The sequence below is a fragment of the Sphingopyxis sp. genome (assembly GCF_035944815.1).
Lineage (GTDB): Bacteria > Pseudomonadota > Alphaproteobacteria > Sphingomonadales > Sphingomonadaceae > Sphingopyxis.
Genome location: NZ_DASZAU010000004.1, coordinates 346029 through 456284, shown reverse-complemented (window position 1 = coordinate 456284; position 110256 = coordinate 346029). Strand labels below are relative to the sequence as shown.

Sequence of the window (110256 nt, the reverse complement as noted above, 5' to 3'; positions counted from 1 at the left end):
AGGCCCTTCGCCGACAGGCCCTTCTTCAGCGTGTGAAAAATCTCGCTGCCCCAGCGCACGGCTTCGGCGATACTGCCGGCGCCGACGGGCATGATCATGAATTCCTGCACGTCGATCGGATTGTCGGCATGCTCGCCGCCGTTGATGATGTTCATCATCGGCACGGGAAGCGTGCGCGCCGATACCCCGCCGACATAACGATAGAGCGGCAGGCCGCGTGCGTCGGCCGCAGCTTTTGCAGCGGCAAGGCTGACCCCGAGGATCGCATTTGCGCCAAGGCGGCTCTTGTTCGGGGTGCCGTCGAGGTCGATCATCGCCTGGTCGAGTTCGCGCTGGTCCTCGGCATCGAGGCCGATCAGCGCCTCGGCGATATCGCCGTTGACCGCGGCGACCGCTTTCGTGACGCCCTTACCCAGATAGCGGCTCTTGTCGCCGTCGCGAAGTTCGACCGCTTCGTGCGCGCCGGTCGACGCGCCCGAGGGGACCGCGGCGCGGCCAAAGCTGCCATCTTCCAGAAGGACATCGACTTCGACCGTAGGGTTGCCCCGGCTGTCGAGGATTTCGCGGCCGTGGATGTCGATGATGGCGGTCATGGATAATGTCCTGCTGGCGGCCGCGAACGGGCCGGTGGAGAAAGGCGCCCGCCTGTTATCGGCAGGGTGACGTTAGTGCAACCGCTGCATAGGAATTTTGCGGAGGGATGGAACCATTCGTCGCGCCTTGCTATATATTGAAGCAGGACCAAAAAAGGATGTCCGCCCCGGCGGCGCCCGACACAAGAGAAGAGGACTAAACGATGGCCAAAGCCGCAACTCCCGCGACGAAGAAAGCCGCTGCTCCCCGTCCCAAGGCCCCCGCGAAGGCCGCTGCCACCAAGGCCGCGCCCGCCCGCAAGCCCGCCAGTGTGAAGGCCGCCAAGGAGCATCCGATCCGCGACCAAATCGCCGCGACGCGCGACACCATCAAGTCCGAAGCGTCGAAAAAGGCTGCGTCGCTGAAGGAAGAAGCGACCGCGCTGAAGAAACAGGCGTCGACCAAGGCGCGCGATGCCGCGACCAAGGGCAAGGACAAGGCGGCCGAAGCCGTCGGCAGCCTTGCGAAGATGCTCGAGGACAGCGCCGGCACCGTCGACAGCAAGTTCGGCAAGCAATATGGCGACTATGCCCGTTCGGCCGCCTCGACCGTCGCCGGCCTCGCGACGACGCTCGACAAGAAGGATCTCGACGAGCTCGCCGCCTCGACCCGCGACATGGTCAAGAAGAACCCGGCGATCGCGGTCGGTGCCGCGACGGTGATCGGTTTCGTCCTTGCCCGCATGCTCAAGGGCAGCTCCAACGATTGACAAGGTCTTGGTTGCTCCCGATCCGAACATCCCGCCGCCGTCCGACGAGCGCGGTTTCGACCGCGTAAGCCACGGCTATGCCCCCGACGGGCGTCCCGCGACCCCGCCGCCCGTTCCGCTCGAAAAGATCGTCGGCGATGTCGTCGACAATCTTTCGGCGACGGCAAAGGCGGAGCTTGCCCTGCTCGAAGCACGCACCGAGCTGGCGCTGCACGGCGCGTCGTGGACGGCGGGCTGGGGTGCGGTTGCGGCATCGGCGCTTGGTATCGCGATGCTGGCGCTCGCTTTCGGGGCGATCCTCGCGCTCGCCCCGCATGTCGGACCGTTCGTCGCGACACTGATCGTCGTCGCCGCTCTGCTCGCCGTCGCCGCCTTTGCCGGGTGGCGTGCGCAGAAAAGCTATGGCGACATCCGTACCGCGCTTCGGCGCGACCTCTCTAACGAAGGGATCGACGATGCCGCGGACGCGTAATCGCCTGATCGCCGCCGCGCGCCGTTCGATGCTCCAGCGCGCGGAACTGCACCGGCGGCTCGACGTCGCACGCGCGGCGCTCCGGCCCAGGGCGCTCCTCGATCGCGGCAAATATCGCATCGGCGAGAAGGTCGACGACACCGCGCAGGCGGTGCAGCAACAGTTTCGGAGCAACAAGCTGCCGATCGCGATCGCGGCGGCGGCGGGCATTGCGTGGCTACTGCGCGAACCGATCAAGGAACATGCGCCGAAGCTGGCACGCAAGATTCAGGACCTGGCGGCCGATGTCGCCGATCATTTTCGGCCCGCCGATGACGCGGCGGACGAAGATGAAGTTGAAACTCTGGAGGAAGAAAAAGATGAAGCCGTTCAGTGAAACCGCCCGCGAAACGCGTGAAAAGGCGAGTGAACTTGCGGAGAAAACCGCCGAAAACGCCCGCCTGACCGCCGAAGCCGCGAAGGCGCGGATCCAGGACGGTTATGGCCGCGCCCGCGCCGCGACGAGCGACCTCGCCGCGAAGGCAAGCGAACAGGCCGGCGTTGCCCGCGAAGCGGCCGGCGAAGCCTATGAAAAGGGCAAGGCACAGGCAAAGCGCGCGAACAGCAAGCTGAAGGACGTCGCCGAGAAACAGCCGCTGGCGCTTGTCGCGGGCGCGGTCGCGATCGGCGCGCTGCTCGGTTCGCTCATCCCGAAGGGCCGCAAACCCGAGGAGTGAGCTGACTTGCCGTAGCGGCGAAGCACTGCTAGGGGCGCGCATCCTCCCCTTCCAGTGCTACCCGCAAGGAAAGCAGCCATGAGCAAATTGCATCTCGTGTTCGGCGGACGCGTCGCCGATCCGCAGGGTCTCGACTTCGTCGACCTGCACAACCTCGACGTCGTCGGCCTCTATCCCGACTATAAATCGGCCGAAAAGGCGTGGCGCAGCGCGGCCCAGCGCACGGTCGACGATGCCGAAATGAAATATGTCGTCGTCCACCTGCACAAGCTGTTGCAGCCGGACGCCGAAGCCTGATTTCGACGGCCCTTCGGGGCCGTCTTCTTATCAGCGGAAATTGTCGGCGTAGGCCTGGATCTTCAGGCGGCGTTCGGGCGTCGTGACGACTTCGGCCTCGATGCCGTTACGCGCCGCATAAGCGAGCGCCTCTTCCCGGCTCGCGAAGCCCAGTCGCAGCTGGCGCTGCGTGTCGCCGCTGCCGGCCCAGCCCATCAGCGGATCGGCCTTGCGCGCTTCCGCCGGAGCATATTCCAGCATCCAGCGCTGCGTTCCGGCGCGCCCCGACTGCATGGCGTTCTTGGGCTTCTGGAAAATACGCGCTTTCATCGGGGTCGTCCTGTTCAACCGGGGCCTGAGCCGCCGCCTTAGCGCCAAGCTCGTCCCGCGAAAAGAGGCCTATTGCGCATCGCGCCGCGCCTGCGCCGCTTTCGTCATCAGGGTTGGCCGCGCATTCGCTGGATCGTCGGGCCAGCTATGCTTGGGATAACGTCCGCGCATCTCGCGCGCAACGTCGTGCCAGCTGCCGCTCCAGAAGGAGACAAGGTCGCGCGTCGTCTGGATCGGCCGGTGCGCGGGCGATGTCAGCGCGAGCACCAGCGGCACCGGCGGATCGCCGACCAGCGGATGCCGCGCCAGCCCGAACAATTCCTGCACCCGAACGCTGACCGTCGGCCCGCCGTCGGCGCCATAGTCGATCGGATGGCGGCTGCCGACGGGCGTCAGGTAATCGGCGGGAGCATGTTTTTCGAGCAGTTGCCGCGCGGGCCAGTCGAGCATCGCCATCAGCACGTCGGCCAGCTTGCGGTCGCCGATATCGCGCAGCCCGCGGCACCCCGAAAGCAAAGGTTCGAGCCAGATTTCAAGGCTGTCGCCCAGTGCGTTCGTCGACAGCGCATCGAGCCCCGCAAAGGACGCGCGCTGGCGTAGCGCCTGCGACACGGGACCCCAGCCGATCAGCCCGAGCCCTTTGCTCCGGACCGCATCCATGCGTACCGCGACATCGTCCTCGGCATTTTCGCTGCGCCCCGCCTGCCCGCTCGTCAGCGCGATCGCGCCGAGCCGTCGTTCGCGGCGGTGATCGACGCGGTCGTTCGCGCTGTCGTAGCTGCTTGCCGAATGCGCGACGATGCGATCGGCAAACAGCGCCTCGACCTCGCCCTGATCGATCGGCGCCGCGGCCAGAATGCGGACCCCGGCGGCATGGCCCTGCGCATCGGCGATCGCCAGCCACTCGCTTCCCGCGAGCGGATCGACCGGATCGATGCGATAGGCGCGCCCGCCGACGCTGAGATATTCGCCGCGCTGCCCGGCGCGCCCACGCGCGACGCGGTCGGGCCAGGCGGTTGCAATCCAGCCGCCGATCGAGCGCGACGGCACGGTATCGGTTTGCGCCGCCAGTTTCTCGCCGATCTTCGCCAGCCGCTGTGCAAGACGCCATGCGCCCTCGGAGCGTTCGTTACGCTGGCCGCGCCAGCGCGCCAGCCGCGCCTCGACATCAACGCCGCGCCCGCCCAGCCCCGGTTCGGTAAGGAGGACCGCAAGCCGTCCTGCCATTTCGGCCTCGTTCGCGCGGGCGGCGTCGAGCAGCATATGGGCGAGCGGCACCGGCAACGGAATCGCGGCGAGCGCTTTGCCATGCGGCGTGATGCGGCCGTCGTCGCCCAGCGCCCCGATCGCCTGCAACCGCGACTTGGCTTCCGAAATCGCAGCGGGCGACGGTGGGTCGAGCCAGCCGAGCTGGCGCGGATCGACGATACCCCAGCTCGCGCAGTCGAGCACGACCGGCATCAGGTCGTTTTCATGGATTTCGGGCGGATCGAACGGCGGCATGCCGGCGGTCGCGGCGGCTTCCCAGAGGCGATAAGCCACACCCTGTCCCTGCCGCGCGGCGCGCCCCGCGCGCTGCGTCGCCGATGCCTGACTTGCGCGTTCGGTGACGAGCCGCGCGATCCCCGCCGCCTTGTCGAAACGCGGACGGCGCGACAGCCCGGCATCGATCACGATGCGCACGCCGTCGATCGTCAGGCTGGTTTCGGCGATGCTCGTCGCGAGGATCAGTTTGCGCCGCCCGTCGGGATCGCGAACGAGTGCCTTGCGCTGTAGCATAGGGTCGATCTGGCCATGGAGACGGTGGGCGACGAGCGGCAGGCGCGCTTCCTCGACCGCAGTCGCCGCGCGTTCGATATCGGCAGCCCCGGGCAGGAAGGCGAGCATGTCGCCTTCCGCTTCGTCGGCCAGTGCCTGCCGCACCGCGCCCAGCACCGACGCCTCGAGCCGGTCCTCGGCGCGGCGGCCGATATGGCGGAGGTCGAGCGGCCAGATCTTGCCCTCGCTCTTCACCACCGGCGCATTGCCGAGCAGCGCGCCGAAGCGCGCACCGTCGAGCGTCGCCGACATGGCGACAAGACGGATGTCGTCGCGCAGTCCCTGCTGTGCGTCTATCGCGAGGGCCAGCGCAAAGTCGCCATCGAGGCTGCGTTCGTGGACTTCGTCGAACAGCACTGCCGACACGCCCGCAAGTTCGGGATCGGCGAGGATGCGGTTGCGGAACAGACCCGGCGTCATCACGAGCAGCCGGGTCGCCGCCGACTGCTTGCTGTCGAGACGCGTCGCATAGCCGACCTTGCCCCCGACCGCCTCGCCCATCTCTTCGGCAATGCGTTCCGCCGCGGCGCGCGCGGCGAGCCGGCGCGGCGACAGGAGCCAGACCGCGCCCGTACACCATGGCTGGTCGAGCAACGCGGGCGCAACGCGCGTCGTCTTGCCCGCGCCCGGCGGTGCGACGACGACGGCGTTGGGCTTCAGCACCAGCGCCGCCATGATATCGGGCAACACGATGTCGATCGGAAGCGGCTGCATCAGCTTCGCGCCGCGGGGTTGCCCAGTTCGGCATTGAGGCGGAAGGCTTCGGCCGCGAGCGTTGCGACGGCTTCCGTCGTCACGACGTCGCCCTCGGCCAGCACCAGATTGCCGAGTTCATATTTGCCGCTCGCCTTGATCCGCGGTTCGATCTCGCGCAGCCGCTTGCCGCGCCAGAAACCGAGCAGCACGCGATGTTCCTCGGCGCGGATCAGGATGCACGGACCGTTCGCCATGAAGACGAGGTTGGTCCATTTGATCGTCTCGTCGAACGGCGCGGCGGCCATGATCGCGGCGCGCATCGTTTCGGCGCATGTCCGCTGCCAGCCCGAAAGCGCCGCGATATAGGCATCGGGGCTTTCCGCCGCGGGGCCCATCATCGCCATGCCGGCCTCAATAGGCGCGCGCGACCGCGAAGGCGACCGCCTCGGTCAGCGCCGATTTCGCCTGGCTGGCGGGGAAGCCGCCGATCGCGTCGACCGCGCGCTGCCCATAATGGCGCGCGCGCGCCAGCGTGTCGCCTATCGTATCATGTTTACGGAGCAGCGAGGTCGCATAGGCCAGATCCTCGTCCGACGTCTTGTGCCCGGTGATCGCGAGCTTCCAGAACTCGCGCTCTTCGGCACTGCCGCGCGCGTAAGCAAGAATGACGGGCAGCGTCACCTTGCCGTCGCGGAAATCGTCGCCGACGCCCTTGCCCATCGTTTCGGCGTCCGACACATAGTCGATCGCATCGTCGACAAGCTGGAACGCGATGCCGAGATTACGGCCATAGGCGTCGAGCGCGGCTTCGGTGGCATCGTCGCGCTCGGCAACCACCGCGGCGATCTTGCACGCCGCGGCGAACAGTTCGGCGGTCTTGGCGTTGATGATCGTCAGATACTGGTCTTCGCTCGTTTCGATGCGGCGCTGCGCCGAAAGCTGGTTGACCTCGCCCTCCGCGATCACGGCCGACGCGCGCGACAGGATCTTGAGCACTTTCAGCGAGCCGTCCTCGACCATCACTTCGAAAGCGCGGCTGAACAGGAAATCGCCGACGAGCACCGAAGCGCTGTTACCCCAGATGATATTCGCGGTCTTGCGGCCGCGGCGGAGCCCCGATTTGTCGACGACATCGTCGTGGAGCAGCGTCGCAGTATGGATGAATTCGACCGCCGCGGCGAGCTTGCAATGGCGGCGACCCGGATAATCGAGCAGCTTGCCGCAGGCGAGCGTCAACATCGGCCGCATCCGCTTGCCGCCACCCGCGATCAGGTGCCCCGCGAGTTCGGGGATCAGCGGCACTTCGGATTGCATGCGATCGAGGATGACCGAATTCACCTCGTTCATATCGGCGGCGACAAGCGCCATCATCGGGTCGAGCGAGGGCGGGCGGTCGCCGTGGAGCAAGTGGATTTCCGCAGTCATGACGCGGCGACCCTTGGCCGGGGGGCCATAATTTTGCAACGACTTTCGGCTTGCTTTGCGCGCCCACCCGGTGCCAAGCGTGCCGCGAACGAGAGGAGCCGCACATGGACGATCAACTGAGCCGCTATCGCCAAAGCATCGACAATATCGATGCGGCGCTCGTCTACATGCTCGCCGAACGGTTCAAGGTGACCAAGGCGGTCGGCGAACTCAAGGCGCGCGAGGGCCTGCCCCCCGCCGATCCCGGCCGCGAGGAACGCCAGATCGGGCGGCTGCGCGAACTGGCGCGCGACGCCGATCTCGACCCCGATTTCACCGAGAAATTCCTCCGCTTCATCATCGACGAAGTGATCCGCCATCACCAGCAAGCCAAGCGGGAGCAGAACGCATGAGCCAGGATCATCCGATCTTCGCGCGCTGGCCGGCACAGCATCCCGACCGGATCCAGCTTTTCTCCGCGCCGACGCCGAACGGGGTGAAGGCGGGGATCATGCTCGAGGAAACCGGCCTCGCCTATGAAGCGCACCGGATCGACATCATGGCGAACGAAAGCCATGACCCGGCGTTCCTCGCACTCAATCCCAACGGCAAGATCCCGGCAATCTACGACCCGCAGGGCCCGAGCGGAACGCCGCTCGCGCTGTTCGAATCGGGCGCGATCCTGATCTATCTCGCCGACAAGAGCGGGCAATTCCTGTCGGCCGACCCGAACCTGCGCTACGAAACGATCCAGTGGGTGATGTGGCAGATGGGCGGGGTTGGCCCGATGTTCGGGCAGCTCGGCTTCTTCCACAAATTCGCCGGCCGCGACTATGAGGACAAGCGCCCGCGCGACCGCTACGCGGCGGAGTCGGCTCGCCTCCTCGGCGTCCTCGACGAGCGGCTCGCGAGCCGCGACTGGGTGATGGGCGCCGACTACAGCATCGCGGATATCTCGCTGCTCGGCTGGGTCCGCAACCTCATCGGTTTCTACGACGCGCGCGAGATCGTCGGCTTCGACCGCTTTACGCATGTCCAGCGCTGGCTCGATACCGGCCTCGCCCGGCCGGCCGTCCAGCGCGGGCTGGAAGTCACCGCCGCATAAACGCGCGGGTCGTCAGGCCTGAACCGGCAGCTCTATGATCGCGTCGAGCCCGCCGCCGGGACGGTTGCACAGCGCCAGGCTTCCGCCCTCGCCCTCGGCGATATCGCGCGCGATCGACAGGCCGAGGCCCGCGCCGCCCGTCGCGCGGTTGCGCGATTGCTCGCCGCGCGCAAAGGGTTCCACGAGCGTGCGGATCTGCTCCTCGGTCAGCCCGGGGCCGTCGTCGGATACGATGATCCGCGCGCGCCCCGCCTCCGCGGTCACCGAGAGCCGGCCACGCTGGCCGTAAGCAAGCGCATTGTCGGCAAGGTTGCGAAGCGCGCGCTTGAGCAGCATCGGCCGCGCCAGCACGGCGACGCCGGCGACCCCGCTGACGGTCACATCCTTGCCGCGCTCCTGATAATCGGCCGCCAGTTCGCCGATCAGGTCGCGCAGCGGCATGCGTTCCACCGCCTCGGTCCCCGCGCCCGACCGCGCCAGCGCCAATATGTCGCTCAGCATCGCAGTCATTTCCTCGATGCTCGCGATCATCTTGTCGCGCAGTTGATCATCCTCGACCTGTTCGACGCGCACGCGCAGGCTGGCAAGCGGGGTACGCAGGTCGTGGCCGACCGCGCCGAGCATCCGGTCCTTGTCCGAAAGCATCGTTGCAATGCGGCTGCGATAGGCGTTGAAGGCGGCGATCAGGTCGCGAACGTCGGACGGCCCCTCTTCCTCGAGCGGTTCGGCATCGCGCAGCGCCGGATTGGCGCGCGCCGCACGCGTCAGGTCGCGCAGCGGCCGCGCCGCGCGGTAAGCGATCAGCATGATCGGGACGAGCAGCAACAGATAGAGCGACAGCGTCTGCCAGACGAGGAAGCCCTGCAGGCGATTGCCGCCGACGGCAATGCGCGTGCGCACGGCGAAATAGCGCCCGTCGACCTTTGCCACGACGATGACGGCGCGGTCGGGGAATTCCGGCCGCCGCAAGCGCTGGCGTTCGCGCGGCGGAAGCGCCCATGCGTCTACCGATTCGACACGGATATTCGTCTCGTCGAGCAGGCCGCTGACATATTTGGCAAGGTCGGGCAGCCGGACCGCGCCGACAGGCACCGGCGGCATCGTGTCCGAGATCACAAGTTTCTGCGCGCGCTCGCGCGCTTCTTCGTCGTTTTGCGGGCGCCTGAAATCGCCGCGCCGATCGCGCTCGATCGCGTCGATCACGCGCGCGACCGCCATGCCGCCGCCATGCGCCAGCGCCTGCTGCCGCATGCCGCGCGACAGCAGCACGAAATTGATCGCCTGCGCGACGAACAACATCACCGCGACCGCAAAGACGAGCTGGCCGACGAGGCTTTTGGGCCAGAGGCGGAATTTCATGCCGCCGGCCCCATGCGCTTGACCTCGCAGGCGAGCGTATAGCCCCCGCCCCACACGGTTTTCACGATCTGCGGATGCGCGGCATCGACCTCGATCTTCTTGCGCAGGCGGCTGACCAGATTGTCGATCGCGCGGTCGAAAATATCGGCTTCGCGGCCGCGCACCATATCGAGCAGCCGGTCGCGGCTCATGACCTGCCGCGGATGGCGGACAAGCGCGTGGAGCAGGTGATATTCGCCCGACGACAGCGCGACCTCGTTGCCGTCGGCATCGACCAGCACCCGCTCGACCTCGCGCAGCACCCAGTCGCCAAAGGCGTAGCAGGTCCCGCCCCCGTCGAGCGCGCGGCCGCCCTGCTGCGTCCGGCGCAACACGGTGCGGATGCGCGCGACCAGCTCGCGCGGGTTGAAGGGTTTGACGACATAGTCGTCGGCGCCGATCTCGAGCCCGATAATGCGCTCGGTATCCTCGGCACGCGCGGTCAGCAGGATGACGGGAATATTGCTCGTCTCGCGCAGGTGGCGGGTCAGCGACAGCCCGTCCTCGCCCGGCATCATGATGTCGCTGACGACAAGGTCGACCCCCTGCGCGCGCAGCACCGAGCGCGCCTCGGCCGCGCTCGCGGCGTCGGTCACCGCAAAACCCTGTGCGGTCAGATATTCGCCCAGCGGCTCGCGGATCGACGGTTCGTCGTCGATCAGGAGAATGCGGGGCGTGTCGCTGTCGGTCATGAGGTTTCCGTCAAAAATTGATGCTAGTTCGCCCATCGGCCGCGAGGGGCCGATGGGCGATAGCTGGCAGGGACCGGCGGCAAAGGCAATGCCGGGAGGGGGAGGAAGGCGCCACGCTTCGCACCAGCCCCCGCCAAATGGCTCAGGGGTTGGCGGGAGCAGTCGGTGCCGCGCCGCGCTTGGCGCGCCATGCACCGCGCTGCGCCTGGCGTTCCTCGGCCGTCACCTGTCCGTCCTTGTTGGCATCGGCGGCGTCGAAGCGGGCGAGTGCCGCGGTCTGGAACTCGGCCTGGCTGATCGCCTTGTCGCCGTCGGCGTCGGCCTTCATCCAGCCGCCATGACCGCCGCGCATCCCGTGGCCGCCACGCTTGCCATGATGGCCGCGCATGCCGTCGCGCTTGCCTTCGCCGGCTTCGCCCGCGGCAACGCGCTTTTCCTTGCGTTCGGCGCGCTTGGCGGCGCGGTCGGCGCCATGCTGGTCCCATTCGGCCTTGCTGATGCTGCCGTCCGAATTGGCGTCGAGCGATGCGAAACGCTTCGCCTGCATTTCGGCATGCTTCGCGGCGCGGTCGGCGGCGTCGAGCTTGCCGTCCTTGTTGACGTCCATCTTCGCAAACATGTCCGCAGCCTTGGCCTGCGCCTCGGTGCGCGTCTGGGTGGCATTGCGGTCGCCGCCGGGAGCGGCGAGAACGGGCGCGGCGATCAGCGCCGCCCCCAGCGTCAAAAGAGAGATTTTCTTCACGTCATGAACTCCTTCATGGGACCCGTGGAGGGGAGAGGCCCGGTCCCGATGAAGGCGTTCTACGTGCCACTTGTCCCAAGGAATTGCCGGATCGACGAAAAAATGTCGCAACATGTCGCAAAAGCGGCGCGCCGTTCATTTGGCGGCAAGCGGCACCGCCAGCAGATATTGCAACCCCTTGGTAAAGCCGCGCGGCGCGACCGAGACATGATCCTCGTCGTTCAGCACGTCCGAACGGATAGCCAGCCCCGGATAACCGCGCCCTTCCAGCGTCGCGACCAAGGTGCGGCTGTCGCCGACGAGGTCGACCGTCTGGTTGTACCGCGCGTCGCCAGGGCGCATCCCCTCATATTCGCCGGTGTAGACATAGACTTTCGCCGGCAGGTCGCGGTGCGCCGCCGCATAGGTCTTTTCGACCGCGAACATATGTTTTTTATCATACCACAGCGACGGGCTGCCGAGGATATAGCCGTCGAACATTGCGGGGTCGGTGAACAGGATCTGCGTTCCCAGCAATGCGCCGTAGGAATGGCCGAGAAACAGCTTTTGCGCCGGATCGGTACGATAGCGGCCAGCGACGAAGGGCAGGACCCGATCGCGCAGATAGTCTTGATAGGCGGCGCCCTCGCCATGCACCGCGCCGGCCGGGGCGTCGCTCGGCCCGCGCGCGGTCGGCGTATAGTCGCGCCGCCGGCTCTGCACCGGATCGTCGCCCTTCGCGTAGGACAGGCCGACGAGGATGAAATCGCGCAGCTGCGGCCGCTCGACGTTCAGCCGCCGCGCGATCTGGCGAACTAGCGGAAAGGCATAGTCGGCGTCGGTGACATAGAGCACCGGGTAGCGGCGCGCGGGTTCCTTCGCATAGGATGCAGGCAGGCTGACGAAGACCTGATAATCCCGCCCCGAAGCCGGATCGGGAACGTCCCAGACCTCGGTACCGAGCAACGCATAGGGCTCGCCGCCGCCTTGCTGAACGGTCCGGGCGGGTGTCGCCCCCTGGCTCTCCGCTCCCGGCTTGGCATCGCTGCACCCCGGCAGCAGCATGGCCGCGCATATTGCCGCAGCAAGATATCTTCTCGTCATCGCCCCGAACCCCCTCCTGTCGTCGCGAAGCGAGCCATTCGGATTGGAGCGCCCGCTGGCAATGGCGCGGCAGGAACGAACCGCCCGGCCGTTCCCGATGCACGGCAAAGTGATGCAAAATCATCGTCATGTTGCAGCGCCCGATCGCCAGCCCTAGGCTTATTCAAAATCCCCGGGGAGAGAATCGCATGACTGAATACGCGCCCGACCGACGTACAATTCTGGCCGGAATGGGCGGCCTCGCTGCTGTCTCGATGGCTGGTCCGGCGGCCGCTGCGGCAGGCTCCGCCGATACGCGCGTCGACGAACTTCTGTCAGCGCAGTTCGAACAGGGACTGCGCGACGATCCGACACGCGCGACCTCGCTCGGCATCGACACCGGCGCCCGCGCCGCGCTGCGGGCGCAGTTTCCCGACTGGTCGCCCGCAGCGCGCGACGCGCGCACGCGGCGGATCGACAGCGACCTTGCCGCGGTGCGTGCGATCAAGGCCGATACGCTCGGCGCCAGCGCCCGGATCGCACACGACAGCGCCGAATTCGATCTGGTGACGCGGCAGAAGCTCGCGCGCTTCACCTATCACACCGGCGGTTTCGGGCATCGCCCCGGCCCCTATGGCGTGACCCAGCTCGGCGGCTTCTACACCGGCGTCAGCACCTTTCTCGACAGCCAGCATCCGGTCGAGACCAAGGCCGATGCGGATGCCTATATGGCGCGGTTGCAGGCGATCCCGGCGCTGTTCGACGCCGATACGGGCATCGTCGAGGCAAATGCCGCGATGGGCGTCGTCGCCCCGCGCTTCATCCTCGATCAGGCGCTCCAGCAGCTGGCACGGCTTCGCGACGGCGATGTCGCGGGCAAGACGCTCGTCGCCTCGATCGCGAAACGCAGCGCCGCGATCGGACTTGCGGGCTATGGCGAAAGCGCCGCGGCGGTGTTCGAAGGCCCGATCCGCGCCGCGCTGACCCGCCAGATCGACGCGCTAACCGCCCTGCTGCCGCGCGCCGGAACCGACGCGGGCGTGAAGCGCCTGCCCGACGGCGAGGCCTATTATGCCGCAACGCTTGCGCAGCATACGACGACGAGCCTCGGCGCCGCCGAAATCCACCGCATCGGGCGCGAACAGGTCGCCGACCTGACCGCGCGAATGGACGTTTTGCTGAAGGCGCAGGGCTATAAGGATGGCAGCATCCGCGACCGGCTGAACGCACTCGGCAAGGCGGAAGGCCAGCTCTTCGCCAACGACGACGCGGGGCGCGCCGAGATGCTCGCCTATCTCAACGGCCTGCTCGTCACCATTCGCAGCAAATTGCCGCAAATGTTCAGCCGGCTGCCCAAGGCGCCCTATGAAATCCGGCGCGTGCCGCCCGAGATCGAGATCGGCGCGCCCGGCGGGTCGGCGCAGGCGGGAACCCCCGACGGCTCGCGCCCCGGCATCTTCTTCATCAACCTGCGCGATACCGCCGAATGGCCGCGCTATACGCTGCCGACGCTCGCCTGGCACGAGGGCGCGCCGGGGCATTTGTTCGAGGGCGCACTGAAGTTCGAGGACGCCGAGCTGCCGCTTTACCGGCAGGCCGCGTCGGTTACCGCCTATGGCGAAGGCTGGGGCCTCTATGCCGAACAGGTCGCCGACGAGCTGGGCATGTATGCCGACGATCCGCTCGGCAAGATCGGCTACCTCGCCTCCTATGCCTTCCGCGCCTCGCGCCTCGTCGTCGACACGGGCCTCCACGCGATGGGCTGGAGCCGCGAACAGGCGATCGATTATATGGTGGAAAATTCGTCGCAGTCGCCGAGCGCCGCGCGCACCGAGATCGACCGCTATATCGTTTATCCGGGACAGGCCTGTTCGTACAAGGTCGGCCAGATCGCGATCAGCCGCATCCGCGACGAGGTGTCGGGCCGTCCGGGTTACGACGTCAAACGCTTTCACGATGTCGTGCTGGGCGCGGGGCGCATCCCGCTCGCGGTGCTCGAACGCCAGGTTCGCGCGGCGTTTCCGGCGTAGAAACAAGTAAGCCCCGTCGCATTTCTGCGGCGGGGCTCCCTAGACTTCGTCCGAAGACAGAAGTCAAATCCTACTCTTTCTTTCGATCAAGCAGATTAATGAAACGCGGCGGGTACCGAATGGTTCCCGCCGCGCTGCATTTTTTTACGTCACCTTGCGCGCCGCGGCCGAACCCAGGATCAGGAACAGCACGACCAGCGCCAGGCCGACGAAGAACAGGATCTTGGCGATCCCCGCCGCGGCACCCGCGACGCCGCCGAAACCGAGAACGGCGGCCAGCAGCGCGATCACCGCAAAGATCAAAGCCCATTTGAACATCTGACGTCTCCTTGCACTGACACGCGGCACCGGCTTCGAAAGCGCGCGGCTTTCGAGGGGGAAACGGCCTGCGGCCGCGCCTCAAATCATTGATTGTCGATACAAAGCCATAACGATACCGCCGCGCTAAAGTTCCGGGCAGGCGGCAGATAGCCCCTTGCCTATCGCGCCCGCGATGCGTTTATGCACCTATCGTTCGAGGGAGTTTTCATGCCTGTATCATCGCTCAATCGGCTGTTCGCCACCGCGGCCGCCGCGCTATGCCTTTCGTCGGTTGCCCATGGCCAGCCCGCCGGAACGCCCGCGCCCGCCGGCACCGCCTGGCTCAACACGCAGATGGCGGCGCTTGCCGAGCGCAGCGGCGTCGACGGCTGGCGCTCCAGGCCCAGCGGGCTGCGCTGGCGCCGCATCGCCGGCGACGGCAGCGGCGCGCGCCCCGGTCCGACCGACGAGGTCACGGTCCACTATGTCGGCACCTTCACCGACGGGCAGGAATTCGACAGCTCGGTGCGGCGCGGCGAACCTACGACCTTTCCGCTCAACCGCGTGATCGCCGGGTGGCAGGAAGGCGTCGCGCTGATGAGTGTCGGCGACAAGGTCGAACTCGCGATCCCCTGGCAGCTCGCCTACGGCCCCGACGGCAAGGGACCGATCCCGGGCGGCGCAACGCTGCTGTTCACGGTCGAGCTGCTGGGCGTCGAGCCGGCTGGATAAGGGTTCGGGAAAATCCTGGAGCGGGTAGCGGGAATCGAACCCGCCTAGCTAGCTTGGAAGGCTAGAGCATTACCACTATGCTATACCCGCATCTCCAAGGTCGGCGGCGATTGCCAGTTTGATCGCCCCCCGTCAAGCGCGCCATTGAGAACATCATGGCAACATGTTAAAAGTGTGTCGTGCACGACGGCGGAGATCAGGGACCCGATGACGGCGCGGACACCCCCGTCCGCAAGATCATCCATGTCGACATGGATGCCTTTTACGCGTCGGTCGAGCAGCGTGACGATCCCGCGCTGCGCGGCCAGCCTGTCGCAGTCGGCGGATCGTCGCGCCGCGGCGTTGTAGCCGCCGCCAGCTACGAGGCACGCAAGTTCGGGGTGCGATCGGCGATGCCGAGCATCACCGCGAAGCGCCAGTGCCCCGGGCTGATCTTCGTGCCTCCGCGCTTCGAGGTCTATCGCGATATCTCGCACCAGATTCGCGCGATCTTTCGCGACTATGCCGACGAGGTCGAGCCCTTGTCGCTCGACGAGGCCTATCTCGACGTGAGCGCCGACAGGGCCGGCCTCGGCAGCGCGACGGCGACCGCCCGACTGATCCGCCAGCGCATCCGCGCCGAAACGGGCCTCACCGCCTCCGCAGGCGTCTCGTACAACAAATTCATCGCCAAGCTCGCGTCGGACCAGAACAAACCCGACGGCCTGACCGTCATCCCGCCCGGAAAGGGCGCGGCGTTCGTCCAGACATTGTCGATCCGCCGCTTCCACGGCATCGGCCCGGTCACCTCGGCGAAGATGGAAGGGCTCGGCGTCTTTTCGGGCGCCGATCTTGCGGCAAAGGACCCGCTGTGGCTGGCCGAGCATTTCGGCAATAGCGCCGAATGGCTCTATAATCTCGCACGCGGGATCGACCATCGCCGCGTCAAATCGAACCGCCCGCTGAAATCGCTGGGCGGCGAGCGCACCTTCTTCAACGACCTGATCACCGACACCGAAATCCGCGAGGCGCTCGCGCATGTCTGCACCGTCGTGTGGGACCGCGCGGCCAAAAAGGGTGCGCGCGGGCGCACTGTGACGCTCAAGCTGCGCTACGCCGATTTCCGCACGATCACGCGGGCGAAGTCGGTCGCCGCACCGATCCTCGACGGCAATTCGCTGCTCGCCGCCGGCGAAGCGATCCTCGCCCCCCTGCTCCCCACCGAACAGGGCATCCGCCTGCTCGGGGTGACGCTCAGCAAGTTCGAGGGCGAAGAGGATGAGGAAGACGACGGCGCCGCCGCGCCCGCCGACCTGCTCAGCCTTATTTGACGACGGCGGGCGCGAACCGTTTCATCGCCGCCTTCATCTTCGGCGACAACGAAGCCAGACTGCGACGGATCAGCGTCTCGTCGGTCTCCTGGATTTCGTCGCGGAACGGTGCGCCGACACGGTAGAGCGCCCGGTCGGTTCCGGCGAGCTTGAGCCGCATATAGCCGGCGCCATCATAACCCCCGAACTGCATCTGGGTGAATCCGCCTGCGACGGCGCGCGCCTGCGTAATCGGCTGAAGTTCGGCCGCCGGCCCCATCGACCCGCCGGGTCCGTAATAATAGAGCGCTCCCCAGCGCTTTCCGTCGAACACATAGCCATGATGGACGGTCGCGCATTTTTCGGTGTCGTTGGTCCAAAAGCCGGGCGCGATCGGCAGTTTGATCTGTCCTTGCGCCACCACCGGCGCGCTGCTCGCAATGGCTGCGAGCGCCAAGATCCATCCGCGCATCGATACCCCCACCTCTGCCGAAAGTGACGTCATGGTGGCGGAAATGGGCGAAGCGATCAACCCGCGTCGGCGAAAACGCGTTCCTTGGTCGCGGTGAAGCGGATCGCGGGGTGGCGCTGCGTGACATAGCCGACTTCCCACGCATCCTTGGCCATGAACACCGGCGCGCCGTCGCGGTCGGTGGCCGATGCGCCGCGGTGATCGGCCTGAAAGGCTTTCAGCGCCGCGGCATCGTCGCTCGCGATCCAGCGCGCGGTGTCCCACGGCGACTGCTCGAGCTTCGCCTCGACCTTATATTCGGCCTCGAGTCGGCTGATCAGCACCTCCAATTGCAGCTGGCCGACGACGCCGACGATCATGTTCGACCCGATTTCGGGGTAGAAGACCTGGATGATCCCTTCCTCGGCCATGTCGTCGAGCGCCTTGCGAAGCTGCTTCGTCTTGGTCGGGTCGACGAGCGCGACGCGGCGAAGGATTTCGGGCGCGAAGTTCGGCAGGCCGGTGATCGTGATGTCGGTGCGTTCGGAGAGCGTGTCCCCGACCCTCAGCGTGCCATGGTTCGGAATGCCGATGATATCGCCCGGATAGGCCTCCTCGGCCATTTCGCGGTCCTGCGCGAGGAACAGCATCGGACGGCTGATCGCGATCGCCTTGCCCGTCCCGCCCTGCATCAATCGCATCCCGCGCTCGAACTTGCCCGAGCAGAGGCGCATGAAGGCGATGCGGTCGCGGTGCGCGGGATTCATGTTCGCCTGCACCTTGAAGATGAAGCCGGTGACGGCATCGTCGTCGGGCTGCACCGGCGCGGGCTCGGCGGGCTGCGCGCCCGGTCCCGGCGCGTGGCTGGCCAGCGCGTTAAGCAGATCGACGACGCCGAACTCCTTGAGCGCCGATCCGAAATAGACCGGCGTAAGGTCGCCATTGCGATAGGCGGCTGCATCGAAGGGCGCGTAACAGGCCGACGCCAGTTCGGTCTCTTCCTTGAGATGCGCGAGCGCGTCGGCGCTGAGCTGTGCGGCGAGCGCCGCATCGTCGAGGCCCGACACGCCGACACGATCGCCTTCATACATGCGCGAGGCGTCGCCGCCGGGTTTCATGATCGCGGGATCGACGAGGTCGTAAATCCCCTCGAACTGCCCGCCCATGCCCGCGGGCCAGTTCATCGGGCAGACGTCGAGCGCAAGGCGGTCGGCCACCTCGTCGAGCAGTTCGAACGGCGGCAGCCCCTCACGGTCGACCTTGTTGACGAAGGTGATGATCGGCACCGAACGCAGGCGGCAGACCTCGAACAGCTTGAGCGTCTGCGGTTCGATGCCCTTCGCGGCGTCGATCACCATCACCGCGCTGTCGACGGCGGTCAGCGTGCGATAGGTATCCTCGCTGAAATCCTCGTGCCCCGGCGTGTCGAGCAGGTTGAAGACGAGGCCGTCATGCTCGAACGTCATGACCGACGAGGTGACCGAAATGCCACGCTGCTGCTCGATCTTCATCCAGTCGGAGCGCGCGCGTCGCGCTTGTCCGCGTGCCTTGACCTCGCCCGCCATATGGATGGCGCCGCCCGCGACGAGCAATTTCTCGGTCAGCGTCGTCTTGCCCGCGTCAGGGTGCGAGATGATGGCGAAGGTACGGCGGTCGGGATGCTTCTGGGACATGGCGCGGGCGCCTAGCAGGTGGGGCGCATTGTGGAAAGAGGCTGGCATCGGACGCTTGGCCGGCGCATGGTCGCGCGATGCGAACGCTCCTTCTTGCCGCTGCGCTGGTCGCGGCCCCGGCCGCCGCGCAGGATTCACCCTTCGTCGGCGAATATAGCCTTGCCGAAGGCCCCGATGTCGGTGGCGGCCTGCTCATCCGCAACGACGGCCGGTTCCAATATGTACTCGCCGCGGGCGCGCTCGACGAACGCGCCGAGGGACGGTGGGAGATGCGCGGCGACACCATCTGCCTGACCACCGACCCAAAACCGGTGCCGCCCGCGATGAAAAAGGGCCCGCCGATCGAGGTCGACGGCGCCGTGCCCACGCTGCTTGTCACATGGCCGAACGGCCGGGGAATTGCCGGCGTGGACTTTGTGATCGGGTTCGACCGCGGCGATCCGGTCGAGGATTATACGCAGGACTATGGCTGGACGATGCCCGAAGACGACCGGCGCATCCCGCGCTGGGTCGAAGTGCGCGAACCGATCTACGGGATCACCGCTCCGCGCTACGAGCTGACCGAAGCCGACGGCGGCAAGCTGCGCGTGATCATCGAACCCAACGATATCGGTGTGGTCGATTTCGAGGGGGCCTGCGCCGAGAAGACCGAACGCGGACTGACGCTGCACCGCGCCGAAGGGCAGATACGGTTCGTGCGACTGGGTGACGACTGATCTGCGCTGGGCTTCGCAGCGGATTAGTCGACGACGACGTCCAAAAGCGACCGGAATCTGCCCCATCCATCATCGTCACCCCGAACTTGATCCGGGGTCCACGCCTTCAGCGCCGCGATGGATCCCGGATCAAGTCCGGGATGACGAATATTGGGAGTGGCAGCTAGCCACCCCAAAACAGCCGCCGCCCTACCCCGCCGGCAATCGCAGCCGCACCAGCAACCCGCCCAGATCCTCGCTCTCCTCGAGCGCGATGCTCCCGCCGTAAATCTCCGCAACATCGCGGACGATCGCGAGGCCGAGCCCGGTTCCCGGCTTGCCGCTGTCGAGCCGGACGCCGCGATCGAAAATGCGGACGCGATCGACCGGCGAAATGCCGGCGCCATCGTCCTCGATAAGGATTTCCGCCATGCCCGCCTCGTGCCCGATCGTCACGAAGACACTGCCTCCGCCATATTTGGCGGCATTTTCAAGCAGGTTTCCAACCAGTTCGTCGAGATCCTGCCGCTCGACCCGGGCGACCAGCTGCCGGTCGCCCTCGGCGTCGAGCCGGACGCCCGGATAAAGCGCGGCGACGGCGCGCGACACGCTTTCGACGCTGTCCCAGACGACCGCGCGGGCCTGCGCCGCTCCGCGGCGGCCGACGGCGCGCGCGCGCGCGAGGTGATGATCGACCTGCCGCTGCATCGTCGCCGCTTCGCGCCGAACCGTTTCGGCCAGGTCGGAATCCGAACTGGTGGCGCTGTTGACGAGAACGGTGAGCGGGGTTTTCAGCGCGTGGGCCAGATTGCCGGCATGGAGCCGCGCCTCTTCGGCCTGCTTTTCATTATGCGCGAGGAGCGCATTGAGTTCGTCGACCATCGGCTGCACTTCGAGCGGCAGCGGTGCATCGACGCGGCGATTCTGCCCACCGCGCATTGCCGCGATCGCGCGGCGGATATGCCGCAGCGGCCAGAGACCGTAAAAGGTCTGGAGCGCGGCAAGGATGATGAGGCCGAGGCCAAGCAGCGCAAGGCTGGGGATCAGCGTCGAACGCACCGCGCCGACCTGGACGTCGAGCGCCTCGCGCGATTGCGCGATCTGATAGCGCCAGTTGGTCTTGCTGCCCGGCAGGATGACGTTGCGTTCGAGTACGCGCAGTTCCTCGTCGGGAAACTGGGTGCTGTCATAGGTGTGGATCTGGTTGTCGATATGCGGCGCGGGCGCCTTCAGCGTGCGCTCCCACAGCGAGCGCGAGCGATAGGGCTCCTGATTCCCGCCGCTGATCTGCCAATAGAGGCCGCTATAGGGTTCGAGGAAGCGCTGGTCGCCGAGCGGTTCGATCAGCCGCACCTCGCCGTCGGGGCCGATTTCGGACGAGCGGATCATCGCGATCAGCACATATTCGAGGCTCGAATCGAAGTTGCGCGTAATCGCACCGGTCAACACCCGGTCGAGCGCGAAGCCGCCGCCGATCAGCAGCACCGAAATCCACAGCGCCGCGATCGCGATCATGCGCCGCGCGAGCGAACCGGTGATGCGGCTGGTCAGCGCCGCCGGTTTTTCCGCCGCGTCCGGGTCTGTAGCGACCGCCGGGGCGACGTCGGCTTCGGCCATCTTATCCCTGCGGATCGTCGAGCTGGTAGCCGAGCCCGCGGATCGTCGTGATGATGTCGGCGCCGAGCTTCTTGCGGATGCGCGTCACGAAGACTTCGATCGTGTTCGAATCGCGGTCGAAATCCTGATCATAGATATGTTCGATCAATTCGGTCCGCGACACGACCTTGCCCTTGTGATGGAGCAGGTAGGACAGCAGCTTATATTCCTGCGCGGTCAGCTTCACCGGCGCACCGCCCAGCGTGACCCGGCCCGAGCGCGTGTCGAGCCGGACGTCGCCCGCGATCAGCTCGCTCGACGCGTTGCCCGCGGCGCGGCGAATGAGTGCGCGCAGCCGTGCGATCAGCTCTTCGGTCTGGAACGGCTTGGCGAGATAATCGTCGGCGCCGGCGTCGAGCCCGGCGACCTTGTCGGACCAGCTGTCGCGCGCGGTCAGCACGAGCACCGGGAAATTGCGCTTTTCGCGGCGCCAGCGATCGAGCACGGTCAGCCCGTCGATTTCGGGCAGGCCGAGATCGAGGATCGCGGCATCGTAATTTTCGGTCGACCCGAGGAAGTGGCCGTCCTCGCCATCGGTCGCGAGATCGACGGCATAGCCGGCGCCCTCAAGCGTTGCCTTGAGCTGCGGTCCCAGCGTGGGTTCGTCTTCGACAATCAAAATCCGCATTCAGGCGCCTTTCCGTTGCGCGCCGGGCAGCCCGGCCGCATGTTTCGACTGTGTATCAAGTCCGGACGATCATCGCAAAATCTCGTTGCGATGAGCCGCCGGCGAAAATTAGGTCAGGGTTTGCGGCCGACGATCCGGCCGGTGCGCGCATCGACATAGACGACGACCACCTGGCTGCCATCCATGAATTTGAGCGCATAGATCATCCGCCCGGCGTCGAACTGCGGTCCGCCGAGATAGGTCATGCTACTGTAAGGCGCGCGCGATTTCACGTCGGCGATCAGCTTGTTGAGCGGGATCACCTGCCCCTGCGCGGCCGCTTCGCGCAGATTGTCCTGGTCGCGGTCGCCGCGCGCAGCCGCGGGCATGCCGGCGGAAAGCAGCGCCGCAGAGATGAGGGAAAGGGTCAGCGTTCGGATCATGGCCGTTTCTTTAATGCGAAGGCATTGAATAGGCGATGAATGGCCGGGTCATCCCCGGTTCTGGTTCGAGACATGGCCAGAAAAGCCATGGTGGGCGCGACAGGGATTGAACCTGTGACCCCACCCGTGTGAAGGGTGTGCTCTACCGCTGAGCTACGCGCCCGTCCGGTGCAGGCCATGGGGCCGACGTCCGAAAGCCGGACGTCCATAGTCGCTGCGACGGTGATTGCAACGGGCATTTGTTCAATCTTCACGCAAATCGCCCAGCAAATGCAAATCGGGCCGCAGCTTGCGCCACGGCCCGAGATGTTTTTACCAAAAGGCTGCGGCCAACTTAGTTGACGGCGTCCTTGAGGGCCTTGCCGGCCTTGAACTTCGGCTGGTTCGACGCCGCGATGGTCATCGTTTCGCCGGTGCGCGGGTTGCGACCGGTCGATGCCTTGCGCTTGCTGACCGCGAAGGTGCCGAAGCCGACGAGACGGACTTCGCCGCCCTTCTTGAGCGAACCGGTGATCGCGTCGAACACGGCCTCGACGGCCTTGCTCGCGTCACCCTTGGTCAGGCCGCTCGAGTCAGCGACGGCGGCGATCAGGTCTTGTTTGTTCATGCCTAAGGAACCCCTGCAATATGGTTGGTTTAAGTGATTCTCATGGCCCGAAGCCATGGCGCGTCACTAACGATGTTTAACCCCGGCTTGTCAAAGCAAAAAAGGGCGAAAAACGCCCCAAAACGTCGATTTTGCGACGAATTTGGGGCGAATTGCCGTCAAGCCGTCCCGACTCAGTGTCGAATCGTCGTCTCGGGATCGCTTCCGGGCGCGATCGGCGGCGAGGCGGCGAGTTCGTCGGCCTCGGTCCATTCGATCGGAACGACCGGCGATACCAGCGCTTCGGCCAGCACCTGGTCGACATGGCTGACCGGGATGATCTTCAGCCCGCTCGTGATATTCGCCGGGATTTCAACGAGGTCCTTCTCATTTTCCTCGGGGATCAGCACGGTCTTGATGCCGCCGCGCAGCGCCGCGAGCAGCTTTTCCTTGAGGCCCCCGATCGCGAGCACACGGCCGCGCAGCGTCACTTCGCCGGTCATCGCGACATCGCGGCGCACCGCAATGCCGGTCAGCGTCGAAATCATCGCAGTCACCATGCCGACGCCGGCCGACGGGCCGTCCTTCGGCACCGCGCCTTCGGGCAAGTGGATATGGATGTCCTTGCGCGCGAACAGGCTGGGCTTGATGCCATAAGCGGGCGCGCGCGCCTTCACGAACGACAGCGCGGCCTGCACCGATTCGGTCATCACTTCGCCGAGCTTGCCGGTGGTGCGCACCTGCCCCTTGCCCGATGCCGTCACAGCCTCGATCGTCAGCAGCTCGCCGCCGACTTCGGTCCAGGCGAGGCCCGTTACCGCACCGACCTGGTCTTCCAGATCGCCCATGCCGTGGCGGAATTTCCGCACGCCCGCGAATTCGGACAGATTGTCGGGGGTCACGGTGACGCTGGTCGCCTTGCCCTCGAGAATGCGGCGCAGCGCCTTGCGCGCCAGACGCGCAATCTCGCGCTCGAGCGTACGAACGCCGGCCTCGCGCGTGTAATAGCGGATGAGGTCGCGCAGCCCCTCTTCGGTCAGCTCGAATTCGCCGGCCTTCAGCCCGTGCGCCTCGACCTGCTTCGCGATCAGGTGCAGCTTCGCGATCTCGACCTTCTCGTCCTCGGTGTAACCTTCGAGCCGGATGATCTCCATGCGGTCGAGCAACGGCTGCGGCAGGTTCAGCGAGTTTGCGGTCGTCACGAACATCACGTCCGACAGGTCGACGTCGACCTCCAGATAATGGTCCTGGAACTTGCCATTCTGTTCGGGGTCGAGCACCTCGAGCAGCGCCGAAGCCGGATCGCCGCGGAAATCCTGGCCGAGCTTGTCGATCTCGTCGAGCAGGAACAGCGGGTTCATCGTGCCGGCCTTCTTGAGGTTCGTCACGATCTTGCCCGGCAGCGAGCCGATATAGGTGCGGCGGTGGCCGCGGATTTCGGCCTCGTCGCGCACACCGCCGAGCGACTGGCGCACGAATTCGCGGCCCGTCGCCTTCGCGATCGAGCGGCCGAGCGAGGTCTTGCCGACGCCCGGAGGACCGACGAGGCAGAGGATCGGGCCCTTCAGCTTGTTGGTACGCGCCTGTACCGCCAGATATTCGACGATCCGGTCCTTGACCTTTTCAAGCGCATAATGGTCGTCGTCGAGGACCGCCTGCGCCTTGGCGATGTCTTTCTTGAGCTTCGACTTCTTGCCCCACGGCAGGCCGATCAGCGTGTCGAGATAGTTGCGCACGACGGTCGCCTCGGCCGACATCGGCGCCATCGCGCGGAGCTTCTTGAGCTCGGCGCTCGCCTTGGCCTTGGCTTCCTTCGACATTTTGAGGCTGTCGATCTTGAGCTGGAGTTCGGCAAGGTCGTCGCCGCCCTCGCCATTGTCGTTGCCGAGCTCGCGCTGGATCGCCTTCAATTGCTCGTTCAGATAATATTCGCGCTGGCTCTTTTCCATCTGGCGCTTCACGCGGCCGCGGATCTTCTTTTCGACCTGCAGCACGCCAAGCTCGCCCTCCATGAAGGCGAAGACCATTTCGAGCCGCTTCGACGGCGCATCCTCGACGAGCAAGGCCTGCTTGTCGGACACCTTGATGTTGAGATTGCCCGCAACCGAATCGGCAAGACGCGACGCGTCTTCGATCTGCGACAATTGCACCGCGGTTTCGGCGGGCATCTTCTTGTTGAGCTTGGCGTAATTTTCGAACTGGTCGACGACCGAGCGCATCAGCGCCGCGGTATCGACGCTGTCGTCGACCGTGTCGCCGATCGGCTTGACACTCGCCATCACGGCCTTGTCTTCATTGGTGAGCGACAGCAGCTTCGCGCGCTCCTTGCCCTCGACGAGCACGCGGACGGTGCCGTCAGGCAGCTTCAACAGTTGCAGCACGGTGGCGATCACGCCCACGTCATAGAGATCGTCGCGCTGCGGATCGTCTTCGCCCGGATCGAGCTGCGCGACGAGGAAGATTTCCTTGTCGCTTTCCATCGCGGTTTCGAGCGCTGCGACCGAGCGGTCGCGGCCGACGAACAGCGGCACGATCATGTGCGGGAAAACGACGATGTCACGCAGCGGAAGAAGGGGATAAGATTGCGTCATTACGGCTCCTGGACGGGCGCCGCGACCGGACACACCGCCCTTCTCATAGGTGGTTCTTCGCTAATATGGCGTAACTTCGCACGCATTCAATGTCGCGGCGCTGAACAGCGCGGGCCCAGAGGGTTTGGGCGCCGGATCAAAACGGCAGCTTGAAGCCCGGGGGGAGCGGCAGGCCGCTCGTCATCTTGCCCATTTCCTCGTTGCTCGCCTGATCGGCCTTTTCGCGCGCGTCGTTGAACGCGGCGGCGAGCAAGTCTTCGAGCATCTGCTTGTCGGCGGGGACGATCAGGCTGTCGTCGATGTGGATCGCCTTGATCCGGCCCTTGGCGGTTGCGGTGATCTTCACCAGACCGCCGCCGGACACGCCCTCGACCTCGACGCTGTCGAGCTTCGCCTGCGCCTCCTGCATCTGGGCCTGAACGGTGGCGGCGGCTTCCTGTGCTGCCTTCATCATTTCTTCGATCGATTTCATGGGTTCGACCTATGGCGACTGTCGTCGTCTTCGACAAGCCTCGCGTCGGGAAAAGCCGCCAGAGCGGCCTTTACAACCGGCAATTCGCGGATGCGCGCGTCATTGTCGTCGAGTTTCGCCTGACGCACCTGACCGAGGCTGGGTCGCGCCTCGCCCTCACCGGCGCGAACCTGCCAGCGGCTGCCGGTCTGCGTCAGCAGCGCCTCGCCGAGCCGCCGCGCAAAATCGCCGTCGAGCGCCGGGACCGGCATATAGACCAGCAGCCCCGGCTCGAGCTCGATCAATTTGAGATCATCATAAACTTGCCGCGCAAGCTGATGATTACCCGAGGTTTCGAGAAGCTGGTGAATCTGCGCGATCGTCAGCGCCGACGCTGGCACCTCGGCAGCCGGTGCCTCCGAAGCGACTTCGGGCGACGCCGCCATCGCCATGTCGCCCTGCACCGCCGGCGCGGCGGGCGTCGCGAGCGGCATCGTCGGCACGCCGCCCTTTTCGAGCAGCTTCGCCAGCTCGCCTGGATCGGGCATCGATGCGGCATAAATCACGCGCAGCAGCAGCATTTCGAGATGTTCGAGCGGATTGTTCGCACGAAGCACCTCGTCATGCCCCTTGAGGAGCAGCTGCCAAAGCCGGTTGAGCGGCGCGAAACCGAGCTTTTTTGCCCAGTCGCCGATGCGTTCGCGGTCCGCCTCCGCCAGCGCGGGATCGTCGTGACGCGACACTTTCGCGAGCGTGATCGCGTGGGTCAGGTCCATCAGCCCGCGCACCATCGCGACGGGTTCGATGCCGAGCGCATATTGCGCGCGAGCAAGGTCGATCGCGCCGCCCGCGTCGCCGTCGAGGATCGTCGCCATCAACTGCGCGATCGACGTGCGATCGGACAGGCCGAGCATCGTCCGCACCTGATCGGCGCCGATCTTGCCGCCGCTGCCCGCTCCGCCCGATTCCAGGTCGGCGTGCGCAATCGCCTGATCGAGGATCGACAGGCCGTCGCGCACCGACCCTTCGGCGGCGTTGGCGATCAGCCAGATCGCGGGCGCTTCGGCCTCCACACCTTCCTTTTGCAGGATCGCGCTGAAATGCGCGAAGAGCATGTCGGGGGTGATGCGGCGCAGGTCGAAGCGTTGGCAGCGCGACAGCACCGTCACCGGCACCTTGTTGACCTCGGTGGTTGCGAACAGGAATTTGACGTGCGGCGGCGGCTCTTCGAGCGTTTTCAGAAGCGCATTGAAGGCGTTACGCGACAACATATGCACTTCGTCGATGATGTAGATCTTGTAGCGCGCCGACACGGCAGCGTAGCGCACCGCCTCGATAATCTCGCGCACATCGTCGACGCCGGTGTTCGACGCGGCGTCCATTTCGATCACGTCGATATGGCGCCCCTCGGTGATCGCGCGGCACGGTTCGCACACGCCGCACGGGTCGATCGTCGGCCCGCCCTGCCCGTCGGGGCCGATGCAGTTCAATGCCTTCGCGATCAGGCGCGCGGTCGACGTCTTGCCGACCCCGCGCACCCCGGTCATCAGGAACGCATGCGCCAGCCGGTCGCGCGCGATCGCATTGCCCAGCGTCTTCACCATCGCATCCTGCCCGATCAGTTCGGCGAAGGTTTGCGGGCGGTATTTGCGGGCGAGGACGCGGTAGGGTCCGGAGGAGGCCGAAGGCGCGGGCGTCTCCGGCAAATCCATGCCCAGCATCGTCGGTTCGTCGTCGGCGGAATCGCTCATGGACTTGTCTTAGGGGGCGGCAGCACGCTTGTCGAAGGGGAATGCGGGGCGAGCCAATCCAATAACCCGTCACCCCCGACTTGATCGGGGTGACGGACAAAATAACCGGCGCTGTAGTGAGGGTGGGAGCCGGAACGACCCGCAGCGAATTCGTTGCGGCTGCTTCCTTCCGGACCTGACCGGGTTGGCGAAGACTGCGTCCGCCCGACTCCCGCGGCGCATATGGCGGCGCGCGGGCCGAAATGCAAGCTGCCTGCTCAGTCGAGCAAGTCGGCGACGGTTATCCGCGTGGCTTCGGCGATAATCGCGCTGGCGGCATCGCCCTTGACCGCCGGGCGGTCGAGATAGATGGCGATCACATATTTCCCGCCGCCCGGCGTCTCGACGAAGGCGACGTCATTATAGGCGTTGCCGCACGAACCGGTCTTGTCGCCGGCAATCCAGCCCTGCGGCAAGCCAGCGCGGATACGTTTGAGGCCGGTTTCGCTTTCGATCATCCAGCCGCGCAACTGCTTTCGATAATCGGGTGTGAGACGCCCCCCGAAGACATAGGATGCGGCGCTCGTCGCCATGGCGATCGGGCTGGTCGTGTCGCGCTCGTCGCCCAGCGCATTTTCGTTGAGTTCGGGCTCGTTCCGGTCGAGCCGCGTCACCTCGTCGCCCGCGCGGCGAACGGCGGCGGTGAAAGCCGCCGGGCCGCCGATCTGCGTCAGGATCAGGTTTGCCGCGGTGTTGTCGCTCAGCACGACGGCATCGCGCGCCGCGAATCCCAGCCGCTGCGTGCCCTTGCCGTCCGCCCCCACCAGCTTTTCGGTGCCGGGCGAATAGGACACGAGGTCGGCGCGCGTGAACGCGAGCGGCGTGCGGAGCGACACGCCTTTCGCCGCGCGTTCGAGCACCTGCCCCGCGAGCAGCAGCTTGAAGGTCGAGCACATGGCAAAGCGTTCATGGCCGCGATCGGCGGAAAGCAGCTTTCCCCGCGCGTCGACGACCGCGATGCCGAGCCGTCCGCCGCTCCGCGTTTCGAGTTCGCGGATCGCCTTGGCGCCGATGACCGAATCGCCCAGCGGCTCGCCCGGTGCAGCGGCACAACCCGCAAGCACGGCCAGCGCGATCCCGGCGAACATCGTCCGCATCAGCGCGGCCCCTGCATATTGCGGCTTTCGGCGGGGATATGCACGGTCAGTCCGTCGAGATCGGGCGTCAGCAAGACCTGGCACGACAGGCGGCTGGTCCGGCGCACCCCGGCGGCGAGGTCGAGCATATCTTCCTCCATCTCGCTCGCGGGCGGCAGGCGGTCGAAATCCTCTTTCGCGACGATGACGTGGCAGGTCGAACAGGCCATCTGCCCTTCGCACGTGCCTTCGAGCGGCATCAGATACGCCTGCGCGACATCGAGCAGGATCGATCCCGGCTCGGCTTCGGCCTCGGTGCGCTCCTTGCCGTCGGCATGGATGAAGGTGACGCGCATCAATTGACCCCCTGCAGCCGCGCAGCGTCGCGGATCGCCGCGAGGCCATCGCGCAATTGCTGTTCGCTGGTGTAGCGCCCCCAGCCGAGGCGGATCGAGGCGCGCGCGTCGGTCTCGCTGACGCCCATCGCGCGCAGCACATGGCTGACCTTGCCCGACCCGCTGCCACATGCGCTGCCGAGCGAGAAAGCGATATCGCGTGCATCGGACATCAGGCGAAGGCCGTTCACCCCCTCGCGCCGGACGTTGAGATTGCCATGATAGCGCGGGTTCGCCGCGCCATTGACCGTCCATTCGGGGAGTAGATCGGTCGCGAGCGACCAGAGGCGTTCGACATGTTCGGCGTCGGCCTCGAAGCGTTCGGCCGCGAGCACCGCCGCCGCGCCGAAGCCCGCGCAGAGCGCCGGCGAGACCGTGCCCGAGCGCATCCCCTGTTCCTGTGCGCCGCCGAACATCAGCGGCGGCAGGTCGACGCCGTCGCGGACCCATAGCGCCCCGATGCCTTTCGGCCCGTGGATCTTGTGCGCCGAGATGGCGATCAGGTCGGCGCTGTCGGGGATGGCGACGCGGCCATATCCCTGCACCGCGTCGCAGAGCAGCAGGCTGTTCTTTCGGTGCGCGGCGGCGGCGAAGTCCGCGACCGGCTGGATCGTCCCGACCTCGTTGTTCACGAGCATCGTCGCGACGATCCCGCCCTCGGGAAGCAGCGCGTCGTCGGGCGGCAGCGCCAGCCCCTCGCTATCGACGGGCAGGATGGCGGCGTTCAGCCGTTCGAGGCATTTCAGCGAGGCGGCATGTTCGATGCTGAGCCCGGCGACGCCGCCCGGCATCGCCTCCGCCCCGCGCAAAAGCGCCCAGTTGAGCGCCTCGGTCGCCCCCGAGGTGAAGAAGAGCCGCCCGCCCTTCGGCAGCAGCGCCGCGACCTGATCGCGCGCGACCTCGACCGCGGCGGCGGCGGCGCGCCCCGCCTTGTGCGTACTCGACGGGTTCGCGAACCCGTCCCCCTCCCCGGCGCCCTCCAGCCAGCGCAGCATCGCATCGCGCGCTTCGGGAGCGAGCGGCGTAGAGGCTTGATAGTCGAGGTAAATCATCGGGTGAGAGAGTCCTTATTGCGAACGATTCGCAAAAGTTGCAAGTTGCGACCTTTTTTCTATATAGGCGCCAACTTCGCTCCGCCACCCCGCCGCTCCGGCGAATCACTGGCAGGCTCACGAAACATGGAAGGTGCCTTGATGCCCGACGTTATTTTCCCCGGCCCAGAGGGCCGCATCGAAGGCCGTTTCTCGCCCCCGCCCCGCCCGCGCGCACCCGTCGCGCTGATCCTGCACCCGCACCCGCAGGGCGGCGGCACGATGAACGACCGCATCACGCAGGCGATGTACAAGAGCTTCGTCGCACGCGGTTTCGCCGTGCTGCGCTTCAACTTCCGCGGCGTCGGCCGCAGCCAGGGCACGTTCGACAATGGCATCGGCGAGCTCAGCGATGCCGCATCGGCGCTCGACTGGGTGCAGTCTATCCACCCCGAGGCGCAGACGACGTGGATCGCGGGTTTCAGCTTTGGCGCGTGGATCGGCATGCAGCTTTTGATGCGCCGGCCCGAAATCCGCGGCTTCCTGTCGGTCGCACCGCCGGCGAACATGTACGACTTCAGCTTCCTCGCGCCCTGCCCCTCGTCGGGCATCATCGTCGCGGGCGGGCAGGACGAGATCGTGCCGCCGAGCGCGGTGCAGAAGCTGGTCGACAAGCTGCGCACGCAAAAGGGCATCACCATCCATCACGACGAGATCCCGCGCGCGAACCATTTCTTCGAGCATGAGCTCGACCAGCTGATGAAGTCGCTCGACAACTATCTGGATATGCGGCTCGCGCCCGATTCGCCGATCCGCTGAGAAAATGCTCCTCCCTGTCGCGGCGCGACGGGGAGGATTATTTCACCGGCACCAGCCAGATCGCGACATTTGCGAACATGACGAGCGCTGCGACGAACATCAGCAGCGCGCGGCGGCGATCGCCCTTGCGAAAAACGATGGCGCCGCCGCCGGTCAAAAGCACGCCGGTCAGCATCAGGATGGAGATGATCGTGTCGGACATGAGCCGGTTTTATCGGCACCGTCACAAATTTGCCACCTCGCTTATGGCCAATCCGTGCGGCTTCGCCTAAAGGCCGCTCATCGATTCCCTTGACCCCTGCGGGAGCCGCATCATGCGCATCGCCATCGCCTCCGACCACGCCGCTTACGAGCTGAAAGCCGTGCTTGCCGACTGGCTGCGCGAACAGGGGCATGAGGTCGAAGACCTTGGCACCAACGGCCCCGAAAGCGTCGATTATCCCGACTATGGTTATCGGCTTGGCGAAGCGATCGCCGAAGGCCGCGCGGAACGCGGCGTTGCCCTCTGCGGATCGGGCATCGGCATTTCGATCTCGGTCAACCGCAACCCCGCCGCGCGCTGTGCACTCGTGTCCGAGCCGCTGTCGGCGAAGCTGGCACGCGAACATAATGACGCGAACGTTGTCGCGATGGGCGCGCGCCTGACCGGCATCGACATGGCCAAGGCCTGTCTCGACGCCTTCCTGACCACCGATTTCGCCGGCGACCGCCACGCGCGCCGCGTCGACAAGCTTTCCAATCCCCCCGTCAACTTGGCCCAACTGGAGACCAGCCGATGACCACAGAAACGCTCGACAAGCCCATCAAATCGGCCGGCTATTTCACCGACGGCGTCGACAAGGTCGACCCGGCCGTCGCGGCGGCGATGAAGCATGAACTCGACCGCGAACAGCATCAGATCGAACTGATCGCGTCGGAGAATATCGTCTCGAAGGCGGTGCTCGAAGCGCAGGGCAGCGTGTTCACCAACAAATATGCCGAAGGTTATCCCGGCCGCCGCTATTATCAGGGCTGCGGCCCGTCGGACGAGGTCGAGCAGCTCGCGATCGACCGCGCCAAGCAGCTGTTCGACGCCGGTTTCGTCAACGTCCAGCCGCATTCGGGCGCGCAGGCCAATGGTGCGGTGATGCTCGCGCTGACCAAGCCCGGCGCGACGATCATGGGCATGAGCCTCGACGCCGGCGGTCACCTGACGCACGGCGCGCCGCCTGCCATGTCGGGCAAATGGTATAATGCCGTGCAATATGGCGTGCGCCCCGACGATCATCTGGTCGATTTCGACCAGGTCGCAGCGCTCGCCAGGGAACATCGCCCGTCGCTGATCATCGCGGGTGGCTCGGCCTATCCGCGTACGCTCGACTTCGCACGCTTCCGCGCGATCGCCGACGACGTCGGCGCGCTGCTGATGGTCGACATGGCCCATTTCGCGGGCCTCGTTGCCGGCGGCGCACACCCGTCGCCGATGGAGCATGCGCATGTCGTCACCACGACGACGCACAAGACGCTGCGCGGCCCGCGCGGCGGCATGATCCTGACCAATGACGAAGCGATCGCGAAGCGCATCAATTCGGCGGTCTTCCCGGGGCTTCAGGGCGGTCCACTGATGCACGTCATCGCCGCGAAAGCCGTGGCGTTCGGCGAGGCGCTGCGGCCCGAGTTCAAGGACTATGCCAAGGCGACGATCGCCAACGCGCAGGCGCTCGCGAACCGGCTTAAGGCACGCGGCGCCGATGTCGTCGCGGGCGGCACCGACACGCACCTCGCGCTGATCGACCTGCGTCCGCTCGGCGTCACCGGACGCGACGCCGACGAGGCGCTCGAACGCAGCGCGATCACCTGCAACAAGAACGGCATCCCCTTCGACCCGCTGCCGCCGGTCAAGACCAGCGGCATCCGCGTCGGATCGCCCGCGGGCACGACGCGCGGCTTCGGTATCGCCGAATTCGAGGAGATCGGCGACATGGTCGCCGACGTGCTCGAGGCGCTGCGCGACAAGGGCGAGCATGGCGACGCCGATGTCGAAGCGAATGTCCGGGGCCGCGTCCGCGCGCTGTGCGAACGCTTCCCCATCTATCAGGGATAAGGCAATGGCGCGGCAGCACCCCGAGGAACCGACGCTGGTCGAAGTCACGATCGAAGAGATCAAGGCGATGGGCAAGCAGGGGCTGGCCCATCCCTCGACCCGGCCGGTGCTGATCGGCGGCGGCGTAGGCGCGGTAATCGGCGGGCTGCTCGACGCGATCAGCTGGCCGGTCGGCCTGTTCGGCGGCGCGCTGATCGCGCTCCTCATGCGGGTGAAACGCTGACCCATGCGCTGCCCCTATTGCGGACATGAAGACAGCCAGGTGAAGGACAGCCGTCCGACCGAGGACGGTGCAGCCATTCGCCGCCGTCGCCAGTGCGAAGATTGCGGCGCGCGTTTTACGACCTTCGAGCGTATCCAGCTTCGCGAGGTCGCGGTGCTCAAGGCCGACGGCGGCCGCGAACCCTTCGACCGCGAAAAACTGATGCGCAGCGTCCAGATCGCATGCCGCAAGCGACCGATCGACGGCGCGCGCATCGAGCGACTCGTATCGGGTATCCAGCGCCAGCTCGAAACCTCGGGCGAAAGCGAGGTCCAGGCACAACAAATCGGCGCGATGGTGATGGAAGCCCTCAAGGGCTTCGACAATGTCGCCTATATCCGCTTCGCCAGCGTCTATCGCGACTTTACCGAAGCCAAGGATTTCGAAGAGTTCGCAAGCCAGGTCGGCGATCTCGGCAACAGCTAGGACGCGCCGGCCCGCCTCGCGATTCCATCATGACCCATATTGCATTGGGCAGGACCTGAATTATGACGGGCGCCCAAACCTCGGACCGCGGGAGTTTTCCATGATCGTACATCTGGTTGCGCTGATGATTTCGGCAAGCACGCCCCCCGCCGGGCAGACCGAAACGGCCGAAACGCCGCCCGCGCCGAAGGAAAAGCTGATCTGCAGCCGGTCCGTCGTGACCGGTTCGCCTGCACGGTCGAAGCGCGTCTGCCAGACCAAGGCGCAACGGGACGCCGAAATCGAGGCGGCGCGCAAAGACTATGAGCGAACCCGCGCGCCCCAGACACGTAATTCGCATTAATTCAGACGAGCAATTCGCCGCGCCCGGTACCAGCCCCTATGCAACAACCCGTCATCGTCCTCGTCCGCCCGCAACTTGGCGAAAATATCGGCAAGGCGGCGCGCGCCATGCTCAATTTCGGGCTGACCGAACTGCGCCTTGTCGCTCCGCGCGACGGCTGGCCCAATCCTGACGCGGGTCCGGCGGCGTCGGGCGCCGATGTCGTGCTGGCGGACGCGCGCGTGTTCGACACGCTGGCCGATGCTGTCGCCGATTGTACGACCATCTATGCGACCACGGTGCGCAAACGCGGCGTGACGAAGCCGGTGCTTACCCCCGAAGCGGCGGCGCGCGAAGTGCATGCCAGCGCCGGACGCTCGGCCTATGTCTTCGGTCCCGAACGCTCGGGTCTCGAAACCGACGATGTAACGCTGGCGCACAAGATCGTGACGGTTCCGATCAACCCCGAATTCGCTTCGCTCAACCTCGCGCAGGCGGTGATCCTGCTTGCCTATGAATGGTCGAAGCACGTCCCGAGCGGGGTCGAGGGGGGCATCGCACTCGCGAGCCCGCCCGAAGTGCCGCTCGATCCGCCGGCACCGCATGGCGAGCTGGAGGAATTTATCCAGCATCTGGTCCGCGACCTCGACGCCAGCGGCTATTTCTTTCCGCCCGAGCGCAAGGAGATGACGCTGCGTACGCTGCGTACCGCGCTCACCAAGACCGGATGGTCGTATAACGACATCCGGATGATGCACGGCATCGTCACGTCGCTCGGCCGCACGCCAAGGGCACGATGATCCGGTCGAAAGCCCCGCCGACGGACTGCGACTATCGGTTTTCGGCGCGCAGGCTGTCCCAACGGACGGTTTCATACGCGATCGATTGCTCGACCAGTTCGTTCCACACCGCGCGCAGCCGTTCGGGCTCCAGTCCGGCAGCAGCAGCTTCGCGGCCGACATTGTCGAGCACCTGCGCCTTGCGCGCCTCGTCGCGCACGGCGTTCCGGTCGCCCTTGATGCGCGCCGCAGCATCCATATAACCGAAGCGGCGGACGAGCAGCGCGACGAGCTCGCGGTCGACCTGGTCGACCCCGACGCGGACCTCGGTCATGGTTTCGCACTGTTCGGGAAGTTTGGCGGACGTCATGGCCGCTGCCTTTAGCGGCTTTTTCCGCGCTGTCGAGCCGCGGCTGTAAGGCTTGACTTTACGCTGGTCGCCGTCTAGTCGCGCGCCTTCGCAATGGACCCCGCACCCCGGTGAAGCGGCGGTCGCATATGGCATCTGCCCATATGGTGCGACCCGGGAACCGCCGAAATCCTTCGGCAAACAGCATATTGGAGACGACATATGTCGAAGCGCCAGAGCGCCAAGTATAAACTCGACCGCCGGATGGGCGAAAACATCTGGGGTCGCCCGAAGAGCCCGGTCAACCGCCGCGAGTACGGCCCCGGCCAGCATGGTCAGCGCCGCAAGGGCAAGATGTCGGACTTCGGCATCCAGCTCCGCGCGAAGCAGAAGCTGAAGGGCTACTACGGCGACATCACCGAAAAGCAGTTCAAGAAGAACTATTTCGAAGCGTCGCGCATGAAGGGCGACACCGGCCAGAACCTGATCGGCCTGCTCGAGCGCCGCCTCGACGCCGTCGTCTACCGCTCGAAGTTCACCCCGACCATCTTCTCGGCGCGCCAGCTCGTCAGCCACGGTCACGTCTATGTGAACGGCGTGAAGTGCAACGTTGCCAGCCGCCTCGTGAAGCCGGGCGACGAAATCACGCTCGGCAAGAAGGCGCAGGAAATGGCGCTGGTCGCCGAAGCGCAGAGCCTGCCCGAGCGCGACCTGCCCGAATATCTGGCGGTCGACGGCACCAAGACGACCTATGTCCGCGTCCCGACGCTCGACGAAGTTCCCTATCCGGTGAAGATGGAACCGAACCTCGTCGTCGAATTCTATTCGCGCTGATCGGGTTCGATATCGAATTCAGGGGGGCGGTCCGGAAACGGACCGCCCCTTTTCGTTTCAGTGTGGCAGGAACTGGGAAATCCGTGCCAGCATCGCGGTGCGCGCCTCGCTGTCGTGCAGGCTGTGCGCCAGCCCCGGATATTCGACCAGCTCCACCGTTTTGCCCGCCGACGTCAGCGCCCGGCGCATCGTTCGCGCCTGTTCGACATCGACATTCTGGTCGAGCGTCCCGTGGAACATCAATACGGGCGCCTTGATCCCCGCCGCATTCTGCGCCGGCGACCCTTCGCGGATATGCGCGCCGGTGCCGATGAAGTCGCGAACCAGCCTGCCGCTCGTATATTTCTGCGCTTCGCTCTTGAGCTGGGCAAGGTCGGTGACCGGCGCGATCGCGACGATCGACCGGAACAGGTCGGGCGCGATCACCCCCGACTGGAGCGCGGCATAGCCGCCATAGGACCACCCCACGATCGACAATTTTGCGGGATCGGCGCCTTCCGCCACCAGCCAGCGGCCGGCATCGGCGACGTCGCCGATCGCGGTCCGCCAGGACTGGAATCCATTGTCCATATACCATTGGTCGCCATAGCCTGCCGAGCCCCGGAAATTGGGCTGGACGACGGCATAGCCGCGCTGCGCAAAATATTGCGCGAGCCAGTCGAAACCCCATTCGTCGCGCGCCGACGGGCCGCCGTGCGGCATGACGATCGCCGGCAGCCCTTTGGCATCGGCGCGCGCCGGGGGCAGCGTCAGGTAACCGGGAATCATCGTTCCGTCGGCCGCCGGGTAGCGGATCGATTTCACCGGCGACAGGGCCTGGTCGGCCAGCAGCGGCCGCTCTTCGAGCAAGGGGCGCAACTGCTTTGCCGCGGGCGTGTAACGGAAATAACGCCCCGGATCGACGTCGGACCCCGCCCAGACCAGCCATTGCGATTCGTCCGCCGAGGCATCGACGAAATAGACGTCCTTGCCGCCCAGCGCCTTCGACAGCGATTTCGCCATCGCCTCGACCTTCGGGTCGGTGATCGCCATCTGGCGTCGTTCGGTGACGAAGGTCGCCCCGACGACGCGCTGGTCGCGGCCAACGCGCACGAGGCCGTCGATATCGACTGCGGGATGGCGATAGAGCGGTTCGGCTTTCGCCGCTCCGTCGAGCGTGACCGTTACGACCGCCTTGCGACCGTCGACCTTGGCAAAGCCGATCGCCCGTTCGGTCGCGACATCGATGGCATAGGGATAGAAACCCATGTCCGATCCGATGTCATAGGACGACAGCGGCTCCCAATCGCGGCTGTCTTTACGGCGAAACAGGTGACGGACAGCCGTTTCGCGATAGCCGGTACTCCGGTTGAGCGTCTGGACGCCCATGATGCGGACCTTGCCGCCGCCGTCGGAGATATATTCGATGGCGTCGATGCGCGGCTTTTCGACCAGCTTGGTCGACGCATCGCCCACATTGACCATGTCGACGCCCATGCCCTCGCCATCCTTCCGGACCAGCGTCGTCGCACTGACTTCGGGGACGTAGCTGCGCATCATCAACACGCTTCCGTCGACGCCCGGCTGCCAGTCGATGACCTCGCCGCCACGAAAGTCGGCGCTGATCGCATTGCTGCTGCGCCGCGCGCTCAGCGTTTTGACATTGCCGCCCGACGCATCGACGCCGATCAGCGAGGTAAACCCGTAAATGCTGCCGGCGACCTTTTCCCTGCCACCGATTTCGCACACGAGACGCTCGATCGTCGCCCAGCGGCACCAACGCAGGAATTCGGGGTCGCCGCTGGACCGCAGGATCCGGCGCGGGACGGCGCCGTCGCCGATGTCCACGATGTAGAGGTCGTTCGCCTGCCCCTTGCTGGGCGCGACAAACGCCAGCTTCTGCCCATCGGGCGACAGGCTGACCTGCGTCGTGCCCGCCAATGTCCCGAACCGCCGCGCGACATCGTCATTCTGTGCATGCGCGATTGGCGCCATCGCGCACGCGCCAACCAGCAGTAACAATCGACCCTTCATTCCATCCCCCGTCTTATTCCTTGGTTTCGATCGCTAAATTGCCGTCCGGAAATTGCCAAGCGAAATTGGTTTCAGTTGCAACGCGATACTTGCCGTAGGCCCGGCGGGCTGGCACAAACCCGTCCGTCGAATTCCCATATCCAAGGACATTCCATGCTTCGTTTCCCCCGCTCGACCGCAGCCCTTGCGGTCCTCCTCACCGTTGCCGCGTGCAACACCTCCGACAAGGCGGCGACGTCCGCCACCGCGATCCCCGACGTCCAGATTCCCGAATTGTCGCTCGCAACGCTGCAGGCGGTGACGAAGGAATTGTCGTCGGACGCTTATGAGGGCCGCGCACCCGGCACACCGGGCGAGGAAAAGACCGTCGCCTATATCATCAAACAATATGAGGAAGCGGGGCTGAAGCCCGGCAACAACGGCAAGTGGACGCAGGACGTGCCGCTGGTCGAGATCACCGCGAAGAACGCGACGCCGATCAGCTTCACCGGCGGCAAGACGCCCGTGACCGCACAATATGCCAAGGATTATGTCGCGTTCAGCTGGCGCGTCCAGCCGAAGACCGAGGTGAAGGACAGCGATGTCGTGTTCGTCGGTTACGGCATCAACGCCCCCGAAAAGGGCTGGAACGACTATGCCGGGCTCGATGTGAAGGGGAAGACCGTCGTCGTCCTCGTCAACGATCCCGACTGGCAGACGAAGGAAGCGAAGGGCGAATTCAACGGCCGCGCGATGACCTATTATGGCCGCTGGTCGTATAAATATGAGGAAGCGGCACGCCAGGGCGCCGCTGCGGTGCTGATCGTCCACGACACCGAACCCGCCGCCTATGGCTGGAACGTCGTCGAAAGCAGCAACACCGGCACGCAGTACCTCGCCGAAAGCAAGAATGGCGGCGCCGACCAGACCGTTGCGAACGGCTGGATCCAGCTCCCCAAGGCGAAAGAACTGTTCGCGAGCGCGGGTCAGGACTTCGACAAGCTGCGCGCTGCGGCCGGCCAGAAGGGCTTCAAGCCCGTCGCGCTCACCGGCGTGAAGGCGAACTTCGGCTTCGACAATGAAATCGCGAAGAAGATGTCGCGCAACGTCATCGGCGTGCTGCCGGGCGCCAAGCGCCCCGACGAATATGTGCTCTACACCGGCCATTGGGATCACCTCGGCCGCTGCACGCCCGTCGCCGGTGACGACATCTGCAACGGCGCCGTCGACAATGCGAGCGGCATCGCCGGTCTCGTGACGCTGGCGCAGGCGTTCCACAAGGCGGGCGCGCCCGATCGCAGTATCGTCTTCCTTGCCGTGACGGCCGAGGAATCGGGCCTGCTCGGTTCGAAATTTTACGCCGAAAACCCGATCTTCCCGCTCGCGCAGACGGTCGGCGGCGTGAACATGGACGCGCTCAATGCTATCGGCCCGGCAAAGGACATCGTCGTCGTCGGTGGCGGCAAGTCCGAACTCGACGCCTATGTCGAAAAGCTGGCCAAGATGGAGGGCCGCACGATCAAGGCCGAGCCGACCCCCGAAAAGGGCTTCTACTATCGTTCGGACCACTTCAGCTTCGCCAAGCTCGGCGTCCCGATGTTCAACTTCGGCAGCGGCGACGAGCTGGTCGAGGGCGGCGTCGAGGCCGGCAAGAAGGCGGCCGAAGACTATGAAAAGAACCGCTATCACGCGCCGGGCGACGAATATGAGGCGATCACCAACTGGGGCGGCATGATGTCGGACCTGCGCCTCTATTATGCCGCGGGCCGCATGCTGGCGATGACCGACGCATGGCCGAACTGGGTCGAGGGCGACGAATTCCGCGCCGCCCGCGACAAGTCGCGCGCCGGCAAGTAACGACGACAACCGCTCCTCCGCAGTTGCGGGGAGCATCATGTTCCGGCAATCCAGAATGGCAGCAGCCATTCTGGATTGCTGCGTTCTGGACGAGAAGATCGATGTCACGGGCATCGACGCAAAGGACTATCGCGCGATGACCCACCGCATGCCCGCCGAATGGGCGCCCCACGACGCCGTCTGGATCGGCTTTCCGCATATGGTGGACGAATGGTCGAGCCAGATCGATGCGGCGCGGCGCGATGTCGCGGCCTTCGCGAACGCCGTCCATGACGGCGGGCGCGGCGAGACGGTGCACCTGCTCGTTCGCGACCATGACAATGCCGATATCGCCGAGGCGCTCGTCGATGCGGGCGTGCAATTGTTCGTCGCCCCCTTCGGCGATATCTGGCTGCGCGACACAGGCCCGATCATCGTCGGCACCGGAGCCCGGCGCGAGGCGCGCAATTTCGACTTCAACTGGTGGGGCAACAAGTTCGTGATGCCCGGCGACCGCGAGATCGGTGCGATCCTGGCGGCGCATGCCGACCTGCCGACGCAGCACCCGGACTGGGTGCTCGAGGGCGGCGGCATCGACGTCGATGGCACCGGCCTGTGCGTGACGACCGAGGAATGCCTGCTCAACACGAACCGCAATCCGGCGCTGACGCGCGAGGATATCGCGGCACGGCTGCACCAATCGCTCGGCATCGACCGGATTCTGTGGCTTGGCGACGGGTTGGTCGGCGATCATACCGACGGCCATGTCGACAATCTCGCGCGCTTCGTCGGCGAAGGGCGCCTCGCTTTGCCCGTCGCGGCGGGACCGGATGACCCCAATGCCCATATCTATGCCGATGCGCGCGCGCGCGCCGCAGCGTTCGGTGGGGTCGAGATCGTCGACCTGCCCTCGCCCGGCCGCGTCGAAGTGGACGGCGAGATCGCGGCGGCAAGCTATATGAACTTCTATATCGGCAACAGCACCGTCGTCGTCCCGACCTACGGCGTCGCCAACGATCAGACCGCGGTCGACACGCTCGCCGCGCTTTTCCCCGATCGCCGCGCAATCGGCGTGCCTGCGCGCGGCATCATCGTCGGCGGGGGCAGCTTCCACTGCTCGAGCCAGCAGCTTCCGGCCTAGCATCGAGAGCGAAGCGCCCTATATTCCGGCTCGATTCCCGCGCCATCACGGACGAACCATGACCCGCACCATCACCGTCGCCGCGTTGCAGCTTCCCCTGCCCGGCCCCGTCCAGCCCAATATCGATGCCGTCACCGCGCTCGTCGAGGAAGCGGCTGGCAAGGGCGCGCAAATCATCCTGCCGCCCGAACTCTTCGAAGGCCCCTATTTCTGCCAGATCGAGGATGAGCAATTGTTCGCGTCGGCGCGTCCGACGACCGAACATCCGAGCGTCGTCGCGATGCAGGCGCTCGCATCAAGGCTGAAGGTCGCGATCCCGACGAGCTTTTTCGAGCGCGACGGCCACCATTATTACAATACGCTGGCGATGATCGGCCCCGACGGCGCGATCATGGGGACGTATCGCAAGAGCCACATCCCCGACGGCCCCGGATATGAAGAGAAATATTATTTCCGCCCCGGCAATACGGGCTTCAAGGTCTGGGACGTTTTCGGCACCCGCATCGGCGTCGGCGTCTGCTGGGACCAATGGTATCCCGAGTGCGCGCGCGCGATGGCGCTGATGGGCGCCGAATTGCTCTTTTATCCGACCGCGATCGGCAGCGAGCCCTATGACGCCGATCTCGACACCAGCCGCATGTGGCGCCGCGCGATGCAGGGGCATAGCGCATCGAACTGCATGCCCGTCATCGCCGCGAACCGCATCGGCACCGAGGGCGACGCCAATTTCTATGGCCACAGCTTTATCACCGACGAATGGGGCGACATGACACAGGCGTTCGGTGCCACCGAAACCGGCGTGCTCGTCGAGACGATCGATCTCGACCCCGCGGCGAAGCACCGCGCCGGCATGGGCTTTTTCCGCGACCGCCGGCCGCAGCTTTACGGGCGGCTCGTCGAGGACATCTGACGGCAATATCTGGGGGCAAGCGATGGAATTACCCGACGACATCTTCACCGAGCCCGACGACGTCGACCCCGAAACGCTCGCCAATCTGGGCCCGCTCGTTCGCCTTGCCGGGATATGGGAAGGGACACGCGGCGTCGACGTGAACCCGAAGGCCGACGGCCCCGAAACGCGCAAATATTATGAGCGGATCGAAATGCAGCCGATCGACCCGCAGGCGAACGGCCCGCAACTCTTTTACGGGCTTCGCTATCACGTCCACATCAACACGCGCGAAGAAGACATCACCTTCCACGATCAGGTCGGCTACTGGCTCTATGAAGCCGCGACCGGCCTGATTATCCAGACGCTGGCGATCCCCCGCGGGCAGATCGCGATCGCGGCGGGACATGCGAAACCGGGCGACAAGCGGCTCGTCGTGAAAGCGGAGCGCGGGCAAACCGAATATGGCATCTGCTCGACGACCTTCCTCGACCTTGCCTTCCGCACCGACAGCTACGAATTGACGGTCGACTTCCACGACGACGGATCATGGAGCTATGTCTCGGACACGATGCTGATGGTAAAGGGTCGCGACGAGCTGTTCCGGCACCGCGACCACAACCGGCTGACGAAGATCGCCGAGCCCGATCTCAACCCATGGGCCAGGATTGTCCGCGGCGCTGCCTGAGCCTCAGCTTTCGAAGCGGTGGATGCTTTCAAGGTCGGCGCGATCGAGCGGCTGGGTGAGCCAGAGCCCGCCCCGACCTGCCCGCGACCAGCGTACGATCGCGCGACGTTTGACCCCGCCCGCAAGGATCAGGTCGAACTCCTTGCCGACCTCGAGATGGCCGTCATGAATGAAGCCGGCGCCGTTTTGAGACATGTCGACCAGTTCGATCTCGGTCGTGCCGTCGTCGGTCACCGCCTGTGCGCGCGTGTGGACCGGCAGTCGCGGCTGACGGTATCCCGTGGCGCGCTGCTCGGCCGCCAATTGCTTGAGCACATCGGCGACATCGACTTCCTTGTCGAACGAAACGCCGCAGCGCCCGGCCTCGGACCACACCACCTCGCCGGCGATGACCACCGTGTCCGACAGCGCAATCTCGAGCTTCTCGCCGACAGCAATCGGAACATCGGCCGCAAGCATCATGCCGCGATCCGAAATATTGCGAACGCGCCACAGCCCCGCGTCGCCGTTGCGCATGACCTTGGCGATGCGCCACACCGTACGGTAACGATCGCCGCCGCGGCGATCGCTGCCGGCGGCACCGCCCTGCTCCTCTGCCGGATCGGAGAAGAGACGTTGATTCATGGCCATCACCCCATCGAAACAGCGTCAGATCGAAACAGTAAGTCCCTACCAATACTGCAAAATACTCAAAACGCACAAAATGCTAATATATTAAATTCGCTTATTATTCAATCACATTGGATATCATAGTTAACGAAGCTTCAACAAATGCAGCCCGATGTCCGACGTGCTGACCACTGGCCGATGAATAATTTTGTATTTTGCATAATTTACGGTGCTGCCGCGCCCGGATTAAGGGCCAATCCGAAAACAATCGCGCCTGCGAGAAGCGGGCGGCAAGCCGAGCTGGAGTAGCCGAATGAAAAAGACCCACCTGCCCTTCCTGCTGCTCGCCGCCGTGGCGGCGACCACCGCGCTGCCGCACCGCGCATCGGCACAAGCAGAAGGCAGTCCGGATGCGGCAACACCGGCCGGGGCAAATGACGAAATCGTGGTCACCGCGCGCAGATCGGGCGCGCCGATGTGGACGATCGAGACCGGTGCGGGCGTCGTCATACTTGTCGGCGAGATTGCCGAAGTCCCCAAAGCCACCCCCTGGCGGCCTGAACGGCTCGAAGGTGCAACCGAGCGGGCGCAAAGAGTGATCCTGGGCACGAAGGCAAAAGTGTCGCCGGGCGATATCCTCCGGTTGATCTTCCGTGGCGGGAAGCTGATGAAATTGCCGAAGGACCGCACGGCAGCCGACTATCTGGACGCGCGCCAGCTCGAACGGCTGCAGGCGCTCGAGACACGGTTCGATCAGGACTATGCGCGGCAGAATTTCTTGATGACGGCATTCGACCTCCTGTCGAAACGCCTCGCATTCAACCGCGACACGGCCGACGATGCCTCCGACGTCGTGCGCCGCGCCGCCCGGCAGGCTAAGATCCCTGCCCGCCCGGTCGGCGAAGTGCGCGGCGAGGATATGCTCGACAATCTTTTCGCCGCTACACCCGATACGCATATTCCGTGCCTCGCAGCAGCAATGACTGCGGCCGAGGCGGGTCCCGACATCGTAATCGCGCGCGGCGAAGCCTGGACCGAGTTCGAGGTCCCGGCCGTCATGGCTAGTCCGCTGGAGGAAGCCCTCGGGCGCTGCTGGCCGTGGACCAACGACGGCTTTGGACCTGCCCTTCGCGAACAATGGGTCACCGCAATCCGCGAAGCGACGGCGCAATCGGGGGCCACGCTCGCAGTGGTCCCGCTCCGGATCCTTGCCGAACGCGAAGGCGTGCTCGACCAGCTTGAATCGCAAGGGCTTGCGATCCGCGGGCCGATATGGCGGCCCGGCGCAGCGGCGGCTCGGAAATAAAAGAAATGGTGCCCCTGGCCGGACTCGAACCAGCACTCCTTGCGGAACTCGATTTTGAGTCGAGCGCGTCTACCAATTTCACCACAGGGGCCCGTTGACGCGGAGCCGTTGCCACAAAAGGGACCCGTCCGTCCAGCGGGAATCATGGCGAAGCAGATGGTTGCGCGAATTGCGTCCGCGGATAAGGTGGCGCGATGACCGAAAAGACGCCGGCGCCCGCCGCCTCACCCGCCCGATCGCAGAGCAAAGCGAAGTCCGCCGACGCGCCGCCGCCCGCGTTCGGGCCCGGCCGGATCGCTGGGGCGACGCTGATCGTACTGGCGCTGGTCGGCGTCGCCTTGCTGGTGATCGAGTTGACGCGCTTCTTCATGCTCGTCTTCGCCGCGATCGTCCTTGGTGCGATTTTCGATGCCATCGCAAGCTGGCTCTGCCGCAAGACAAGGATCGGCCGCGGGTTCGCGCTGGCGCTGTCGGTCGCGGGGATCGTCGCGATTTTCGCGGGCGCCTTCATGCTGTTCGGATCGCAGTTGGCGCGCGAAGTCGACACGATTCGCGAGCAGATTCCGCCGGCGCTGCAAGGCCTCGAGGAATTTCTGAACCGATACGGCCTGGGTCAGCAGGTCCGCGATCTCGCCGCAGTGGGCGGCGACGACATCTCTCGCATCGTGCAGCAGGCGGGCGGTTATGCGCTCGCGGCCGGAAGCGGCATCGCCGATTTCGTGCTCGTACTCGTCGCCGCGATCTTTCTCGCCAGCGACCCGGCGACCTACCGGCGCGGGCTGTTGCTCATGCTTCCGCAACGCGCGGAGGAAACCGCGGCGCTGGCGCTCGGCGACGCCGGGCGCGGGCTCAAGGGCTGGATGATGGGACAGGCGGTCTCCTCGCTTGTCGTCGCGGCGCTGACCTGGGCGGGCCTCGCCGCGCTCGGGGTGCCGGCCGCCGGCGGCCTCGGCCTGATCGCCGGCCTGCTCGACATCATCCCGATGGTCGGGCCTATTATCGCCGGCATTCCCGCGGTGCTGCTCGCCTTCACCGTGTCGCCGATGACCGCGCTCTGGACGCTGGTCCTGTTCCTCGCAATCCAGCAGTTGCAGGGTAATTTCCTGCAACCGATGATCCAGAAACAGGCCGTCGACGTGCCGCCCGCAGTGCTGCTTTTCGCGGTGGTCGCGGCGGGCATCCTGTTCGGTTTCCTCGGCGTCCTGCTCGCTGCGCCGCTGACCGTCGTCGTCTATGTCCTCGTGCAACGCATCTATGTGAAGACGTTGCTCGGCAAGGACATCAAGATCGCCGGGAAGGACTGAGCTATTTCTTCAATTCCTTCGCCAGTGTCTTCGCCGTCGCCTTGCCATAAGGCGGCTTGAAGCCCGCAAGCCCCGCAACGTCGAGTTTCGGCTGACGATAGACCGCACGCGCATGGCTGAACGTGCGAAAGCCATCCACGCCGTGATAATTGCCCATGCCCGACGGCCCGACGCCGCCGAACGGCAGATCCTCCATCGCATTGTGGAACAGCACGTCGTTGACCGTGACGCCGCCCGAGATCGTCCGCGTCAGCACGCGGTCCTCCTCGCTCTTGTCCTGCCCGAAATAATAGAGGCCGAGCGGGCGGTCGTTGGCGTTCACATAGTCGATCGCGTCGTCGATATTCCTGTAGGTCTTCACCGGCAGGATCGGGCCGAAGATTTCCTCCTGCATCACCTTCATGTCGTCGGTCGGGTTGCGCACGATGTGCAGCGGCATCTTGTGGCCATTCGAGCTCGCGAAATCCTCACCGCCCGGATTGACCTCGATCACCTCGGCGCCCTTTTCGCGTGCGTCGGCGAGATAGGATTGGAGGCGGTCGTAATTGCGCGTGTTGACGACCGAGGTGTAATCGTCGTTGGCGAGCAAGGTGGGATAGAGTGCGGTCGCGCCCTTGGTGACGCTGTCGATCACCTCGCCTTCCTGATCCTCGGCGACGAGCAGATAGTCGGGCGCGAGGCAGATCTGCCCCGCGTTCATCATCTTGCCGAGCGCGACGCGCTGCCCGACCAGATCCTTGTTCGCGCTGCGTCCGATGAAGGTCGGCGACTTGCCGCCCAGCTCGAGCGTGACGGGCACGAGGTTATCGGCGGCGGCGCGCATGATATGCCTGCCGACGCTCGTCGCGCCCGTGAAGATCATATGGTCGAACGCCAGTTTCGAGAAGGCGACGCCGACGTCGGAATCGCCGGTGAACACCGCGATTTCGCTCTCGTCGAAATAGTCGGGCACCAGCCGTGCCATCAGCGCCGAGACATTTTCGGTGAACTCGCTCGGCTTGATCATCGCGCGGTTGCCCGCGGCGAGGATACCCGCCATCGGCACGAAGACCATGCCGACCGGGAAATTCCACGGGCTCACCACACCGACGACACCCTTCGGCTGGTAGACAACCTCGGCCTTTGCGCCCAGCAGCCCGAGCGGGAATGTCGGCTTGCGCTTCTCGCCCTTCGACCAGGCCGCCATATGTTTCTTCGCATGCTTGAGCGCACTCACCGACGGCATGATGTCGGTCATCAGCGTCTGTTCACGGCTGCGGTGGCCGAAATCCTCGCTCACCGCCTTGGCGAAATCCTCGGCGTTATCGACGAGCAGCGCGATCGCGCGGTCGATGCGGTCGCTGCGGACCGCCAGCGTTTCGGGCATGGCCGCCGTAAAGCTCGCCTTTTGCGCGGCGAGCACTTCGTGCATTCGCGCCGTTTCGCCGGCTAAATCCTGCTTGATCGCGGTGGCCATGACCCGTCTCCCCTAAACATGTGCGGGCGACGTTTGATCATGCCGCGCGGCGGGTTGCAAGATGAAACCGGCCGCCCATCTATCGCTCGACCCGCGATGCCCCTTTCGCAAGTGCAGCAAAGTCGCTAATCGGGCCGCCGACGTATCTTTCCCCTACGGAGTCTCTCGATATGACCGCCACCGATCCCGTCGTCTTCCTTTCCTATGCGCGCACCCCGATGGGCAGCATGCAGGGCAGCCTTTCGGACGCGAGCGCGACCGACCTCGGCGCGACCGCGGTCAAGGCGGCGGTCGAGCGCGCGGGCGTGTCGGGCGACGATATCGAACGCATCTATATGGGCTGCGTGCTGCCCGCCGGGCTGGGCCAGGCGCCGGCGCGTCAGGCCGCGATCAAGGCCGGCCTGCCCAAGTCGGTGCAGGCCACAACCGTCAACAAGGTGTGCGGTTCGGGCATGCAGACCGTGATCATGGGCGCCGAAGCGCTCGCCGCGGGCAGCGTCGACCTGATCGTCGCGGGCGGCATGGAATCGATGACCAACGCGCCCTACCTGCTCAAAAAGCATCGCGGCGGTGCGCGCATCGGTCACGACACCGCCTATGACCATATGTTCCTCGACGGGCTCGAGGACGCTTATGACGCCGGCCGCGCGATGGGCACCTTCGCGCAGGATACCGCCGACGCCTATCAGCTCTCGCGTCAGGCGCAGGACGATTATTCGATCGAATCGCTGAGCCGCGCCAAAGCCGCGATTGCCGACGGCGCCTTTGCCAATGAAATCGCGCCGGTGACCATCTCGGGCCGCAAGGGCGATGTGGTCGTCGACACCGACGAAGCCCCCGGCAAGGGCATGCCCGACAAGATCCCGACGCTGAAGCCCGCCTTCGCCAAGGACGGCACGATCACCGCCGCGACCAGCTCGTCGATCTCGGACGGTGCCGCCGCCGTCGTGCTGACGCGCCAGTCGGTCGCCGACGTCAAGGGCGCCAAGCCCGTCGCAAAGCTTGTCGCGCACGCCGCGCATGCACAGGAGCCAAAGGATTTCACCATCGCCCCCGTCGGCGCGATCAACAAGGTGCTGGCAAAGGCCGGCTGGTCGATCGGCGACGTCGACCTGTTCGAAGTCAACGAAGCGTTCGCATGTGTGGCGATGTTCGCGATGCACGACCTCGGCATCCCGCACGAAAAGATCAACGTCCACGGCGGCGCGACCGCGCTCGGCCACCCGATCGGCGCCAGCGGCACGCGCATCATCACGACGCTGATCGCGGCGCTCCAGCGCCACGGCAAGACGCGCGGCATCGCCAGCCTCTGCATCGGCGGCGGCGAAGCGACGGCGGTTGCGGTCGAGCTGGTTTGAAGCGCACGCTGATCCTGCCGCTCGCGCTCGCATTGAGCGCGGCGGCGCCAGCACTGGCCAAGCCCGAGAGCAAGGCGCAAGCGCCGCTGTCGGCCGAGGAAGACGCAAGCCTCGCGCTGGCAATCGACCGCGCCAAGCTCCTCTATCGCTACGACCAGGCCGCGTGGCACACCACCGACGCGTTGAAGCGCGACCTGCGCGGCGAAACGCTGGCTACAATCAGGGGTTGGGTGGTCACGCCCGACCGCGGAGACTATCGCGTCACTTATTATTCGGGCGATGCCGGCGCAGAGCATCGTGCCGTCTATTCGGCGGTCTGGACCGGCGGAACCGATGTTCGCGACGCCAAGGTTCATGTGGCGGGAAGCGATCGACTATCGGCCGAGGAAGCGCGCCTGATCGCAGCGTCGGACGCCGTACCCGAGGATGGGCCCCTTCGCTGCGCCAACCGGCGCTTCAACCGTGTCATTCTGCCGCGATCCGCGCCCGATGACGCCGATCTGGTGTATCTGCTCTCACCGCAGACCGAGACGGGCAACATTCCCCTCGGCGGACATCATCGCAACGCCGTGAAGGACGGAAAAATCGTCTCTTCGCGGTCTTTTACGAACAGTTGCATCGCAATGCCGCTCGATGCGAAGGCCGAAGGCTTCGTGATATCGCATCTGCTCGATCCCACGCCGACCGAAATCCACTTTTTCTCGGTCTTTGCCGGACGGACGCCGATCTATGTGATCACCACGCAAAACGAGCGCCTGTGGGTGAGCGAAGTCGTAGGCGGTGAGCCACGGGCACGGCTGCTCGATCAGGACATGCCCACCCTTTGAAAGGTTGCATGGGCTCGCCCCGGCGAGATACCGTCTCGTCGTCCGCGCGCGACAAATTGCGACACTAATGTCCTGAAAATAAACGCCGCATTCCGGTTCCGTTCAAGCTGACTCGCCTAATCCATCCTTGTCATCGGGCAGATCCCCTCCCCCCTGACCGATTCAAAGGAATGGCACAATGAAGAGCAAATTTCTCACCGCCGGCCTGATCGCCGCGATGATGATCCCGGCTGCTGCGCAGGCGCAGACCCGTGAGATCCGCAACGATCGCAAGGAATTGCGCGAAGAGCAGCGCGACCTGCGTCACGCCCAGCGCTACGGCGACCGCGGCGACGTCCGCGATGCGCGCCACGATGTGCGCGACGCCCGCAAGGACCTGCGCGAGAGCCAGCGCGACTGGCGCCGTGACACGCGCTACCAGAATTATCGCGCACCGTTCAAATATCAGCAGTTCCGCGTCGGTTCGACACTGCGTTCGAACTATTATGCGCCCAGCTATCGCCCGGCATGGGACAGCCGCTGGGGCATTCCGCGCGCCGGTCGCAACCTGACCTATGTGCGCCATTATAACGACCTGCTGCTCGTCAACGAGCGCAACGGTCGGGTTGTGAAGGTCTATCGCAACCACTTCAACTGGCGGCGCTAACCGCTAAGGGCAGGAAGGGCCGGACGAGCGATCGTCCGGCCCTTTCCATTCGGGCGTATCAGTCGCCCCAGATATGGTCGGCCTGGATCCAGCCCTTGCGGCCCTTCACGTCGAACAGGCACCAGCCATTCTTGCAGTCGGTGATCTTCCCGACGACGCCGGGTTCGGCGCGATAGGCAACCGCTGCCGACAGGCTGGCTTCCTCGCGCATCGGGCGGATTTCGCCGGTCACGATGGCCGTCCTCGTCCGGCTCAAAAGCCGCGCCGCCATCCAGCCCTGCGTGCCGTCGGGATCCTCGATCTTGCGCCAGGTCTCGAAGCGCGCGACGACCTTTACCGGCAGGTCCTTGCGCCGATATTCCCAGATCACAGGCACGTCGGGCGAGGGCCCCTTGCGCATCCGCGCCTCGTCGACGTTGATCGACGCCCAATAGGGCAGTTCGACATCGGATTGGGCGGCGGCCGGTCCCACGACGGCCATCAATGCGGCGGCAACTATTATCTGGCGGCTGGTCATCACTCTGCCTTGTCAAACTCATGTCGGCATTTCAACCGTTCGCCGCGCAAAAGGCTGCGTTCATCCCCTGTCTTTTCGCGCTTCTTTTGGCGTCGGCGCTCTTGACCGCCGTGCCACGGCGCGCTCTATCGGCGGCCATGCCCGATTCATCCCGCCCGAAACGCCCGCGCGTCATCGTTACCCGCCAGTTGATGCCGCATGTCGAGGGGCGCATGGCCGAATTGTTCGACGTGTCGCTGTCGGCGCGCGACGAGGCTTTCACCCGCGATGAATTGAAGGCCGCGGTTGCCGACTGCGACGTCTTCGTGCCGACCGTGACCGACGAGATCGACGCCGATATCATCAACGCGGCGGGCGAGCGGCTGAAACTGATCGCCAATTTCGGTGCGGGCGTCGACCATATCGACCTGTCGGCCGCACGCGCCAGGGGCATCATGGTGTCGAACACACCCGGGGTCTTCACCGAAGATACCGCCGACATGACGATGGCGCTGATCCTGTCGGTCCCACGCCGCCTCGCCGAAGGCGAGAAATTGATGCGGTCGGGCCAATGGGCCGGCTGGGCGCCGAGCGCGATGCTCGGTCACCGCGTCGGCGGCAAATTGCTCGGCATCATCGGCATGGGTCGTATCGGCATCGCGGTTGCGCGCCGCGCGCGCGCGTTCGGCCTGTCGATCCACTATCACAATCGCCGGCGCCTGCCCGAAGCGATCGAAGAGGAATTGGGCGCGAGCTATCACGCCAGCGTCGACACGCTGCTCCGGATCAGCGACGTGGTGACGATCCACTGCCCGCACACCAGCGAGACGCACGAGATGGTCAACGCGGCGCGGATCGGCGCCATGAAGCCGACGGCCTATCTCATCAACACCGCGCGCGGCGAGATCGTCGACGAAAAGGCGCTGGTTGCGGCGCTGCAGACCGGCCGGATCGCGGGCGCCGGGCTCGACGTCTATACTCACGAACCCGCGGTCGACCCGGCGCTGCTCGCGCTCGACAATGTCGTGCTGCTCCCCCATCTCGGCTCGGCGACGATCGAGGGCCGCGAAGCGTCGGGCGAAAAGGTCATCGCGAATATCCGCGCCTGGTGCGACGGGCACCGCCCGCCCGATCAGGTGCTGGAGGGGTGGGCCTGACCCCCTCGCCCCGATAAATTGCCTGCCGATCTTACGGCACCGGGATTCAGCGCTGGCTACATTTGAGGTCGATCGCCCGCATCGCCAAGTCGCTCGGATTTCCGCCTTCGCGCTCGACCTCTTCATCGATGCAGCGCTGCCGCGGGGTGCGCCGGTCGGCGTTCCGATTTTCACGCATCAGTTTCAAAAGCGCCGCGAGTTCGCGCCGCTCGGCGTCGCTCAGGTCGCCTGGCTTTTTGGCGCCGCTGCGAAGCAGTTCGTAGTTGCGCCACGCCCGCTCGGCGGGCTTTTCCGCCGGCGCGCCGCTGGCGGCGCCCGCCGCAAGCGCCAACGCCGCGGCTACCGCCACCACTCGCCAGATGCGCTTCATGCCACCACGTCCCGTCTCTTCTCGCGAAGGGGAAACGCTCGTCAATCGCCCGTCAATATCCGGTCGACAAGCTGCTTCACCGTCGGGGTGAAGTTGTTCGAGTAAAAGGGATCGGTCTTGAAATTGAATGCGGCATGGCCCGCAAACATCAGATTCTGCTCGGTATCGCCGTCGTGGGCGATGTCCTGCAACGTCTTCTGGATGCAGAAGCTGCGCGGGTCGGCGAGATAGCCGGTGGTGTAATCGTCATGGTCCTTCCACGACGAGAATCCGCAATGCGACAGGCAGCCCATGCAGTCGGTCTGATCCTTGCGGATCATCGCCTTGTCCGCCTCGGTCACAAAAACCACCGTATTGTCGGGGGTCTTCAGCGCTTCGGTATAGCCTTCGGCAAACCAGTCGCGCGCGCGCGCGCGGTCATGCGGCGTGACCCAGAAATTCTTGCCCTTCACCCCGACATCGAGCTGGACGATGTGATCGCCCGCTTCCTGCTTCGAGTAAGGAATCTGGCGTTCCGAGCGCGCTTCGAGGTCGCGGAGGAACGGATTGCGCACCGCACTCGAGTAAAAACCTGTCGGCGAAAAACGGTGGAGCAGCACGTCGCCGTCGTCGAGCGTGCGAAGGCGATCCTTCCACTGCTGCGGGATCGGGCTTTCTTCGGTCAGCAGCGGGCGCGTGCCGTACTGGAAGGCGATCTGGCCGAGTTCTGGATTGTCGATCCAGTTCTCCCAGTCGCGCAGATACCAGACGCCGCCTGCCATCACGATCGGCACATCGTCCGAAATGCCTTCGGCGCGCATCGTTTCGCGCACTGCGGCGACGCGCGGATAGGGATCCTGCGGAACCAGCGGATCTTCGGCGTTCGACAGGCCGTTATGCCCGCCCGCGAGCCAGGGATCCTCATAGACGACTGCGCCCAGCAACTCCGGCACCTTGCTGTAGGCACGCTTCCACAGCGCGCGGAAGGCGCGCGCCGAGCTGATGATGGGGAGGTACAGGACATTGTGCCGCGCCGCGATTTCGCTGAGCTTGTACGGCATGCCCGCGCCGCAGGTGACGCCCGCGACAAGGCCCTTGGTCCGCTCCAGCACACCTTCGAGGATTTGCTGCGCGCCGCCCATTTCCCAGAGCACATTGATGTTGATCGCGCCCTTGCCGCCCGACACGTCATAGGCGCGCTTGACTTGCGCGACAGCGCCTTCGATGCCGTACCGGATCAGCTCTTCGTGGCGTTCCTTGCGCGTCAGCGCGCGGTAGATTTGCGGAATGATCTTGCCTTCGGCGTCGTAGCTGTCGGCGTTGACCGCCGACACGGTGCCTATCCCACCAGCGGCAGCCCATGCGCCGCTCGACATATGGTTGGTCGCCGACACGCCCTTGCCGCCTTCGACCAGCGGCCAGACTTCACGCCCGCCGTAAAGGATGGGCTTCAAACCTTTGAACACTCTAAACCTTCTCTCTCTCCGCCGCTTCGCGTCCGCGAACCGGCCCCCGTTGCCGCTTGCGTAAGCGGAAATTCGGCCCTTTTGTCAATCGAAGCCGACCCATCCGCCGCTAAACGGCCCATAACCTTCCAGCGCCCGAGCATAGAGCTTTTCATAAGCGCCGACCATGATTGATTCGTCGAACCGTTCGGCGGCGACGCGCCGGTTCGCCGCCCCGACATCGGCCCGCAGCGCGGCGCTTTCGCTCATCTGCGCCAGCGCCGCGCGAAAAGCCGCCTCGTCCGCCGCGACATACGGCCGGTTCGCGTCCGACACCATCGCGACGACATCGCCGACAGCGGGGCTGACGACGGGCAGGCCTGCCGCCATCGCCTCGACCACCGCAATGGGCATTTGCTCGCTGCGCGACGACAGCGCGAGCAGGTCGAAATGACCGATCCAGCGCGCGGGTTCGGCCATGAAGCCTGGCATGACAAGGCGGTCGGCGAGACCGCACGCGGCCGCTTCGGCCCGGATCGCGTCGCGTTCGGGCCCCTCGCCGACGATCACCAGCCGGACATTTTGCGGCAGGGCCCCGACAGCGCGCACGAGCCGCGGCAGATCCTTGACCTTGCGCAGCCCGGCGACGGTGCCGATCACGACCTCGCCGTCGCGGCGGCTGAAACCGGGGATCGGGACCGCAGGGCCGCCGGCATAGCCGGCGGTGTCGATGCCGTTGCGGATCAGTTCGACGCGATCGCGCGCGCCCCATTCGTCGGCCGCAATCCGTTGCAGCACGGTCGAGGGAACCACGACCGATTGCGCCGTACGCAGCGCGAAGCGGCGGAAGAGATTGCGCTTCCAGTTACGCCGGACGCTTTCATCCTCGTTGAAGCCATCCTCATGATGAATCAGCGGGGGCATGCTGTGCCACAGGCGCGAAACATGGACCCGGCGCGCCATCACCCCGTCCATCGAGCCCCAGTTATAGCTGAGCACGAGTTCGAACCGCGTCATATACTCGGCGAGCAAGCGATAACGGGGCAGCGATGGCTTGCCGTACAGCGGGGGCGCATCCTTCGGGAAATCGACGACGATCCCGGGAGCGATGGCATCGCGCGCGCCGAGCGCGTCGGGCATCGCCGACAGGATCGTGTGATGCGCGCGGTCCCCCATCAGGTTCATCAGCCGGACGGCGCGCGCTTCCTTGCCGCCGAGCGAGAAACTTGAATGGAGGTGCAGGATACGGATCGGCCAGGGCGCCCCGGGTTCGTCGGCGCTCACGATTTCGGAAGCGCCGCCACCCACGCGTCGACCGCGGCGCGCGCTTCGGGTTCGTCCATGGTCGGCGCGTGGCCAACGCCTGGCACTTCGACAAGTCGTGCGCGCGGCAATTCGGCTGCCATTTTTTCACCGGCCGCACGAGCAAGGATGTCCGAAAGCGCCCCGCGCAGGATCAGGAGCGGTACATCGCCTAGCGAACGGTACGCCGGCCATAGGTCGATCCCCGCATCGCCGCCGTTCGGAACGCGCAGCGGCGCAGCGATCTGCTTGTCATAATCGGTGACGATCCGTCCCTCGGCGGTCAGCCGATGGGTGCGCTTGGTGAGCCGCAGCCAGTCGTGGATTCCATAGCCGGGATAGATAGCAGCGTTGAGTTCGGAGAAAGCCCGGGCAGCGTGCATCCATGTCGGCTGGCTGCCGCCCGCGCCGATGTAGTCGCGGATTCGTTCGAGCCCTGCGGCCTCCAGTTCGGGCCCGACATCGTTCAGCACCGCGCCGACCAGCCGTCCCGGCAATGTCGCCGCCATCAGCATCGAAACCAGTCCGCCCAGCGACGTACCGATTGTTGCGAACCGATCGATGCCCAGTTCGTCGAGCAACGCGACAACATCCTGCACATAGGTCAGCGGGACGTAGGTCATCGGATCCTTCGCAAAGGCGCTTTCGCCCCGGCCGCGGAATTCGATCGCGATCACCTTGCGATATCGTGCGACATGCGGAGCCAACAGCTCGAAGTCGCGGGCGTTTCGCGCGAGCCCCGGCATGCACAATATCGGCGGTGCCTTTTCACTATCGCCGGGACCGGCATAGACGCGTGCGTGCAACCGGACGCCGTCGGACGACCACCAATAATGGTCCGACCAGTCGCGGCGTCCGTCCGACATTGCATCCTGCTTCGCCAATATGGCACGTCCCCTTGAATCAGGCCCGTCTCGCTTCGGCGACCGGGACTCGCCTGTGTCTATCGCGAACCCCGCCGCGCTGCGCAAGCGATCCGTCATGGAAGCGCGGTGCAGGTTGCCCCTACCCGTTTTCGCCGATAAGACGCGAGCGACCATGAGCGAGCCATTGATTTCCTTCGAACCCGCAACCGGTGAAGAGCTGTGGCGCGGGCCGGTCAGCGACGTGGACGCCGAAGTCGAGGCCGCCCGCCGCGCGTGGCCCGAATGGGCGGCAAAGCCCGTAACCTTCCGCACCGAAACGCTGCGCCGTTTCGTCGACCGGGTGAAAGCCGAAGCCGAACCCTTCGCCGACCTGATCGCGCGCGAAACCGGAAAACCGCTCTGGGAAGCCCGCACCGAAGTCGAATCGGTTTGTAACAAGGTGAATATTTCGGTCACCGCTTATGCCGAGCGGACACCGAACCGGCGGATCGAAGGCGCGATGGGGCTCCGCAACGCGGTCCGCCACAAGCCGCATGGCGCACTCGCCGTGCTCGGGCCGTATAATTTCCCCGCGCACCTTCCCAACGGGCATATCGTTCCCGCACTGGTTGCGGGCAATTCGGTGGTTTTCAAACCGTCCGAGAAGACCCCGGCTGTCGGCGCGAAGCTTGTCGAACTGTTCCACAGCGCCGGCGTACCGCAGGAGGTGTTACGCCTCGTCATCGGCGGCCCCGAAACGGGCAAGGCGCTTGCGGGCCATCCTGGCATCGACGGGCTGCTCTTCACCGGGTCGGCACGGACCGGGCTTGCGCTCAATCGCCAGTTCGCCGGACAGCCGGGCAAGATGCTCGCGCTCGAAATGGGCGGCAACAATCCGATCATCGTCTGGGACACCGCCGATATCCGCACCGCGGCGATCATTGTCATCCAATCGGCGTTCCTCAGCGCGGGGCAGCGATGCAGCAATGCCCGGCGACTGATCGTCAGGGACAGCCTCGCCGACCGGCTGATCGAGGAAGTTCGCGACCTTGCGAACCGGTTGATCGTCGATCATCCGCACGCCGAACCTGCCCCCTATATGGGTCCGGTGATCGATAATGAGGCGGCCGACGGCCTGACCGAGAGCTTCCTGATCCTGATGTCGAACGGCGGCAAGGTGATCCGCCACATGACGCGTCCGGTTGCCGGACGCCCCTTTCTGACCCCGGGAATCATCGACGTCACTGCGATGCCCGAGCGCCCCGATATCGAACTTTTCGGCCCGCTGCTCCAGGTGATCCGCGTCGACAGTTTCGAAGCCGCGATCGCGGAGGCGAACAACACCGCTTTCGGCCTGTCGGCGTCGCTGATCGGCGGCACCCCGCAGCTTTATGATCAATTCTGGGCCAACGCGCGCGCCGGCGTGATCAACTGGAACCGGCCGACCAACGGCGCGTCATCGGCCGCGCCCTTCGGCGGCATCGGCCTGTCGGGCAACCACCGGCCGAGCGCCTTTTACGCCGCCGATTACTGCGCCTATCCGGTCGCGAGTTCGGAAAGCGACGCGATGCGGGCATCGATCGGCGTCGGCCTGCGCGATCCCGAAGGGTCGCAACTCGTGACGAAGAAGTATTTATAGCCCCATCTTCGTCATGCCGGACTTGATCCGGCATCCATTCCAGCGGCGAAATTATGGACCCCGGATCAAGTCTGGGGTGACGACGATGATGGAGGAAATTTTACCTTCACCAGCGTCAATAAAGCCTGCTTTGCCAATCGAGGCCTGCACCATCATTTATCGTGCATGGAACAGACTCTCCCATCTGCGGGCAAGCTGTGGCTTGTCGGCGCCGGCCCGGGCGATCCCGACCTGCTGACGCTGCGCGCCGCGCGGTTGCTCGAAAGTGCCGACCTCGTCGTCCATGACGGGCTCGTCGGCGAAGGCGTGCTCGCGCTGATCCCGCCGCATATCGAACGCATTAGCGTCGCCAAGCAGCGTAGCCGCCACACGATGAAGCAGGAACTGATCAACGAACTTCTCGTCCGCGAGACGCTTGCAGGCAAGCAGGTCGTGCGCCTGAAGGGCGGCGATCCGTTCATCTTCGGGCGCGGCGGCGAAGAACTCGATGCGGCGCGCGAAGCCGGCATCATAGTCGAGGTCGTCCCCGGCATCACCGCTGCCGCCGGCTGCGCGGCGCAGGCCGGCCTTCCCCTCACCCACCGTGAGGATGCGAGCGCGGTCAGCTTCGTCGCCGGCCAGTGCAAGGATCTCACCGATCAGGACTGGTCGGGGCTCGCGGGCCATGGCCGCACGCTCGTCATCTACATGGGCCTCGCGACCGCCAATGCGATCGCCGACAAGCTGATCGCCGACGGCGTATCGCCCGACCTTCCGGTCGCCGTGGTCGAACGCGGGACGACCGCCGATGCGCGCGTGCTCCGCACGCTGCTGACCGATCTCGGCGATCTTGTCGTACGCGAGAAGGTCGCGAGCCCGGCGTTGATCATCGTTGGCAAGGTCGCGGCGCGCGCCGACGCGCTCGACTGCCTCGGCGCGCCGGGCGTCGCTCAAGACATCGAAAATATTGGGGACTTCACATGAAACTGCTCACGGGCAACGACCTGAAAACAGGATTTGTCACCTGGTGGACCGGCGCCGACTGGTCGCTGCATATCGAGGACGCCGCCGACGTCGGCGAACAGGGCGAAGCGATCCTCGCCGCCGAGGAAGGCGCACGCCGCGTCAACGCGCCTTACATCATCGCGGGCGAACAGACCGCCGACGGCCCGCGCCCCGCGCATATCAAGGACCGCATCCGCGCATTGGGGCCGACCGTACGCCCCGACCTGACACTGAAACCCGCCGACCCCGCGGCCGGCGACTGGGTGATCTGACATGTATAAATATGACGAATATGACCATGCGATGGTCGATGCCCGCGTCGCCGAGTTCAGCGACCAGGTCCGCCGCCGCCTTGCCGGTGAAATCACCGAGGATCAGTTCAAGCCGCTGCGGCTGATGAACGGCCTCTATCTGCAGCTTCACGCCTATATGCTGCGCGTCGCGGTGCCCTATGGCACGCTCGACAGCCGCCAGATGCGCATGCTCGCGCATATCGCGCGCAAATATGACCGCGATTACGGCCATTTCACCACCCGCCAGAATATCCAGTACAACTGGATCAAGCTGGAGGATGCGCCAGCAATCCTGCAGGATCTGGCATCGGTCGAGATGCACGCGATCCAGACGAGCGGCAATTGCATCCGCAACATCAGTTCGGACCAGTGGGCGGGTGCCGCCGCCGACGAGATCACCGATCCGCGCCCGTGGGCCGAACTGCTCCGCCAATGGTCGAGCTTCCACCCCGAGTTCAGCTATCTGCCGCGCAAGTTCAAGATCGCCGTCATCGCCGCCAACGAGGATCGCGCCGCGATGCGCCTCCACGACATCGGCATCCAGATCGTCGAGAAGGACGGGCAGCATGGCGCCGCCTTCTACGTCGGCGGCGGCATGGGCCGTACCCCGATGATCGCGCCGCTGATCAAGGATTTTGTGCCGCTCGACGACATGCTGAGCTATGCCGAGGCGTGCCTGCGCGTCTACAATCGCTACGGCCGCCGCGACAATATCTACAAGGCGCGCATCAAGATCCTGATCCACGAACTCGGCGCGGACGAATATCGCCGTCAGGTCGAGGAAGAATTCGTCCATGTGAAGTCGCTCGGCATCGACCCGCCGAAGGCCGAGTTCGACCGCATCGCCGCGCAATTCGCCTCACCGCCGCTCGATGCCTCGGCGCCCGATGCCGTCGATCGCAGCGATCCCGACTTCGCGGTCTGGGTCGACCAGAATGTCGCCGCGCACAAGGTGCCCGGCCATGCGATCGTCAACATCAGCCTGAAGCCCGTTGGCGGCATTCCCGGCGACGCCAGCTCGGCGCAGATCGACCTGATGGCCGACCTCGCCGAGAAATACAGCCACGACGAACTGCGCGTCACGCACGCCCAGAACATCGTGTTGCCACATGTTCGGAAGGCCGATCTCTACGCCATCTGGCAGGAGCTCGATGCTGCGGGGCTCGCGACGCCGAACCTCGACCTGATCAGCGACATCATCGCCTGCCCCGGGCTCGATTATTGCAGCCTCGCCAATGCGCGCTCGATCCCCGTCGCGCAGAAGATCGCGACGCGCTTCTCAGACCTCGACCGCCAGAAGGAACTCGGTGAGCTCAAGCTCAAGATTTCGGGCTGCATCAACGCCTGCGGGCATCACCACGCCGGCCACATCGGCATCCTTGGCGTCGACCGCAAGGGCACCGAAAACTACCAGCTCTTGCTCGGCGGATCGGGCGCGGAGGACGTCAGCCTCGGCACGATCACCGGCCCCGGCTTCGACGAGGATGGCATCGTCGACGCGATCGAGCGTGTCACCGACAAATATCTCGCCGAGCGGACCGAGGGCGAGCGTTTCGTCGACACCTTCCGCCGCGTCGGCATGGCACCGTTCAAGGAGGCGATTTATGGCTGAGCGCGACGCGGTTTTCCCGCCCGAACCCCACGCCCTTTATGAAGCGCATCGCTATTCGCCGGCAATTCGCTCGAACGGTTTCCTGTTCGTGTCGGGGCAAGTCGGTGCGCGCGCCGACGGCTCGCCCGAACCCGATCTCGCCGCGCAGGTGCAACTCGCGTTCGACAATCTAAACGCGATCCTGAAAGCTGCGGGATCGAGCTTCGAAGAGGTTGTCGATGTGACGCTCTTCATGATCGACCCCGACCGAAATTTCGAGACGATCTTCCCCGTGCTCGGCGCCAATTGGGGCGGGAAGCCGTATCCCAACATCACCGCGGTCGGCGTGACCTGGCTGTCGGGCTTCACTTTCGAAATCAAGGTAATCGCGCGCATCCCGGGAGAAGGCGAATGATCGATGCGACCCTTCAGTCGGGCGAAGAACCCTGCGTCACCCTCGACGCCTTCCTCCAGCAATCGAACGCGACCGCGGTACGGCTCGAACCCGACGAGGACGCGCGCGCGCTGATCCCGCATCTCGACCGGCTCGCACTGATCGAGGTTGCGTTCCCGAAATTCCGCGACGGCCGCGGCTATTCGTCGGCGCGTATCCTGCGCGAAGCAGGATATACCGGCGAACTGCGCGCGCAGGGCGACGTCCTCGTCGACCAGATCGCCTATATGAAGCGCTGTGGCTTCGACACCTTCGCGCCCGAAAAGGCGCTCAACCCCGCCGATGTCGAGGCCGCGCTCACCCGCTGGCCCGAACATTATCAGGGTGCCGCCGACGGGGCGGTGCCGATCTGGAAATTAAGGCATGGCTGATTTGAAGATATCTCCCCCTGAAGGCGCCGATCGTACCCGCGACCGGATCGATGTCGCGCCGCGCTTCACGCAGGCCGATGTCATCCGCCTCAACAACCTCTTCCGTGGCCAGGATGCCGCCGAGGTCGTCGCAAGCGTGATCGGCGCGGGCCTGCTCGGCGAGACCGCAATCGTCTCGAGCTTTGGCGCCGAAAGCGCGGTGCTGCTGCACCTCGTCAGCCGTGTGGCGCCCGACATGCCGGTGTTGTTCCTCGACACCGGCAAGCATTTCCCCGAAACGCTCGCCTATCGTGACACGCTCGCAGCGAAGCTGAAGCTCAACATCGTCAACCTGACCCCCGATGCCGACGAGTTGGCGAAAAAAGACGCGACTGAGCTGCGCTGGTCCTACGATCCCGACGGTTGCTGCGAGATCCGCAAGGTCAAGCCGCTCGAAAAGGCGCTGGCCGATTTCGACACGTCGATCACCGGCCGCAAGGGGTTCCAGGCGTCGACACGGCAAGGACTCGCGCGCTTCGAACTCGACGGCGCCACCGGCCGCCTGAAATTCAACCCGCTTGCCAACTGGACGCGCGACGAGCTCGACGCCTATTTCGCGGCGCACGACTTGCCACGCCATCCGCTCGAGGCCGAAGGCTATCCCTCGATCGGCTGCTCGCCCTGCACGTCGAAGGTCCAGCCCGGCGAAGACCCGCGATCGGGCCGCTGGCGCGGCTGGGACAAGACCGAATGCGGCATCCACACCGCGGTCACGCCGATCGACGACGACCCGGCGAACGACCCGGCCTTCTGACATAATGCGCATGCGCCCCTGCGAAGGCAGGGGCACCGCTAATTATTCATAATCTTCATACGCCATGCTGTCGTCGGCGAGGTCGCTGAACTTGGTCGTCTTCGCCTCGAAGTGCAGGCGCACCTTGCCGGTCGAGCCGTGACGCGATTTGGCGACGATCACTTCGGCAAGGCCAAAGACGCGTTCCATTTCGGCCGCCCATTCCTCGTGCTGCGCGTGGATCTTGACATCGTCGCCCTCGACAGGCCGCTTGGGTTCGCGCGCCGCGACATAATAATCCTCGCGGAACACAAAGAGCACCATGTCGGCGTCCTGTTCGATCGATCCCGATTCGCGAAGGTCGGAAAGCTGCGGGCGCTTGTCCTCGCGGCTTTCGACCTGACGGCTGAGCTGCGACAGCGCCATCACGGGAACATGAAGTTCCTTCGCCAGCGTCTTCAAGCCACGCGAAATTTCGGAAATTTCCTGCACACGATTGTCGCCGCTCTTCGACGAACCCTGGAGCAGCTGGAGATAGTCGACGACAATGAAGCCGATGCCGTGGCGCCGCTGTAACCGCCGTGCGCGCGTACGCAGGCCTGCGATCGTCAGGCCCGGCGTATCGTCGATGAACAGCGGCAGTGTCTGGAGTTGCTGCGCCGCCCGGCTCAATTGCTGGAACTGCTCCTTGCTGATCTTGCCCATGCGCAGCGCTTCGCCCGACACCCCCGACTGTTCGGCGAGGACGCGCGTCGCAAGCTGGTCGGCCGACATTTCAAGGCTGAAGAAGGCGACCTTCGCGCCCATATTCTTTTCGGGCGGGATGCCGTCATCCTCGTCGCGGCGCCAGCGTTCGGCGGCATTATAGGCGATGTTGGTCGCGAACGAGGTCTTGCCCATACCCGGACGTCCTGCGAGGATCATCAAATCCGAATTGTGCATGCCGCCGATCTTCGCGTTCATGCTCGCGATACCGGTGGTGATACCCGACAGATGCCCGCCCGAATTGAGCGCGCGTTCGGCTGCCTGAAGCGCGGTGAGGCTCGCCTGGCTGAAACTCTTGACCGATCCCATCTCGGCCTCGCCGCCCGCAACGCGGTACAGCGCGGTTTCGGCCTCCTCGATCTGTGCCTGCGGGTCGACGCTTTCGCTCGTGTCCAGCGCATTGTCGACGAGCGTCCGCCCGACGCCGGCGAGTTCGCGCAGCAATGCAAGGTCGAAAATCTGCCGCGCAAAATCGCGCGCGCCGATCAAACCCGCGCCGCTGCCGGTGAGCTGCGCAAGATAGCCGACGCCGCCGACCGCCTTGATCGCCTCATCGGCCTCGAAATAGGGCTTGAGCGTCACCGGGGTCGCGATGCTGTTGCGCTCGATCAGCGCCATCGTCTGCTGAAAGATGCGGCCGTGCAGCGGCTCGAAGAAATGATCGGGCGTCAATGCGACGGGCAGGTCCTCGACGACTCGGTTGTCGATCAGGATCGCACCGAGAAACGCGGCCTCGGCCTCGATATTGCGCGGCATTTGGCGCTCGTCGCTGCTGGCGACGGCGGCCGGGATAAGGGCTAGTTCGGGCATCGCTGTCTTCATGCGGCGGCGCTCACCATGGCGCAACCGGCTATGTCGCCCGGCATATCATAACTGTGGAATGCTGTGAATAAGTCGCTCTTGCCCTTCGGCCCCGGCCAAGTAGAAGCACGGTCAGCATGAGCGACGCAGACCCCTCGAAACAACGGATCATTTCGGTCGAACTCGACGAGGGAACGATCGTCTGGCGCAATCCCGATGTCGAGCAGGAGCGCCGCGTCGCAATCTTCGACCTGATCGAGGAAAACAAGTTCGTCCCGCAGCGCGGCCATCCCGACGGCTATGCGGGTCCCTACCGGTTGATGCTCCGTGTCGAAGAAGGCCGCCTGATCTTTGAAATCAGCCGTGAAGATGGCTCCCCGCTCGAAGCCATCATTCTCGGCCTCGGGCGATTCCGGCGTCCGATCCGCGACTATTTCGCTATCTGCGACTCTTATTATCAAGCGATCAAGACTTCGACCGCGCAGCAGATCGAAACCGTCGACATGGCGCGGCGCGGCCTGCACAATGAAGCCGCCGAAATGCTGATGGACCGGCTCGACGGCAAGATCGCGGTCGATTTCGCGACCGCGCGGCGACTGTTCACGCTGATCTGCGTGCTCCATATCAAGGGCTGACCATGGCGACGGGGGCAATCAGGGGCAGGCAATCGATAAAGCCGGACGGCGGCTGGCGCGCGGCGACCGCGCGCCTGCTGCGCAAGATCGCCGCGATCATCGCACTGCTGCTGCTCGCCGTCGGCCTTGCGATGTGGTGGACGGCGCGCTGGACGCCCGACCGCGCGCTCTACCCCACGCAGGGCGTTACGATCGATGCCGGAAATGGCAATGTTCACTGGGGATCGGTCAAGGCTGCGGGGGCCGATTTTGCCTATATCATGGCGACGGACGGCTCCTCAGGCCTCGACCCCCAATTTGCCCGCAACATGACCGGCGCGCGCGAAGCCGGGATACAGGCCGGCGCGATCCACCGCTACAGCCTCTGCCGGCTTGCGACCGACCAAGCGGCCAATTTCATTCGCCATGTCCCTCGCCGCGCCGACGCGCTGCCCGCCGTTGTCTGGCTCGATTATGACGATCGTTGCCCCGACCGCCCGACGCGTGCGCTGCTGCTGTCCGAACTCGCGACATTCCTCGCGCAGATCGAGGCGCATATGGGCAAGCGCAGCCTGATCGCCCCCGGCCCCGCGTTCGAGAGCGACTATCAGGTGACGCGGGGAATTGCGCGCACGACCTGGCTGCGCCGCGATTTCTTCGAACCCGATTATGGCGCGCATCCCTGGGCGATGTGGCAGGCCAACAACCATGTTCGCATCGCGGGCGCCGACGGCACGGTCGGCTGGAACGCGCTGCGCCCGCAAGGAGAGCCACGATGACCGAAGCCCGCGACGCCCTGATCGACGCCGCACGCGATGCCGCGAGCCGCGCCTATGCCCCCTATTCGGGCTTTCACGTGGGGGCGGCGCTGCTGCTCAAAAACGGCGATGTGGTGACGGGCGCCAATGTCGAAAATGCCAGCTATGGCCTCACCCTCTGCGCCGAAACGACAGCGGTCGCCAAGATCGCCAACGAGGGCTGGATCGGCGAACTTGCCGAGGTGGCGATCGTCGGCGGGCGCCCCGACGGCGACACGTTGCTCGGCAGCGACCCCGTCAACCCGTGCGGCCGCTGCCGCCAGATTTTGAACGAAGCCGCCGAGCGCTCGAAGACCGACATCCTCGTCCACTGCGCCTCGGGCGATGGCAGCGCGGTCCGGACCTACCGGCTCAGCGAGCTGCTTCCTGCTGCCTTCGGTCCCAAGGACCTCGGCCTGATCGCCGACTGACCGCTTGCGCAAAGCGCGCAGCCCTTACAAGAGACACGCATGGCTATTCTCTCCGACCGCTGGATTCGCGAAGCCGCCCAAACGCAGGGCATGATCGAACCCTTTGTCGAGGCGCAGCGCCGCGACGGATGTATCAGCTATGGCCTCTCCTCCTACGGTTACGACGCGCGCGTCGCGCCCGAGTTCAAGATTTTCACTAATGTCGATTCGACGATCGTCGATCCCAAGGATTTCGATCCGAAGAATTTCGTCGACCGCGAAACCGACGTCTGCATCATCCCGCCAAACAGCTTCGCGCTCGCGCGCACGGTCGAATATTTCCGTATCCCGCGCGACGTGCTGGTCATCTGCCTTGGCAAATCGACCTATGCGCGCTGCGGGATTATCGTGAACGTCACTCCGCTCGAACCCGGCTGGGAAGGCCATGTGACGCTCGAATTTTCGAACACCACCCCCCTGCCCGCCAAAATCTACGCCAATGAAGGCGCGTGCCAGTTCCTTTTCCTGCAAGGCAATGAGCCGTGCGAGACGAGCTACGCCGACCGTTCGGGCAAATATATGGGGCAAAAGGGCGTCACGCTGCCCAAGCTTTGATACCGCGACTTACGCTAACGCGCTTGCCCTCACAGCTAAAATTGATAACGTTCCCATAGATCAAAAATGGGGATGAGGTCATGAACTTCCGTACCGTCGCACTCGCGCTTGCCGCGCTGCTTTGCTCCACCGCAGCGCACGCCGAAGGCTTTCTGAAGGTCGAGGGGACCGAGATCGTCGACGGATCGGGCAAGCCCGTGATCCTGCGCGGCATGGGGCTTGGCGGATGGATGCTGCAGGAAGGCTATATGCTGAAGCTCGGCGAGGTCGGGCAGCAGCACAGGATCCGCGCCAAACTGGTCGAGCTGGTCGGCGAAGAACGCACCGCGACCTTCTACCGCGCCTGGCTCGACAACCACACCACGCGCGCCGACATCGACCAGATGGCGAAATGGGGTTTCAACTCGGTGCGGCTGCCGATCCATTTCGACCAGCTCACCCTCCCCGCCGACAAGGAGCCGAAGACCGGACAGGATACGTGGCACGAGGAAGGTTTCCAGCGCATCGACCGCCTGCTCGCATGGAGCAAGGCGAACCGCATCTGGCTGATCCTCGATCTCCACGCGGCGCCCGGTGGTCAGGGCAATGATCTGGCAATTTCCGACCGCGATCCCGGCAAGCTTTCACTGTGGCAGAGCAAAGAAAACCAGCGCAAGACGGTCGCGCTGTGGAGCAAGCTCGCCGCGCGCTACAAGGACGAGCCGTGGATCGGCGCCTATGACCTGATCAACGAGCCCAATTGGAGCTTCGCGACCCCCGGCAAGGGCAATGGCTGCGACGAGACCGAGAACAAGGACGTCTGGAGTCTGCAGCAGCGGATCACCGCAGCGATCCGCAAGGTCGACAAGCGGCACATCGTGATCATTGAGGGCAATTGCTGGGGCAATAATTACAAAGGGCTGCCACCCGCCTGGGACGCCAATATAGCGCTCAGTTTCCACAAATATTGGAACCGCAACGACGAAGCGAGCATCGCCGAGATCAAGGCGCTGCGCACCAGTTACAACCGCCCGATCTGGCTCGGCGAGTCGGGCGAGAACAGCAATGGCTGGTACCGCGACGCGATCGCGCTGGTCGAGGGCGACGGGATCGGTTGGAATTTCTGGCCGCTCAAGAAGATCGGTTTCAACCAGCCGCTCGAAATCGTCGCCGGCGACGGCTGGATGAAGATCGTCGCGTGGATGACCGGAAAGGGGCCGAAACCAGCAGCCGACGAGGCGTTCGCCGCGATGATGCAGCTCGCCGAGAACAGCCGCTTCGAAAAGAATATCCCGAAGCCCGATGTCATCGACGCAATGTTCCGGCAACCCCGCGACGCGAGCTATCGCCCCTTCGTCGCCCGCACGCTGGACGACAAGGTGCTGACGGTGGCCGCCGCCGACTATGACCTCGGCCCGCCGGGCGTCGCCTATCACGACAGCGTCGATGGCAATTATCATGTCGCGACCGGCGGCGAACGGACGCCGTGGAACAATGGCACGACCTATCGCAACGACGGCGTCGACATCGCGCGCGAAGCCGATGGGACGCCCTATGTCAGCGACTTCGTCAACGGCGAGTTCATGCGCTACAGCGCCGATGTCGCAAAAGCCGGCCGCTGGACCGTATCGGCACGCGTTCGCTCGGCGAAGGGCGGCCGCATCGGCATCGACGAACGCGGTGTGCCGGTTCCGGCGGGCACGGCCTGGCAGGTCGTCAAGCTTGCCGACGTCGACCTGCCCGCGGGCCCCGGCGCCGCGACGCTGCGCGCGCTCGATTGCAGCGATTGCGAGGTCGCCGAGCTCATCTTCGCCCCGCGCTAGGGCCGGAACCCATCGCCACCCCTGCGCGTCCTGTCTGAACAAGCGGACGGGGCGCGCAGTGGAGGATGTCCCATGTCCATGATCGCCGTCTTTTTCGGCCGCCTGTTCATCGCCGTGATCTTTGTGGTTTCGGGGGTCAACAAGCTGATCCACGTCAACGATACGACCGCGATGATTTCCGCGGCCGGCCTGCCCGGCGGCCTCGCGATCCCGACCGGCCTGTTCGAACTGATCGCCGGTATATGTCTGGCGCTCGGGATCGCGACGCGGCTCTGGTCGATCCTGCTTGCGGGCTTTGTCCTGCTGACGATCCTCTTTTTCCACCGCGAATTCACCGATCCGGTGCAGGCGATGGCGGCGATGAAGAATCTGGCGATCGCGGGCGGATTGCTCTGCCTGTTCGGCTATGGTCACACGCGCTGGAGCTATGATGCGCTGCGTGCGAAGCGGCGGGCGGAAGTGGCCGAAGGTGCCGCGGAGCGTCATGCGGCGGAGGCCGAACTTCGGGCCGCGCGCGCCGAGGGGCGCGCCGAAGCGGCCGGGGCGCCGGTCGTCGTCAGGAAACGGCCCTTCTGGCGGCGCTAGGGTCCTGACCCTAGACCTTCGCGCTTGGCATCGCGGCCGCGCTGCGCTAGCCTCCACTTAACGTTTACGTAAAGGGAGAGCCTGCGATGGCCGCGAACCGCGATCTCGACATCATCGTCTATGGCGCGACGGGATTTACCGGCCGTCTCGTCGCCGAATATCTGGCGCACCACTACAAGGGCCGCAAGGATGCGCCCAAATGGGCGATGGCGGGGCGCAGCCTCGACAAGCTGGCCGAAGTGCGCGACCTGATCGGCGCCGACGAAGAAACGCCGCTGATCGTTGCCGATGCCAGCGATCCCGCGAGCCTCGACAGGATGGCGGCGAGCACGAAGGTCGTGCTCACCACCGTCGGCCCGTACCAGCTCTATGGCAACGAACTCGTCGCCGCATGCGTCCGCGCGGGCACCGCCTATGCCGACCTGTGCGGCGAACCCGGCTGGATGCGCGAGATGATCGACGCGCATGAAGCCGCCGCCAAGGCATCGGGCGCGCGCATCACCTTCAGCTGCGGGTTCGACTCGATCCCGTTCGACCTGGGCGTCCATTTCCTGCAGGCCGAGGCGGTGAGGCGGCACGGCAAGCCCGCGCCGCGCGTCAAGGGCCGCGTGCGCAAGATGGCGGGCGGCGCGTCGGGCGGCACGATTGCGAGCCTCACCGAAACGCTGAAAGCCATCGCGAAAAAGCCGTCGCTCGCGCTGCTGCTCAAGTCGAGCTTCGCGCTCACGCCGGGCTTCGAGGGACCATCGCAGCCGACGGGCCTCGTCCCCGAATATGACAGCGCGACGGGCACCTGGACCGCGCCCTTCGTGATGGCGCCGATCAACACCAAGAATGTCCATCGCACCAATTTCCTGCTCGGCCATCCGTGGGGCGAGGACCTGGTCTATGACGAGATGGTGATGACGACGATCGGCGACGCCGGCAAGGCGATGGCCGAAGCGATGGCGAAGGCGAACCCCTTCGACCCCAGCATCAAGCCCGGCGACGGCCCGAGCAAGGAACAGCGCGAAAGCGGTTTCTACGATGTGCTGTTCATCGGCGAATATGAGGACGGCACGACGGTCCGCGCCTCGGTGCAGGGCGACCGCGACCCCGGCTATGGTTCGACGTCGAAGATGCTCGCCGAAACGGGCATCGCGCTGCTCGAAAACAAGGGCGCCGGCGGCGTGTGGACGCCCGGCGCGCTGCTCGGCGACGCCCTGATCGCGCGGCTGACCGCGAACGCCGGACTGACCTTCCAGATCGAGGAATAAGCCCCATATGACGACTTCTCCCAGCGCGCTCGACGCGCTGCTCTCCACGCTGCGCGTCGACGGCGACGTCGCCAAGGCGCATATCGACGAAGGATGGATGCAGGGCCGCACCGCCTATGGCGGGATCAGCTCGGCGGTCGCGCTGGCGGGCGCGATGGCGCTTCATCCGACCGAGACGCCGCTGCGTTATGCGCAGATCAGCTTTGTCGGCCCCGTCGGCGGTGATTGCACGGTCGAAACGCGCGTGCTCCGCCAGTCGAAATCGAGCCTGTTCATCGACGCCGGCGTGTCGAGCGACCAGGGCTTCGGAACCGCGGCCGTCTTCGCCTTTTCGGGTGACCGCACGAGCCACCTCGATCATGACCGGCTGGCCATGCCCGATGCGCCCGATCCCGACACGCTGGCCCCCGTGCCCGAGCACCATGCCCGGCCGCCCTTCACGCGCCATTTCGATATGCGCCCGACGACCGGCCCGCGCTTCGGATGGAAAAGCGAGGTCGGCGAATATCTGACGTGGGTCCGCTTCGTCGAGGAACCGGTGTGCCATCCCGCGGTCGCGCTGCTCGCGATGGGCGATGCCCTGCCCCCCGCCGCCATGGCGCTGTTCAGCCAGTTCGGGCCGATCAGTTCGATGAACTGGACGGTCAATATGCTGACCGGCACGCCGTCGACCGACGACGGCTGGTGGCTCCTGTCGGCGAAGACCGGCTATGCGCGTCACGGCCTGTCGGTGCAGGACATGATGCTGTGGAACCGCGCGGGCGAGCCGGTGCTGAGCGGCAGCCAGGCGATCGCCATCTACGCGTGAAAGACGTTGCCGCCGAGGGCGGCGACCATGTTTCTGCATCCGGCTCGGAGTGGTCTCCCTACTGTCCGTTCGGGAGTCTGCGTGCGGAAAACGGCCGGGAAACGGCCGACCGCTCGGGATCAATGCAGCCTCGCTTGTTAAGACTTTGGTTCTAGGCCGGATTCTTGAAGCAGATAGATGAGGCGGGACATAGAGTGGACGATTATCTTGAAGTGCCGACAATGGACGCCCGGAATTGGCTGGCCGACGCCGCGCGTGAATGTGGCTACCCATCCGAAAATGCCGATGCGATCGGCTACATTGCATGGTGGCTTGAAAATCGCGGGGCCGGCGGCGTTTTACGGACAACGGTATATCTGTTGGGCATCCACGGACGGCCCTTTGATGAACTGAAGCCCGAAATACGGGGCGATACCGTTGTCGGCATTTGCCCGGTCGAGTTCGTCACTCCAATTCTTGTTTCCCTAATGAAAGGCGATAATGATTTCTCCGAATGGACCGGAGGCATGGCTACGGCCGACCCCGTTCTTGTCGGCCCGCTTCTCGCCCAGATGCTCGAATATGAATACAATATCCATATCAGATATCACGATCAGCATGTGATTTTCTGCCAGGACGGAATTGCCATCCTGTCCGATTCATTGGCGACTTTTGCTATGACCGACACAAAATCCGGAGTCGAGCTGGCTATTCGCCTTGTGAAATCCGGCGATGAGGATGTGCCGTTGACCTTTCGATACCAAAAGAAGGAAACGCTCAGAATTCCCGGATTCCGCTACCTCAAGGGTGGAGGCTTTCGTTTCGACCCGTCCTAGGAACATTGCTTTTCGAGCCAAATCACCGCGGGAAACGATAAAATCCGTCCACCCGCGAATCCATGTCTCGGGAAAGGGGCATGATGCGCAATTCAGAGTGCCTCTCCTCGGACGTAGGTCGACGACGCATCGCCCGCTCCCCTCTTGCGCTCCACCGGCAAATCGGTCACAACTTTACGTGAACGTAAAGGTAAAGCAGCCGCGAGAGGATTCTTCCCCATGACCCTTCCGACCTTCGACACGATCAAACTCGACCTCGCCGACCATGTCGCGACGATCACGCTCAACCGTCCCGACCGGCTCAATTCGATGCCGCCCGCGATGGCCGACGATATTCGCGCGGCGCTCGATCACCTGCCCGGCCTCGGCGCGCGCGCACTGCTGATCACCGGCGAAGGGCGCGGTTTCTGTTCGGGCGCCGACCTTGCGGGCGACCGTTCGGCGGGCGGTGCGGTCAGCGGCGGGGCGCGGAGCCGCAACGCGCTGCGCGGCCATTACAACCCGATGCTGCTCGCGCTCGCGAACCTCGACATCCCGGTCGTCGTCGCGGTCAACGGCCCGGCGGCGGGCGTCGGGTGCAGCTTTGCGCTGTCGGGCGATTTCACCATCGCGGGCAAGAGCGCCTATTTCCTGCAGGCTTTCGTCAACATCGGCCTCGTCCCCGACGGCGGATCGTCGTGGCTGCTGCCGCGGCTGATCGGTGTGCCGCGCGCGCTCCAGATGATGATGTTGGGCGAGAAGATTTCGGCCGATCAGGCGGCCGACTGGGGCATGATCTACAAGAGCGTCGACGATGCCGAGCTGATGGCCGAAGCGAAGGCGCTGGCGACGCGGCTCGCGAACGGGCCGACCGTTGCGCTCGGCACGATGCGCAAGGTGCTGCGCGATGGGCTGACGCAGGATTTCGCGACGACGCTCGACGCCGAGGCCAAGGGCCAGTTCGTCGCCGGCGGCACCGCCGACGCGATGGAGGGCATCATGGCCTTCCAGCAGAAGCGCAAGACCGAATTCAAGGGAAAGTAAGCATTGTGATCCCCGGCGAAAGCCGGGGGCCGCAACCAACCGTGAATGGGCCCCGGCTTTCGCCGGGGATCACGATCCTTATTCGGCCGCTTCCTCGACCATCACCTTCTTGTAGATGCTCGTGCGTGGATAGGAGCAGAGGCGCATCACCATCGGCTCGAAGAATTCGAGGCTCTCGCTGTCGTAATCGGGATCGAACGCCGGCGCGTCATATTTTTCACAGAATTCGGCGCACGCCGCATAATGGGGATGGTCGCGGAACTGGTCGCGCATGTCGCGGTCGAGCCCGAGATAATGGAAGAAATAATGGCCTTGGAACACGCCATGATGCTGGACGATCCAGAGATTTTCTTCTGACAGGAAGGGCTTGAGGATCGCCGCCGCCACATCGGGATGGTTGAACGCGCCAAGCGTGTCGCCGATGTCGTGGAGCAGCGCCATCACGACATATTCCTCGTCGCGCCCGTCCCTGTGAGCTCTGGTCGCGGTCTGCAGGCAATGTTCGAGCCGGTCGACCGGGAAGCCGCCATAATCGCCGCCGAGCAGCTTCAGATGTTCGAGGATGCGTTTGCCATTGTTCGGCGCGAATTCCTTTTGCTCGCGCGCGATAATGTCCCAGTCTTCCTGCGTCCCGTCGATCATCGAACGGAACGTCGCATGCTCGTGCGTCATGTCGTTCATCGCAGCCTCTCCTTTATCGGACGGCAGCTTATGTTATTCGTTCCAATTTGCAACGTTATAGGCGCGCAGTTCGTCGGGCGTCAGGCAATGGCGCACCGGCTTGCCCGCGCTTTCGGCCGCCTCGCGGTCGAGCACGCCGTTCAGCAATCGGCGCGACACGCCCATGCGGATCAGATAATCCGAAATCTCGAGGCTCTGCCGTGCGACGCCCGGTGCCGAACCGTCGCCGGTCTCGTAAAAGCGGCCAAGGTCGAAAACCCCCGCGGGATCGACCGACCGGACGCGGCCGCTGAGGAACAATAGCGCGCAAGCACCGGTACAGCCCCAGCCAGCCGGGACCTCTGCCACCAGCAGCCCCTGCGATCGTACGACCTTCCCCGCCGCGAGCGCGCTCGCGACATCGCCGCCGGCGGAATTGAAATGCAGCGCCGATATCTGCGGATGGTCCGCAAACATGGCGCGCAATCGCGCCGCAAGGTCCGGATCGATCCGCCCCTCGACGCGCAGCACCGTCTCGCCGCCCTCTTTCGCGATCGTCAATTCGGTCGCGGCGCGGTCCCATCCTGCGCGCGCGGGCACGCAATCGGAAGCCGCGACCGGAGCACCGGCCATCAGCAACGGGACGGCAAGCAGCGCGGCGACCAGCCGCTCAGCCGCCATTGTTGATGACATTATATTCCCTGACCTCGTCCTGCGTCAGGCAGCGCCGGGTCGACTTGTCGTCCTCGTTCGCGATCGCCTTTTGCTGGTACATCACCTCGGTCAGCAGCTTGCGCGACACGCCCATGCGGATCAGGAAATCATTGTCCTCGCTGGCAAGCAGCGCCGCGTCCTGCTCGATATCGCCGATCAGCTCCTTCGTCGCATCGGTGCCCATCGCGACGCTCATGTCGATCGCGCTGCGGTCGCCGGTGCGCGTGAACATATGAACGATGAACAGCCCGCCCGGATCGATCATGCGCGGCTGCCCGCCCATGAAAACGAAATTGCACGCGCTGAAACAGGCCCAGCCGGCGGGGATGCGGGTCATCAGCCCAAAGTTCGAGCGGATCACGCGTCCAGCCGCATTGCCCGCGCGCGCATCGCCGCCTGGCGAGCGCAGCCAGATCTCCTCGACGTCGGGATTGGCGGCCAGCGCCGCCTTCAACCGGTCGGGCAGCCCCGAATCGATCCGCCCTTCGGCCAGCAGCACCTTGGCGCCGCCACGGACCGCCGGCGTCAGCTGCATCGTCGGATTGGTCGACCAGTTGGGGTCGAGCGGACAGGTCGGGTTCGCCGGGTCCATCTTCGTCGCGCCGCCAAGGAGCGCGAGCGCGCCCGCCGCCAGCGCGACGCGCGCGAGCCTAGGCGGCCAGCGCATAGCGCGCCTCTCCGGGCTTTTTGCACATCTTCTTGGTGACGCGCGTTTCCTCGCCCTCGACGATCACGACGTCGGTTACGGTCATGCAGCGCGTCCCGCCGCCCTCGTTATTGATCGACGCAACGGTCGACGACCCGCTGACATTCTCGCGCGTCGCGCTCGTCCAGTTGGAGGTCGCACCGACCTCTTCGCCGCGCGTCACCTCTTCGGTCGCGGCCGCCGCCTGGACCTGTTCGCCGGGATCGAGACGGCAGGCGATCGCGTCGGTCAGCGTCCCGCTGACCTCCGAAATCGGCACATAGGAGTAGACGCCAGCCTTGCTCGCGGCATCGCCGACCGCGTCGTTCAGGACGTTGCCGAGGATGTTGCGCCCGATGCTGCTGCCCTTCTTGCCCTTCGGACAGCCGCCATTGCCCTCTTCGCTCGGCTTCGGGGCCGGCGTCGTCACCTTGCGAAGCAGTCCGCCGAACTGTGCCTGCGCCGGCGCGACGGCGAGCAGGCAGGCCGCGAGTACGGCCGGGGTCGCCAATATTCTACGCATCATATAGTCCACCCTTGTCGCGCCCGATGCCGGGCCACCATGCGACCTTTATAGGGGCGGTTCATGCCACCCGCTGTGATTTTCATCAACTCTGCAACTTATGTCATCCACACAGGTTGAATTAACGCTGAATATGTCACAGTAACGCCGCCATGCTCTCGCAAAAGACCCGCTATACGATCCGCGCGTTCCAGCACCTTGCCGACCATTGGGGCAAGGGGCAGGTGCAGCTCGCCGATATTGCGGATGCGCAGAATATCCCGCCCAAATTCCTGACCGTGATCCTGTCCGAAATGGCGCGCGAAGGGCTGCTCATTTCGCAGCGCGGGCGCGACGGCGGATACCAGCTGGCGCTGCCCCCGATCGATATCAGCTATGGCGACCTCGTCCGGCTGACGCGCGGTTCGCTCGCGCTCGTCCCGTGCGCAGCGCGCAACGCGCACGAACAGTGCAAGAATTGCCTGCCCGAGATCGACTGCCGGATGCGCAGCCTGATGCTGAAGGTCCGCGACGACACCGCGGCGATCCTCGACCGCATCACGCTGGCCGACCCGATCAAGATGGAGCCCCTGTTCGAAAAGGAAGAGGCGGCCGAATAGGCCCGCCGCGATCGGCACGGAAACCGCGCAACAAAAAAGGCCCGCTTTCGCGGGCCTTTTTGTAATGGTGGAGCCTAGCGGGATCGAACCGCTGACCTCCTGCATGCCATGCAGGCGCTCTCCCAGCTGAGCTAAGGCCCCGTACCATTCTTCCCGTCGCCCTCGCCAATATCCTTGGCTGCTGCGACCGGGACGCCGCCTTTAGCAGCGCCATCGGGCGATGCAAGGGGCCAAATCATCTTTCGATGCTATTTTTGGGCCCCCGGCACCCGATGGCCGAATTTATCAGCTTTCGTCGTCGTTGTCGTCGCCGGTGGCAACGCCCAGATCGTCGTCGCCGCCAAGATCGACGTCATTGTCGGGCGAATCGCTGTCCTCGTCGACATCGACGTCCAGATCCAGATCCTCGTCGGTGCCTTCTTCCTTGGCGACCTTGCCGGGCTTCTCGATCTGTTCGAACGGCATCGGCTGCTTCGATTTCAGCACCGATTCCGGGATCCAGTTGTAACCGCAATTAATGCAGCTGACCGGATCATCCTTGGTCAAATCATAGAATCGGGTGGCGCATTTCGGGCAGCTGCGCTTCGTGCCCCATTCAGCCTTGATCATAAATGCCTCGTAACCCTTTGGAAACAGGATAGGAATATCGGAAGAGCGACGGTATCTGAATAGCTATCCGTCAAATCGGCGTGCGCCTTGCCAGATTGCAAGGCCGCTGTCAAAAGCCGCACGCCATGACCGATCAAACCGCCACGCCGCGCGCCTTTTCCGCTTCCGTTCCGCTCAAAGGTAGGATCGCGATCCCGGGTGACAAGAGCATCTCGCACCGCTCGCTGATGCTGTCGGCGCTCGCGGTCGGGACCAGCCGCGTTACCGGCCTGCTCGAAGGGCATGACGTGCTTGCCACCGCCGACGCGATGCGCGCGATGGGTGCTACGATCGAGCGGCGCGACGATGGCGAGTGGGTGATCGACGGCGTCGGTGTCGGCGGGCTGCTCCAGCCGCGTGAGGCGCTCGACATGGGCAATAGCGGCACCTCGACGCGCCTGCTGATGGGCCTGGTCGCGAGCCATCCGATCACCGTGACCTTCGTCGGCGACGCAAGCCTGTCAGGCCGCCCGATGGGGCGCGTCATCGACCCGCTGAGCGCCATGGGTGCCGACATCAGCGCCTCGCCCGGCGGCCGCCTGCCGCTCATGGTGCGCGGTCTCGCGCCTGCCATCCCCCTCGCCTACCGCCTGCCGATGGCGTCGGCGCAGGTAAAGAGCGCGGTGCTGCTCGCCGGGCTCAACACGCCGGGCATCACCGAAGTGATCGAACCCGTGCCCACCCGCGACCATAGCGAACGTATGCTCCGCGGCTTCGGCGCCGAGCTGACGGTCGAGACCGACGGCGACGGCACGCGCCATATCCGCATCCGCGGCGAGGCGGAGCTCAAGCCGCAGACGATCGTCGTTCCGGGCGACCCCTCGTCGGCCGCTTTCTTCATCGTCGCGGCGCTGATCGTTCCGGGGTCGGACGTCGTCATCGCCAATGTCGGGCTCAACCCGACGCGCGCGGGGCTTGTCGAGGTGCTGCAGCAGATGGGCGGCGACATCGAACTGCAGGATCCGCGCGACGTCGGCGGCGAACCCGTCGCCGACCTGCGCGTCCGCCACAGCAATCTCAAGGGCATCGACGTCGATCCCGCGGTCGCGCCGAGCATGATCGACGAATTCCCGATCCTCTTTATCGCCGCCGCGCTCGCCGAAGGCCGCACGACGACGACCGGCCTCGACGAACTGCGCGTCAAGGAAAGCGACCGGCTGGCCGTCATGGCGACGGGCCTGAAAGCCATCGGCGCCCGCGTCGAGGAAAGCGAAGACGGCCTTGTCATCGACGGCACCGGCGGCGACCCGCTGCCCGGCGGCGCGACCATCGCGGGCCATCTCGATCACCGCATCTGCATGAGCTTTGCGGTCGCCGGCCTCGTCAGCAAGGCGCCGGTCACGATCGACGACATCGCCCCCGTCGCGACCAGCTTCCCCAATTTCGAAACGCTGCTGACGCAGTTGCAGGGCGGCTTGTGATCGATGTCACCGACGCATAGCGTGGCCCGCAGCAAGATAGCGCCTCGATTCCAGAAACTTGTTGGGGATTTGCGAACCATGACATTGAAGCCCGCCACGATCGCGACTGCCCTGCTCGCCGCGCTCCTGCCCGTTGCCGCTCCCGCCGCCGAACGCATCGCCGACCCCTTCGACCGCGCCGATGCCAGCTTCTCGCGCTACCCGCTCAACCTGCCGACGACGCCGCAGGCGATCGGGCGGCTGACCAATGGCGACGTCTGCACCGACCCCGAAAGCGACTTGGACTGCGAATGGGAGGATGACACCGGCGTCGTACATATCGTCGTGGGCGAAGAGAATATCATCGCGATCAAGAGCATCGACGGCGCGGCGCTGGGCGACCGCGACATCGGCGCGCTGGACATCGGTACCGCGCGGACGCGAAGCGACGTGCTCGCCAAGGTCCGCGCCTTCCTGCCCGAGATCGCGATCGACTGCCGCGAGCCCGGCGAGGCCGGCGAAGGCAAAGGGGTCGCATCTTGCGGCGGCAGTTTCGACAATGGCGGCTGGATCAAATTGCTGTTCGGACCCGACAACCGCCTGCAGGCCGCGCGTATCGACGCGTTCCAGATAAACTGATGATCGTCGCCGTCGACGGCCCCACCGCGTCGGGGAAAGGCACGATCGCCAAGGCGCTCGGCGCGCATTTCGGCCTGCCCGTGCTCGACACGGGGCTGCTCTATCGCGCCGTCGGCTATCAGACGCAGCTGAACCACGGCGACCCCGACAGTGCCGCCGACGCGCTGGCGGCGTGCGATTTCCCCGCGGGCCTGCTGGACGATCCCGCGCTCCGCTTCGAAAGCACCGGCAGCCTCGCCAGCCGCGTGTCGGTCCATCCGCAGGTCCGCGCGGCGCTGTTCCAGCGTCAGGTCGATTTCGCGAACCAGCCTGGCGGCGCCGTGCTCGACGGGCGCGACATCGGCACCGTCATCGCGCCGCATGCCGACGCCAAATTGTTCGTGACCGCCAGCCCCGCGGAACGCGCGCGCCGACGCCATGCCGAGATGCTCGGGCGCGGCGTCGAAATCGGTTACGATGCGGTGCTCGCCGACGTCCACGCCCGCGACGCCCGCGACACCGGCCGCGCCGACGCTCCGCTGCTGCGCGCCGCCGATGCGATGCTGCTCGACAATACAACCATGGACCGCGACGCCGCACTGGCGGCCGCGATCGCCTTCGTCGAAGAACGGGTCAGGCGACCCGGCTGATATCGGGCAACGCGTCTCCGGTTTCGGGCACCGTTTGGTAAATGCAAATTTCGCCGACGCCCTTGAGCATCTCATGATGCGGCGGGCCGAATTCGGCGCGGTCCTTTGCGCGCAGCCAGGTGCTTTCCGAAATGGCGATGCCGTTGACCGGGGCCGTCCCTTCGAGCCGCGCCGCCATATTCACCGTCTCGCCCCAATAATCATACGCCATGCGCGTCGCGCCGATCACGCCGCCGACCACCGGGCCGCTATGGATGCCGACGCGCAGGCCAACGTCGGTGCCCGCGACATCCTGCAGCTGAGGGACGCCGGCCAGCACGTCGCGCGCAAAGGCGATCGCCGCGTCGGCGCTGTTGCCGCTCGTCACATTGCCGCCCGCGATGGCAAGATAGGCGTCGCCGATCGTCTTGACCTTTTCGACACCATGCCGCGCCGCGCAGGCATCGGCGTGATTGAAAAAGGCATTGAGCACTTCGACCAGATGCCCCGGCGACACGCGCTTCGTCAGGTTCGTAAAGCCCGCCATGTCGATGAAGATCACGCTGGCGTCGGCATAGGCATCGGCGACCATCCGCCCGTCGCGGATACGCTCGACCGCTGCGGGCGGCAGCATGTTATAGACGAGATCCTCATTCTTCTTGCGCTCGGCCTCGAGCGCTTCGGCGAGCGCAAAGGCGCCGCGGCTCGACCGGTCGATCGCGAAGTTGATCGCAACCATGATCGTCGCACCGCTCAGATAGCTGAGCAAGGCGTACCAGAGGCCGGCACCATGACTCTGCACGGGAATCACGGTCGCGAGGAACACGACGAGATCGAGCGCGAGCCAGAGCAGGAACAGCCGCGGGCGGCTGGCCAGCGCGACTGCGGCGAAGGCGCTGACCGACAGGCGGTTCATTACGCCCACCGCGTGCATCTCCTCCTGCATCTCGATCAGTTCGTCGAACAGCACGAGGTTGATATGACCGAGCAGGAAGACGATGCCGAGCAGCGCGGCAAAATCGATCCCCGGCCGGCTGACATAGCCGGGCCAGAAGGTCGCGCCGATATAGGCGCCGGCAAGGATGAGCATGCAGCCGAAATATACCGCGAGCGTCGCCGTATCCTCATGGCTGACGAACATCGGATTGGCGATCGTGTAGGCAAGCGCGACGAGCATGAAGAGCACGCCGTAGACACGCACGAAGGGCAGCCGCAGCGTGCGCGCGGTTTCCTGAAAACGCGCTTCGACCGCCGGATCGGCGAACGGACCATGTACCGCCTGTGGCATTGAGACCCCTCTCGATTGGGAGAATCTACAAGCCAAGGTCTTACGATGGGGTTTACCGGCTTTCGTTCCCTCCTTCTCACCTTCCCCGGACTCGATCCGGGGTGACGACGAAAAGACGCTTCCAGCTTGCCAATCTGCGGCTTCCGACCTATATGCGCCCCGTCCGACGGGCTCTCCAGCCGGTCGAGGCATGGACGAACCGCCGCTCATATCCGAGCGTCGGGCGTGACGGGGCGCACTCGTCGCGCCCTTTTTGCTTTGTCCATGGCTCGCCGATGGCGCGTCCAGAGGATGTCTTGCCTCGCATCCGGCGGGCAGGACGGATCGGCCACAAGACCAGCGGAACCAACCGCTTGGCCGGAACAAATGAAGTAAGGAAGACACTCTATGGCCTCTACGGCTTTTCCGTCGCGCGACGATTTCGCCGCGATGCTCGACGAATCGCTGGGTGGTGCTGATGGCGGCTTTGAAGGCCGCGTCGTCAAGGGCACCGTGACCGCGATCGAAAACGACCTGGCAGTGATCGACATCGGCCTGAAGAGCGAAGGCCGCGTGCCGCTTCGCGAATTCGCGATGCCGGGCCAGAAGGCTGACATCAATGTCGGCGACGAAGTCGAAGTCTATGTCGACCGCGTCGAAAACGCCAATGGCGAAACCATGCTGTCGCGCGACCGTGCTCGCCGCGAAGCCGCCTGGGACCGCCTCGAAGAAGAATTCAACAAGGAAGCGCGCGTCGAAGGCGTCATCTTCGGTCGCGTCAAGGGCGGCTTCACCGTCGACCTCGGCGGCGCCGTGGCGTTCCTTCCGGGTTCGCAGGTCGATATCCGCCCCGTGCGCGACGTCGGCCCGCTCATGGACCTGCCGCAGCCCTTCCAGATCCTGAAGATGGATCGCCGCCGCGGCAACATCGTCGTGTCGCGCCGCGCTATCCTCGAAGAAACGCGCGCCGAACAGCGCTCGGGCCTGATCCAGAACCTCGAAGAAGGCCAGATCATCGAAGGCGCGGTCAAGAACATCACCGATTATGGTGCGTTCGTCGACCTCGGCGGCATCGACGGCCTGCTCCATGTCACCGACATGAGCTACAAGCGCGTCAACCACCCGAGCGAAGTCATCAACATCGGTGACAATGTCCGCGTGCAGATCATCCGCATCAACCGCGACACGCAGCGCATCAGCCTTGGCATGAAGCAGCTCGAAAGCGATCCGTGGGAAGGCGTTGCCGCCAAGTACCCGGTCGGTGCGAAGCTGTCGGGCACCGTCACGAATATCACCGATTACGGCGCGTTCGTCGAACTCGAAGCCGGCATCGAAGGCTTGGTCCACGTCAGCGAAATGTCGTGGGTCAAGAAGAACGTCCACCCCGGCAAGATCGTTTCGACGAGCCAGGAAGTCGACGTCATCGTCCTCGAAGTCGACAGCGACAAGCGCCGCATCTCGCTCGGTCTCAAGCAGGCCCAGTCGAACCCGTGGGGCGCGTTCGCAGAACAGCATCCGGTCGGCTCGGTCGTCGAAGGCGAAGTCAAGAACGCGACCGAATTCGGTCTGTTCGTCGGCCTTCCGGGCGACGTCGACGGCATGGTTCACATGTCGGACATCGCATGGGGCATCTCGGGCGAAGAAGCGCTGCACCTCCACCGCAAGGGCGAGGCCGTGCAGGTCGTCGTTCTCGACGTCGACGTCGAGAAGGAACGCATCAGCCTCGGCATCAAGCAGCTTGAAAAGGGTGCTCCGGCCGTCGGTGGCGGCGTTGCCGCAGCCGGTTCGCTGAAGAAGAACGACATCGTCACCGTCTCGGTCCTCGAAGTCCGCGACAACGGCCTCGAAGTGCAGGCCGGCGAAGATGGTGCCACGGGCTTCATCAAGCGCGCCGACCTTGGCCGCGACCGCGACGAACAGCGCGCCGAACGTTACCAGGTCGGCCAGAAGTTCGATGCGATGGTCATCGGCTTCGACCGTTCGAAAAAGCCGAACTTCTCGGTCAAGGCGATGCAGATCGCCGAAGAGAAGGAAGCCGTCGCGCAGTATGGTTCGTCGGACTCGGGCGCATCGCTCGGCGACATCCTCGGCGAGGCGCTGAAGGCCGGCAAGAAGGATTAATTCCTTCTTCCGCCGTCAGGCGAAACAAAAGGCCCGCAGAGTGTCCCTCTGCGGGCCTTTTTCTTGTCCTGATATATTTTGACCGAATAGGGATTCATGTTACCTTCCGCGCGCGTTGGGAGGGGTCTCACGCACAATCGGCCGGCAACGTCCGGAATCCTGCCTTGGCGGGAAAAGCGTGGCTATAATATTAGGGGAAGCAGATGATCCGGTCAGAACTGGTTCAGAAGATCGCGAGCGAAAACAGCGATTTGCGGCTCGAAGAGGTCGAGCGCATCGTCGATGTCTTCTTCGATTCCATTGTCGACCAGCTTGCCGCGGGTGGCCGCGTCGAATTGCGCGGGTTCGGGGCGTTTTCGACCCGCTCGCGCGAATCGCGCACGGGCCGCAATCCCCGCACCGGCGCGGCGGTCGACGTGAAGGCGAAGAATGTGCCCTACTTCAAACCGGGCAAGGAAATGCGCGAGCGTCTGAACAATTGACACCGTGCGCCCTGCGGGGCCCGGCCGAATGATCGCGAACGGTCCGGGGTCCTGAGGCCCTAGTTCTTCAGCCGGTACCCCGTGCGGAACATCCAGAAGATGACGCCGAGGCACAGCGCCAGAAAGAGCGTGACTGCGCCCATGCTGACCTCGATCCCCACATCGCCCTTGCCGAAGAAGGTCCAGCGAAAGCCGCTGATAAGGTAGACGACGGGGTTGAACAGGGTCACCGTCCGCCATGCCGCGGGCAGCATGTCGAGCGAGTAAAAGGCGCCGCCGAGAAAGGTCAGCGGATAGATGACCAGCATCGGGATCACCTGAAGCTGCTCGAAGCTCTTGGCCCAGATGCCGATGATGAAGCCGAAGAGGCAAAAGGTCACCGCCATCAGGATCATGAAAGCCGCCATCAACAACGGATGCGCGACCTGCACGTCGACGAACAGGTGCGCGGTGGCAAAGATGATCGATCCGATGATCACCGACTTGGTCGCCGCGGCGCCGACATAGGCGATCACCGTTTCGAGCGGCGACAGCGGCGCCGACAGCATCTCGTAGATCGTGCCCGTCCATTTGGGCATATAGATGCCGAACGACGCGTTGCTGATGCTTTCGGTGAACATCGTCAGCATCATCAGCCCGGGGACGATGAACGCACCATAGGGGACGTTGCTCACTTCGGTCATACGGCTGCCGATCGCCGATCCGAAGACGACGAAATAGAGCGCGGTGGTGATCACCGGCAGCATCAGGCTGGTCCAGAAAGTGCGGCCGAAGCGCGCCATTTCGAACAGGTAGATGGCACGGATGCCGCGAATGTTCGAAATCATGCCGCTGCTCCCGCCGCGCTCTTGTCCTCGTGCACCAGCCCGACGAAAATATCCTCGAGCGAGCTTTGCTTCGTATGCAGGTCCTTGAAACCGATCCCGATGTCGCTCATCCGCCGCAGCAATGACGGAACCCCGGTCGCTTCGGCGTGGCTGTCGAATTCATAGATGAGTTCGTTGCCGTCGCCCGCGAGTTCGAGCTTCCACTGTGCGAGTTCTTCGGGGACCGACGCCAGAGGTTCGGCAAGGTTCAGCGTCAGCGTCTTGCGCCCGAGCTTCTTGATCAGCGCATTCTTCTCTTCGACCAGGATCAGCTTGCCATGGCTGATGACCCCCACCCGGTCGGCCATTTCCTCGGCCTCCTCGATATAATGGGTGGTCAGGATGATCGTCACGCCGCGCTCGCGCAGCCCGCGCACCATGTTCCACATGTCGCGGCGCAGTTCGACATCGACGCCCGCGGTGGGCTCGTCGAGGAACAGGATTTCGGGTTCGTGGCTGAGCGCCTTGGCGATCATCACGCGGCGCTTCATCCCGCCCGACAATTCCATGATCTTCGACGACCGCTTGTCCCACAGCGACAGGTCGCGCAGCAATTGTTCGATGAACGCCGGATCCTTGGGCTTGCCGAACAGGCCGCGCGAGAAGCTGACCGTCGCCATCACCGTTTCGAACGCGTCGGTGTGCAATTCCTGCGGCACCAGCCCGATCATCGTGCGCGCGGCGCGATATTCGCGTGCGTGGTCGTGCCCGCCGACGGTCACCGTGCCGCTGCTCGCCGTGACGATCCCGCAGACGATGCTGATCATCGTCGTCTTGCCCGCGCCGTTCGGCCCGAGCAGTGCGAAAATCTCGCCCTTGTTGATGGTCAGGTCGACATCGCTGAGCGCCGTGTGACCGCTTTGATAGGTTTTCCCGAGGCCGGAAATTTCGAGGACTGGAGTCATGGCACGCGTCTAGCCGACCCGCCCCGTGCCGTGAAGCGACAAACATCGCTTGACCTCTACCGGCCCATCGGCTTGACCGGCGTCGATCGTGCGGACGTGGCGAAATCGGTAGACGCAGCAGACTTAAAATCTGCCGGCCTAGTGTCATGCGGGTTCAAGTCCCGCCGTCCGCACCAGATCATCGTCCGGTCAGCGCCGGATGAGCGCCTTCACCCTCGCACGCAGCCCGGCGCGGTCGAGCAGGCGCTTGGCGCCGGCGGCAAGGCCGTCGATCGCGCGCATCGTGCCGAGCGCGGCACGATTGCGCAGCGACGGGCGAAGCAACAGGACATCGGCACAGGCGACCGACGCGCGCCCGAACTGCGCCTTGTGCGCGCCGTCGCCTTCGGTGAAATCGAACGCGCGAAAGCGCCCCTCGGCGTAAAGGCGGCGCATCGCTTCGACATGCAGCACCGTTCCCGGCGACAGGTCGGCGAAATCGGGATCATAGCCCAAATGGGCATAGACGAGCACATCCTCCTCTACCGGCAGGTAGAGATAGGCGATCGCGCGGCCTTCGGCGAACAACAGGAAGGCGCGGACATGGCCCTGCCCCGCCGCCGCGACCGCTTGCGCGACATCGGCGCCGCCGGCGGGAAGCCCGGCCTGCATCAGCCGTTCCTGATAGGTGCGCCCCGACAGCGCCGCCGCAACGGACATGAATTCGGCGACCTCGTCGGCGCTGCTGTAGGCATGGACAGTAAATCCGCCGTCGAACCGGTCGGCCAGTCGCCGCGCCTTGCGCGACAGGGTCGAGCGCGTCTTCGCCGAAAAGCCCTGCCACCAATCGTCGAACCCAGCCTGCTCCATCGGAATATAGTGGCGCGGATAATGCTGCCGCACCGCCAGCAGCCAGCCCGTCATCGCGTTCCCAAGCGCGGGGAGCCGCGCCGCCGGGACCGACCGCAGCAGCCAGCCGTCGCACCCGGACGGCGGCAAATCGGCTTCTCCGCCCGTCAGGATCGCGTCGAGACCGTGCGGCACGACGCGCAGCCGGCGCCGGACATGCCCGATCGGCCGCCCCGCGATCTCGATGCGCAGCGCGACGGCTTCGCCCCCGTCCTGTGTGCCCCCTTGCTCCATGACCTCTCATTTGTTGCGATACGGCTATTCCGGTTTCGCAGCACATGGTTATGATTGGCTTACACCAGCGGAGAGACAAGGCGCATAATGACGGCAAGAGGCAAATATGGGCGCGCCGCGATCCTGGCGACGGCGGCCACGGGCCTTGCGCTTGCCGTGTCGAGTTGCGGGCTGTTCGGCGAGCGCGGGCCGGTGAAGATTGCGGCGATGGGCACGCTCAATCCCGGCGCGACACCGCTGACCGGCGAATTGTCGACCGGCAATGCCGCGCTGCTCGATGCCACCTCGCAAGGGCTTGTCAGCTACGACGGCGAGGGACAGATCGATACCGGGCTGGCCGATCGCTGGACCGTCACCACCGACGGCCGCAGCTATATTTTCCGCCTTCGCGAAGCCAAATGGACCAATGGCCGCAAGGTTACGGCCGAAGAGGTCGCGGCGATCCTGCGATCCTATCTGGCGCCCGCCAGCCGCCATATTCTGAAGAGCGACTTTCCGGAGATCGAGACGATCAAGGCGATGACCGACACCGTCATCGAAATACGACTGTCGGTGCCGCAGCCGACGATCCTCGAACTGCTCGCGCAGCCGTCGATGGCGATCGTCAACAAGGGCATGGGCTGGGGCCCGATGCGATCGCGCAGGATCGGACGCGCCGTCCTGTTGTCGCCGGTTCCCGATCCGCTGGCCGAGGATCCCGAAGCCGCCGAAGCCGCGGCGCACGATCCGGCGGCGTCGATCGAACTCGTCGGCACCTCGCCCGCGGGCGCGCTCGCGCGGTTCAAGAACGGCTATGCCGACGGCGTCATCGGGGGGCGTTTTTCGACCCTCCCCTATTTCGTCGCGTCGAATATCGGGCGCTCGCGGCTCGTCGTCGATCCGGTACCGGGTCTCTTCGGCCTCGCCTTCCTGCGCGCCGAAGGCTTCCTTGCGACCGACGTCAACCGCGACGCGCTGGTCCGCGCGATCCGGCGCGAACGGCTGGTCGAGGCCTTCGGGCTTGCCGAATGGCAGCCGCAGGTCAGCCTGCGGCCGGCGCTCTATGCACGCGACGGCGGCCCGGCGCCGCTCGTCCCCGCCTGGGCCGACTATGACGAGGCGTCGCGGATCGCGCAGGCGAAACGCATCGTCGACGCCTGGCGCGGCGGCGGGCACGAAATCGACCCGGTGCGCATCGCGGTCCCCGACTCGCCCGGCGGGCGCATCCTCTTCGCCTATGTGTCGGCCGATTTCGCCGCAGTCGGCGTGCCGAGCCGCCGCGTCGCCATGGCGTCGGCCGCCGATCTGCGCCTGATCGACGAGGTCGCGCCCAACGACGATGCGCTGTGGGCGCTCCGCCGCCTGTCGTGCCGCCGCGACACGCTCTGCAACCGCGAAGCGCAGGAACTGATCGACCAGGCGACGGCCAATATCGATGCGGGCCAGCGCCGCGCGCAAATCGGCGAAGCCGAAGCCGTGCTCGCCCGCTATGCGCCCTTCATCCCGCTCGCGACCCCGCTGCGCTGGTCGGTCGCGTCGCAGCGATTGACGGGGCTGCGCGCCAACGGCCGGGCGCAGCACCCATTGAATCACCTGATCGCGCGTCCTAACTAAATAGGTGGCGCTGCACCTTCGAGCGCTTTGGAAAGGACCCTGATGGCCCCTTCGTCCCCCAATCCCGATGCGATTTTCGACGCCCTGATCCAGAACAGGAACGATCCCGCTGCGCTGCGCAAGCGCGTCGAGACGCTCGAAATGCTGCTCGAACGCAGCTTCGTCATCCCCGGGATCAACCGGCCGGTCGGGCTCGATGCGATCGTCGGCCTCGTTCCCGTCGTCGGCGACGTCATCGCCGCGACGATGGGCGCCTATCTGATATGGGAGGCGCGCAACCTCGGCATGCCGAAGTGGAAAATCTGGCGCATGGTCGGCAATCTTGGCGTCGACACCGCGCTCGGCGCGGTTCCGCTCGTCGGCGACGCCTTCGACTTCTTCTTCCGGTCGAACACGCGCAACCTGCGGATCATAAAGAAGCATCTCGACAAGCACCACCCCGGCACGATCATCATCGACCAATAGGGTCGCCGCCATCTTCCCTCGGGATGGGCAATGCTGCTAGCACTGCGGCACCATATCCCAGGGGAGAGTGAAGAATGATCCGCGCCAGCCTTGCCGCGCTTGCCCTCAGCTGCTCGATGGCCGCCGTCGCGGTCGCAGCCATCGACGACAAGGACCCCTGGCTCTGGCTCGAAGATATCGAGGGCAAGAAGGCGCTCGACTGGGTGCGCAAGGAAAATGCCGCAACCGACAAGCTGATCGTCGGGCGCCCGGGCTTCGAGGCCGACCGCAAGCGTGCCCGCGCCATTCTCGACGACGACCGCCAGATCGCCGAACCCGGTGAGGTCATGGGTGACCATATCACCAATTTCTGGCGCGATGCCGCCAATCCGCGCGGCGTCTGGCGGCAAAGCCCGCTCGACGCGTATCTGGCCGGCAAGCCCGAATGGACCGTGCTGATCGACGTCGACGCGCTCGGCAAGGCCGAGAAACAGAGCTGGGTCTGGCACGGCGCCGATTGCCTCGCACCCGATTACAAGCGCTGCCTCGTCTCGCTGAGCCCCGGCGGCACCGACGCCGATATCGTGCGCGAATGGGACCGCACGACCAAAAGCTTCGTCAAGGGCGGCTTCACCCTGCCGCAAGCCAAAAGCAGCGTGACGTGGGAAAATGCCGACACGCTGCTCGTCGCGACCGATTATGGCAAGGGTAGCATGACCGCGTCGGGCTATCCGCGCATCGTCAAGCGCTGGAAGCGCGGTACCCCGCTGAGCGCGGCCGAGACCGTCGCCGAGGGCGAGGTCGAGGATGTCGGGATGAGCGTTTCGGCGCTCGAAGACGGCGACAAGCGCTGGCCGATGATCAGCCGCAACAAGACATTCTACACCAGCGAATATCGCCTGCCGAGCAGCGACTTTTCGAGCTATCAATCGACCATCATTCCCGAAACCGGCGACATTCGCGCGGTGATCGACGGTCAGGCGATCGTCTTTCTCAACGAGGATTTCGGCTCGGGCTTTCCCGCGGGTTCGCTGATTTCGCTGTCGATCGCCGACATGGCGGCGGGCGCACAGGTCGCGATCATCCCGGTGATGGCGCCGACCAAGGCGCAGGCGATCGAACATGTCGCCGCGAGCAAGAATATCCTGTGGGTGAAGGCGCTCGACGATGTCGAGGGCAAGCTGTTCGCGCTGCGCCGCGACCAGCCCTATGGACGCTGGAGCCAGAAAGAGGTGCCCGTCACCGCCAATGCGACGATGGCGATCGCTGGCACGGTCGACGACCGCGACATCGCGCTCGTCACCGCCGAGACGATGCTGATGCCGCCGACGCTCTATGCGGTCACCGAGGGCAAGGCGCCGCAGGCGGTGCAGAGCCTGCCCGCGACCTTCGATGCCAAGGACATGACCGTCGAGAAGCGGTTCGCGACGTCGAAGGACGGCACGAAAATTCCTTATTTCCTCGCCCGCAAAAAGGGCGCGACCGGCCCCGTCCCGGCGCTGGTCCACGCCTATGGCGGCTTCCGCGCCGCACAGACGCCCGGTTATCTCACCGGCCAGCCCTATCGGGCCGGCCCGCTCGGGCTGTTCTGGGTCGAGGACGGCAATGCCTATGTCCTCGCCAATATCCGCGGCGGCGGCGAATATGGCCCCGCCTGGCATCAGGCGGCGCTGCGCGAGAAACGCCAGAACAGCTTCGACGACCTCCACGCCGTCGCCGAAGACCTGGTCGCGACCGGGGTCAGCACCAAGGGCAAGATCGCGATTTCGGGCCGCTCGAACGGCGGCGTGCTCGTCGGCGCGGCGATGACGCAGCGCCCCGACCTTTATGGCGCCGTCATCTCGGGCTCGCCGATCAAGGATATGTGGCGGTACGACAAGATGCTCGCTGGCGCCTCGTGGGTCGCCGAATATGGCGACCCCGACGTGCCCGAGGACTGGGCCTTCCTGTCGAAATATTCGCCCTATCAGAATGTCCGCAAGGGCGTGACCTATCCGCCGATCTTCCTTTACCTCTCGACCAAGGACGACCGCGTCCATCCCGGTCATGCGCGCAAATATGCCGCGCGGCTGAAGGAATATGGCAACAGCGTCTATTATCACGAATATATCGAGGGCGGCCATTCGGTCGGCGCCGACCATGCCGAGGACGCGGTACGCGCGGCGATGCTCCACGCCTTCCTGCTGCGCGAACTGGTCGAGAAGAAATAGGCGAAGGCTTCTCGACCTTCAGAACCGCTTTCGCACCGAAAGCTGGATCGTGCGGCCGAGCGGGTCGGCGTCGTAGCGCCGGTACCCCGCCGGAACGCTGCCATCGCCCAGCGTGACGCGCCGATAGCTGTTCAGCAGGTTCTGGACATCGAGCGCAATATTGAGGTCCTTGAGCCACGCCGGCTTTTCCGCGCCGCGCAACAGGCGTTCGGGCTCCGCGAACAGCCGCAGGTTCAGCGTTGTTACCCCGCGGTGCCGATAATCCAGTTCGCCGCCCGGCGATGCGGGATCGCGAAGCCGGAAGGGGCTCTGCCAATTCCCCTCGATCGCGCCTCCTGCCCCCGCCCGGCCCGCGACAAGCTGGAAAGCGACGCTGTGCCGCGACTGGGCGGTGTCGCCGCGCAGGCGGTCGATCGGCGGGATGCCGGGACGCGTCAGCAGTTCGCTGCGCAAGAGCCAGCCGTGATTGACCGACAGCGTCACCTGCCAGGGCTCCGCGGCGGGCGCGATGGCGGCGGCATCCGCTTTCTTCGCCGTCGAAAAGGACAGGATGAAGCTGTTTTCGAGCCGTTCGCTGAGGTCGCGCGCAATGCGGATCGGACGCGCATCGACCGAGACCAGCCGCCCATCGGCGTCGCGGACGATCCGTTCGGGGAAAGCGCGTTCGACCGCCGGGGTCAGCACCGGGAACAGTCCGGCTCCGCCCGTCGAGAGCTGCCGCTGATATTCGGATGTCAGGATGATCTGCGGATCGGCGAACGGACGCAGGCTCGCGCGCAGCGTATAGTTACGCAGGCGCCCGCGACCAAGGTCGGGATTGCCGCCGGTGATCCACACCGGCTCGGCAAGCTCCTGTTGCCTGTAATCATAGATGCGCCGGACATCCTCGATATAGGGTCCGCCGAGCTGGTCGGCACTGGGGATCAGCTGCGCGGAACCCGCCGATGCATAGAGTTGCAGGACCGGGAACGGCGTCCAGTTCATGCCGAGGTCGAAGCGTTTCTGCATCGACGTGCCCGATGCGGCGCTGATGCCCCCCGCGATGTCGATCGACAGGTCGCCCAGCGCCGAAAAGCGGTCGGAGGCCGCGGACGAAATCGGCACCGCGAGCGAGAGGCGGGCATCATATTGCCGGCGCCGGAATTCGAGGTCGCCGGGCAGCGGTCCGCGATCGTCGAAACGTCGACTCCGGCTCCAGTTGCGCGATGCGCCGAACAGGATGTTGGAGGTCACCATCCCCGCGGGCAGCGTCAATATCGGTCGATTGAGGTTGACCTGCGCCGACAGGGTTTCAGCATGCGAACGCGCCCGGTCGGTTCGAATGTCCGGTGGCTCCGCCCGCTCGAGCGCGCTCTCCGACCAGCTACGCGAATAGCGCGCGACAAGATTGCTGTGCCAGCCCGCCAGCGGACCGCCGAGCAGCGCCGTCAATCCGAGATTGGTGGTCGTCTGATCGCCGCGCAGCGCCTCGCGGGCCGCATTCTCCGGCGCCGGGCCAAGCAATTGCCGCGTGTCGCGGCGCGCGACATCCATGCCGAGCGTCCCGTTGAACCGCCCCAGCGGGCGCGTCACATCGACGTTGAACGCCATATTGTCCGACGCGGGAAGCAGCGTGCGCCGCGTGCCGGCCCCATCCGGATCGTCGGCGGCGCTCCGCTCGCTCTTGAGCAGGCGATCGTCATGCGACAGGTCGGCGCGCGCGCTCCAGCGCGCCTTGCCGTCGATAACGAAGCGTCCGAGCGACGTCCGCCCGCTCGGACGGCCGCCCGCCGTCGCCATCTTCGCGCCCGCTTCGGCCTGCCACGAGGCGAAGCTTTTCTTGAGCACGAGATTGACGACGCGCTGGCCCGGCGGATAGCCATAACGTTCCGCCGCCTCGGGGCGCAGGATAGCGAGCTTCGCGAGCGCCTCGGGCGGGAAACCGTTGATCCCCGTCGCACCGTCGGCGCGTTCGCCGTTGATCAGGATGACCGGCCGCTCGTCCGCGCGTCCGGTGAGCGGCGCGATGAGCGAGACAAGGTCGCCGATCGAGCCCGCGCCATAGGCGTCGATCTCCGCCTCGCCGAGTTCGGTCTCGGGCTCGACGAGCGCGGCGCCCCATTGGGCGGTCACGACAATCTCTTCGACATCGTCGGAATGGGCCTGCGGCGCGTCGCCGGCCGGAGGCTGGGCGTTTGCGGTGGAGGTCAAAACGGGAAGAAGCGCGAGCAGCGCGCGGCCGAACGGCTTGTCCTTCCCCGAAATCATACGCCCGTCACCCGCTTGCCGCGCCTTGTATCGGCGCTCGCCTATACGCTTTTCCCAAAAAGCCGATGAAGACCGGAAGGCAAAAGCCTTCCGGTCTTCATCGTTTCAGCTGTCGGCAGACCGTGGGGAAGGAGGGAGGGGTCACCCCAAACCTGCCTGCCCGTGGGGGGGCAGGCAGGCATCCGGTCTGTTGCCAACGGCCGATCAGGGATAGGTGTAGGATGCCGTCGGGCTGGTCGACACATTGTTCTGCATGCTGCACGCCGAGCCGCCGGGCGGATCCGACGGGATCGTGTTGGCGTGGCTGAACTGGAGAACCCCGCTGACCAGCTTCGCCTTCAGATTGCCGCGGCAATTGCCGGTGATGCCGACGACGCGCACGTCGTTGATCACGACGTCGGTCGCGTTCAGCGTCGTGATGTCATACGGAAAACCACTGAACGAAACCGCGCCGCAAAGGCCGCCCGTCAGCGAAATGCCAGTGATTTTGGTGCCGCTGGGAACCGTAGTCGAAATGGTCCCGTCCGAATTGGTGGTGGCGGTGAGCGTGCAGTTCAGCGTGATGCCCTTTTTCACTTCCACCGTGCTGGGGCCAGCCGCCCCGGCGCCTGCAGGCGAATAGGTTCCCGCGAGCGCGGCGGTAGGGAGCATGGCGAACGCGGCCACGGTGCCGACGAATATCTTCTTGAGATTGTTCATGACTTATCCTCTCCGTTTATTGCTTTGCATTGCGGGAAAGCTTTCTGCCTTCCCTACCCTAAAGACGCCGCCGCGCGCCGGGAGGGGGGATCGGAAAGGGAATTTTTCGGCTGGCCGGATAAAAAAAGGGCGCGTCCGACGACGCGCCCCAGGGAGGACCCAAGCGAAGTGCCGATCAAAAGCGCTTGGTCACACTGAAACCGATGATACGCGGATCGAGCGTGAAGACGTTCGCGCTGAGACCGGTATCGTCGCTGTTGGTGAAGGTGTTGGTTATCGGCGTGTCGTTGAACAGATTCTTGACATAGAGCTGCATCGCGAACTGCGATTCGGGCCGCTCCAGCGTCACCGCCAGATTGGCATTGTCCCACGCCTTCAGCCGGTCATATTCGGTGTTGTAAACGCGCGCATAGCTCTTCGCCTGCCGGTAATAATCGCCGCGGAAGGTCAGGTTCCAGTCGTCGATGAAGAAGGTATATTGCGCGCCGATATTGAAGGTGAAGCGCGGCGAATTGGGCAGTTCATTGCCTTCCAGATCGGCATAGAAGCCGCGGCCACCGTTGGGCGCATCGGTAAGCGGATCGTATGTGAATCCCAAAAACCGGTCCCAGCGCAGGTTGGTTTCGACATTGGGGTTGAAGCTGCCGTAACGCGACGAGCCCGCACACAGGGCCGACAGCATGAAATCGCCGAGCCCATTGAAACCGCCCGCCGCAAACGGCGAATTCAGGATCGCCTCGACCTTGTCCTTTGGCGCGATACAGTTGGAGGGTACGCCGAGTTGCGGGCGCACAACCACCCAGTCCTCACTGCCCTGCGTCCGGTTCATTACGTCGATCGACTGCGCACCCTTGCCGATCCGCGTGCGCAGATAGCCGAAATTGGAGTCGACCCGGAAATTTCGCGACGGCTGCCACGCCGCCTCGAGTTCCAGTCCCCAGCTTTGCGCATCAAAATTTTCGTTGAGCGAGATGCGGTCGACGATCTGCGACACCTGATAATCGGTATAGTCATAGAAAAAGGCGGTGGCGTTGAGTGTCATCCTGCCACCGGCGAAACTGTTCTTCATGCCGATTTCGAACGCGTTGACATATTCGGGTTTGAACGTCTCGGCGAGCGGCTGATACTGGATCACCTTCGGGTCGATATCGACGCGCGGCGGGTTGGACCCGCCGCCCTTGTACCCGTGCGAGAAGGACGCATAGACCAAAGTGTCGTCGGTGAAGGACACCCGCGGCTTCCAGTCGACTACCAGACGGCCGGTGAAGGCATCCCACTGCTGGTCGATCGGCGGCAGCGCCGGATAGCCGATGCTGACCCGCCCGCCGCTCGATGCGCCGCTTTGGGTGCCGAAATTCTGCGCGCCGAGCAAAAGCTGGCTCGGGATCGGCGTCGAACTCTTCTTGTCGTTGGTATAGCGCGCGCCGGCGGTGATCTTTACGTCGTCCGAGACATTCCAATAGGCCTCACCGAACAGCGCCCATGATCGCGTCTGCACGACATTCTTGCTGCGGAAATAATTGTGCCCCTGACCATCGATCCGGTCGATGGGGTTCGGATCGACATAGATACACTCGCGGAATTCCTGGCCCGGATTGCAATTGCGCGTCCCGGCGCCGATCTGGCCCGGCGCATCTTCGCGGTTGTAAAAATATTCGGCGAGCAAGCTGAACATATTGCTGAAGACGTAATAATCGTCCTGCGACTTGAAGTTCAGCGCATTGGCACCGACGCTGAAATTGAACGGCCCCGAAAAATCCGATTGCAGTCGCAATTCCTGCGTCCATTGCGTGTTGCGAGACTGGCTGACGTCGACCGCGAGCATCCGGTTCGACGGACCGAGTTGCGGATCGGTATAGATGCCCCCCGGCGTCGGGCCGGGAACGGTCGCACCGAATGACAACGTCGAATCGTTAAAGATTGGCGCCGATAGAAATCGGTTATAATCTTGCGACGAATAATAATGGTCGCTGGAATAGGCGGTCTGCGAGATCAGCTTCAGATCGCCGAACCCCGCCTCGACATTGAGCTGAAACACATCGTTGTTGGCACGAAACCTCGGGTCGTAACTCGTGGAAATCTCGCGAAGGTTACGCGACTGGACGACATCGGCGTAGGGATCGCGGCCGGGATCGATCACGCGCAGCGGTGCGAAGCTGCCGTCGGGAAGCTGAACGACGTTCAAGCCGATATTGGCCGCAGCGTTGTTGAAGGCAAAGCTCGCCGCATTGGGCGCGCCAAAAGCCGCGTCGCTGTAAAGCGATCCCGGCAGGCAACCCTGGCTAAGCTTGCCACGCAAATAGGGATCGACTGTAGCGTTCCCGACGGTATCGGGCCCGGGATCGCGCGTGCAAAGCTGCTTGCCGGTGCGCGATCGCTGGTCGTCTTCCTCGAAATGCTGCCAGATGAAACTGGCCTTCAGATTGTCGGTCGGTTCCCACTGCACCGATACGCGCGTCGACCACAGGTCGCGGTCGTTGACGTGCTTCCTTGTGAACGTGTTGTAATCGAAACCGTCGCGCTTGGTCATCGCGCCCGCCGCACGGATCGCCAGCGTGTCGGTCAGCGGCACATTGATCATTCCGCTCAGGCGCCGCGTCGAATAATTGCCGACCTCACCCTTCACCATCGCGTCGAACTCGTCGTCGGGCATCGCGGGGATGACGTTGACCACACCGCCTGTCGCGTTGCGGCCATAGAGCGTCCCCTGCGGTCCGCGCAGCACCTCGACGCGCTCGAGGTCGAAAAATTCCGATTCGAACAGGCGGTTGCGGATCAGCGGCGTGTTGTTGAAGCTGACCGCGACCGCGGGGTCGCTCGAGGCCGAAATCGCCTTGGTACCGATCCCGCGGATCGTGAAGTCGTAACCGCTGAAATTACCCTTCGAAAAGTTGATGTTGGGAACCGCGCGGACCAGTTCGGCGCCGCTCTCGACCTTGCGGTCATCGAGCGCCTTCGGTGTAAACGCGCTGATCGCGATCGGCACGTCGCTGATCTTTTCCTCACGCTTCTGCGCCGTCACGACAATTTCGGTATCATCCTCAATTTCTGGCCCGACGGCGGAGTTTACGTTTCCCTCCCGTGTCACCACGAAGATATTGCCATCGCGCCGATAGCTGAGCCCGGTCCCGCGCAGCAGCGTCCGCAGCGCCGTTTCGGGATCGGTCCGCTGCGTATGACCGGCGGTGCGCTTGCCGTTGACCAGCGAGGCGTCGACCATGATCGTCGCGCCGCTCTGCACGCCGAAATCGCGCAGCGCACGGTCGAGCGACTGGGCCGGAATACGGTAATTTGTCGTCTGCTCGCGGGCGGATGCCGCCGTGCCCGAAAGCGCGAGGCACCCGATCGCCGCGCCGCTCAATAGAATTTTACGCAAATTGCATGCCTGGAACCGCATGTCCCCACTCCCTCTCCCTGTCGCCGGGGTTGTTGCCCCGTTGTTCCGGCGTTCGACATGACGCCATTCAATTAGACGCTGCCTCGTCCCGAAAGGGGGGATGCTCGCATGAAATTTTCAACAATGTTAATATCTACGCCAGTGAACGGCCAGTTGGGAAAAATGCAGCCGGGTGTCGGGGCGATCCCCCCTCTTGCACTTTTCCTGCGTCTATCGGGTTAGCTCCAGCGTAGAATGGGGACGCAATGATCGATTTGGGAATGATGCCGGAATGACGCGAAAGGCTGGGAGCATCTGGCAATGCCTGTTCTATCAGGGTCTTTTCTGACGATGGCGGTCCCCAGTCCGGATCGCGATCTGGCCGCGTGGATGACCACCTACGGCCCGGGCCTGCGGCGTTATTTCAGCCGCAGGGCGAACGACGCCGACGTCGACGACCTCGTCCAGGAAGTCTTCATGCGCCTGCAATCGGCGCAGCTCAGCGCGCCAATCGACAATGTCGAACGCTATCTTTTTACCGCCGCGCGCAACGCGCTTGTCAGCCGCCACCGCCGGCAAAAGGCGCGGTCGGCGATGCTGCACGACGAACTCGAGGACGGACTCGAAATCGCCGACCAGCGGTCGCCCGAACGGATCGTCATCGGGCAACAGGAGTATCGCCGCGTCCTCGAAGCGATCCAGAACCTGCCGCCCCGCGCGCGCGAAGCATTCCAGTATCATCGCTTCGAAAATCTGACCTATCAGGCGATCGCGCAGCGAATGGGCATTTCCAAGGAGGCGGTGAAGGAATTGATGCACCGCGCACTCGTGCGGATCGCCGAAGAAATGGAGCCGGGACTATGACCGGCAAGCAACTCCTCGAACGCGCGGCGCTTCGTTCGGAAGCCGCCCACTGGTTCAACCTGCAACGTTCCGGGGACATGACCCTCGACGACGAGCTACGTTTTCATGAATGGCTGGACCAGTCCGACGCGCATCGCGATGCCTATCGCCTGGTCGATCGCGCGTGGATGATCGCGGGCACAATCCCCCAGGATCCCGAAATGCTGGGCGAACCCGAACCGGTCGCCGTCCGGCGGTCGCCGTGGCGTCGCTACCTTGCCATCGCGGCATCGCTGCTGCTCGTCGTCACGGCTAGCTGGGGCGTATACCAGATGGGCGTGCCCGGCTTCGGCGGCGCGAAGGACCAGCATTTCCGTACCGGTGTCGGGCAGACGACAACCGTGACCCTGCCTGAAGGATCGATCGTAACGCTCGATTCAGAAACCGAAATGCGGCTTCACGAAAGCCCCCGCGAACGGCGCGTCGACCTTGTCGGCGGGCGCGCCTTCTTCCGCGTCGCCGCCGATCCCTCGCGCCCCTTCATCGTCAATGCCGGCGGCAAGAGCGTGCGTGCGATCGGCACCGCGTTCGAGGTCAGCTTCGAACATGGCAATATGGTGGTGACGCTCGCCGAAGGAAAAGTGCGGGTCGAAGAGGCGGCGGCCGGAACGGGAAGCGGCACCGATATGGCGCCGGGCGGCCAGTTGGTGATCGGCGCCGACCATAATTGGACGCTGCGGCGCGTCGACGTGGCAAAGGAAACCAGCTGGACCGAAGGCCGGCTGATCTTCATGCGCGATCCGCTGTCCGAAGCGGTCGCCGAAATGAACCGCTATTCGACGCGCAAACTCGCCTTCAAGGACGGCAAGATTCCCGACAAGCAGGTCGTCGGCGTGTTCGAGGCCGGCGATGTCGACGGCTTCGTCAAGGCGATGGAACTGAACGACATCGCGCGCCGCGTTTCGACGACCGACGACGAGATATTGCTCTCCGGAAGCGAGTGATCCCGCGCCGCTTCAGGACGCTGCCGGCGGAATGCCGCTGGGGATCAGGAAAAGCGGCAGGATACGGGCGATCAGGTCGCGCATCGCATCGTCGCGCTGGTCGAGCATGCCGCGCACCGACGGGCCGATGACCGCGTCGCCGAATGCGGTCACCGCCATCATCAGCACCGCCGCGCGCACCCGGTCGTGGGCGCCTTCATCGGTCGACTGCCCGACGATCGCATCGACCAGCGCGCCGACCGCCTCGCGCACCGGTTCCAGATGTTCGACGTCGCCCGACAACACGATCCACGCCGCGAGTTGGCCGGCGCCACCCTTGTCGAACGCGTCGAACACGCGATCGGCTACGGTCCGCGGCGCCGCAGCATCGGTCTTGAGCAGCCCGACGACATTGTCGAGCGCAGTCGTGAGGTCGCGCACCATCGACCCCATCAGCGCCGATTGCAGTCCCGCCGCCGATCCGAAATGGTGGAGGACATTAGCGTGCGACATGCCGATTTCCTGACCGACATTGGCAAGCGTCACCGCGGCCGGCCCGCCGTCCAGCAGCAATCGCCGCGCCGCCACCAGCGCTTCTTCGCGGACCTCGTCCCCCGAACGCTTGCGCCGCTTTTGATGCGGTCGCGCTTGCTTGTACATTTGTCATCCTTTGCAGCCGTCGCGCCCACGGGAGCTTTTCGTCCGAAAGCCTTACCGCAAAGCGGCCAATTGTCACCCTTGCCGTGACATGGGGCAAGAAAACCCCCGGAAACTGCGAGATATGCGGCCCTTGCGCCAAGTTCGCCGCGATGATATAAACATTGATGTTAATGTAACTTGAGTCGCAGAGAGGTACCTATGTCTTCCCCCATCCGTACACCCGACGACCTGCACATCGAAAAGCGCGACCTGAAATTTGGGCGCGAAAAGGCGCCGCCGCGCTGGTGGCACAGCAACGACCCCGGCCGCACCGCCTTCTTCAACGCCCTCTCCTCCACCTTCCCGGTGGGCGAGAAATTCTTCATGACCTCGGTCCGCCATTATCGCGAGGGAACGCCGCAACCGCTGCGCGGCCAGATCGACGATTTCCTCTATCAGGAATCGATGCACTGCCGCGAACATGTCGTGTTCAACCGCCAGGCCGAAGATGCCGGCTTCGACATCGCATCGGCCGAGGATCGCGCCCGCCGCACGATCGCATGGGTCAAGCGCCGGTCGCCGATCCAGCAGCTTGCGGCGACGTGCGCGCTCGAACATTTCACCGCGACGCTGGCGCACGACGCGCTGGCGAACCCCGAACATCTGGGCGGCGCGTCCGAAGAGGCGCGGCAGCTGTGGCGCTGGCACGCGATCGAGGAGATAGAGCATAAGGCGGTGGCGTACGACACCTATCTCCACGCCGCGCGGGGCATGACCCCGCTGCGTCGCTGGCTCAAGCGCAGCACGGTGATGTGTGTGACGACGATGCGTTTCCACTATGTCATTTTCCGCAACACTGCCGATCTCCTGCGGCAGGACGGCCGCAACGACTGGGCGACCTGGCGGGTGCTGCTCGCATGGCTCTACGGCCGCCACGGGCTGATGCGCGCGTTGCTGCGCGGCGTCTTCACCTATATGAAGCCGGGCTTCCATCCGTGGGAAATCGACGACCGGCCGCTGCTCGAAGCCGCGCTGGCCTTGCTCGAAGCCGGCAAGCCGAAGGGAATGGCCGCATGAAAAGGATCGCTTTCGCCATCGCAGTCGCTTCAGCCGGCGCCATGCCCGCCGCGGCCGCCGACATCACCGGCGTCTGGGCGACCGGGACCGAGGGCGGGCGCGTCGAAATCTATAAATGCGGCGGCGCGCTGTGCGGCCGCGTCGTCGACGCGAGCCGGCTCCGCGCCAACCCCGACCTGCGCGACGTGCGCAATTCCGACCCCGCGCTCCGCCAGCGCAAGCTCAAGGGCCTCGTCGTGCTCAAGGGCTTCACCGGCGGCCCGCGCGAATGGAAGGGCGGCCCCGTTTATGACCCGGAATCGGGCGACGGCGCCCCCAAGGGCCAGCTCAAGCTGCTTCCCGGCGGCAAGCTCGAGCTCAAGGGGTGCGTGGCCTTTTTCTGCCGCACCAAGGTCTGGACCCGCGCCGGCTGATCAGCCGATGAGGTGAAGCAGCGCGGCGGCGGCCGCTAACAGCCCGCCGCCCGCGGCGAGCTTCGGCAGCGCGCGCGGGCGCCCGTAAAGCGTGAGGACGACGAGCGCCGCGGCGACCGCCATCAGCCCGGTCCATTCGACCAGCGCGAACCGCCAGTTCGGCGCGGCGACAGCAACCGCCAGCGACAGCAGGACGCCGCCCCAGCCGAGCCGGCGCGGCCAGTGCGGATCGGCGGTGATGCCCGCATCGCGCGCATGGCGCTGCATCGACAGGCTGAGGAGCGACAACCCGCCAAAGGCGAGCGGCAGGACGAGCGCGGCGCTCATGCCGGTACCGCCTGCCGCCCTCGACGCGGCACCGGACCGGCGGAGGGCGCACCGGCGCGGCGCGCGATCGCCGCCGCCAGCGCTGCGAAAGCGAACAGCGTGAGGTCGAAACCGGCGAACAGCCAGTCGCCGCCGATAACGGCACTCCAGAGCCCGCGCCCCGTCGCGACGAACGACACGACCGGCAGCGCGGCCGCCGCCAGCGCCAGCACGGCAAAGGCCTCGCGCCAGGCGCGCGCGGGCGCGCGCAGCATCGCAAAGACGATCGCCGCGCCCCAGACCCAGAAAAAGGCGCTCACTTCGCCCTCGGCGCGGCCCGGCATCTGGGCCGGCAACAGCCGGTTGGCATAAAAGAAGGCAAGGATCGCCGCGGGGAAACCCGCCACTGCGCCGACATTTAGCCGCGCCGCGATCCACGGCCCTGCGCCGCACGCCTGCGGCCGCGAGCGGATCCAGAGGATCAGCCCCGTCGCGATCGTCGCCGCGAGCGCCAGCCCGCACAGGAAATAGAGCCAGCGGCTGACCTCGGGCGCAAAGCGGCCCATGTGCAGGCCATAGAGGACGTCGGATGTCCGCTGCGCGGGCCGCGTCTCGGCATAATGCTTGAGGATCCGGCCGCTCGGCCCGTCGAAACTCACCGTCTGCGCCGCATAGGCGAGCTGGTCGCCATCATGTTTGCCGATCGTGACGATCGCGTTGGCATCGCCGGGATTGGCGATGCTGACGCGCCCGACCCGGCCCTCGCCGAAGTGCTGGCGCGCGGCCGCGAGCATCGGGCCGATCGGCGCGAGCGGCGCGGGACGTCCCGCCGCCTCGCGGCTGACCAGCCCGGGCGCGGCCTCGGCAAAGGCGGTTTCCAGGTCCGCGCCGTAATTGGCGGCGGTCCCCCACGGCATGACGAGGCTCAGCAGCGTGACGATCCCGGTCGCCGTGATCATCAGGTGAAACGGCAAGGCCAGCACGCCAAGGACATTATGCGCATCGAGCCAGCTGCGCTTGCCCTTGCCGGCGCGAAAGGTGAAAATATCCTTGAATATCCGTTTGTGGATGATGATCCCGCTGACGATCGCGATCAGCATCAGCATCGCGGCGGCGACCGCGAGGTAGCGACCCCACGGATAGGGCAGCTGCAGTTCGAAATGGAAGCGATAGAGGAATTCGCCGCCCAGCGTCGAGCGCGCCACGTCGGGGCGGCCACTCACCGGATCGAGCGCGATATCGCGGTAGCCGAGCGGAGCGGCGGCATCGTCGAACACCGCCTGCGTCGTCAGGATCCGCTCGTCGGGCGCGGTCAGATACCAGCCTGCCGCCTTCGGGTGGTGCGTACCCAGCCAGCGCACCGCCGCCTCGATCGCGGCCTCGGGCGGCGCCGCCTTGACGACCTCGGGGCGCATCCAGCCGCTGATTTCCGAGCGGAACACGGTCGCCGTGCCGCTGAGCACGATCGCGAACAGCAGCCAGCCGAGGATCAGCCCCGACCAGCTGTGCAGTCCGGCGATCGACTGGCGAAACCCTGGTTTCATGCGGGCTGCCCGATTGTCCAGGCAATCGCTGCGAGAACCGCGGTCAGCCCGGCGATCCCGCCCGCCGCCTGCCACAGCCGCGGCGTGCCATAGGTCCAGACCGCCGCGACCGGCATCGCGAGGATCGCCGCGAGCGATGCGGTGACCGTCGCTTCGGAACGCGCCATCGGAAGCCCGCGCGCCAGCGCATAGGCCAGCGCCGCCGCCAGCGCATAACCACCCGCCGACGCGAGCAGCAGGCGTGCGATCGCCCGAACGACGGGAAGCACGCGCGGAAAGGATTGCGACCGGGTGGAGTTCATGGGCCCTCTATTACCTGTTGCGAGTGATTTGCAATAACCAATCGCGCACAAATGTCTCTCGCCTGCGTTGCAAACGAAATGACATCGCCTTGCAAATGCGAGTTAGTCGCATTAGAGGCCCCTCACCCGAACCGGGGTCGAATGTCAAAGGGGATCGTGATGCGCCGTTCTTTTCACCTGTTGCTGACCGGTTGCGCGCTCTGCGTACCGACCTTGCTTCACGCGCAGGAAGCGGCGGGCACCCCCGACGAGCGCACCGAAGAGACGATCGTCGTCACCGGCTATGGCCGGACCAGCGAGCCGACCGCAGCGACCGGCCTGCCCCTCTCGCCGCTCGAAACCCCGCAGACGATCAGCGTCATCACGCAGCAGCAGATCCGCGACCAGGCGTTCAACACGATCAACGACGCGCTCGATTTCACCGTCGGCATCTCGAAGAAGGATATCGACCGCGGGCGCAGCGCGATCACCGCGCGCGGGTTCGAGGTCCAGAATTTCCAGCTCGACGGCGCCCCCTTCCAGAACGGGAATGTCGGTTTCGGCGAGACGAGCACCGCACAATATGAACGCGTCGACCTCGTCCGCGGCGCCGCGGGCCTGATGCAGGGCGCGGGCGATCCGTCGGCGGTCGTCAACCTGATCCGCAAACATGCAACGGCAAGCGAGTTTGTCGGCGATATCAGCCTCGAGGCGGGCTCGTGGGATCGCTTCGCGGGCACGCTCGATCTCCAGTCGCCGCTCAATGCCGCGGGAACGGTACGCGCCCGCACGGTGGTTCAGGCCTATACGCAGGACAGCTTCGTCGATCTGGAAAAGAAAAAGGGCCTCCTCCTTTATGGTGTGATCGACGCCGATCTCGGCGAGCGCACGACGCTGTCGATCGGCGCCAGCTACCAGCGCGACGAGCGCGACGCGATCATGTGGGCGCAATTACCCTATTGGTACAGCGACGGCACGCGCACCGACTGGCCCCGTTCGAAGACCACGGGCGCCGACTGGGGGCTCTGGAACACCACCGAGATTTCAGCCTTCGCGACGCTCAAGCGCAAGCTGGGTGGCGACTGGCAAATTCGCGGCGATATCGCCTATCACAAGGGCCTCGAAAATTCGAAGCTGCTCTGGCTCGACGGCTTGCCCGACCGCGTGACCGGCGCGGGCGTGGGCACGTCGGGCTATTGGTACAAGACCAGCCCCGAACAATGGCACGGCAGCATCCAGGCCAATGGCAGCTTCACCCTGTTCGGCGGCCGGCACGACCTGGCGTTCGGCGCGATGGCCAGCCGCGTCGACGATGGCTGGACGAACCGCGATCCGGTCGCGATCGACCCGATCGACGATTTCAACAATTTCGACGGACGGCTGGACGAACCCGAATGGGGCCCGCGCTACGACATGTCGGGTTTCGGCCACACGACGCAGGCGGCGGTATTCGCATCGACGCGCATCAGCCTGATCGGTGGGCTGAAACTGATCGGCGGCGGGCGCCTCAGCTATTACAAGCGCAACGAGGAGCAGAGCCTGTACAGCACGCCCTACACCCTGTCGTACAAGGGTCAGATCACCCCCTATGTCGGGCTGCTCTACAACCTCACCGACAATCTGTCGGCCTATGCCAGCTACACCAACATCTTCAAACCGCAGGGCGATCTGCGCGATCGCAACAACCGCCTGATCGATCCGCTCGAAGGGTCGAACTATGAAGCGGGGCTGAAAGCGCTGCTGCTCGATGGCCATTTGCTCGCGACGGCATCGGTCTATCGCATCGAACAGGATAATCTGGCGGTCGCCGACGGCCTGATCCCCGGCACCCCCATCCAGGCCTATCGCGGCATGAAAGGCACGGTCGCCAAGGGTTATGAACTCGAAGTCGTCGGCAAGATCACCCCGCAATGGGACGTCAGCGCGGGATGGAGCGACTATAGCGCGAAAGACGCCGAGGGCGCGCATGTGCTGGCCCACCAGCCGCGCCGCGTGTTCAACTTCTCGACCCGCTACGACTTCGCCGGCACGCTGGCCGGGCTCAGCGTCGGCGGGGCGTTCAAATGGGAGAGCCGCCCGCCCGTTACCGCCGAAAACCCCGGCACGGGGACGGTCGAGCGGATCGGCCAGCCCGCCTACGCCATCGCCAACATCATGGCGCGTTACGAGCTGACCGAGGCGATGTCGCTCCAGCTCAATGTCGACAATCTTTTCGACAAGCGCTTTTTTAGCGGCAACGTCTGGTTTCCCGGCTTCGTCTATGGCGAGCCGCGCAACGCACGCGTGGCGCTCAAATACAGCTTCTGATGCGAACGCGTCGGGTCAGTGTTTCAGATACTGGCTCGGCGGCACGCCGAAGGCGCGGCGGAACATCGCCGCGAAACCGCTGGGGCTGTCATAGCCGACGTCATAGGTGACCTGCGTGATCGACGCGCCGGCCGCCAGCAGCGAGAGCGCCTCCATCAACCGCACCTGTTGCCGCCAAACCGCAAGCCCCATCCCGGTTTCCTGCTTGAAGCTGCGCGTGAACGTGCGCCGTCCCATCGCCGCGAGCGCAGCCCAATCGTCGATATCGCGCGGATCCGACGGGTCGGCGATAATGGCATTGCACACGCGCAGCAGGCGCGGGTTCGACGGCATCGACACCTGATAAGGCGCGTTGGGCATCCGCCCGATCTCGTCGAGCAGCAGCGCGATGATCCGCCCTTCGCGCCCGTCGACATCGTAAAGCGCCGGGAAGTCTACGACTTCCAGAATCAGCGATTTGACGAGGTTCGATACCTCGAAGACCCGGCATTCGCGTTCATGCTCATGCCCGGCACACGGCATGTAGAGCGTGCGGAGCGATACCGGGCCGCGGCAGGCGACCTCGTGCCGCGTCCCCGCGGGCAGCCACACGGCGCGCTGCGGCGGGATCACAAAGCTCGTTTCGGGCGTGCGCACCGACATGACGCCCGCCGACGCATAGAGGATCTGGATATGGTCGTGACTGTGCATCGGATCGATGAAGCCGGCAGGATATTCATCCTGTAGCGCAATGACCGGCCGGTCGTTGGTCAGAACATCGACACTATGCTTCATGGCCCAATCCTCGCAAGTCTTAGACAATTACACAATATAGGCCGGGAACGCGACTGGCCAGCGATGATGTGCCCGCTGGCCTGTCCGGCGCGGTGATTGGCCCGATCGGGCGATAGGCGCGAGCGGGTAAAAGCTATCAGGCAATCAAGGATTGTTTCGGGAAGGATTTGCCAGATATGCCAAAGGGCTTGGACACCATGCAGAACGATATGGCCGACCCCGATATCCGCCGCTTTGTCGATGCGATCAACGCCGCCTATGTCGAACATGGCGCACCCGCCGGTGCGAGCATGGCGGCCCGCCGCGCGGTCGCCGAACGTGTCCGCAAACCCTGGCGCGAGGGTGGCCCGATAATGGCAAGCAGCCACGAAATGGACATGGGCGGCGTGCGCCTGCGCCTCCATCGCCCCGTCGCGGACGCGAAGCTGCCCGTCCTGCTCTATATCCATGGCGGCGGCTGGACGCTGTTCAGCATCGACACGCACGACCGGCTGATGCGTGAATATGCCGCGCGCGCCGGGATCGCGGTGCTCGGCATCGATTACAGCCTGTCGCCCGAGAATAAATTCCCCGTCGCGCTCGAGGAATGCACCGCGGCGCTCGACTGGATTGCGGCGCAAGCGGACGCACTGGGCCTCGACTCCGACCGCGTCCTCATCGGCGGCGATTCCGCCGGCGCCAACCTGTCGGTCGCGGCCTGCCTGTTGCAGCGCCAGCGCGGGCGCCCGCTGCCGATCGCGATGCTGCTCAACTATGGCGCCTTCGCGCCCGAACATACACCGAGCTATGCGCGCTTCGGTGCGGGCGACTATTCGCTCGAAGCCGGCGAGATGGACGTCTTCTGGGCCAATTATGTCGACACGCCCGACCAGCTCGCCGATCCGCTCGTTGCGCCGCTGCGTGCCGACCTGTCGGGCATGCCGCCCGCCTTCCTCGCCATCGCCGACTGCGACATCCTCGCCGATTGCAACGGCGCCTTCGCCCGCAAGCTGGCGGACGCGGGCGTCGCGACGCGCGCCGTCACTTACCGCGGCGCGACGCACAGCTTTCTGGAAGCGGTATCGATCGCCCCCCTCGCCGGCCGCGCGCTCGACGAGCAGGCGGCGTGGATCCGTGATATCGTCGGGACATGACGAACCTCTATACCCCGCGCGACCCCGCCGACATCGCGCGGCTGATCGCCGACTATCCGCTCGCGTGGCTCGTCTCGCGCGACTTCCATGCCAGCCCGCTGCCGCTGATCGCCGAAACGGACGACCGGGGTGAGGTGGTCGCCCTCTTCGGCCATTGCGCGCGCCGCAATCCCCTCGTCGCCGATTTTGCGGCCGATCCGCGCGGGCTGATCCTCTTCAACGGCCCGGCCGGCTATGTCCCGACAACGCTGCTGTCGAAACCCGACTGGGCGCCGACCTGGAATTACGCCGTGCTGCGCTTCACCGTCGATATCGAGTTCGTCGAAGGCGAGACCCGCGACGCGATCGAGCAGCTCGTGGGCAGGCTGGAGGGCGGCGCCTGGTCGACAGCGAACCTCGGCGGACGCTATGACAGGATGCTCGACCAGATCGTCGCCTTTCGCGCGCATATCCGTTCGGCCGAACACAGCTTCAAGCTCGGTCAGGATGAAAGCGCGCAAGGCTTTGGCGAAATCGTCGCGGGTCACACCGACGCGGCGCTGGTCCAATGGATGAAAGGACAGGCCCGGACGTGAAGCTTTTCTTCGACGATCGCCAGACCGCCCATGCGCCGCTGCGCGAACTGCACAATGGCGACTGGGTGCCTCATGCCGAGAATATCGAACGGCCGCGATCGATCGTCGAAGCGTTCAGCGACTGGCGCCCGGTGCGCGATTTCGGCATGGCGCCGCTGCTCGCGGTGCACGACGCCGATTATCTCGCCTTCCTCGAACGCGCGCACCGCGACTGGCTCGCGGCCGGGCGCAGCGGCGACGCGATCGGCTATACCTTCCCGGTCCGTCGGCGGCGGCCGCTGAGCTTTGGCCGCATCGACGCCGATCTCGGCGCCTACAGCTATGACGCCGGGACGCCGATCGCCGCTGGCACATGGGAATCGGCCTATTGGTCGGCGCAGGGCGCGCTGACGGCGCTCGATCATCTCGCGGCGAGCGGCGATGCGCAGGCCTTCGCGCTCTGCCGCCCGCCCGGCCACCATGCCGGGCGCGACTATCTGGGCGGCTATTGCTACCTCAACAACGCGGCGATTGCGGCGCGCGCGGCGCAGGACCGCGGTCTCGGTCCGGTCGCGATCCTCGACATCGACTATCATCACGGGAATGGCACGCAGGACATCTTCTACGAAGAACCCGCGATCTTCTTCGCCTCGATCCACGCCGACCCGCGCACCGACTATCCCTTCTACTGGGGTCATGCCGACGAGAAAGGCGACGGCGAAGGCCATGGCACCACCCTGAACCTCCCCCTCCCCCGCGGCACCGACGGGACAAGCTATGCGCCCGCGCTCGAGACAGCACTCGCGGCGATTTCCGATTGGGGCGCGAAGTTCCTTATCCTGTCGTTCGGCGCCGACACGCACAGCAGCGACCCGATTTCGAGCTTTGCGCTCGAACGCGAGGATTATGTCGTGCTGGCGGGGAAGATTGCGGCGCTCGGCATTCCAACGCTGATCGTGATGGAAGGCGGCTATGCCGTCGGCGATCTCGGGCTGAACGTCGCGGCTTTTCTGTCCGGCTTCTGAAAACAAAAAAAGGGGCCGCCCCGCTCGAGCGAGCGGGGCGGCCCCTTTTCATATGCTCAGTTCAGGCTGAAGCGCACCGTCGCACCGATGGTGCGCGGGCGCGCGACCGATCCGGCAAATGCGAATGGCGCGTTCGAAATACCATATTGGTCGAACAGATTCTTGGCAAACAAGCCTAGCTCGACCTGATCGGTCAGCGCCACCGACGCATTGAGGTCGACGATGTGGAAATCGCCCTTCTCCAGCGACCCGGCGAAATCGACGGGTGCGCTCGACAGATAGCGATGGGCGATACCGAAGCGGGGCTTCAGCTTTGAATCGGGGAAGCTGAGATCGATATTGTTCGACAATATCCATTCGGACGCCCCCGGAAGCCGCGTCCCCTTCGCATAACCGCCACCGACCGCGAACGTGTCGGGAAGCATCTGCGACAGGCGCGCGTCATTGTACGAGACGTTCGACTGGAGCGTCAGATTGCGCGTCGGACGCAATGTCAGGCTGAGTTCCATCCCGTCGATATCGGCGCCACCCCCATTAGTGGTGTAGGCACGGACATCGGGGGTAAAGAGCCGCGCCTGAATATTGTTCCAGTCGATGTGGTAAACGGTCAGATCGACCGACAGCGTCTTGTCGATCAGGTCGAACCGCGTGCCCAGCTCAAAATTCTTGGTCGTATCGCTACCGAAAGTGAGCGGCAATTCGGGATAAGGCAGCGCAAAGACGTTGAGCCCGCCGATCCGGAAGCCCTCCGAATAGAGCGCGTAAACCATGAAATCATCGTTCGGCTTGAAGGTCAAAGACGCCTTTGGAATGAAATCCGAATGTTTCTCGGCATCCGCCTCGAAATTATAGGCGGGGACGAGCGCTGCGTTCGGCAGCAATTCGGCCTGCGGGCGCGTGCGATATTCGAACAGGCGGCCGCCGAGCGTCAACGTCAGCGAGTCTATGAGGTCATAGGAAACCTCGCCGAACAATGCCTTTTCGGTCACACGGTTGCGGCTGAAGGTGCGCTCCGAAAAATCGCCGGGCGCGAGCTGCTCGCCGGTCGCGCCCCCGAATTCGCCGGGGTTCGCGTCGATATAGTCGCTGATCCCCTCGATATAGAGCAGCCCGTTCCCGGTCGAGCGCATCCGAGTGTAGTTGGCGCCGATCAGCCATTTGAACGGGCCGCCATCGGGTGACGCGAGCCGGATTTCGGCATAGTCGGTCTTGGACTTCGACCGTCCGCGATCGAGCAGCGGTGTGTTTGTCCGGGGATCGTTTCCGCCGAAGATCGAATAATCGAACAGGACTTCCGCGTTCTTCTCGACATGGCTGCCAAGTGCGGTCAGCGTTGCAAAGCCGAGATCCTGCTCGAAGCGCAGGCTGTGCAGCATGAAATCGGTGTCCTGATATTCGGCGAGGTTGGTTGCACGCTCATATGTGTTCTTCGGACCGAAGAGCACATAGGTCTGATCGTCGAGATCATATTCCTGGTACATGCTGATCGCCGAGATGCGCGTCGTCTCGGTCGGGGTGAAAACGATCGATCCGCGCAGGCCGCGTACGCGCAGATCGTTGCTGCCCTTTTTGCCGAGCAAAGTGTTATCGAGATAACCTGCATCGACGCGCTGGAGCGCGACAAGGCGCACCGCCAGCTTGTCGGTCGCGATAGGCAGGTTGACCATGCCCTTTACCGCATAACTCACATCGCCGTCGGCGCGTTTGGTCGTCGACACCATACCCTCGAAGCCCGCATCGAATTTCGACGGATCGGCTTCGTTCACGACATAGTTGACCGCGCCGCCCAGCGACGATGAACCGAACAGCGTGCCCTGCGGCCCGCGCAGCACTTCGACACGGCTGACGTCGAAGCTGTCGACATCGGGGATCACAACGGGAAAACCGGGCTCGATCAGCGGGATTTCGTTGAGATAATAGCCCGTCGTTGCCTGGTTCGCCTCATGATAGGTCGACGACGCGACGCCGCGAATGACGACCTCGGACACGCCCGGCTGGTAGTCGTTGAACACGACGCCCGGAACGCGGGTGATATAGTCGGACAGGCTCTGGGCATTGAGCTTTTGCAGCGTCGCTTCGCTGACCGCGGTGACCGAGCCGCTGACGTCGCGGACCGATTGTTCGCGTTTCGCGGCGGTGACGACGATCTCGTTGTCGTCGACGTCCTGCGCCGCGGCACCCGAAGCCTGCGCCAGCGCAAGTATCGAAATGCCGCACGCCGCGACCCGCCTCATCGATGCAAAGCCCATTTTTGCCTCCCTATTGATAATGCCTATTGGTAAGAAAACCCGATGCTGAAGCTATCATGCGAAATTGGCGTGGCGGCGATGGTCGGGCCATATTCCAGCCGGATCGGGCCAGTGCTCCGCCACGCGAAAGCGCGGTTTCGTGGGGACTTGCGGCCAATTTGCCCGATCGATGGATTGGGCGGCCTGATCGGCGCAGTAAGCCAGTCGGCGCGACATAGATTGAAGCCGACATCCCCGTCGGGCGAGAGAGGGTCGGCATGCACAGCATAGAGAATGAGGGTCGGAGAGCATTTATGAGCAGCGTTGCGATGGCGGCCATCCTGTTGGGAAGCGGTGCGGCGCGCGCGCTGGACAAGGCCGCCGGCGGCCGCTGGCCCAAAGTCGCTCCGCCACAATCGCCGCGCATTTCGCATGTCATCGATCAATTGGGCCGCCAGCGCGATGACGCTTATAGCTGGATGAAATTCATCCCCGCCGGCGGCGAGCGCACGCGCGACAATTTGCCCGAAGCGGTCGGGGCGATGCTGAAGGCCGAAAACGACTATGCCGACGCGAT

General features: G+C 65.0%; 115 protein-coding genes, 5 tRNA genes and 1 other RNA gene (2 of these 121 running past the window's edge). 65 read left to right on the top strand and 56 right to left on the bottom strand.

Annotated features, from left to right (window positions below; genetic code table 11):
- On the bottom strand, positions 1–593 hold the 5' end (the start) of the coding sequence (eno, locus tag VGU00_RS07520; RefSeq protein ID WP_327467056.1) for a phosphopyruvate hydratase. It extends 682 nt beyond the left edge of the window; 593 of the gene's 1275 nt are visible here — the first part of the coding sequence; the start codon lies at positions 591–593; its stop codon lies off the left edge, out of view.
- Positions 594–796: 203 nt separating this feature from the next.
- On the opposite strand from eno, the gene VGU00_RS07515 reads away from it, so the two are divergent.
- From VGU00_RS07515 to VGU00_RS07495, 5 genes are all read left to right on the top strand, one after another.
- Positions 797–1342, top strand: coding sequence for a hypothetical protein (locus VGU00_RS07515; protein WP_327467054.1), 546 nt, complete (start codon positions 797–799; stop codon positions 1340–1342).
- A gap of 7 nt (positions 1343–1349) precedes the next feature.
- The gene (locus tag VGU00_RS07510) at positions 1350–1814 is read left to right on the top strand and encodes a phage holin family protein (protein ID WP_327467053.1); all 465 of its coding nucleotides are present in this window, start codon (positions 1350–1352) and stop codon (positions 1812–1814) included.
- A 28-nt stretch (positions 1815–1842) separates the two neighbouring features.
- Positions 1843–2190 (top strand): hypothetical protein, encoded by a 348-nt coding sequence (locus VGU00_RS07505; protein ID WP_327467052.1) that lies wholly within the window; start codon positions 1843–1845, stop codon positions 2188–2190.
- On the top strand, positions 2174–2530 hold the full coding sequence (locus tag VGU00_RS07500) for a hypothetical protein (RefSeq protein ID WP_327467050.1): 357 nt from the start codon (positions 2174–2176) through the stop codon (positions 2528–2530). Before VGU00_RS07505 ends, VGU00_RS07500 begins: the two co-directional genes overlap by 17 nt.
- Positions 2531–2608: 78 nt before the next feature.
- Entirely contained in the window at positions 2609–2827 is a 219-nt protein-coding gene (locus tag VGU00_RS07495) for a DUF4170 domain-containing protein (RefSeq protein ID WP_058538113.1), read from the top strand.
- Between the two features lie 30 nt (positions 2828–2857).
- Here the strand turns inward: VGU00_RS07495 and VGU00_RS07490 are convergent, their stop codons facing one another.
- The 4 genes from VGU00_RS07490 to VGU00_RS07475 form a co-directional block, all read right to left on the bottom strand.
- Positions 2858–3136, bottom strand: a complete 279-nt coding sequence (locus tag VGU00_RS07490) for an ETC complex I subunit (protein WP_327467045.1) — start codon at positions 3134–3136, stop codon at positions 2858–2860.
- Positions 3137–3205: 69 nt separating this feature from the next.
- Entirely contained in the window at positions 3206–5668 is a 2463-nt protein-coding gene (gene hrpB, locus VGU00_RS07485; RefSeq protein ID WP_327467043.1) for an ATP-dependent helicase HrpB, read from the bottom strand.
- Positions 5668–6054 carry a DUF1801 domain-containing protein gene (locus VGU00_RS07480; protein WP_327467041.1) on the bottom strand — a complete coding sequence of 129 codons (387 nt, stop codon included), beginning with the start codon at positions 6052–6054 and terminating at the stop codon, positions 5668–5670. Before VGU00_RS07480 ends, hrpB begins: the two co-directional genes overlap by 1 nt.
- 7 nt (positions 6055–6061) lie before the next feature.
- Positions 6062–7075: a polyprenyl synthetase family protein gene (locus VGU00_RS07475; RefSeq protein WP_327467039.1), complete on the bottom strand. Its 1014-nt coding sequence runs from the start codon at positions 7073–7075 to the stop codon at positions 6062–6064.
- Positions 7076–7125: 50 nt separating this feature from the next.
- Here VGU00_RS07475 and VGU00_RS07470 point away from each other — a divergent pair, with 50 nt between their 5' ends.
- Both VGU00_RS07470 and VGU00_RS07465 read left to right on the top strand, forming a co-directional pair.
- The gene (locus VGU00_RS07470) at positions 7126–7467 is read left to right on the top strand and encodes a chorismate mutase (RefSeq protein ID WP_327467037.1); all 342 of its coding nucleotides are present in this window, start codon (positions 7126–7128) and stop codon (positions 7465–7467) included.
- Positions 7464–8159, top strand: a complete 696-nt coding sequence (locus VGU00_RS07465) for a glutathione S-transferase N-terminal domain-containing protein (protein WP_327467035.1) — start codon at positions 7464–7466, stop codon at positions 8157–8159. Before VGU00_RS07470 ends, VGU00_RS07465 begins: the two co-directional genes overlap by 4 nt.
- A gap of 12 nt (positions 8160–8171) precedes the next feature.
- Here the strand turns inward: VGU00_RS07465 and VGU00_RS07460 are convergent, their stop codons facing one another.
- The 4 genes from VGU00_RS07460 to VGU00_RS07445 all read right to left on the bottom strand — a co-directional run bounded on the left by VGU00_RS07460 (position 8172) and on the right by VGU00_RS07445 (position 12074).
- Positions 8172–9518 (bottom strand): ATP-binding protein, encoded by a 1347-nt coding sequence (locus VGU00_RS07460; RefSeq protein ID WP_327467033.1) that lies wholly within the window; start codon positions 9516–9518, stop codon positions 8172–8174.
- A complete protein-coding gene (locus tag VGU00_RS07455; RefSeq protein ID WP_327467031.1) occupies positions 9515–10249 on the bottom strand; it encodes a response regulator in 735 nt (244 codons plus the stop codon). Before VGU00_RS07455 ends, VGU00_RS07460 begins: the two co-directional genes overlap by 4 nt.
- Positions 10250–10391: 142 nt before the next feature.
- On the bottom strand, positions 10392–10991 hold the full coding sequence (locus VGU00_RS07450) for a hypothetical protein (protein ID WP_327467029.1): 600 nt from the start codon (positions 10989–10991) through the stop codon (positions 10392–10394).
- 135 nt (positions 10992–11126) lie between these two features.
- Positions 11127–12074, bottom strand: a complete 948-nt coding sequence (locus VGU00_RS07445) for an alpha/beta hydrolase (RefSeq protein WP_327467027.1) — start codon at positions 12072–12074, stop codon at positions 11127–11129.
- A gap of 188 nt (positions 12075–12262) precedes the next feature.
- On the opposite strand from VGU00_RS07445, the gene VGU00_RS07440 reads away from it, so the two are divergent.
- Positions 12263–14083, top strand: a complete 1821-nt coding sequence (locus tag VGU00_RS07440) for a DUF885 domain-containing protein (protein ID WP_327467025.1) — start codon at positions 12263–12265, stop codon at positions 14081–14083.
- Positions 14084–14227: 144 nt separating this feature from the next.
- Here the strand turns inward: VGU00_RS07440 and VGU00_RS07435 are convergent, their stop codons facing one another.
- The gene (locus VGU00_RS07435) at positions 14228–14401 is read right to left on the bottom strand and encodes a DUF1328 domain-containing protein (RefSeq protein WP_294028218.1); all 174 of its coding nucleotides are present in this window, start codon (positions 14399–14401) and stop codon (positions 14228–14230) included.
- 210 nt (positions 14402–14611) lie between these two features.
- Here VGU00_RS07435 and VGU00_RS07430 point away from each other — a divergent pair, with 210 nt between their 5' ends.
- On the top strand, positions 14612–15115 hold the full coding sequence (locus tag VGU00_RS07430) for an FKBP-type peptidyl-prolyl cis-trans isomerase (RefSeq protein ID WP_327467020.1): 504 nt from the start codon (positions 14612–14614) through the stop codon (positions 15113–15115).
- Between the two features lie 16 nt (positions 15116–15131).
- Here VGU00_RS07430 and VGU00_RS07425 read toward each other — a convergent pair.
- Positions 15132–15205: transfer RNA gene (locus VGU00_RS07425), tRNA-Gly, on the bottom strand.
- Positions 15206–15294: 89 nt separating this feature from the next.
- Here VGU00_RS07425 and dinB point away from each other — a divergent pair.
- Positions 15295–16425: a DNA polymerase IV gene (gene dinB / locus VGU00_RS07420; protein WP_327467018.1), complete on the top strand. Its 1131-nt coding sequence runs from the start codon at positions 15295–15297 to the stop codon at positions 16423–16425.
- Here dinB and VGU00_RS07415 read toward each other — a convergent pair.
- Both VGU00_RS07415 and VGU00_RS07410 read right to left on the bottom strand, forming a co-directional pair.
- Positions 16418–16909 carry a hypothetical protein gene (locus tag VGU00_RS07415; RefSeq protein WP_327467016.1) on the bottom strand — a complete coding sequence of 164 codons (492 nt, stop codon included), beginning with the start codon at positions 16907–16909 and terminating at the stop codon, positions 16418–16420. The two genes, dinB and VGU00_RS07415, sit on opposite strands and share 8 nt — an antisense overlap.
- 23 nt (positions 16910–16932) lie before the next feature.
- Positions 16933–18528 (bottom strand): peptide chain release factor 3, encoded by a 1596-nt coding sequence (locus VGU00_RS07410; RefSeq protein ID WP_327467014.1) that lies wholly within the window; start codon positions 18526–18528, stop codon positions 16933–16935.
- A 77-nt stretch (positions 18529–18605) separates the two neighbouring features.
- Here VGU00_RS07410 and VGU00_RS07405 point away from each other — a divergent pair, with 77 nt between their 5' ends.
- Entirely contained in the window at positions 18606–19244 is a 639-nt protein-coding gene (locus VGU00_RS07405) for a hypothetical protein (RefSeq protein ID WP_327467012.1), read from the top strand.
- A gap of 189 nt (positions 19245–19433) precedes the next feature.
- Here VGU00_RS07405 and VGU00_RS07400 read toward each other — a convergent pair whose 3' ends face one another.
- The 12 genes from VGU00_RS07400 to VGU00_RS07345 all read right to left on the bottom strand — a co-directional run bounded on the left by VGU00_RS07400 (position 19434) and on the right by VGU00_RS07345 (position 29870).
- Complete coding sequence (locus VGU00_RS07400) at positions 19434–20738, bottom strand: HAMP domain-containing sensor histidine kinase (RefSeq protein WP_327467460.1); 1305 nt, start codon at positions 20736–20738, stop codon at positions 19434–19436.
- A 103-nt stretch (positions 20739–20841) separates the two neighbouring features.
- The gene (locus VGU00_RS07395) at positions 20842–21507 is read right to left on the bottom strand and encodes a response regulator transcription factor (protein ID WP_327467010.1); all 666 of its coding nucleotides are present in this window, start codon (positions 21505–21507) and stop codon (positions 20842–20844) included.
- A gap of 113 nt (positions 21508–21620) precedes the next feature.
- Positions 21621–21929 carry a hypothetical protein gene (locus VGU00_RS07390; RefSeq protein WP_327467008.1) on the bottom strand — a complete coding sequence of 103 codons (309 nt, stop codon included), beginning with the start codon at positions 21927–21929 and terminating at the stop codon, positions 21621–21623.
- 88 nt (positions 21930–22017) lie between these two features.
- Positions 22018–22092: transfer RNA gene (locus VGU00_RS07385), tRNA-Val, on the bottom strand.
- A gap of 171 nt (positions 22093–22263) precedes the next feature.
- Positions 22264–22536, bottom strand: coding sequence for an HU family DNA-binding protein (locus tag VGU00_RS07380; protein ID WP_037510426.1), 273 nt, complete (start codon positions 22534–22536; stop codon positions 22264–22266).
- A gap of 173 nt (positions 22537–22709) precedes the next feature.
- Positions 22710–25106 carry an endopeptidase La gene (gene lon, locus VGU00_RS07375; RefSeq protein WP_327467006.1) on the bottom strand — a complete coding sequence of 799 codons (2397 nt, stop codon included), beginning with the start codon at positions 25104–25106 and terminating at the stop codon, positions 22710–22712.
- 136 nt (positions 25107–25242) lie between these two features.
- Entirely contained in the window at positions 25243–25578 is a 336-nt protein-coding gene (locus tag VGU00_RS07370) for a YbaB/EbfC family nucleoid-associated protein (RefSeq protein ID WP_327467004.1), read from the bottom strand.
- Entirely contained in the window at positions 25575–27308 is a 1734-nt protein-coding gene (locus VGU00_RS07365; RefSeq protein WP_327467002.1) for a DNA polymerase III subunit gamma/tau, read from the bottom strand. Before VGU00_RS07365 ends, VGU00_RS07370 begins: the two co-directional genes overlap by 4 nt.
- Positions 27309–27426: 118 nt before the next feature.
- An RNA gene (ffs, locus tag VGU00_RS07360) (signal recognition particle sRNA small type) lies at positions 27427–27524 on the bottom strand.
- A 41-nt stretch (positions 27525–27565) separates the two neighbouring features.
- Positions 27566–28444 carry a class A beta-lactamase gene (bla, locus tag VGU00_RS07355; protein WP_327467000.1) on the bottom strand — a complete coding sequence of 293 codons (879 nt, stop codon included), beginning with the start codon at positions 28442–28444 and terminating at the stop codon, positions 27566–27568.
- Positions 28444–28782, bottom strand: coding sequence for a 2Fe-2S iron-sulfur cluster-binding protein (locus VGU00_RS07350; protein ID WP_327466998.1), 339 nt, complete (start codon positions 28780–28782; stop codon positions 28444–28446). The genes bla and VGU00_RS07350 overlap by 1 nt, the downstream gene beginning before the upstream one ends.
- Entirely contained in the window at positions 28779–29870 is a 1092-nt protein-coding gene (locus VGU00_RS07345) for a cysteine desulfurase family protein (protein WP_327466996.1), read from the bottom strand. Before VGU00_RS07345 ends, VGU00_RS07350 begins: the two co-directional genes overlap by 4 nt.
- 141 nt (positions 29871–30011) lie before the next feature.
- Here VGU00_RS07345 and VGU00_RS07340 point away from each other — a divergent pair, with 141 nt between their 5' ends.
- A complete protein-coding gene (locus VGU00_RS07340) occupies positions 30012–30668 on the top strand; it encodes an alpha/beta hydrolase (RefSeq protein ID WP_037510410.1) in 657 nt (218 codons plus the stop codon).
- A gap of 37 nt (positions 30669–30705) precedes the next feature.
- Here the strand turns inward: VGU00_RS07340 and VGU00_RS07335 are convergent, their stop codons facing one another.
- A complete protein-coding gene (locus VGU00_RS07335; RefSeq protein ID WP_327466994.1) occupies positions 30706–30870 on the bottom strand; it encodes a hypothetical protein in 165 nt (54 codons plus the stop codon).
- 112 nt (positions 30871–30982) lie between these two features.
- Between VGU00_RS07335 and rpiB the strand changes: the two genes are divergently transcribed.
- The 6 genes from rpiB to VGU00_RS07305 all read left to right on the top strand — a co-directional run bounded on the left by rpiB (position 30983) and on the right by VGU00_RS07305 (position 34561).
- Positions 30983–31447, top strand: coding sequence for a ribose 5-phosphate isomerase B (gene rpiB, locus VGU00_RS07330; RefSeq protein ID WP_327466992.1), 465 nt, complete (start codon positions 30983–30985; stop codon positions 31445–31447).
- Entirely contained in the window at positions 31444–32751 is a 1308-nt protein-coding gene (gene glyA / locus VGU00_RS07325) for a serine hydroxymethyltransferase (RefSeq protein ID WP_327466990.1), read from the top strand. The genes rpiB and glyA overlap by 4 nt, the downstream gene beginning before the upstream one ends.
- A gap of 4 nt (positions 32752–32755) precedes the next feature.
- Positions 32756–32974 carry a hypothetical protein gene (locus VGU00_RS07320; protein WP_327466988.1) on the top strand — a complete coding sequence of 73 codons (219 nt, stop codon included), beginning with the start codon at positions 32756–32758 and terminating at the stop codon, positions 32972–32974.
- A gap of 3 nt (positions 32975–32977) precedes the next feature.
- Positions 32978–33439 (top strand): transcriptional regulator NrdR, encoded by a 462-nt coding sequence (gene nrdR / locus VGU00_RS07315; protein ID WP_327466986.1) that lies wholly within the window; start codon positions 32978–32980, stop codon positions 33437–33439.
- 100 nt (positions 33440–33539) lie between these two features.
- Positions 33540–33782: a hypothetical protein gene (locus VGU00_RS07310; RefSeq protein ID WP_327466984.1), complete on the top strand. Its 243-nt coding sequence runs from the start codon at positions 33540–33542 to the stop codon at positions 33780–33782.
- A gap of 38 nt (positions 33783–33820) precedes the next feature.
- The gene (locus VGU00_RS07305; RefSeq protein WP_327466982.1) at positions 33821–34561 is read left to right on the top strand and encodes an RNA methyltransferase; all 741 of its coding nucleotides are present in this window, start codon (positions 33821–33823) and stop codon (positions 34559–34561) included.
- A 31-nt stretch (positions 34562–34592) separates the two neighbouring features.
- On the opposite strand, the gene VGU00_RS07300 is transcribed toward VGU00_RS07305, so the two are convergent.
- Positions 34593–34910 (bottom strand): chorismate mutase, encoded by a 318-nt coding sequence (locus VGU00_RS07300; RefSeq protein WP_327466980.1) that lies wholly within the window; start codon positions 34908–34910, stop codon positions 34593–34595.
- A 201-nt stretch (positions 34911–35111) separates the two neighbouring features.
- On the opposite strand from VGU00_RS07300, the gene rpsD reads away from it, so the two are divergent.
- A complete protein-coding gene (gene rpsD, locus VGU00_RS07295; RefSeq protein WP_058803739.1) occupies positions 35112–35723 on the top strand; it encodes a 30S ribosomal protein S4 in 612 nt (203 codons plus the stop codon).
- Between the two features lie 57 nt (positions 35724–35780).
- Here rpsD and VGU00_RS07290 read toward each other — a convergent pair whose 3' ends face one another.
- Complete coding sequence (locus VGU00_RS07290) at positions 35781–37697, bottom strand: S9 family peptidase (protein ID WP_327466978.1); 1917 nt, start codon at positions 37695–37697, stop codon at positions 35781–35783.
- A 192-nt stretch (positions 37698–37889) separates the two neighbouring features.
- Between VGU00_RS07290 and VGU00_RS07285 the strand changes: the two genes are divergently transcribed.
- From VGU00_RS07285 to VGU00_RS07270, 4 genes are all read left to right on the top strand, one after another.
- Positions 37890–39572, top strand: a complete 1683-nt coding sequence (locus VGU00_RS07285) for a M28 family metallopeptidase (protein ID WP_327466976.1) — start codon at positions 37890–37892, stop codon at positions 39570–39572.
- A gap of 136 nt (positions 39573–39708) precedes the next feature.
- Positions 39709–40692, top strand: coding sequence for an agmatine deiminase family protein (locus VGU00_RS07280; RefSeq protein WP_327467458.1), 984 nt, complete (start codon positions 39709–39711; stop codon positions 40690–40692).
- A 58-nt stretch (positions 40693–40750) separates the two neighbouring features.
- Positions 40751–41602: an N-carbamoylputrescine amidase gene (gene aguB / locus VGU00_RS07275; RefSeq protein WP_327466974.1), complete on the top strand. Its 852-nt coding sequence runs from the start codon at positions 40751–40753 to the stop codon at positions 41600–41602.
- Positions 41603–41624: 22 nt separating this feature from the next.
- Complete coding sequence (locus VGU00_RS07270) at positions 41625–42269, top strand: FABP family protein (RefSeq protein WP_327466972.1); 645 nt, start codon at positions 41625–41627, stop codon at positions 42267–42269.
- A 3-nt stretch (positions 42270–42272) separates the two neighbouring features.
- Here VGU00_RS07270 and VGU00_RS07265 read toward each other — a convergent pair whose 3' ends face one another.
- Positions 42273–42893, bottom strand: a complete 621-nt coding sequence (locus tag VGU00_RS07265) for a PilZ domain-containing protein (protein WP_327466970.1) — start codon at positions 42891–42893, stop codon at positions 42273–42275.
- A 298-nt stretch (positions 42894–43191) separates the two neighbouring features.
- On the opposite strand from VGU00_RS07265, the gene VGU00_RS07260 reads away from it, so the two are divergent.
- Entirely contained in the window at positions 43192–44184 is a 993-nt protein-coding gene (locus VGU00_RS07260) for a TraB/GumN family protein (RefSeq protein ID WP_327466968.1), read from the top strand.
- A 6-nt stretch (positions 44185–44190) separates the two neighbouring features.
- Here VGU00_RS07260 and VGU00_RS07255 read toward each other — a convergent pair.
- Positions 44191–44275 (bottom strand) — tRNA-Leu (locus VGU00_RS07255).
- A gap of 103 nt (positions 44276–44378) precedes the next feature.
- Between VGU00_RS07255 and VGU00_RS07250 the strand changes: the two genes are divergently transcribed.
- Positions 44379–45488, top strand: a complete 1110-nt coding sequence (locus VGU00_RS07250; RefSeq protein WP_327466966.1) for an AI-2E family transporter — start codon at positions 44379–44381, stop codon at positions 45486–45488.
- A gap of 1 nt (position 45489) precedes the next feature.
- Here the strand turns inward: VGU00_RS07250 and VGU00_RS07245 are convergent, their stop codons facing one another.
- Positions 45490–46944, bottom strand: coding sequence for a coniferyl aldehyde dehydrogenase (locus VGU00_RS07245; protein ID WP_327466964.1), 1455 nt, complete (start codon positions 46942–46944; stop codon positions 45490–45492).
- Between the two features lie 170 nt (positions 46945–47114).
- Here VGU00_RS07245 and VGU00_RS07240 point away from each other — a divergent pair, with 170 nt between their 5' ends.
- The 3 genes from VGU00_RS07240 (at position 47115) to VGU00_RS07230 (ending at position 49775) form a co-directional block, all read left to right on the top strand.
- Positions 47115–48302 (top strand): acetyl-CoA C-acyltransferase, encoded by a 1188-nt coding sequence (locus VGU00_RS07240; RefSeq protein ID WP_327466962.1) that lies wholly within the window; start codon positions 47115–47117, stop codon positions 48300–48302.
- Positions 48299–49129 (top strand): hypothetical protein, encoded by an 831-nt coding sequence (locus VGU00_RS07235; RefSeq protein ID WP_327466960.1) that lies wholly within the window; start codon positions 48299–48301, stop codon positions 49127–49129. The genes VGU00_RS07240 and VGU00_RS07235 overlap by 4 nt, the downstream gene beginning before the upstream one ends.
- Before the next feature lie 178 nt (positions 49130–49307).
- Positions 49308–49775 (top strand): hypothetical protein, encoded by a 468-nt coding sequence (locus VGU00_RS07230; RefSeq protein ID WP_327466958.1) that lies wholly within the window; start codon positions 49308–49310, stop codon positions 49773–49775.
- A gap of 58 nt (positions 49776–49833) precedes the next feature.
- On the opposite strand, the gene VGU00_RS07225 is transcribed toward VGU00_RS07230, so the two are convergent.
- Complete coding sequence (locus tag VGU00_RS07225) at positions 49834–50292, bottom strand: SH3 domain-containing protein (protein WP_327466956.1); 459 nt, start codon at positions 50290–50292, stop codon at positions 49834–49836.
- Positions 50293–50429: 137 nt separating this feature from the next.
- Between VGU00_RS07225 and VGU00_RS07220 the strand changes: the two genes are divergently transcribed.
- The gene (locus VGU00_RS07220; RefSeq protein WP_327466954.1) at positions 50430–51428 is read left to right on the top strand and encodes a D-glycerate dehydrogenase; all 999 of its coding nucleotides are present in this window, start codon (positions 50430–50432) and stop codon (positions 51426–51428) included.
- Positions 51429–51474: 46 nt separating this feature from the next.
- On the opposite strand, the gene VGU00_RS07215 is transcribed toward VGU00_RS07220, so the two are convergent.
- The 4 genes from VGU00_RS07215 to VGU00_RS07200 all read right to left on the bottom strand — a co-directional run bounded on the left by VGU00_RS07215 (position 51475) and on the right by VGU00_RS07200 (position 55390).
- Positions 51475–51798, bottom strand: a complete 324-nt coding sequence (locus VGU00_RS07215) for a hypothetical protein (protein WP_327466952.1) — start codon at positions 51796–51798, stop codon at positions 51475–51477.
- 41 nt (positions 51799–51839) lie between these two features.
- Positions 51840–53243, bottom strand: a complete 1404-nt coding sequence (locus tag VGU00_RS07210) for an NAD(P)H-dependent flavin oxidoreductase (RefSeq protein ID WP_327466950.1) — start codon at positions 53241–53243, stop codon at positions 51840–51842.
- An 84-nt stretch (positions 53244–53327) separates the two neighbouring features.
- Entirely contained in the window at positions 53328–54530 is a 1203-nt protein-coding gene (locus VGU00_RS07205; RefSeq protein WP_327466948.1) for a glycosyltransferase, read from the bottom strand.
- On the bottom strand, positions 54503–55390 hold the full coding sequence (locus tag VGU00_RS07200) for an alpha/beta hydrolase (protein ID WP_327467456.1): 888 nt from the start codon (positions 55388–55390) through the stop codon (positions 54503–54505). Before VGU00_RS07200 ends, VGU00_RS07205 begins: the two co-directional genes overlap by 28 nt.
- Before the next feature lie 172 nt (positions 55391–55562).
- On the opposite strand from VGU00_RS07200, the gene astD reads away from it, so the two are divergent.
- The 7 genes from astD (at position 55563) to VGU00_RS07165 (ending at position 61494) form a co-directional block, all read left to right on the top strand.
- Positions 55563–57008: a succinylglutamate-semialdehyde dehydrogenase gene (gene astD, locus VGU00_RS07195; protein ID WP_327466946.1), complete on the top strand. Its 1446-nt coding sequence runs from the start codon at positions 55563–55565 to the stop codon at positions 57006–57008.
- Between the two features lie 165 nt (positions 57009–57173).
- A complete protein-coding gene (cobA, locus tag VGU00_RS07190) occupies positions 57174–57971 on the top strand; it encodes a uroporphyrinogen-III C-methyltransferase (RefSeq protein ID WP_327466944.1) in 798 nt (265 codons plus the stop codon).
- Entirely contained in the window at positions 57968–58264 is a 297-nt protein-coding gene (locus VGU00_RS07185; RefSeq protein ID WP_327466942.1) for a DUF2849 domain-containing protein, read from the top strand. Before cobA ends, VGU00_RS07185 begins: the two co-directional genes overlap by 4 nt.
- Before the next feature lies 1 nt (position 58265).
- Positions 58266–59897, top strand: a complete 1632-nt coding sequence (locus VGU00_RS07180; protein WP_327466940.1) for a nitrite/sulfite reductase — start codon at positions 58266–58268, stop codon at positions 59895–59897.
- Positions 59890–60291 carry a RidA family protein gene (locus VGU00_RS07175; RefSeq protein WP_327466938.1) on the top strand — a complete coding sequence of 134 codons (402 nt, stop codon included), beginning with the start codon at positions 59890–59892 and terminating at the stop codon, positions 60289–60291. Before VGU00_RS07180 ends, VGU00_RS07175 begins: the two co-directional genes overlap by 8 nt.
- Positions 60288–60701, top strand: coding sequence for a DUF934 domain-containing protein (locus VGU00_RS07170; RefSeq protein WP_327466936.1), 414 nt, complete (start codon positions 60288–60290; stop codon positions 60699–60701). Before VGU00_RS07175 ends, VGU00_RS07170 begins: the two co-directional genes overlap by 4 nt.
- Positions 60694–61494 carry a phosphoadenylyl-sulfate reductase gene (locus tag VGU00_RS07165; RefSeq protein WP_327466934.1) on the top strand — a complete coding sequence of 267 codons (801 nt, stop codon included), beginning with the start codon at positions 60694–60696 and terminating at the stop codon, positions 61492–61494. Before VGU00_RS07170 ends, VGU00_RS07165 begins: the two co-directional genes overlap by 8 nt.
- A 42-nt stretch (positions 61495–61536) precedes the next feature.
- Here VGU00_RS07165 and VGU00_RS07160 read toward each other — a convergent pair whose 3' ends face one another.
- Positions 61537–63048, bottom strand: coding sequence for a replicative DNA helicase (locus VGU00_RS07160; RefSeq protein ID WP_327467454.1), 1512 nt, complete (start codon positions 63046–63048; stop codon positions 61537–61539).
- A gap of 128 nt (positions 63049–63176) precedes the next feature.
- On the opposite strand from VGU00_RS07160, the gene VGU00_RS07155 reads away from it, so the two are divergent.
- The 10 genes from VGU00_RS07155 to VGU00_RS07110 all read left to right on the top strand — a co-directional run bounded on the left by VGU00_RS07155 (position 63177) and on the right by VGU00_RS07110 (position 71764).
- The gene (locus VGU00_RS07155; protein ID WP_327466931.1) at positions 63177–63674 is read left to right on the top strand and encodes a UPF0262 family protein; all 498 of its coding nucleotides are present in this window, start codon (positions 63177–63179) and stop codon (positions 63672–63674) included.
- A gap of 2 nt (positions 63675–63676) precedes the next feature.
- On the top strand, positions 63677–64432 hold the full coding sequence (locus VGU00_RS07150) for a glycoside hydrolase family 25 protein (protein WP_327466929.1): 756 nt from the start codon (positions 63677–63679) through the stop codon (positions 64430–64432).
- Positions 64429–64881 (top strand): cytidine deaminase, encoded by a 453-nt coding sequence (locus tag VGU00_RS07145; RefSeq protein ID WP_327466927.1) that lies wholly within the window; start codon positions 64429–64431, stop codon positions 64879–64881. Before VGU00_RS07150 ends, VGU00_RS07145 begins: the two co-directional genes overlap by 4 nt.
- A gap of 39 nt (positions 64882–64920) precedes the next feature.
- Complete coding sequence (gene dcd / locus VGU00_RS07140; protein ID WP_327466925.1) at positions 64921–65475, top strand: dCTP deaminase; 555 nt, start codon at positions 64921–64923, stop codon at positions 65473–65475.
- 80 nt (positions 65476–65555) lie between these two features.
- Complete coding sequence (locus VGU00_RS07135) at positions 65556–67277, top strand: cellulase family glycosylhydrolase (RefSeq protein WP_327466923.1); 1722 nt, start codon at positions 65556–65558, stop codon at positions 67275–67277.
- Positions 67278–67349: 72 nt separating this feature from the next.
- Positions 67350–67862 carry a DoxX family protein gene (locus VGU00_RS07130; RefSeq protein WP_327466921.1) on the top strand — a complete coding sequence of 171 codons (513 nt, stop codon included), beginning with the start codon at positions 67350–67352 and terminating at the stop codon, positions 67860–67862.
- A gap of 86 nt (positions 67863–67948) precedes the next feature.
- The gene (locus VGU00_RS07125) at positions 67949–69118 is read left to right on the top strand and encodes a saccharopine dehydrogenase family protein (protein WP_327466919.1); all 1170 of its coding nucleotides are present in this window, start codon (positions 67949–67951) and stop codon (positions 69116–69118) included.
- A gap of 7 nt (positions 69119–69125) precedes the next feature.
- Positions 69126–69926 (top strand): thioesterase family protein, encoded by an 801-nt coding sequence (locus tag VGU00_RS07120; protein WP_327466917.1) that lies wholly within the window; start codon positions 69126–69128, stop codon positions 69924–69926.
- 194 nt (positions 69927–70120) lie between these two features.
- Positions 70121–70741, top strand: a complete 621-nt coding sequence (locus tag VGU00_RS07115; RefSeq protein WP_327466915.1) for a hypothetical protein — start codon at positions 70121–70123, stop codon at positions 70739–70741.
- A 219-nt stretch (positions 70742–70960) separates the two neighbouring features.
- Entirely contained in the window at positions 70961–71764 is an 804-nt protein-coding gene (locus tag VGU00_RS07110; protein ID WP_327466913.1) for an enoyl-CoA hydratase-related protein, read from the top strand.
- A 78-nt stretch (positions 71765–71842) separates the two neighbouring features.
- Here the strand turns inward: VGU00_RS07110 and VGU00_RS07105 are convergent, their stop codons facing one another.
- From VGU00_RS07105 to VGU00_RS07090, 4 genes are read right to left on the bottom strand one after another with little or no spacing between them, the layout of a single operon-like run.
- Complete coding sequence (locus tag VGU00_RS07105; RefSeq protein ID WP_327466911.1) at positions 71843–72445, bottom strand: HD domain-containing protein; 603 nt, start codon at positions 72443–72445, stop codon at positions 71843–71845.
- Positions 72446–72478: 33 nt separating this feature from the next.
- A complete protein-coding gene (locus VGU00_RS07100) occupies positions 72479–73117 on the bottom strand; it encodes a hypothetical protein (protein WP_327466909.1) in 639 nt (212 codons plus the stop codon).
- Positions 73095–73805, bottom strand: a complete 711-nt coding sequence (locus VGU00_RS07095; RefSeq protein ID WP_327466907.1) for a hypothetical protein — start codon at positions 73803–73805, stop codon at positions 73095–73097. The genes VGU00_RS07100 and VGU00_RS07095 overlap by 23 nt, the downstream gene beginning before the upstream one ends.
- On the bottom strand, positions 73789–74349 hold the full coding sequence (locus VGU00_RS07090; RefSeq protein ID WP_327466905.1) for a hypothetical protein: 561 nt from the start codon (positions 74347–74349) through the stop codon (positions 73789–73791). Before VGU00_RS07090 ends, VGU00_RS07095 begins: the two co-directional genes overlap by 17 nt.
- 149 nt (positions 74350–74498) lie before the next feature.
- Here VGU00_RS07090 and VGU00_RS07085 point away from each other — a divergent pair, with 149 nt between their 5' ends.
- On the top strand, positions 74499–74945 hold the full coding sequence (locus tag VGU00_RS07085; protein ID WP_327466903.1) for an Rrf2 family transcriptional regulator: 447 nt from the start codon (positions 74499–74501) through the stop codon (positions 74943–74945).
- A gap of 65 nt (positions 74946–75010) precedes the next feature.
- Here VGU00_RS07085 and VGU00_RS07080 read toward each other — a convergent pair.
- Together VGU00_RS07080 and VGU00_RS07075 are read right to left on the bottom strand one after the other, a co-directional pair.
- Positions 75011–75086: transfer RNA gene (locus VGU00_RS07080), tRNA-Ala, on the bottom strand.
- 144 nt (positions 75087–75230) lie between these two features.
- The gene (locus VGU00_RS07075; RefSeq protein WP_327466901.1) at positions 75231–75554 is read right to left on the bottom strand and encodes a TIGR02300 family protein; all 324 of its coding nucleotides are present in this window, start codon (positions 75552–75554) and stop codon (positions 75231–75233) included.
- Positions 75555–75679: 125 nt separating this feature from the next.
- Between VGU00_RS07075 and aroA the strand changes: the two genes are divergently transcribed.
- The 3 genes from aroA to VGU00_RS07060 all read left to right on the top strand — a co-directional run bounded on the left by aroA (position 75680) and on the right by VGU00_RS07060 (position 78261).
- Entirely contained in the window at positions 75680–77014 is a 1335-nt protein-coding gene (gene aroA, locus VGU00_RS07070; protein ID WP_327466899.1) for a 3-phosphoshikimate 1-carboxyvinyltransferase, read from the top strand.
- A gap of 78 nt (positions 77015–77092) precedes the next feature.
- On the top strand, positions 77093–77632 hold the full coding sequence (locus VGU00_RS07065) for a hypothetical protein (protein WP_327466897.1): 540 nt from the start codon (positions 77093–77095) through the stop codon (positions 77630–77632).
- A complete protein-coding gene (locus VGU00_RS07060) occupies positions 77632–78261 on the top strand; it encodes a d(CMP) kinase (RefSeq protein ID WP_327466895.1) in 630 nt (209 codons plus the stop codon). The genes VGU00_RS07065 and VGU00_RS07060 overlap by 1 nt, the downstream gene beginning before the upstream one ends.
- On the opposite strand, the gene VGU00_RS07055 is transcribed toward VGU00_RS07060, so the two are convergent.
- On the bottom strand, positions 78245–79528 hold the full coding sequence (locus VGU00_RS07055; RefSeq protein WP_327466893.1) for an adenylate/guanylate cyclase domain-containing protein: 1284 nt from the start codon (positions 79526–79528) through the stop codon (positions 78245–78247). The two genes, VGU00_RS07060 and VGU00_RS07055, sit on opposite strands and share 17 nt — an antisense overlap.
- A 387-nt stretch (positions 79529–79915) precedes the next feature.
- On the opposite strand from VGU00_RS07055, the gene rpsA reads away from it, so the two are divergent.
- Both rpsA and VGU00_RS07045 read left to right on the top strand, forming a co-directional pair.
- A complete protein-coding gene (rpsA, locus tag VGU00_RS07050; protein ID WP_327466891.1) occupies positions 79916–81628 on the top strand; it encodes a 30S ribosomal protein S1 in 1713 nt (570 codons plus the stop codon).
- Between the two features lie 203 nt (positions 81629–81831).
- Entirely contained in the window at positions 81832–82110 is a 279-nt protein-coding gene (locus VGU00_RS07045; RefSeq protein WP_327466889.1) for an integration host factor subunit beta, read from the top strand.
- Positions 82111–82169: 59 nt separating this feature from the next.
- Here the strand turns inward: VGU00_RS07045 and VGU00_RS07040 are convergent, their stop codons facing one another.
- Positions 82170–82937 carry an ABC transporter permease gene (locus VGU00_RS07040; RefSeq protein ID WP_327466887.1) on the bottom strand — a complete coding sequence of 256 codons (768 nt, stop codon included), beginning with the start codon at positions 82935–82937 and terminating at the stop codon, positions 82170–82172.
- On the bottom strand, positions 82934–83881 hold the full coding sequence (locus VGU00_RS07035; RefSeq protein WP_327466885.1) for an ABC transporter ATP-binding protein: 948 nt from the start codon (positions 83879–83881) through the stop codon (positions 82934–82936). The genes VGU00_RS07040 and VGU00_RS07035 overlap by 4 nt, the downstream gene beginning before the upstream one ends.
- A gap of 90 nt (positions 83882–83971) precedes the next feature.
- Between VGU00_RS07035 and VGU00_RS07030 the strand changes: the two genes are divergently transcribed.
- A tRNA-Leu gene (locus tag VGU00_RS07030) sits at positions 83972–84057 on the top strand.
- Positions 84058–84070: 13 nt separating this feature from the next.
- Here the strand turns inward: VGU00_RS07030 and VGU00_RS07025 are convergent.
- Positions 84071–85003, bottom strand: coding sequence for a GNAT family N-acetyltransferase (locus VGU00_RS07025; RefSeq protein ID WP_327466883.1), 933 nt, complete (start codon positions 85001–85003; stop codon positions 84071–84073).
- Positions 85004–85090: 87 nt separating this feature from the next.
- Here VGU00_RS07025 and VGU00_RS07020 point away from each other — a divergent pair, with 87 nt between their 5' ends.
- The 3 genes from VGU00_RS07020 to VGU00_RS07010 all read left to right on the top strand — a co-directional run bounded on the left by VGU00_RS07020 (position 85091) and on the right by VGU00_RS07010 (position 89250).
- Entirely contained in the window at positions 85091–86596 is a 1506-nt protein-coding gene (locus VGU00_RS07020) for an ABC transporter substrate-binding protein (protein ID WP_327466881.1), read from the top strand.
- Positions 86597–86638: 42 nt separating this feature from the next.
- Positions 86639–87061 (top strand): DUF4112 domain-containing protein, encoded by a 423-nt coding sequence (locus tag VGU00_RS07015; RefSeq protein WP_327466879.1) that lies wholly within the window; start codon positions 86639–86641, stop codon positions 87059–87061.
- Between the two features lie 74 nt (positions 87062–87135).
- A complete protein-coding gene (locus VGU00_RS07010; RefSeq protein WP_327466877.1) occupies positions 87136–89250 on the top strand; it encodes a prolyl oligopeptidase family serine peptidase in 2115 nt (704 codons plus the stop codon).
- 18 nt (positions 89251–89268) lie between these two features.
- On the opposite strand, the gene VGU00_RS07005 is transcribed toward VGU00_RS07010, so the two are convergent.
- The 3 genes from VGU00_RS07005 to VGU00_RS06995 form a co-directional block, all read right to left on the bottom strand.
- Complete coding sequence (locus VGU00_RS07005) at positions 89269–91497, bottom strand: hypothetical protein (RefSeq protein WP_327466875.1); 2229 nt, start codon at positions 91495–91497, stop codon at positions 89269–89271.
- A gap of 204 nt (positions 91498–91701) precedes the next feature.
- Complete coding sequence (locus VGU00_RS07000) at positions 91702–92196, bottom strand: hypothetical protein (RefSeq protein WP_327466873.1); 495 nt, start codon at positions 92194–92196, stop codon at positions 91702–91704.
- A 175-nt stretch (positions 92197–92371) separates the two neighbouring features.
- On the bottom strand, positions 92372–95593 hold the full coding sequence (locus VGU00_RS06995; protein ID WP_327466871.1) for a TonB-dependent receptor domain-containing protein: 3222 nt from the start codon (positions 95591–95593) through the stop codon (positions 92372–92374).
- Positions 95594–95923: 330 nt separating this feature from the next.
- On the opposite strand from VGU00_RS06995, the gene VGU00_RS06990 reads away from it, so the two are divergent.
- On the top strand, positions 95924–96436 hold the full coding sequence (locus VGU00_RS06990; protein ID WP_327466869.1) for an RNA polymerase sigma factor: 513 nt from the start codon (positions 95924–95926) through the stop codon (positions 96434–96436).
- Entirely contained in the window at positions 96433–97419 is a 987-nt protein-coding gene (locus tag VGU00_RS06985) for a FecR family protein (protein ID WP_327466867.1), read from the top strand. The genes VGU00_RS06990 and VGU00_RS06985 overlap by 4 nt, the downstream gene beginning before the upstream one ends.
- A gap of 12 nt (positions 97420–97431) precedes the next feature.
- On the opposite strand, the gene VGU00_RS06980 is transcribed toward VGU00_RS06985, so the two are convergent.
- Positions 97432–98058 carry a TetR/AcrR family transcriptional regulator gene (locus tag VGU00_RS06980; protein ID WP_327466865.1) on the bottom strand — a complete coding sequence of 209 codons (627 nt, stop codon included), beginning with the start codon at positions 98056–98058 and terminating at the stop codon, positions 97432–97434.
- Between the two features lie 198 nt (positions 98059–98256).
- Between VGU00_RS06980 and VGU00_RS06975 the strand changes: the two genes are divergently transcribed.
- On the top strand, positions 98257–99114 hold the full coding sequence (locus VGU00_RS06975; protein WP_327466863.1) for a metal-dependent hydrolase: 858 nt from the start codon (positions 98257–98259) through the stop codon (positions 99112–99114).
- Positions 99111–99527 (top strand): DUF2147 domain-containing protein, encoded by a 417-nt coding sequence (locus VGU00_RS06970; protein WP_327466861.1) that lies wholly within the window; start codon positions 99111–99113, stop codon positions 99525–99527. Before VGU00_RS06975 ends, VGU00_RS06970 begins: the two co-directional genes overlap by 4 nt.
- Here VGU00_RS06970 and VGU00_RS06965 read toward each other — a convergent pair whose 3' ends face one another.
- The 3 genes from VGU00_RS06965 to VGU00_RS06955 are packed head-to-tail and all read right to left on the bottom strand — an operon-like array spanning position 99528 to position 101679.
- Positions 99528–99854 (bottom strand): DUF3325 domain-containing protein, encoded by a 327-nt coding sequence (locus tag VGU00_RS06965; protein ID WP_327466859.1) that lies wholly within the window; start codon positions 99852–99854, stop codon positions 99528–99530. It lies immediately after the preceding gene.
- Positions 99851–101377, bottom strand: a complete 1527-nt coding sequence (locus VGU00_RS06960) for a PepSY-associated TM helix domain-containing protein (RefSeq protein WP_327466857.1) — start codon at positions 101375–101377, stop codon at positions 99851–99853. The genes VGU00_RS06965 and VGU00_RS06960 overlap by 4 nt, the downstream gene beginning before the upstream one ends.
- The gene (locus VGU00_RS06955) at positions 101374–101679 is read right to left on the bottom strand and encodes an iron transporter (RefSeq protein ID WP_327466855.1); all 306 of its coding nucleotides are present in this window, start codon (positions 101677–101679) and stop codon (positions 101374–101376) included. Before VGU00_RS06955 ends, VGU00_RS06960 begins: the two co-directional genes overlap by 4 nt.
- Before the next feature lie 159 nt (positions 101680–101838).
- On the opposite strand from VGU00_RS06955, the gene VGU00_RS06950 reads away from it, so the two are divergent.
- A complete protein-coding gene (locus VGU00_RS06950; RefSeq protein WP_327466854.1) occupies positions 101839–103965 on the top strand; it encodes a TonB-dependent siderophore receptor in 2127 nt (708 codons plus the stop codon).
- 15 nt (positions 103966–103980) lie between these two features.
- Here the strand turns inward: VGU00_RS06950 and VGU00_RS06945 are convergent, their stop codons facing one another.
- Positions 103981–104739: a helix-turn-helix transcriptional regulator gene (locus VGU00_RS06945; protein ID WP_327466852.1), complete on the bottom strand. Its 759-nt coding sequence runs from the start codon at positions 104737–104739 to the stop codon at positions 103981–103983.
- Between the two features lie 197 nt (positions 104740–104936).
- Here VGU00_RS06945 and VGU00_RS06940 point away from each other — a divergent pair, with 197 nt between their 5' ends.
- Genes VGU00_RS06940 through VGU00_RS06930 form a run of 3 tightly spaced genes read left to right on the top strand, consistent with a single transcriptional unit; the run spans position 104937 to position 107451 of the window.
- Positions 104937–105872 (top strand): alpha/beta hydrolase, encoded by a 936-nt coding sequence (locus tag VGU00_RS06940; protein ID WP_327466850.1) that lies wholly within the window; start codon positions 104937–104939, stop codon positions 105870–105872.
- Positions 105869–106447 carry an FMN-binding negative transcriptional regulator gene (locus VGU00_RS06935; RefSeq protein ID WP_327466848.1) on the top strand — a complete coding sequence of 193 codons (579 nt, stop codon included), beginning with the start codon at positions 105869–105871 and terminating at the stop codon, positions 106445–106447. The genes VGU00_RS06940 and VGU00_RS06935 overlap by 4 nt, the downstream gene beginning before the upstream one ends.
- Complete coding sequence (locus VGU00_RS06930; RefSeq protein WP_327466846.1) at positions 106444–107451, top strand: histone deacetylase family protein; 1008 nt, start codon at positions 106444–106446, stop codon at positions 107449–107451. Before VGU00_RS06935 ends, VGU00_RS06930 begins: the two co-directional genes overlap by 4 nt.
- 56 nt (positions 107452–107507) lie before the next feature.
- Here VGU00_RS06930 and VGU00_RS06925 read toward each other — a convergent pair whose 3' ends face one another.
- Positions 107508–109700, bottom strand: a complete 2193-nt coding sequence (locus VGU00_RS06925; RefSeq protein ID WP_327466844.1) for a TonB-dependent receptor — start codon at positions 109698–109700, stop codon at positions 107508–107510.
- A 293-nt stretch (positions 109701–109993) separates the two neighbouring features.
- Between VGU00_RS06925 and VGU00_RS06920 the strand changes: the two genes are divergently transcribed.
- Positions 109994–110256, top strand: the start of a protein-coding gene (locus VGU00_RS06920) for a S9 family peptidase (protein ID WP_327466842.1). Its footprint extends 1870 nt past the window's final position; 263 of the gene's 2133 nt are visible here — the first part of the coding sequence; the start codon lies at positions 109994–109996; its stop codon lies beyond the right edge, outside the window.

Excerpts from the sequence above, each read along its gene's own strand:
- VGU00_RS07515 (WP_327467054.1), top strand. The coding sequence starts at position 797 with ATGGCCAAAGCCGCAACTCCCGCGACGAAGAAAGCCGCTGCTCCCCGT.
- VGU00_RS07505 (WP_327467052.1), top strand. The coding sequence starts at position 1,843 with ATGCTCCAGCGCGCGGAACTGCACCGGCGGCTCGACGTCGCACGCGCG.
- VGU00_RS07500 (WP_327467050.1), top strand. The coding sequence starts at position 2,174 with ATGAAGCCGTTCAGTGAAACCGCCCGCGAAACGCGTGAAAAGGCGAGT.
- VGU00_RS07495 (WP_058538113.1), top strand. The coding sequence starts at position 2,609 with ATGAGCAAATTGCATCTCGTGTTCGGCGGACGCGTCGCCGATCCGCAG.
- VGU00_RS07490 (WP_327467045.1), bottom strand. The coding sequence starts at position 3,136 with ATGAAAGCGCGTATTTTCCAGAAGCCCAAGAACGCCATGCAGTCGGGG.
- hrpB (WP_327467043.1), bottom strand. The coding sequence starts at position 5,668 with ATGCAGCCGCTTCCGATCGACATCGTGTTGCCCGATATCATGGCGGCG.
- VGU00_RS07480 (WP_327467041.1), bottom strand. The coding sequence starts at position 6,054 with ATGGCGATGATGGGCCCCGCGGCGGAAAGCCCCGATGCCTATATCGCG.
- VGU00_RS07475 (WP_327467039.1), bottom strand. The coding sequence starts at position 7,075 with ATGACTGCGGAAATCCACTTGCTCCACGGCGACCGCCCGCCCTCGCTC.
- VGU00_RS07465 (WP_327467035.1), top strand. The coding sequence starts at position 7,464 with ATGAGCCAGGATCATCCGATCTTCGCGCGCTGGCCGGCACAGCATCCC.
- VGU00_RS07460 (WP_327467033.1), bottom strand. The coding sequence starts at position 9,518 with ATGAAATTCCGCCTCTGGCCCAAAAGCCTCGTCGGCCAGCTCGTCTTT.
- VGU00_RS07455 (WP_327467031.1), bottom strand. The coding sequence starts at position 10,249 with ATGACCGACAGCGACACGCCCCGCATTCTCCTGATCGACGACGAACCG.
- VGU00_RS07445 (WP_327467027.1), bottom strand. The coding sequence starts at position 12,074 with ATGACGAGAAGATATCTTGCTGCGGCAATATGCGCGGCCATGCTGCTG.
- VGU00_RS07440 (WP_327467025.1), top strand. The coding sequence starts at position 12,263 with ATGACTGAATACGCGCCCGACCGACGTACAATTCTGGCCGGAATGGGC.
- VGU00_RS07435 (WP_294028218.1), bottom strand. The coding sequence starts at position 14,401 with ATGTTCAAATGGGCTTTGATCTTTGCGGTGATCGCGCTGCTGGCCGCC.
- VGU00_RS07430 (WP_327467020.1), top strand. The coding sequence starts at position 14,612 with ATGCCTGTATCATCGCTCAATCGGCTGTTCGCCACCGCGGCCGCCGCG.
- VGU00_RS07415 (WP_327467016.1), bottom strand. The coding sequence starts at position 16,909 with ATGACGTCACTTTCGGCAGAGGTGGGGGTATCGATGCGCGGATGGATC.
- VGU00_RS07410 (WP_327467014.1), bottom strand. The coding sequence starts at position 18,528 with ATGTCCCAGAAGCATCCCGACCGCCGTACCTTCGCCATCATCTCGCAC.
- VGU00_RS07405 (WP_327467012.1), top strand. The coding sequence starts at position 18,606 with ATGCGAACGCTCCTTCTTGCCGCTGCGCTGGTCGCGGCCCCGGCCGCC.
- VGU00_RS07400 (WP_327467460.1), bottom strand. The coding sequence starts at position 20,738 with ATGATCGCGATCGCGGCGCTGTGGATTTCGGTGCTGCTGATCGGCGGC.
- VGU00_RS07395 (WP_327467010.1), bottom strand. The coding sequence starts at position 21,507 with ATGCGGATTTTGATTGTCGAAGACGAACCCACGCTGGGACCGCAGCTC.
- VGU00_RS07390 (WP_327467008.1), bottom strand. The coding sequence starts at position 21,929 with ATGATCCGAACGCTGACCCTTTCCCTCATCTCTGCGGCGCTGCTTTCC.
- VGU00_RS07380 (WP_037510426.1), bottom strand. The coding sequence starts at position 22,536 with ATGAACAAACAAGACCTGATCGCCGCCGTCGCTGACTCGAGCGGCCTG.
- lon (WP_327467006.1), bottom strand. The coding sequence starts at position 25,106 with ATGACGCAATCTTATCCCCTTCTTCCGCTGCGTGACATCGTCGTTTTC.
- VGU00_RS07370 (WP_327467004.1), bottom strand. The coding sequence starts at position 25,578 with ATGAAATCGATCGAAGAAATGATGAAGGCAGCACAGGAAGCCGCCGCC.
- VGU00_RS07365 (WP_327467002.1), bottom strand. The coding sequence starts at position 27,308 with ATGAGCGATTCCGCCGACGACGAACCGACGATGCTGGGCATGGATTTG.
- bla (WP_327467000.1), bottom strand. The coding sequence starts at position 28,444 with ATGCGGACGATGTTCGCCGGGATCGCGCTGGCCGTGCTTGCGGGTTGT.
- VGU00_RS07345 (WP_327466996.1), bottom strand. The coding sequence starts at position 29,870 with ATGATTTACCTCGACTATCAAGCCTCTACGCCGCTCGCTCCCGAAGCG.
- VGU00_RS07340 (WP_037510410.1), top strand. The coding sequence starts at position 30,012 with ATGCCCGACGTTATTTTCCCCGGCCCAGAGGGCCGCATCGAAGGCCGT.
- VGU00_RS07335 (WP_327466994.1), bottom strand. The coding sequence starts at position 30,870 with ATGTCCGACACGATCATCTCCATCCTGATGCTGACCGGCGTGCTTTTG.
- rpiB (WP_327466992.1), top strand. The coding sequence starts at position 30,983 with ATGCGCATCGCCATCGCCTCCGACCACGCCGCTTACGAGCTGAAAGCC.
- glyA (WP_327466990.1), top strand. The coding sequence starts at position 31,444 with ATGACCACAGAAACGCTCGACAAGCCCATCAAATCGGCCGGCTATTTC.
- VGU00_RS07320 (WP_327466988.1), top strand. The coding sequence starts at position 32,756 with ATGGCGCGGCAGCACCCCGAGGAACCGACGCTGGTCGAAGTCACGATC.
- nrdR (WP_327466986.1), top strand. The coding sequence starts at position 32,978 with ATGCGCTGCCCCTATTGCGGACATGAAGACAGCCAGGTGAAGGACAGC.
- VGU00_RS07310 (WP_327466984.1), top strand. The coding sequence starts at position 33,540 with ATGATCGTACATCTGGTTGCGCTGATGATTTCGGCAAGCACGCCCCCC.
- VGU00_RS07305 (WP_327466982.1), top strand. The coding sequence starts at position 33,821 with ATGCAACAACCCGTCATCGTCCTCGTCCGCCCGCAACTTGGCGAAAAT.
- VGU00_RS07300 (WP_327466980.1), bottom strand. The coding sequence starts at position 34,910 with ATGACGTCCGCCAAACTTCCCGAACAGTGCGAAACCATGACCGAGGTC.
- rpsD (WP_058803739.1), top strand. The coding sequence starts at position 35,112 with ATGTCGAAGCGCCAGAGCGCCAAGTATAAACTCGACCGCCGGATGGGC.
- VGU00_RS07290 (WP_327466978.1), bottom strand. The coding sequence starts at position 37,697 with ATGGCGCCAATCGCGCATGCACAGAATGACGATGTCGCGCGGCGGTTC.
- VGU00_RS07285 (WP_327466976.1), top strand. The coding sequence starts at position 37,890 with ATGCTTCGTTTCCCCCGCTCGACCGCAGCCCTTGCGGTCCTCCTCACC.
- VGU00_RS07280 (WP_327467458.1), top strand. The coding sequence starts at position 39,709 with ATGACCCACCGCATGCCCGCCGAATGGGCGCCCCACGACGCCGTCTGG.
- aguB (WP_327466974.1), top strand. The coding sequence starts at position 40,751 with ATGACCCGCACCATCACCGTCGCCGCGTTGCAGCTTCCCCTGCCCGGC.
- VGU00_RS07270 (WP_327466972.1), top strand. The coding sequence starts at position 41,625 with ATGGAATTACCCGACGACATCTTCACCGAGCCCGACGACGTCGACCCC.
- VGU00_RS07265 (WP_327466970.1), bottom strand. The coding sequence starts at position 42,893 with ATGAATCAACGTCTCTTCTCCGATCCGGCAGAGGAGCAGGGCGGTGCC.
- VGU00_RS07260 (WP_327466968.1), top strand. The coding sequence starts at position 43,192 with ATGAAAAAGACCCACCTGCCCTTCCTGCTGCTCGCCGCCGTGGCGGCG.
- VGU00_RS07250 (WP_327466966.1), top strand. The coding sequence starts at position 44,379 with ATGACCGAAAAGACGCCGGCGCCCGCCGCCTCACCCGCCCGATCGCAG.
- VGU00_RS07245 (WP_327466964.1), bottom strand. The coding sequence starts at position 46,944 with ATGGCCACCGCGATCAAGCAGGATTTAGCCGGCGAAACGGCGCGAATG.
- VGU00_RS07240 (WP_327466962.1), top strand. The coding sequence starts at position 47,115 with ATGACCGCCACCGATCCCGTCGTCTTCCTTTCCTATGCGCGCACCCCG.
- VGU00_RS07230 (WP_327466958.1), top strand. The coding sequence starts at position 49,308 with ATGAAGAGCAAATTTCTCACCGCCGGCCTGATCGCCGCGATGATGATC.
- VGU00_RS07225 (WP_327466956.1), bottom strand. The coding sequence starts at position 50,292 with ATGACCAGCCGCCAGATAATAGTTGCCGCCGCATTGATGGCCGTCGTG.
- VGU00_RS07220 (WP_327466954.1), top strand. The coding sequence starts at position 50,430 with ATGCCCGATTCATCCCGCCCGAAACGCCCGCGCGTCATCGTTACCCGC.
- VGU00_RS07215 (WP_327466952.1), bottom strand. The coding sequence starts at position 51,798 with ATGAAGCGCATCTGGCGAGTGGTGGCGGTAGCCGCGGCGTTGGCGCTT.
- VGU00_RS07200 (WP_327467456.1), bottom strand. The coding sequence starts at position 55,390 with ATGTCGGACGGACGCCGCGACTGGTCGGACCATTATTGGTGGTCGTCC.
- astD (WP_327466946.1), top strand. The coding sequence starts at position 55,563 with ATGAGCGAGCCATTGATTTCCTTCGAACCCGCAACCGGTGAAGAGCTG.
- cobA (WP_327466944.1), top strand. The coding sequence starts at position 57,174 with ATGGAACAGACTCTCCCATCTGCGGGCAAGCTGTGGCTTGTCGGCGCC.
- VGU00_RS07185 (WP_327466942.1), top strand. The coding sequence starts at position 57,968 with ATGAAACTGCTCACGGGCAACGACCTGAAAACAGGATTTGTCACCTGG.
- VGU00_RS07180 (WP_327466940.1), top strand. The coding sequence starts at position 58,266 with ATGTATAAATATGACGAATATGACCATGCGATGGTCGATGCCCGCGTC.
- VGU00_RS07175 (WP_327466938.1), top strand. The coding sequence starts at position 59,890 with ATGGCTGAGCGCGACGCGGTTTTCCCGCCCGAACCCCACGCCCTTTAT.
- VGU00_RS07170 (WP_327466936.1), top strand. The coding sequence starts at position 60,288 with ATGATCGATGCGACCCTTCAGTCGGGCGAAGAACCCTGCGTCACCCTC.
- VGU00_RS07165 (WP_327466934.1), top strand. The coding sequence starts at position 60,694 with ATGGCTGATTTGAAGATATCTCCCCCTGAAGGCGCCGATCGTACCCGC.
- VGU00_RS07160 (WP_327467454.1), bottom strand. The coding sequence starts at position 63,048 with ATGCCCGAACTAGCCCTTATCCCGGCCGCCGTCGCCAGCAGCGACGAG.
- VGU00_RS07155 (WP_327466931.1), top strand. The coding sequence starts at position 63,177 with ATGAGCGACGCAGACCCCTCGAAACAACGGATCATTTCGGTCGAACTC.
- VGU00_RS07150 (WP_327466929.1), top strand. The coding sequence starts at position 63,677 with ATGGCGACGGGGGCAATCAGGGGCAGGCAATCGATAAAGCCGGACGGC.
- VGU00_RS07145 (WP_327466927.1), top strand. The coding sequence starts at position 64,429 with ATGACCGAAGCCCGCGACGCCCTGATCGACGCCGCACGCGATGCCGCG.
- dcd (WP_327466925.1), top strand. The coding sequence starts at position 64,921 with ATGGCTATTCTCTCCGACCGCTGGATTCGCGAAGCCGCCCAAACGCAG.
- VGU00_RS07135 (WP_327466923.1), top strand. The coding sequence starts at position 65,556 with ATGAACTTCCGTACCGTCGCACTCGCGCTTGCCGCGCTGCTTTGCTCC.
- VGU00_RS07130 (WP_327466921.1), top strand. The coding sequence starts at position 67,350 with ATGTCCATGATCGCCGTCTTTTTCGGCCGCCTGTTCATCGCCGTGATC.
- VGU00_RS07125 (WP_327466919.1), top strand. The coding sequence starts at position 67,949 with ATGGCCGCGAACCGCGATCTCGACATCATCGTCTATGGCGCGACGGGA.
- VGU00_RS07120 (WP_327466917.1), top strand. The coding sequence starts at position 69,126 with ATGACGACTTCTCCCAGCGCGCTCGACGCGCTGCTCTCCACGCTGCGC.
- VGU00_RS07110 (WP_327466913.1), top strand. The coding sequence starts at position 70,961 with ATGACCCTTCCGACCTTCGACACGATCAAACTCGACCTCGCCGACCAT.
- VGU00_RS07105 (WP_327466911.1), bottom strand. The coding sequence starts at position 72,445 with ATGAACGACATGACGCACGAGCATGCGACGTTCCGTTCGATGATCGAC.
- VGU00_RS07100 (WP_327466909.1), bottom strand. The coding sequence starts at position 73,117 with ATGTCATCAACAATGGCGGCTGAGCGGCTGGTCGCCGCGCTGCTTGCC.
- VGU00_RS07095 (WP_327466907.1), bottom strand. The coding sequence starts at position 73,805 with ATGCGCTGGCCGCCTAGGCTCGCGCGCGTCGCGCTGGCGGCGGGCGCG.
- VGU00_RS07090 (WP_327466905.1), bottom strand. The coding sequence starts at position 74,349 with ATGATGCGTAGAATATTGGCGACCCCGGCCGTACTCGCGGCCTGCCTG.
- VGU00_RS07085 (WP_327466903.1), top strand. The coding sequence starts at position 74,499 with ATGCTCTCGCAAAAGACCCGCTATACGATCCGCGCGTTCCAGCACCTT.
- VGU00_RS07075 (WP_327466901.1), bottom strand. The coding sequence starts at position 75,554 with ATGATCAAGGCTGAATGGGGCACGAAGCGCAGCTGCCCGAAATGCGCC.
- aroA (WP_327466899.1), top strand. The coding sequence starts at position 75,680 with ATGACCGATCAAACCGCCACGCCGCGCGCCTTTTCCGCTTCCGTTCCG.
- VGU00_RS07065 (WP_327466897.1), top strand. The coding sequence starts at position 77,093 with ATGACATTGAAGCCCGCCACGATCGCGACTGCCCTGCTCGCCGCGCTC.
- VGU00_RS07060 (WP_327466895.1), top strand. The coding sequence starts at position 77,632 with ATGATCGTCGCCGTCGACGGCCCCACCGCGTCGGGGAAAGGCACGATC.
- VGU00_RS07055 (WP_327466893.1), bottom strand. The coding sequence starts at position 79,528 with ATGCCACAGGCGGTACATGGTCCGTTCGCCGATCCGGCGGTCGAAGCG.
- rpsA (WP_327466891.1), top strand. The coding sequence starts at position 79,916 with ATGGCCTCTACGGCTTTTCCGTCGCGCGACGATTTCGCCGCGATGCTC.
- VGU00_RS07045 (WP_327466889.1), top strand. The coding sequence starts at position 81,832 with ATGATCCGGTCAGAACTGGTTCAGAAGATCGCGAGCGAAAACAGCGAT.
- VGU00_RS07040 (WP_327466887.1), bottom strand. The coding sequence starts at position 82,937 with ATGATTTCGAACATTCGCGGCATCCGTGCCATCTACCTGTTCGAAATG.
- VGU00_RS07035 (WP_327466885.1), bottom strand. The coding sequence starts at position 83,881 with ATGACTCCAGTCCTCGAAATTTCCGGCCTCGGGAAAACCTATCAAAGC.
- VGU00_RS07025 (WP_327466883.1), bottom strand. The coding sequence starts at position 85,003 with ATGGAGCAAGGGGGCACACAGGACGGGGGCGAAGCCGTCGCGCTGCGC.
- VGU00_RS07020 (WP_327466881.1), top strand. The coding sequence starts at position 85,091 with ATGACGGCAAGAGGCAAATATGGGCGCGCCGCGATCCTGGCGACGGCG.
- VGU00_RS07015 (WP_327466879.1), top strand. The coding sequence starts at position 86,639 with ATGGCCCCTTCGTCCCCCAATCCCGATGCGATTTTCGACGCCCTGATC.
- VGU00_RS07010 (WP_327466877.1), top strand. The coding sequence starts at position 87,136 with ATGATCCGCGCCAGCCTTGCCGCGCTTGCCCTCAGCTGCTCGATGGCC.
- VGU00_RS07005 (WP_327466875.1), bottom strand. The coding sequence starts at position 91,497 with ATGATTTCGGGGAAGGACAAGCCGTTCGGCCGCGCGCTGCTCGCGCTT.
- VGU00_RS07000 (WP_327466873.1), bottom strand. The coding sequence starts at position 92,196 with ATGAACAATCTCAAGAAGATATTCGTCGGCACCGTGGCCGCGTTCGCC.
- VGU00_RS06995 (WP_327466871.1), bottom strand. The coding sequence starts at position 95,593 with ATGCGGTTCCAGGCATGCAATTTGCGTAAAATTCTATTGAGCGGCGCG.
- VGU00_RS06990 (WP_327466869.1), top strand. The coding sequence starts at position 95,924 with ATGGCGGTCCCCAGTCCGGATCGCGATCTGGCCGCGTGGATGACCACC.
- VGU00_RS06985 (WP_327466867.1), top strand. The coding sequence starts at position 96,433 with ATGACCGGCAAGCAACTCCTCGAACGCGCGGCGCTTCGTTCGGAAGCC.
- VGU00_RS06980 (WP_327466865.1), bottom strand. The coding sequence starts at position 98,058 with ATGTACAAGCAAGCGCGACCGCATCAAAAGCGGCGCAAGCGTTCGGGG.
- VGU00_RS06975 (WP_327466863.1), top strand. The coding sequence starts at position 98,257 with ATGTCTTCCCCCATCCGTACACCCGACGACCTGCACATCGAAAAGCGC.
- VGU00_RS06970 (WP_327466861.1), top strand. The coding sequence starts at position 99,111 with ATGAAAAGGATCGCTTTCGCCATCGCAGTCGCTTCAGCCGGCGCCATG.
- VGU00_RS06965 (WP_327466859.1), bottom strand. The coding sequence starts at position 99,854 with ATGAGCGCCGCGCTCGTCCTGCCGCTCGCCTTTGGCGGGTTGTCGCTC.
- VGU00_RS06960 (WP_327466857.1), bottom strand. The coding sequence starts at position 101,377 with ATGAAACCAGGGTTTCGCCAGTCGATCGCCGGACTGCACAGCTGGTCG.
- VGU00_RS06955 (WP_327466855.1), bottom strand. The coding sequence starts at position 101,679 with ATGAACTCCACCCGGTCGCAATCCTTTCCGCGCGTGCTTCCCGTCGTT.
- VGU00_RS06950 (WP_327466854.1), top strand. The coding sequence starts at position 101,839 with ATGCGCCGTTCTTTTCACCTGTTGCTGACCGGTTGCGCGCTCTGCGTA.
- VGU00_RS06945 (WP_327466852.1), bottom strand. The coding sequence starts at position 104,739 with ATGAAGCATAGTGTCGATGTTCTGACCAACGACCGGCCGGTCATTGCG.
- VGU00_RS06940 (WP_327466850.1), top strand. The coding sequence starts at position 104,937 with ATGCAGAACGATATGGCCGACCCCGATATCCGCCGCTTTGTCGATGCG.
- VGU00_RS06935 (WP_327466848.1), top strand. The coding sequence starts at position 105,869 with ATGACGAACCTCTATACCCCGCGCGACCCCGCCGACATCGCGCGGCTG.
- VGU00_RS06925 (WP_327466844.1), bottom strand. The coding sequence starts at position 109,700 with ATGGGCTTTGCATCGATGAGGCGGGTCGCGGCGTGCGGCATTTCGATA.